The organism is Rugamonas brunnea (genome assembly GCF_014042345.1).
Lineage (GTDB): Bacteria > Pseudomonadota > Gammaproteobacteria > Burkholderiales > Burkholderiaceae_D > Rugamonas > Rugamonas brunnea.
Map to the genome: position 1 here is coordinate 1 of NZ_JACEZT010000005.1, position 115,343 is coordinate 115,343.

At 65.9% G+C, this 115,343-nt stretch carries 92 protein-coding genes, 5 tRNA genes and 2 riboswitches (1 of these 99 running past the window's edge); of the genes, 58 read left to right on the forward strand and 39 right to left on the reverse strand.

The genetic code is table 11. The features are described 5' to 3' along the window. Positions 1 to 381: 381 nt before the first annotated feature. The 6 genes from H3H37_RS09070 to petA all read right to left on the reverse strand — a co-directional run bounded on the left by H3H37_RS09070 (position 382) and on the right by petA (position 4,592). A tRNA-Thr gene (locus tag H3H37_RS09070) sits at positions 382 to 457 on the reverse strand. A 26-nt stretch (positions 458 to 483) separates the two neighbouring features. Further along, entirely contained in the window at positions 484 to 957 is a 474-nt protein-coding gene (locus H3H37_RS09075) for a ClpXP protease specificity-enhancing factor (RefSeq protein WP_182161656.1), read from the reverse strand. An 81-nt stretch (positions 958 to 1,038) separates the two neighbouring features. Beyond that, positions 1,039 to 1,650: a glutathione S-transferase N-terminal domain-containing protein gene (locus H3H37_RS09080; RefSeq protein ID WP_017877976.1), complete on the reverse strand. Its 612-nt coding sequence runs from the start codon at positions 1,648 to 1,650 to the stop codon at positions 1,039 to 1,041. 121 nt (positions 1,651 to 1,771) lie between these two features. After that, positions 1,772 to 2,536 (reverse strand): cytochrome c1, encoded by a 765-nt coding sequence (locus tag H3H37_RS09085; protein ID WP_182161658.1) that lies wholly within the window; start codon positions 2,534 to 2,536, stop codon positions 1,772 to 1,774. 33 nt (positions 2,537 to 2,569) lie between these two features. Continuing rightward, entirely contained in the window at positions 2,570 to 3,982 is a 1,413-nt protein-coding gene (locus tag H3H37_RS09090) for a cytochrome b (RefSeq protein WP_182161660.1), read from the reverse strand. 1 nt (position 3,983) lies between these two features. Beyond that, positions 3,984 to 4,592 (reverse strand): ubiquinol-cytochrome c reductase iron-sulfur subunit, encoded by a 609-nt coding sequence (gene petA / locus H3H37_RS09095; RefSeq protein WP_182161662.1) that lies wholly within the window; start codon positions 4,590 to 4,592, stop codon positions 3,984 to 3,986. 342 nt (positions 4,593 to 4,934) lie between these two features. Here petA and mscL point away from each other — a divergent pair, with 342 nt between their 5' ends. From mscL to H3H37_RS09110, 3 genes are read left to right on the forward strand one after another with little or no spacing between them, the layout of a single operon-like run. After that, positions 4,935 to 5,369, forward strand: coding sequence for a large conductance mechanosensitive channel protein MscL (gene mscL, locus H3H37_RS09100; protein ID WP_311197435.1), 435 nt, complete (start codon positions 4,935 to 4,937; stop codon positions 5,367 to 5,369). 58 nt (positions 5,370 to 5,427) lie between these two features. After that, positions 5,428 to 6,570: a trypsin-like peptidase domain-containing protein gene (locus tag H3H37_RS09105; RefSeq protein WP_182161663.1), complete on the forward strand. Its 1,143-nt coding sequence runs from the start codon at positions 5,428 to 5,430 to the stop codon at positions 6,568 to 6,570. Positions 6,571 to 6,586: 16 nt separating this feature from the next. After that, positions 6,587 to 7,276 carry a DUF2461 domain-containing protein gene (locus H3H37_RS09110; protein ID WP_182161665.1) on the forward strand — a complete coding sequence of 230 codons (690 nt, stop codon included), beginning with the start codon at positions 6,587 to 6,589 and terminating at the stop codon, positions 7,274 to 7,276. 16 nt (positions 7,277 to 7,292) lie between these two features. On the opposite strand, the gene H3H37_RS09115 is transcribed toward H3H37_RS09110, so the two are convergent. The 5 genes from H3H37_RS09115 to H3H37_RS09135 form a co-directional block, all read right to left on the reverse strand. Further along, positions 7,293 to 8,345: an NAD(P)H-dependent glycerol-3-phosphate dehydrogenase gene (locus H3H37_RS09115; RefSeq protein WP_182161667.1), complete on the reverse strand. Its 1,053-nt coding sequence runs from the start codon at positions 8,343 to 8,345 to the stop codon at positions 7,293 to 7,295. A 46-nt stretch (positions 8,346 to 8,391) separates the two neighbouring features. Then, the gene (locus tag H3H37_RS09120; RefSeq protein WP_182161669.1) at positions 8,392 to 8,835 is read right to left on the reverse strand and encodes an SH3 domain-containing protein; all 444 of its coding nucleotides are present in this window, start codon (positions 8,833 to 8,835) and stop codon (positions 8,392 to 8,394) included. 70 nt (positions 8,836 to 8,905) lie between these two features. Further along, positions 8,906 to 9,382 carry a protein-export chaperone SecB gene (gene secB / locus H3H37_RS09125; protein ID WP_182161671.1) on the reverse strand — a complete coding sequence of 159 codons (477 nt, stop codon included), beginning with the start codon at positions 9,380 to 9,382 and terminating at the stop codon, positions 8,906 to 8,908. 158 nt (positions 9,383 to 9,540) lie between these two features. Next, complete coding sequence (gene grxC, locus H3H37_RS09130) at positions 9,541 to 9,801, reverse strand: glutaredoxin 3 (RefSeq protein ID WP_182161673.1); 261 nt, start codon at positions 9,799 to 9,801, stop codon at positions 9,541 to 9,543. A gap of 14 nt (positions 9,802 to 9,815) precedes the next feature. Continuing rightward, positions 9,816 to 10,217 carry a rhodanese-like domain-containing protein gene (locus tag H3H37_RS09135; protein WP_182161675.1) on the reverse strand — a complete coding sequence of 134 codons (402 nt, stop codon included), beginning with the start codon at positions 10,215 to 10,217 and terminating at the stop codon, positions 9,816 to 9,818. Between the two features lie 105 nt (positions 10,218 to 10,322). Here H3H37_RS09135 and gpmA point away from each other — a divergent pair, with 105 nt between their 5' ends. From gpmA to H3H37_RS09225, 18 genes are all read left to right on the forward strand, one after another. After that, positions 10,323 to 11,069 (forward strand): 2,3-diphosphoglycerate-dependent phosphoglycerate mutase, encoded by a 747-nt coding sequence (gpmA, locus tag H3H37_RS09140; RefSeq protein WP_182161677.1) that lies wholly within the window; start codon positions 10,323 to 10,325, stop codon positions 11,067 to 11,069. Between the two features lie 49 nt (positions 11,070 to 11,118). Next, a complete protein-coding gene (locus H3H37_RS09145; RefSeq protein ID WP_229218767.1) occupies positions 11,119 to 12,585 on the forward strand; it encodes a murein hydrolase activator EnvC family protein in 1,467 nt (488 codons plus the stop codon). Positions 12,586 to 12,630: 45 nt separating this feature from the next. Beyond that, entirely contained in the window at positions 12,631 to 14,226 is a 1,596-nt protein-coding gene (locus H3H37_RS09150) for a S41 family peptidase (protein WP_182161679.1), read from the forward strand. 36 nt (positions 14,227 to 14,262) lie between these two features. Then, a complete protein-coding gene (locus H3H37_RS09155) occupies positions 14,263 to 15,027 on the forward strand; it encodes a HesA/MoeB/ThiF family protein (protein WP_182161681.1) in 765 nt (254 codons plus the stop codon). Positions 15,028 to 15,087: 60 nt separating this feature from the next. Then, positions 15,088 to 17,226, forward strand: a complete 2,139-nt coding sequence (locus H3H37_RS09160) for an amidohydrolase family protein (protein WP_182161683.1) — start codon at positions 15,088 to 15,090, stop codon at positions 17,224 to 17,226. A 147-nt stretch (positions 17,227 to 17,373) separates the two neighbouring features. Further along, complete coding sequence (gene gspG, locus H3H37_RS09165; protein WP_182161685.1) at positions 17,374 to 17,817, forward strand: type II secretion system major pseudopilin GspG; 444 nt, start codon at positions 17,374 to 17,376, stop codon at positions 17,815 to 17,817. A 17-nt stretch (positions 17,818 to 17,834) separates the two neighbouring features. Next, positions 17,835 to 18,299, forward strand: coding sequence for a type II secretion system minor pseudopilin GspH (gene gspH / locus H3H37_RS09170; RefSeq protein WP_182161687.1), 465 nt, complete (start codon positions 17,835 to 17,837; stop codon positions 18,297 to 18,299). 3 nt (positions 18,300 to 18,302) lie between these two features. Then, a complete protein-coding gene (gspI, locus tag H3H37_RS09175; RefSeq protein ID WP_182161689.1) occupies positions 18,303 to 18,692 on the forward strand; it encodes a type II secretion system minor pseudopilin GspI in 390 nt (129 codons plus the stop codon). After that, on the forward strand, positions 18,689 to 19,441 hold the full coding sequence (locus H3H37_RS09180; RefSeq protein ID WP_182161691.1) for a PulJ/GspJ family protein: 753 nt from the start codon (positions 18,689 to 18,691) through the stop codon (positions 19,439 to 19,441). Before gspI ends, H3H37_RS09180 begins: the two co-directional genes overlap by 4 nt. Further along, positions 19,438 to 20,430: a type II secretion system minor pseudopilin GspK gene (gene gspK, locus H3H37_RS09185; RefSeq protein WP_229218747.1), complete on the forward strand. Its 993-nt coding sequence runs from the start codon at positions 19,438 to 19,440 to the stop codon at positions 20,428 to 20,430. The genes H3H37_RS09180 and gspK overlap by 4 nt, the downstream gene beginning before the upstream one ends. A 27-nt stretch (positions 20,431 to 20,457) precedes the next feature. Beyond that, positions 20,458 to 21,705 (forward strand): type II secretion system protein GspL, encoded by a 1,248-nt coding sequence (gene gspL, locus H3H37_RS09190; protein ID WP_182161693.1) that lies wholly within the window; start codon positions 20,458 to 20,460, stop codon positions 21,703 to 21,705. Continuing rightward, the gene (locus H3H37_RS09195; RefSeq protein WP_182161695.1) at positions 21,702 to 22,220 is read left to right on the forward strand and encodes a type II secretion system protein M; all 519 of its coding nucleotides are present in this window, start codon (positions 21,702 to 21,704) and stop codon (positions 22,218 to 22,220) included. Before gspL ends, H3H37_RS09195 begins: the two co-directional genes overlap by 4 nt. A gap of 37 nt (positions 22,221 to 22,257) precedes the next feature. Then, positions 22,258 to 23,034: a type II secretion system protein N gene (locus H3H37_RS09200; RefSeq protein ID WP_182161697.1), complete on the forward strand. Its 777-nt coding sequence runs from the start codon at positions 22,258 to 22,260 to the stop codon at positions 23,032 to 23,034. Then, a complete protein-coding gene (gspD, locus tag H3H37_RS09205; protein WP_182161699.1) occupies positions 23,031 to 25,262 on the forward strand; it encodes a type II secretion system secretin GspD in 2,232 nt (743 codons plus the stop codon). The genes H3H37_RS09200 and gspD overlap by 4 nt, the downstream gene beginning before the upstream one ends. Before the next feature lie 9 nt (positions 25,263 to 25,271). After that, the gene (gspE, locus tag H3H37_RS09210; RefSeq protein WP_182161701.1) at positions 25,272 to 26,693 is read left to right on the forward strand and encodes a type II secretion system ATPase GspE; all 1,422 of its coding nucleotides are present in this window, start codon (positions 25,272 to 25,274) and stop codon (positions 26,691 to 26,693) included. A 10-nt stretch (positions 26,694 to 26,703) separates the two neighbouring features. Then, the gene (gspF, locus tag H3H37_RS09215) at positions 26,704 to 27,924 is read left to right on the forward strand and encodes a type II secretion system inner membrane protein GspF (protein ID WP_182161703.1); all 1,221 of its coding nucleotides are present in this window, start codon (positions 26,704 to 26,706) and stop codon (positions 27,922 to 27,924) included. Positions 27,925 to 27,935: 11 nt separating this feature from the next. Continuing rightward, complete coding sequence (locus H3H37_RS09220; protein ID WP_182161705.1) at positions 27,936 to 28,493, forward strand: type II secretion system protein N; 558 nt, start codon at positions 27,936 to 27,938, stop codon at positions 28,491 to 28,493. A gap of 17 nt (positions 28,494 to 28,510) precedes the next feature. Then, positions 28,511 to 30,841: a patatin-like phospholipase family protein gene (locus H3H37_RS09225; RefSeq protein WP_182161707.1), complete on the forward strand. Its 2,331-nt coding sequence runs from the start codon at positions 28,511 to 28,513 to the stop codon at positions 30,839 to 30,841. A 114-nt stretch (positions 30,842 to 30,955) separates the two neighbouring features. Here H3H37_RS09225 and H3H37_RS09230 read toward each other — a convergent pair whose 3' ends face one another. Further along, complete coding sequence (locus tag H3H37_RS09230; protein WP_182161709.1) at positions 30,956 to 31,705, reverse strand: helix-turn-helix domain-containing protein; 750 nt, start codon at positions 31,703 to 31,705, stop codon at positions 30,956 to 30,958. A gap of 179 nt (positions 31,706 to 31,884) precedes the next feature. Here H3H37_RS09230 and H3H37_RS09235 point away from each other — a divergent pair, with 179 nt between their 5' ends. Continuing rightward, complete coding sequence (locus tag H3H37_RS09235; protein ID WP_182161711.1) at positions 31,885 to 32,493, forward strand: outer membrane protein; 609 nt, start codon at positions 31,885 to 31,887, stop codon at positions 32,491 to 32,493. Between the two features lie 41 nt (positions 32,494 to 32,534). Here H3H37_RS09235 and H3H37_RS09240 read toward each other — a convergent pair whose 3' ends face one another. The 10 genes from H3H37_RS09240 to H3H37_RS09285 all read right to left on the reverse strand — a co-directional run bounded on the left by H3H37_RS09240 (position 32,535) and on the right by H3H37_RS09285 (position 42,397). Beyond that, complete coding sequence (locus H3H37_RS09240) at positions 32,535 to 32,729, reverse strand: hypothetical protein (protein WP_182161713.1); 195 nt, start codon at positions 32,727 to 32,729, stop codon at positions 32,535 to 32,537. Positions 32,730 to 32,740: 11 nt separating this feature from the next. Beyond that, entirely contained in the window at positions 32,741 to 34,075 is a 1,335-nt protein-coding gene (gene hslU / locus H3H37_RS09245) for an ATP-dependent protease ATPase subunit HslU (protein ID WP_182161715.1), read from the reverse strand. Positions 34,076 to 34,079: 4 nt separating this feature from the next. After that, positions 34,080 to 34,616: an ATP-dependent protease subunit HslV gene (gene hslV, locus H3H37_RS09250; RefSeq protein WP_182161717.1), complete on the reverse strand. Its 537-nt coding sequence runs from the start codon at positions 34,614 to 34,616 to the stop codon at positions 34,080 to 34,082. A 68-nt stretch (positions 34,617 to 34,684) separates the two neighbouring features. After that, a complete protein-coding gene (locus H3H37_RS09255; RefSeq protein ID WP_182161719.1) occupies positions 34,685 to 36,010 on the reverse strand; it encodes a hypothetical protein in 1,326 nt (441 codons plus the stop codon). 227 nt (positions 36,011 to 36,237) lie between these two features. Beyond that, positions 36,238 to 36,687: an RNA polymerase-binding protein DksA gene (gene dksA / locus H3H37_RS09260; RefSeq protein ID WP_182151453.1), complete on the reverse strand. Its 450-nt coding sequence runs from the start codon at positions 36,685 to 36,687 to the stop codon at positions 36,238 to 36,240. Between the two features lie 114 nt (positions 36,688 to 36,801). Continuing rightward, the gene (locus H3H37_RS09265; RefSeq protein WP_182161721.1) at positions 36,802 to 37,863 is read right to left on the reverse strand and encodes a CobW family GTP-binding protein; all 1,062 of its coding nucleotides are present in this window, start codon (positions 37,861 to 37,863) and stop codon (positions 36,802 to 36,804) included. Positions 37,864 to 37,996: 133 nt separating this feature from the next. Then, complete coding sequence (locus H3H37_RS09270) at positions 37,997 to 38,953, reverse strand: tyrosine recombinase XerC (protein WP_182161723.1); 957 nt, start codon at positions 38,951 to 38,953, stop codon at positions 37,997 to 37,999. Positions 38,954 to 38,967: 14 nt separating this feature from the next. Continuing rightward, entirely contained in the window at positions 38,968 to 39,639 is a 672-nt protein-coding gene (locus H3H37_RS09275; RefSeq protein ID WP_182161725.1) for a DUF484 family protein, read from the reverse strand. Positions 39,640 to 39,776: 137 nt separating this feature from the next. Beyond that, entirely contained in the window at positions 39,777 to 41,072 is a 1,296-nt protein-coding gene (locus H3H37_RS09280; protein WP_182161727.1) for a porin, read from the reverse strand. A 293-nt stretch (positions 41,073 to 41,365) separates the two neighbouring features. Further along, positions 41,366 to 42,397, reverse strand: a complete 1,032-nt coding sequence (locus tag H3H37_RS09285) for a porin (protein WP_182161729.1) — start codon at positions 42,395 to 42,397, stop codon at positions 41,366 to 41,368. 481 nt (positions 42,398 to 42,878) lie between these two features. Between H3H37_RS09285 and H3H37_RS09290 the strand changes: the two genes are divergently transcribed. After that, entirely contained in the window at positions 42,879 to 44,393 is a 1,515-nt protein-coding gene (locus H3H37_RS09290; protein WP_182161731.1) for a tetratricopeptide repeat protein, read from the forward strand. Positions 44,394 to 44,514: 121 nt separating this feature from the next. Here H3H37_RS09290 and dapF read toward each other — a convergent pair whose 3' ends face one another. From dapF to H3H37_RS09305, 3 genes are read right to left on the reverse strand one after another with little or no spacing between them, the layout of a single operon-like run. Beyond that, positions 44,515 to 45,378 (reverse strand): diaminopimelate epimerase, encoded by an 864-nt coding sequence (dapF, locus tag H3H37_RS09295; RefSeq protein ID WP_182161733.1) that lies wholly within the window; start codon positions 45,376 to 45,378, stop codon positions 44,515 to 44,517. A 38-nt stretch (positions 45,379 to 45,416) separates the two neighbouring features. Beyond that, complete coding sequence (locus H3H37_RS09300; RefSeq protein WP_182161734.1) at positions 45,417 to 46,298, reverse strand: LpxL/LpxP family acyltransferase; 882 nt, start codon at positions 46,296 to 46,298, stop codon at positions 45,417 to 45,419. Then, positions 46,295 to 47,152 (reverse strand): lysophospholipid acyltransferase family protein, encoded by an 858-nt coding sequence (locus H3H37_RS09305; protein ID WP_182161736.1) that lies wholly within the window; start codon positions 47,150 to 47,152, stop codon positions 46,295 to 46,297. Before H3H37_RS09305 ends, H3H37_RS09300 begins: the two co-directional genes overlap by 4 nt. Positions 47,153 to 47,346: 194 nt before the next feature. On the opposite strand from H3H37_RS09305, the gene metK reads away from it, so the two are divergent. From metK to metF, 4 genes are all read left to right on the forward strand, one after another. Beyond that, positions 47,347 to 48,513: a methionine adenosyltransferase gene (gene metK / locus H3H37_RS09310; RefSeq protein ID WP_182161738.1), complete on the forward strand. Its 1,167-nt coding sequence runs from the start codon at positions 47,347 to 47,349 to the stop codon at positions 48,511 to 48,513. 88 nt (positions 48,514 to 48,601) lie between these two features. Next, positions 48,602 to 48,672, forward strand: a riboswitch (S-adenosyl-L-homocysteine riboswitch). Positions 48,673 to 48,697: 25 nt separating this feature from the next. Then, positions 48,698 to 50,125 carry an adenosylhomocysteinase gene (gene ahcY, locus H3H37_RS09315; RefSeq protein WP_182161740.1) on the forward strand — a complete coding sequence of 476 codons (1,428 nt, stop codon included), beginning with the start codon at positions 48,698 to 48,700 and terminating at the stop codon, positions 50,123 to 50,125. A gap of 74 nt (positions 50,126 to 50,199) precedes the next feature. Then, complete coding sequence (locus H3H37_RS09320) at positions 50,200 to 50,556, forward strand: phage holin family protein (RefSeq protein ID WP_182161742.1); 357 nt, start codon at positions 50,200 to 50,202, stop codon at positions 50,554 to 50,556. Further along, entirely contained in the window at positions 50,543 to 51,370 is an 828-nt protein-coding gene (gene metF, locus H3H37_RS09325) for a methylenetetrahydrofolate reductase [NAD(P)H] (protein WP_182161744.1), read from the forward strand. Before H3H37_RS09320 ends, metF begins: the two co-directional genes overlap by 14 nt. 75 nt (positions 51,371 to 51,445) lie before the next feature. On the opposite strand, the gene H3H37_RS09330 is transcribed toward metF, so the two are convergent. Next, a complete protein-coding gene (locus H3H37_RS09330) occupies positions 51,446 to 52,033 on the reverse strand; it encodes a 5-formyltetrahydrofolate cyclo-ligase (RefSeq protein ID WP_229218748.1) in 588 nt (195 codons plus the stop codon). Positions 52,034 to 52,133: 100 nt separating this feature from the next. Between H3H37_RS09330 and H3H37_RS09335 the strand changes: the two genes are divergently transcribed. The 4 genes from H3H37_RS09335 to H3H37_RS09350 all read left to right on the forward strand — a co-directional run bounded on the left by H3H37_RS09335 (position 52,134) and on the right by H3H37_RS09350 (position 56,910). Next, positions 52,134 to 54,080, forward strand: a complete 1,947-nt coding sequence (locus H3H37_RS09335; RefSeq protein WP_182161748.1) for a lytic transglycosylase domain-containing protein — start codon at positions 52,134 to 52,136, stop codon at positions 54,078 to 54,080. A gap of 28 nt (positions 54,081 to 54,108) precedes the next feature. Next, a complete protein-coding gene (locus H3H37_RS09340; RefSeq protein ID WP_182161750.1) occupies positions 54,109 to 54,825 on the forward strand; it encodes a glutathione S-transferase family protein in 717 nt (238 codons plus the stop codon). A gap of 3 nt (positions 54,826 to 54,828) precedes the next feature. Continuing rightward, positions 54,829 to 56,142, forward strand: coding sequence for a multifunctional CCA addition/repair protein (locus H3H37_RS09345; protein WP_182161752.1), 1,314 nt, complete (start codon positions 54,829 to 54,831; stop codon positions 56,140 to 56,142). Between the two features lie 96 nt (positions 56,143 to 56,238). Further along, positions 56,239 to 56,910, forward strand: coding sequence for a GNAT family N-acetyltransferase (locus H3H37_RS09350; protein ID WP_182162126.1), 672 nt, complete (start codon positions 56,239 to 56,241; stop codon positions 56,908 to 56,910). A gap of 47 nt (positions 56,911 to 56,957) precedes the next feature. Here H3H37_RS09350 and H3H37_RS09355 read toward each other — a convergent pair whose 3' ends face one another. Continuing rightward, the gene (locus tag H3H37_RS09355) at positions 56,958 to 57,479 is read right to left on the reverse strand and encodes an Lrp/AsnC family transcriptional regulator (protein ID WP_182161754.1); all 522 of its coding nucleotides are present in this window, start codon (positions 57,477 to 57,479) and stop codon (positions 56,958 to 56,960) included. Between the two features lie 126 nt (positions 57,480 to 57,605). Between H3H37_RS09355 and hppD the strand changes: the two genes are divergently transcribed. The 3 genes from hppD to H3H37_RS09370 all read left to right on the forward strand — a co-directional run bounded on the left by hppD (position 57,606) and on the right by H3H37_RS09370 (position 64,419). Further along, positions 57,606 to 58,736: a 4-hydroxyphenylpyruvate dioxygenase gene (gene hppD / locus H3H37_RS09360; protein WP_182161756.1), complete on the forward strand. Its 1,131-nt coding sequence runs from the start codon at positions 57,606 to 57,608 to the stop codon at positions 58,734 to 58,736. A 220-nt stretch (positions 58,737 to 58,956) separates the two neighbouring features. Further along, positions 58,957 to 62,520 (forward strand): indolepyruvate ferredoxin oxidoreductase family protein, encoded by a 3,564-nt coding sequence (locus tag H3H37_RS09365; protein WP_182161758.1) that lies wholly within the window; start codon positions 58,957 to 58,959, stop codon positions 62,518 to 62,520. A 132-nt stretch (positions 62,521 to 62,652) separates the two neighbouring features. After that, positions 62,653 to 64,419 carry a M14 family zinc carboxypeptidase gene (locus tag H3H37_RS09370; protein WP_182161760.1) on the forward strand — a complete coding sequence of 589 codons (1,767 nt, stop codon included), beginning with the start codon at positions 62,653 to 62,655 and terminating at the stop codon, positions 64,417 to 64,419. Between the two features lie 42 nt (positions 64,420 to 64,461). On the opposite strand, the gene H3H37_RS09375 is transcribed toward H3H37_RS09370, so the two are convergent. From H3H37_RS09375 to H3H37_RS09395, 5 genes are all read right to left on the reverse strand, one after another. After that, positions 64,462 to 64,743, reverse strand: a complete 282-nt coding sequence (locus tag H3H37_RS09375) for a type II toxin-antitoxin system RelE/ParE family toxin (protein ID WP_182161761.1) — start codon at positions 64,741 to 64,743, stop codon at positions 64,462 to 64,464. After that, the gene (locus H3H37_RS09380; RefSeq protein WP_182161763.1) at positions 64,733 to 64,966 is read right to left on the reverse strand and encodes a CopG family ribbon-helix-helix protein; all 234 of its coding nucleotides are present in this window, start codon (positions 64,964 to 64,966) and stop codon (positions 64,733 to 64,735) included. Before H3H37_RS09380 ends, H3H37_RS09375 begins: the two co-directional genes overlap by 11 nt. Positions 64,967 to 65,037: 71 nt before the next feature. Then, positions 65,038 to 65,958, reverse strand: coding sequence for a tRNA 2-thiocytidine(32) synthetase TtcA (ttcA, locus tag H3H37_RS09385; RefSeq protein WP_182161765.1), 921 nt, complete (start codon positions 65,956 to 65,958; stop codon positions 65,038 to 65,040). Beyond that, positions 65,955 to 66,353 carry a dihydroneopterin aldolase gene (locus H3H37_RS09390; protein WP_182151429.1) on the reverse strand — a complete coding sequence of 133 codons (399 nt, stop codon included), beginning with the start codon at positions 66,351 to 66,353 and terminating at the stop codon, positions 65,955 to 65,957. The genes ttcA and H3H37_RS09390 overlap by 4 nt, the downstream gene beginning before the upstream one ends. A gap of 78 nt (positions 66,354 to 66,431) precedes the next feature. Further along, on the reverse strand, positions 66,432 to 67,262 hold the full coding sequence (locus H3H37_RS09395) for an SDR family oxidoreductase (RefSeq protein WP_182161767.1): 831 nt from the start codon (positions 67,260 to 67,262) through the stop codon (positions 66,432 to 66,434). Between the two features lie 86 nt (positions 67,263 to 67,348). On the opposite strand from H3H37_RS09395, the gene H3H37_RS09400 reads away from it, so the two are divergent. Together H3H37_RS09400 and H3H37_RS09405 are read left to right on the forward strand one after the other, a co-directional pair. Continuing rightward, entirely contained in the window at positions 67,349 to 68,509 is a 1,161-nt protein-coding gene (locus H3H37_RS09400) for a class I SAM-dependent methyltransferase (protein WP_182161769.1), read from the forward strand. A gap of 134 nt (positions 68,510 to 68,643) precedes the next feature. Beyond that, positions 68,644 to 69,657 (forward strand): J domain-containing protein, encoded by a 1,014-nt coding sequence (locus H3H37_RS09405; protein WP_182161771.1) that lies wholly within the window; start codon positions 68,644 to 68,646, stop codon positions 69,655 to 69,657. Positions 69,658 to 69,702: 45 nt separating this feature from the next. On the opposite strand, the gene H3H37_RS09410 is transcribed toward H3H37_RS09405, so the two are convergent. Next, positions 69,703 to 70,197, reverse strand: coding sequence for a chemotaxis protein CheW (locus H3H37_RS09410; protein WP_182161773.1), 495 nt, complete (start codon positions 70,195 to 70,197; stop codon positions 69,703 to 69,705). Positions 70,198 to 70,496: 299 nt separating this feature from the next. Between H3H37_RS09410 and H3H37_RS09415 the strand changes: the two genes are divergently transcribed. From H3H37_RS09415 to H3H37_RS09425, 3 genes are all read left to right on the forward strand, one after another. Continuing rightward, positions 70,497 to 72,080 (forward strand): DUF3369 domain-containing protein, encoded by a 1,584-nt coding sequence (locus tag H3H37_RS09415; protein WP_182161775.1) that lies wholly within the window; start codon positions 70,497 to 70,499, stop codon positions 72,078 to 72,080. 161 nt (positions 72,081 to 72,241) lie between these two features. After that, positions 72,242 to 73,894 carry a tetratricopeptide repeat-containing response regulator gene (locus H3H37_RS09420; RefSeq protein ID WP_182161777.1) on the forward strand — a complete coding sequence of 551 codons (1,653 nt, stop codon included), beginning with the start codon at positions 72,242 to 72,244 and terminating at the stop codon, positions 73,892 to 73,894. Between the two features lie 52 nt (positions 73,895 to 73,946). After that, a complete protein-coding gene (locus tag H3H37_RS09425; RefSeq protein ID WP_182161779.1) occupies positions 73,947 to 75,491 on the forward strand; it encodes an HDOD domain-containing protein in 1,545 nt (514 codons plus the stop codon). Between the two features lie 50 nt (positions 75,492 to 75,541). On the opposite strand, the gene H3H37_RS09430 is transcribed toward H3H37_RS09425, so the two are convergent. Further along, complete coding sequence (locus H3H37_RS09430; RefSeq protein WP_182161781.1) at positions 75,542 to 78,817, reverse strand: EAL domain-containing protein; 3,276 nt, start codon at positions 78,815 to 78,817, stop codon at positions 75,542 to 75,544. 197 nt (positions 78,818 to 79,014) lie between these two features. On the opposite strand from H3H37_RS09430, the gene H3H37_RS09435 reads away from it, so the two are divergent. The 15 genes from H3H37_RS09435 (at position 79,015) to H3H37_RS09505 (ending at position 95,150) form a co-directional block, all read left to right on the forward strand. After that, positions 79,015 to 79,099, forward strand: a tRNA-Tyr gene (locus tag H3H37_RS09435). Between the two features lie 48 nt (positions 79,100 to 79,147). Then, positions 79,148 to 79,221, forward strand: a tRNA-Gly gene (locus tag H3H37_RS09440). Positions 79,222 to 79,257: 36 nt separating this feature from the next. Next, positions 79,258 to 79,332, forward strand: a tRNA-Thr gene (locus H3H37_RS09445). 100 nt (positions 79,333 to 79,432) lie between these two features. Next, entirely contained in the window at positions 79,433 to 80,623 is a 1,191-nt protein-coding gene (gene tuf, locus H3H37_RS09450) for an elongation factor Tu (protein ID WP_182161783.1), read from the forward strand. Between the two features lie 70 nt (positions 80,624 to 80,693). Continuing rightward, positions 80,694 to 80,769: transfer RNA gene (locus tag H3H37_RS09455), tRNA-Trp, on the forward strand. A 33-nt stretch (positions 80,770 to 80,802) separates the two neighbouring features. After that, positions 80,803 to 81,186, forward strand: coding sequence for a preprotein translocase subunit SecE (gene secE, locus H3H37_RS09460; RefSeq protein ID WP_182161785.1), 384 nt, complete (start codon positions 80,803 to 80,805; stop codon positions 81,184 to 81,186). Beyond that, the gene (nusG, locus tag H3H37_RS09465; protein WP_182161787.1) at positions 81,186 to 81,809 is read left to right on the forward strand and encodes a transcription termination/antitermination protein NusG; all 624 of its coding nucleotides are present in this window, start codon (positions 81,186 to 81,188) and stop codon (positions 81,807 to 81,809) included. Before secE ends, nusG begins: the two co-directional genes overlap by 1 nt. A gap of 111 nt (positions 81,810 to 81,920) precedes the next feature. Continuing rightward, on the forward strand, positions 81,921 to 82,352 hold the full coding sequence (gene rplK, locus H3H37_RS09470) for a 50S ribosomal protein L11 (RefSeq protein WP_093561569.1): 432 nt from the start codon (positions 81,921 to 81,923) through the stop codon (positions 82,350 to 82,352). A gap of 2 nt (positions 82,353 to 82,354) precedes the next feature. Then, positions 82,355 to 83,050, forward strand: coding sequence for a 50S ribosomal protein L1 (gene rplA, locus H3H37_RS09475; RefSeq protein ID WP_182161789.1), 696 nt, complete (start codon positions 82,355 to 82,357; stop codon positions 83,048 to 83,050). Positions 83,051 to 83,363: 313 nt separating this feature from the next. Beyond that, complete coding sequence (gene rplJ, locus H3H37_RS09480) at positions 83,364 to 83,882, forward strand: 50S ribosomal protein L10 (RefSeq protein WP_182161791.1); 519 nt, start codon at positions 83,364 to 83,366, stop codon at positions 83,880 to 83,882. A 66-nt stretch (positions 83,883 to 83,948) separates the two neighbouring features. Beyond that, entirely contained in the window at positions 83,949 to 84,326 is a 378-nt protein-coding gene (gene rplL, locus H3H37_RS09485; RefSeq protein ID WP_161035990.1) for a 50S ribosomal protein L7/L12, read from the forward strand. Between the two features lie 263 nt (positions 84,327 to 84,589). After that, positions 84,590 to 88,696, forward strand: a complete 4,107-nt coding sequence (gene rpoB / locus H3H37_RS09490) for a DNA-directed RNA polymerase subunit beta (RefSeq protein WP_182161793.1) — start codon at positions 84,590 to 84,592, stop codon at positions 88,694 to 88,696. A 113-nt stretch (positions 88,697 to 88,809) separates the two neighbouring features. Then, on the forward strand, positions 88,810 to 93,045 hold the full coding sequence (rpoC, locus tag H3H37_RS09495) for a DNA-directed RNA polymerase subunit beta' (protein WP_182161795.1): 4,236 nt from the start codon (positions 88,810 to 88,812) through the stop codon (positions 93,043 to 93,045). 245 nt (positions 93,046 to 93,290) lie between these two features. After that, entirely contained in the window at positions 93,291 to 94,385 is a 1,095-nt protein-coding gene (gene ftsZ / locus H3H37_RS09500; RefSeq protein ID WP_182162128.1) for a cell division protein FtsZ, read from the forward strand. Positions 94,386 to 94,490: 105 nt separating this feature from the next. Then, complete coding sequence (locus H3H37_RS09505; protein ID WP_229218750.1) at positions 94,491 to 95,150, forward strand: winged helix-turn-helix domain-containing protein; 660 nt, start codon at positions 94,491 to 94,493, stop codon at positions 95,148 to 95,150. Positions 95,151 to 95,221: 71 nt separating this feature from the next. On the opposite strand, the gene H3H37_RS09510 is transcribed toward H3H37_RS09505, so the two are convergent. The 3 genes from H3H37_RS09510 to H3H37_RS09520 form a co-directional block, all read right to left on the reverse strand. Next, positions 95,222 to 97,075, reverse strand: a complete 1,854-nt coding sequence (locus H3H37_RS09510) for a DUF885 domain-containing protein (RefSeq protein WP_229218751.1) — start codon at positions 97,073 to 97,075, stop codon at positions 95,222 to 95,224. A 95-nt stretch (positions 97,076 to 97,170) separates the two neighbouring features. Further along, positions 97,171 to 98,334 carry an HPP family protein gene (locus H3H37_RS09515; RefSeq protein WP_182161797.1) on the reverse strand — a complete coding sequence of 388 codons (1,164 nt, stop codon included), beginning with the start codon at positions 98,332 to 98,334 and terminating at the stop codon, positions 97,171 to 97,173. A gap of 66 nt (positions 98,335 to 98,400) precedes the next feature. Next, positions 98,401 to 98,886 carry an Lrp/AsnC family transcriptional regulator gene (locus H3H37_RS09520; RefSeq protein WP_182161799.1) on the reverse strand — a complete coding sequence of 162 codons (486 nt, stop codon included), beginning with the start codon at positions 98,884 to 98,886 and terminating at the stop codon, positions 98,401 to 98,403. Positions 98,887 to 99,013: 127 nt separating this feature from the next. On the opposite strand from H3H37_RS09520, the gene H3H37_RS09525 reads away from it, so the two are divergent. Continuing rightward, positions 99,014 to 100,627, forward strand: coding sequence for an aminotransferase class V-fold PLP-dependent enzyme (locus H3H37_RS09525; protein WP_182162132.1), 1,614 nt, complete (start codon positions 99,014 to 99,016; stop codon positions 100,625 to 100,627). Positions 100,628 to 100,786: 159 nt separating this feature from the next. Continuing rightward, positions 100,787 to 109,516 carry a glycoside hydrolase family 94 protein gene (locus H3H37_RS09530; protein ID WP_182161801.1) on the forward strand — a complete coding sequence of 2,910 codons (8,730 nt, stop codon included), beginning with the start codon at positions 100,787 to 100,789 and terminating at the stop codon, positions 109,514 to 109,516. Positions 109,517 to 109,584: 68 nt separating this feature from the next. On the opposite strand, the gene H3H37_RS09535 is transcribed toward H3H37_RS09530, so the two are convergent. Further along, entirely contained in the window at positions 109,585 to 110,160 is a 576-nt protein-coding gene (locus H3H37_RS09535; protein ID WP_182161803.1) for a TMEM165/GDT1 family protein, read from the reverse strand. An 11-nt stretch (positions 110,161 to 110,171) separates the two neighbouring features. After that, positions 110,172 to 110,349, reverse strand: a riboswitch (yybP-ykoY riboswitch). Between the two features lie 108 nt (positions 110,350 to 110,457). On the opposite strand from H3H37_RS09535, the gene H3H37_RS09540 reads away from it, so the two are divergent. Both H3H37_RS09540 and H3H37_RS09545 read left to right on the forward strand, forming a co-directional pair. Next, entirely contained in the window at positions 110,458 to 112,317 is a 1,860-nt protein-coding gene (locus H3H37_RS09540; protein WP_182161805.1) for a M1 family metallopeptidase, read from the forward strand. 84 nt (positions 112,318 to 112,401) lie between these two features. Continuing rightward, complete coding sequence (locus tag H3H37_RS09545; protein ID WP_182161807.1) at positions 112,402 to 114,006, forward strand: serine hydrolase; 1,605 nt, start codon at positions 112,402 to 112,404, stop codon at positions 114,004 to 114,006. Positions 114,007 to 114,084: 78 nt separating this feature from the next. Here the strand turns inward: H3H37_RS09545 and H3H37_RS09550 are convergent, their stop codons facing one another. Continuing rightward, positions 114,085 to 115,343: the 3' portion of a GGDEF domain-containing protein gene (locus H3H37_RS09550; protein ID WP_182161809.1), read on the reverse strand. It continues 472 nt past the right edge of the window; 1,259 of the gene's 1,731 nt are visible here — the last part of the coding sequence; its start codon lies off the right edge, out of view; its stop codon occupies positions 114,085 to 114,087.

A 115,343-nucleotide genomic window follows, 5' to 3' on the forward strand; every position in this document is an offset into this window, starting at 1 on the left:
CTAGTAAAGCCACGTCGATCACTCCGATCTCCTGTCGAAAGGACAGGAAGGATTGTGCTATGAACGTGGGTCAGATTCCGTTGCAAATTCGTGGGGAAGATGGGTCAATTTTCAATGCAAATTAACAATCAGTTGCAATAGTTGTCTGTAAGGAGGGGGTTAAGTTGTCAGAATCCGCGCAATTGGGCTGCCGGAATACCTAGGGAAGCGGCAATTGCTGGCGCTGGTCTTCCTCGCTTACTATGTTGTATCGGGACAACGGCAGGGTACTTTATTTATCAAACTGGGTTACATAGCGGTTACATAACCCCAGAAGATCGGCAAATAGAAAAAAGGGTTACATGCATTGGCATGTAACCCTTTGTTTTTTCTGTCTATTTTTGGTGCCGACTGCCGGTTTCGAACTGGCCACCTGATGATTACAAATCAACTGCTCTACCAAATGAGCTAAGTCGGCGAAACTTGTACGGTGCGGATTATAGCTTATTTAATCCGCGTAAGGGTGGGGCGGCCACCCTTTTTGGGCGGGTCGGTATCGTCGTCCGGAGCACCGGCGGAGGTGCTGTCGGGCTCGCTTTGGGCCGGTGGCACGGCGGCCAGCGACGGTGCGGACGGGGCCGGTTCCGGCGCCGGTTCAGCGTAGTTGAGCTGGGTTTCGAACGCCATGCCCTGGCCGTTTTCGTTGGCGTAGATGGCCATCACGTTGTTGACCGGGACGAAGATCTCGCGCGAGACGCCGCCGAAACGGGCGTGGAAGCGGATGCTGTCGTTGTCCATCTTGAGGCCGGAGGTGGCGCCGAAGCTGATGTTGAGGACGATCTCGCCCTTCTTCACATATTCCATCGGGACCGTGGTCGCGCCATCGACCTTGACGGCCAGATACGGGGTGTAGCCGCTATCGGTGCACCATTCGTAGATGGCGCGCAGCATGTAGGGCTTGGTTGAGATTTCGGACATATAAGTCTGCAGTAAAACGCGGCGCGCCGCCCCGGGGGGCCAAGGCGCGCCGATACTTCGAGTGAGGCGGTCGGCGTCCGCTTAGCGGCGCATGACCTTTTCCGACGGGGTCAGCGCTTCGATGTAGGCGGGACGCGAGAAGATGCGCTCGGCGTACTTCATCAGCGGCGCGGCCGTCTTCGACAGTTCGATGCCGTAATGGTCGAGGCGCCACAGCAGCGGGGCCACGGCCACGTCCAGCATGGAGAACTCGTCGCCCAGCATGTACTTGTTCTTCAGGAACAGCGGCGCCAGCGTCGTCAGGCGGTCGCGGATTTCCGCGCGCGCCTTGTCGTGGCTCTTGTCGTTGCCCTTTGCGCGCTCGCTTTCGAGCACGTGCACGTGGACGAACAACTCCTTCTCGAAGTTGAACAGCATCAAACGGGCGCGAGCGCGCATCAGCGGGTCGGCCGGCATCAGCTGCGGGTGCGGGAAGCGCTCGTCGATGTACTCGTTGATGATGTTCGATTCGTACAGGATCAGTTCGCGCTCGACCAGGATAGGCACCTGACCATACGGATTCATGGTCGAAATGTCTTCCGGCTTGTTGAACAGGTCGACATCGCGCACCTCGAAGTCCATGCCTTTTTCAAACAGGACCAGGCGGCAGCGCTGGGAAAATGGGCAGGTCGTACCCGAATAGAGAACCATCATTTTTATAGTTCCTTAGAAACAAAGAGGGTGAATCCGAAAATCGGATCACCCTGGATCGCCCGCCAACGCGGGCCACGCAAACACATGCGCCGCCACCTGCGCGGCGGCGCACAAACTTATTTTATTTGACTTCTTTCCAGTAGGAGGCGTTCAGGCGCCATGCCAGCAAGGCAAACAGCGACATGAACATCACCACCGCCACGCCGAGGCGCTTGCGGGTACCCTGGGCTGGTTCAGCCATCCATTCCATGTAGCCTACCAGATCGGCGACGGCCGTATCATACTCGATCTTGGACAGCTTACCCGGCGTGACTTGCTCGAAGCCGACGAAATGGTGGATTTTCTTGCCCGGTTCATGCGGATCGTCGATCTCTTCCATCTTGGCGGTCTGCACGCCTTGCAGTTCCCACAGGATGTGCGGCATGGCCACGTTGGCCAGCACCAGGTTGTTCCAGCCGGTCGGGCGGGTGTCATCCTTGTAGAAGGTGCGCAGGTAGGTGTACAGGTAGTCGCCGCCGGTGCCGGCGCCCGACGCCTTGGCGCGGGCGATCACGGACAGGTCGGGCGGCACCACGCCGAACCATGCTTTCGCATCTTTCGGATTCATGGTGGTGACCATCATGTCGCCCACTTTTTCGCCGGTGAACAGCAGGTTGGCCTTGATCTGGTCTTCCGACAGGCCCAGGTCCTTCAGGCGGTTGTAGCGCATGGAGGAGGCGTTGTGGCAGTTCAGGCAATAGTTGACGAACAGCTTGGCGCCGTTTTGCAGGGCGGCCATGTTGTTGGAACGGTCAGGCGCCTTGTCCAGCGGATAGCCACCCTCGTTGGCCAGTGCCAGGCCTGGCAGCAGGGCCAGCATGGCGAGCAATTTCTTCGTGAAATTCATGTAATGTCCTTTGTGTGCTGAGCGTGGGTCGGCTTAGTGCGCGTGGAACGTCACACGGTCCGGCACTTTCTTGAAGCTACCCATGGTGCTCCACCACGGCATCAGCAGGAAGAAGCTGAAGTAGAACAGCGTGCAAACCTGCGAAATCATGGTCTTGGTTTCGGTCGGCGGCTGGGTGCCCAGGTAGCCCAGGGTCAGGAACGACAGGCCGAACAGCATGTACACATATTTGTGCCAGTCAGGACGGTAGCGGATCGACTTCACCGGCGAGTGGTCCAGCCATGGCAGGAACGCCAGGATCACGACCGAACCGCCGAAGAACACCACACCCCAGAATTTCGCGTCCAGCACCTGCGGCAGCATGCCGATGATGGCCAGCAGAGCGATACCGGCGATGGCTGCCTTGACCTTGCTTGGCAGGCGCGACTTGAGCCACACGAACGACACATAGGCGGCCGTGGCGAACATCAGCACGTACATGAAGTCGGCCGTGGTGGCGCGCAGCACCGAGTAGAACGGCGTGAAGTACCAGGTCGGGGCGATGTGCAGCGGGGTCTTGAGCGAGTCGCCCGGCAGGAAGTTGTTGTACTCCAGGAAGTAGCCGCCCATTTCCGGCGCGAAGAACACCACGGCGCTGAAGATGGTCAGGAATACGGACACGCCGAACAGGTCGTGCACGGTGTAGTACGGGTGCGACGGGATGGAATCGACCGGGTGGCCGTCCGGGCCCAGGTTTTCCTTCACTTCGATGCCGTCCGGGTTGCTCGAACCGATCTCGTGCAGCGCGATCAGGTGGGCAGCCACCAGACCCAGCAGCACCAGCGGGATGGCGATCACGTGGAACGCGAAGAAGCGGTTCAGGGTGGCGTCGGACACCACGTAGTCGCCGCGGATCCACAGCGACAGGTCAGGGCCGATGAACGGGATGGCGCCGAACAGGTTGACGATCACCTGTGCGCCCCAGTACGACATCTGGCCCCATGGCAGCAGGTAGCCGAAGAACGCTTCGGCCATCAGGCACAGGAAGATGGCGAAACCGAACAGCCAGATCAGTTCGCGTGGCTTGCGGTAGGAACCGTACATCAGGCCGCGCGTCATGTGCAGGTAGACGATGATGAAGAACGACGAGGCGCCGGTCGAGTGCATGTAGCGCACCAGCCAGCCCCATGGGACTTCACGCATGATGTATTCGACCGAACCGAAGGCCAGGTTGGCGTCCGGCTTGTAGTGCATGGTCAGGAAGATACCGGTGACGATCTGCAGCACCAGCACCAGCATGGCCAGCGAACCGAAGATGTACCAGAAGTTGAAGTTTTTCGGAGCGTAGTACTTGCCCCATTGGTCGTTCCACAGCTTGGTCAGCGGGAAGCGGTCGTCGACCCAGCCCAGCGCCTTTTGCGCCACCGGTGCGTCGGCGGGGAATTTGGTTTCTTTGAAAGCCGCCATATTATGCCTCGCCCTTTTCGTCTTTACCGATGACCAGTTTGGTGTCGCTCAGATACATGTGGCGCGGCACTTGCAGGTTGTCCGGTGCGGGTTTGTTCTTGAACACGCGGCCGGCCAGGTCGAAGGTCGAGCCGTGGCACGGGCACAGGAAGCCGCCGGCCCAGTCGTCGGGCAGCGAGGGCTGCGGACCGGGCGCGAACTTGGACGAGGGCGAGCAACCGAGGTGGGTGCAGATGCCGACGGCCACCAGGATTTCCGGCTTGATCGAGCGCCATTCGTTGCGTGCGTACTCGGGCGTGAATTCGGCCGGGTTACGCTTCGATTCGGCGTCGGCCACCTTGCCATCCGTTTGCTTGAGCGAGGCGATCATTTCCGGCGTGCGGCGCAGGATCCACACCGGTTTGCCGCGCCATTCCACCGTCTTCATCTCGCCCGGATTGAGGGTAGAGATATCCACTTCCACCGGCGCGCCGGCGGCTTTCGCCCGCTCCGACGGCTGGAAGGTACTTACCAAGGCCCCTGCGGTGCCTACACCGACCACACTGCCCGCCGCACACGTGGCGACGAGCAAGCCACGTCGGCCGGAATCGACCTGCTTTTCGTTACTCATACAAACCCCAATCAGTCAAAATGCGAACAAAACGCGAAAGCTTACGATGCGCTAAGATAGCCGCTAATAACCTTAAATTATATTTGAACCGTGTTGCGAGTTAAAGCAAAAACGTTGCTCAGACCGTAAGTGAGATCAAGCCGAGGCCACTCAGGACTTGAATTTCCCCCACCCCATCCCGAAGTGGGTGCGCCTGCCTCGTCCAATTGACGCAAATCAAGCTTATAGCGCAAATTTCATGCGTTGCGTGCAACTGTGTGCCTTGTTTGGCTTCTTATTGAAACAATAGTATGATCCAGATGCAACTTTGTTCAAAATTGACCACACAGCGAGGATAAAAAGATGGCAATGATGCAGGAATTCAAAGAGTTCGCCATGAAGGGCAACGTGGTCGACCTGGCCGTCGGCGTGATCATCGGCGGCGCGTTCGGCAAGATCGTCGATTCCCTGGTGCAAGACATCATCATGCCGCCCATCGGCAAGCTGTTCGGCGGCCTCGATTTCGCCAACTATTATCTGCCGCTCAATGGCCAGAACCCGACCCTGAGCCTGGTGGAGGCGAAGAAGCTGGGGGCTGTTTTCGCGTACGGTAACTTCGCCACCATCCTGCTAAACTTCGTGATACTGGCGTTCGTGATCTTCCAGATGGTACGCCTGATGAACAAGGCCCGTCATCTGACGGAAACCGCCAAGCCGGCCGAGCCGGAAGCACCGCCGGCCACGCCGGAAGACGTGGTGTTGTTGCGCGAGATCCGCGACGCCCTGAAGAACCGCTAGACCCCGGCCATGCCCGCCCCTACTTGAAGGCGCGGCATGTCCACCTGATAGAAACGCTATGCGACGACTGTGGTTATTGTTTGCGCAAACGGTGACCATCGTACTGGCACTGTATTTCGTCTATACGGCCCTGGGCAACGGGGGCGTCGGTGGACGGGTTCCCATGTCCGCCGGCCCGGCGCCGGCGCTGGCGCTGTCCACCTCGTCGGCCCATACCTCGGGCAGCTACCGGCTGGCGGCTGCGCGCGCCATGCCGGCCGTGGTCAACATCCTCACCAGCAAGGCGCCGCGGCGCGGCAAGCATTTGCTGCGCGACCCGTTCTTCAAGAAATTCTTCGGCGACCGCGACGGCGAGCCGGACGATGAGGAATCGAGCCTGGGCTCGGGCGTCATCGTCAGCCCGGAAGGCTACATCCTGACCAACAACCACGTGGTGGAGGCGGCCGATGAGATCGAAGTGGTGCTGGCCGATGGCCGCAAATCGGCCGCCAAGGTGGTGGGCACGGACCCGGAAACGGACCTGGCCGTCATCAAGATCGGCCTCGACAAGCTGCCCGTGATCGTGCTGGGCCAGCCCGAGCAAGCCCAGGTGGGTGACGTGGTGCTGGCCATCGGCAACCCGTTCGGCGTGGGGCAGACCGTCACCATGGGCATCATCTCCGCGCTGGGCCGCAACAACCTGCACATCAATCACTTCGAGAACTTCATCCAGACCGACGCCGCCATCAACTTCGGCAACTCGGGCGGCGCGCTGATCGACACCAACGGCAACCTGCTGGGCATCAACTCCGCCATCTATTCGCAGACGGGCGGCTCGGTCGGCATCGGCTTCGCCATTCCCGTCTCCACAGCCCGCTCCGTGATGGAAGCGATCATCAAGTCCGGCCACGTGGTGCGCGGCTGGATCGGGGTGGAAACCCAGGAGATCACGCCGGAACTGGCGGAAAGCTTCGGCCTGAGCCGGCAGAGCGGCGCCATCATCGCCGGCGTGGTGCGCAACGGCCCGGCCGACAAGGGCGGCATGAAGCCGGGCGACATCCTGTTGTCGGTGGAAGGGCGGCCCGTGGCCGACACCAACGAAGTGCTGAACCTGATCGCCCAGCTCACGCCGGGCGGCAACGCCAAAATGACGGTGCTGCGCAAGAGCCGCGAAACCACACTCGACATCGTGGTGGGCAAGCGGCCGGCCGGCGTCAAATAACCTTACCGGAACCTGCATGCACCTGCGCGACCTGACCCGCTACCTCCAAGAACTGGAAGAGAACAACAACCGACCCTGGTTCATCATGAACAAGCCGCGCTACGACATCCTGCGCGAGGAATTCCTGCAAGTGGTGACGGAGCTGATCGCCGCGCTGGGCAAGTTCGATCCGGCCGTCAAGTTCTGCAATCCCAAGAAGGCCATGTTCCGCATCAACCGCGACGTGCGCTTCGCCCACGACAAGAGCCCGTACAAAACCCGTTTCTCGGCCGCCATCGCGCCGAACGACATGCGCCGGCCCAGCAAGGCGGGTGGCCCCACGTATTATTTCCAGATGGATGGCAACGGCAAGCTGCTGTTCGGCGCCGGCGAGTACATGCCGCCGCCGGGCCGGCTGCGCGCCCTGCGCCAGCTGATGGTCGATGACGCGGCCGGCTTCACCAAGGTGCTCAAGAACAAGCGCCTGCGCGCCACCTTTGGCGACATCCAGAACGAGGGCAAGCTGATGCGCCCGCCCAAGGGTTTCGATCCCGAGGCCGAGCACATCGAATACATCAAGCTCAAGAGTTTCTTCGTGTGGACCGAGATCGATTTGCCGATCAACCAGCCGGAGCAGCTGGTGCCCACCATCGCCAGCGGCATGCAGGATGCGTTCCCGCTGGTGACATGGATGCGGCAGGCGAAAGAGGAAGAAGCGGCCGAATAAGGCAGCCCCAACAAACCTAGTTAGGGCTGGCCGGGGCGATCTTCTCGTCGCGCGGGTCGCGCGCCAGCAGGCGCGCCACCATGGCCTTGGGCGGTACGCCGTCGAACAGCACGCCGGCCACGGCATTGGTGATCGGCATGTCCACGCCCAGCTTGCCAGCCAGTTCGCGCACGGCCTTGGCGCACGGCACGCCTTCGGCCACGTGGCCCAGCTCCTGCACGATCTGGTCCAGCGGCTTATCCTGCGACAAGCCCAGGCCCACGCGCCGGTTGCGCGACAGGTCGCCCGTGCACGTCAAAATCAGGTCGCCCATGCCGGTCAGGCCCATGAACGTTTCCACTTGGCCACCCAGGCGGGTGCCCAAGCGCGTGATCTCCGCCAGCCCGCGCGTGATCAGTGCCGCGCGCGCGTTCAAACCCAGGCCCAGGCCGTCGGCCACGCCGGTGGCGATGGCCAGGATGTTCTTGACGGCGCCGCCCACTTCCACCCCCACCAGGTCGGTGCTGCCATAGACGCGGATATTGCCGCCATGGACGGCCGAGACGACCGCTTCGCGCAGCGGCGCCGAGTCGGAGGCGATGGTCAGCGCGCACGGCAGGCCGCGCGCCACTTCCTGCGCGAACGAGGGGCCGGACAGGGCGCCGGCCGGCACCGTGTCGCCCAGCACCTGGCGCACGATCTGGTGCGGCAGCAGGCCGGTGCCGTATTCGAAGCCCTTGCACAGCCACACGAGGTTGCCGATGGCGCGCGTTTTCAGCTGTTCCAGCAGCGGCCGCAGGCCGGCCACGGGGCAGGCCGCGATCAGCAAGCCGTCCGGGCCGGCCGCGTGGGCCAGGGCCGCGTCGAAATCGGGCTCGACCGCCAGGCCGGCCGGGAACGGGAAGCCGGGCAGGTAGTGTTTGTTTTCGCCGTCCGCCGCCATGGCCTGCATGGCGGCCGTGTCGCGGCCCCACAGGCGCACGGCATGGCGCTGGGCCAGCGCGATGGCGACGGCGGTGCCCCAGGCACCCGCGCCCAGCACGGTGACAGGGCGCGCGACGGCGTTTTTATTGTTTGGATGGTCTTGCATGGCGCCTCGGGCAGCGTTGATTGGGCGGCCTTATGCCGCCCGGGCCTCACAGGCCCCAGATGTCGGTGTTCTTGATGTAGCCGGTCAGGCCGTCGCGGTGACGCACCTTGACCCAGCCGCCGGCGGCCGGTTCGACCAGTTCCAGCAGCACGCCCTTGTCGGCGATGAATACGGGGGCGCCGTTGTCGTCGGCCGTGGCGCGGATCTTGACGTTGGCGCTGCGCACGATCACGTTGCGCTTGGCGCTCAGGCCTTTCGCTTCCGTCCAGGCCAGTTCGCCGCTCAGGTCGCGCACCTTGACCCAGTCGCCATAGGTCAGCACCACTTCCAGCGGCGTGCCGCGTGGCACGATGAACAGCTTGCCGCCCTTGGTGGAGGGGGCATCATACAAAATGGCCGGGGCCGCGCCCACCGTCTTGAAGTCGAACGCCTGGCTGGTGGCCGCAGCCAGCATCAGCAGGGCGCCTGCGATCCAACGGGGAAAAGTCATTGCTTGCCTTAAAGGTAACAGACCGGCGGGCGCGTGTGACGCGGCCCGCCGGTCTGGCTTGCTGTCTTGCTTAGTTCGCTGGGGTGGCGGCGCCGTTGCCCTTGGCGGCCGCTTCGGCCATCGCTGCCATGCGCTGCTGGTAGAACACTTCGAAGTTGATCTCAGCCAGGTGCACGGGCGGGAAGCCGGCACGGGTGATCACGTCGGCGATGTTGGCGCGCAGGTAAGGGTAGACGATGTTCGGGCAGCCGATACCCAGCAGTGGGTCCAGTTGTTCGGCAGGAATGTTACGTGCCTCGAAGATGCCGCCTTGCTTGCCTTCGACCAGGAACGCCACTTTATCCTTGACCTTGGCGGTCACGGTGATGGTCACGGTCGATTCGAAGATGCCGTCGGCCAGGGGCTCGGCGCCCACGTCCAGTGCCACTTCGATGGTCGGTGCTTCCTGTTCCAGGAAGATGGCTGGGGAATTCGGTTGTTCCAGCGACATGTCTTTCAGGTAGACGCGTTGGATTTGGAATACTGGTTGCAGGTTTTCTTCAGACATGGAACGCTTTCGTTATAGTGGAAACGAGCGGCGGTGGCCGCCCCGTATTTGTTTGTTTGCGAGGTCTTCTGGAAGGCTCAAATCAAACGCGAGGGCAATTGTATCAAAACCAATTCAAAAACCGACGATTTCCGCCCTCGCGTTGTATTTGGGGGCGCTTAACCTTTTAACAAGGGGTCCAGGCCGCCTGCCTGGTCGAGCGCGTACAGGTCGTCGAAGCCGCCGACATGGGTTTCGCCGATGTAAATCTGGGGCACCGTGCGGCGGCCCGTGCGTTCCATCATCAGCACGCGCTGCGCCGGGTCGAGGTCGACGCGGATCTTGTTGATGGCGGTCACGCCTTTCGCTTCCAGCAGGCGCTCGGCGCGCACGCAGTAGGGGCAAACGGCGGTGCTATACAGGGTGACGGGGGCGGTCATGCAACTTCCTTCCATTATTTCGACAGCGGCAGGCCGGCGGTTTTCCACGCGGCAACACCACCATCCAGATTGACGACATCGGCGAAACCGGCCTTCTGCAACAGGCCGGCGGCCGAGGCGGCGCGCGCGCCGCTCTGGCACACCACGATCACGCTTTTGCTTTTCGCGCCATCGAGTTCGCCCACGCGCTTGGCCAGGTCGGCCAGCGGAATGTTCTTGGCGTTAGGCAAGTGTCCGCTGGCGAACTCGGTGGCGTCGCGTACATCCACAATGGTGGCTTTACCACGATTAATCAACTGGGTCACTTCCAGCGCCGAGGCGCGCTTGCCGCGTTGCGTGAGGGCCGGCCACAGCAGGGCGCCGCCCGAAACGAGCACGATGGCGATGATGAAAATGTTATCAATGAAGAATTTCACGGTGGTCCAATGGTTGAAGTTGATGCGCGCATTATAAAATAGAAGGCTGGAAGAGTTCTGTTAGCCACGTTTTTCTGTCCGTTCACTCCTTTTTGAGATAGTCCTATGTACAAAATCGTATTCATGCGCCATGGCGAATCCACCTGGAACCTGTCGAACCGCTTCACCGGCTGGACCGACGTCGATCTGACGGAAAAGGGGATCGCCGAAGCGAAGGCGGCCGGCGCCGTGCTGAAGGAAGCCGGTTTCACCTTCGACCTGGCCTACACCTCGGTGCTCAAGCGCGCCATCCGCACCCTGTGGCTGACGTTGGACGCGATGGATATGATGTACCTGCCGATCAAGCATGACTGGCGCCTCAACGAGCGTCACTACGGCGCCCTGCAGGGCCTGGACAAGGCGGAAACGGCCGCCAAGTACGGCGACGACCAGGTGCTGGTGTGGCGCCGCAGCTACGACACCCCGCCGCCACCGCTGGCCGAGAACGATGACCGCACCTCGTTCAACGACCCGCGCTACGCCGGCCTGCCCAAGTCGTCGATCCCGCTGACCGAATGCCTGAAGGACACCGTGGCCCGCGTGATGCCGGCCTGGGACGAGGAAATCGCCCCCGCCATCCGCGCCGGCAAGCAAATCCTGATCTCGGCCCACGGCAACAGCCTGCGCGCCCTGATCAAGATGCTCGACGGCATCAGCGATGAGGACATCGTCGGCCTGAACATCCCCAACGGCCAGCCGCTGGTGTACGAGCTGGACGCCGACCTGAAGCCGATCCGCCACTACTACCTGGGCGACGCGGCCGCCATCGCGGCGGCGCAAGCGGCCGTGGCCAACCAAGGGAAGGCCAAGTAATTTGCCGCTGCCTCAAGTCCCCCGCGGCCGAGGCCGCGGCGTCGCTGCGCTGCTGTGCGCCTTGCTGTCGCTGGCCCTGGCCGGCAGCCCGGCGCACGCCCGCACCACGGAACGCGCCAAGCAGAAAGCGGCGGCCGAGGCCGAGCGCGCCGGCTTGCAGCAAAAGCTCAGCGCCCTCAAGCGCGACATCAGCAAGACCGAGTCGGCCAAGGATGACGCGGCCGACACGCTGGCCGAGTCCGAGCAAGCCATTTCCGACGCCAACCGCACGCTGCGCGACCTGACGGCCGAGCAGGCCGCCACCAACGACAAGCTGGCCCGCCTGTCGGTCGAACACGACCGGCTGGTGGTGACGGTCGAACAGCAGAAGCAGCAACTGTCGCGGCTGCTGCGCCAGCAGTACGTGGCGGGCAATGAGGACCGCATCAAGTTATTGTTGTCAGGTGACAACCCCAACCGCATCAACCGCGACTTGCAGATGCTGGCCTATGTGTCGCAGGCACAAGCCCGTCTGCTCGAGGCCTTGCGGGCCAATCTGAAGGCGGTGGAAGCCAACCAGGCCGAGGCGCAGAACGCCAAGGACGAGCTGGCCGAGATCGCGGAAGAAGAATTACAGCAAAAAGCCCTGCTGGAGCAGGAAAAAGGCCGCCGCGCGGCCTTGCTGGCCACGCTGTCCAAGCGGCTGGCGGCCCAGCGCAAGGAGGCGGGCAATGTGGAACGGGACGAGCAGCGCATGGCCGGCCTGGTCGACAAGCTGACCCGTCTGATCAAGGAACAAGCCGAGGCGGCCGCCGCCGAGCAGCGCCGCCAGCAGGAACTGGCCGCCGCCCGCGCCGCCAAGGCCAAGGCCGACGCCGAAGCGAAGGCCCAGGCGCTGGCCAAGGCCCGCGCGGCCGAGGCGGCGGCGCGCGCCGAACGCGAGCGCCTGGCCAAGGCCGGCAAGGCCGGCGCCGCCGTCAAGCCGGCGCCGGCACCCGTCAAGCCGCCCGTCAAGCTGGAACCGATCGATGCCGACGAGCCCAAGGTCGCCCAGCAGGCCAAGCTGGAGCCGAAGGAGGAGCCTGCCACGACCCCGGCGGCCAAGCCAGCTGATATCGCGTTGGCCCCGGCCGCGCCGGCCGGCGCGTTCGAGGCGCTGAAGGGGCAACTGCGCGCGCCCGTGGCCGGCAAGCTGGCCGCCAAATTCGGCGCCAAGCGTGGCGACGGCCCTAGCTGGAAGGGCGTGTTCATCCGCGCCACCGAAGGGGCGGACATCCACGCCATCGCCGCCGGCCGCGTGGTGTTCGCGGAATGGCTGCGCGGCTTCGGCAACCTCATCATCGTCGACCACGGCGGCCAGTACATGAGCATCTATGGCAATAACCAGTCGCTGCTGAAACGGGCCGGTGACATCGTCAAGGCCGGCGACGCCATTGCCAGCGCCGGAAACAGCGGCGGTAACGAAGAATCAGGTTTATACTTCGAGCTTCGCCACCAGGGCCGTCCGTTCGATCCGGCTGGCTGGGTCCGGTTCTAGCGTTTTCAGCCGTTTTAGTCCGCCGTTATCGGCCGCAGAGGTTTCATGGGCAACAAAGTCAAGAGTTTCGGCCTGATCGGCCTGGGCATGGTGGCCGGCATCACGGCCTCCCTGCAGTTTTCCGCCATCGCCCAAAAGGCCGGCGTGTCGCCCCTGCCGCTGGAAGAACTGCGTCAGTTGTCGGATGTGTTCAGCCTGATCAAGTCGGACTACGTGGAAAGCGTGGACGACAAGAAGCTGCTGACGGAAGCCATTTCCGGCATGGTGTCCTCGCTCGACCCCCATTCCGTCTACCTGGACAAGAAGGCGTTCAAGGAGATGCGCGAGACCGTGGCCGGCAAGTTCGTCGGCATCGGCATCGAAGTGGGCATGGAGGACGGCTACATCAAGGTGGTGTCGCCGATCGAGGATACGCCAGCGTTCAAGGCCGGCATCAAGGCGGGCGACCTGATCACCCGCATCGACGGCAACCCGATCAAGGGCCTCACGCTGGATGAAGCCGTCAAGAAGATGCGCGGCGAGCCCCATTCGAAGGTGGTGCTCAACATCACCCGCAAGGATCTCGACAAGCCGCTCACGCTGACCATCGTGCGCGAGGAAATCCGCGTCCAGAGCGTCAAGGCCAAGCTGATCGAACCCGGTTACGCGTGGGTGCGCATCTCGCAGTTCCAGGAACCGACCGTGGAGGACATGGCGAAGAAGATCAACGCCCTGTACGCCCAGGACCCGCACATCAAGGGCATGGTGCTGGACCTGCGCAATGATCCGGGCGGCGTGGTGCCGGGCGCGATCGGCGTGTCGGCCGCCTTCCTGCCCAAGGACGCGGTGATCGTGTCCACCAACGGCCAGCTGCTCGAATCGAAACAGACTTTCTATGGCCGCCGCGAGTTCTACGCCGGCCGTAATGGCGGCGACCCGCTGGCCAAGCTGCCGGCCGCGCTCAAGGATGTGCCGCTGGTGGTGCTGGTCAACGGCGGTTCCGCTTCGGCTTCGGAGATCGTGGCCGGCGCGCTGCAGGACTACAAGCGCGCCATCATCATGGGCTCGCAAACCTTCGGCAAGGGCTCGGTGCAGACGCTGCGCCAGCTCACGCCCGACACCGCCGTCAAGCTCACCACGGCCCGCTACTACACGCCGCACAACCGCTCGATCCAGGCCAAGGGCATCGTGCCCGACCTGCTGGTGGACGAAACGGCCGACGGCGATGGCCTGAACGGCTTGCGCGTGCGCGAGGCCGACCTGCAGAAGCACCTGGGCAGCGACGACGGCCAGGATGGCACGCAAGGCGTGGTGGCCCGCGCCGACAAGCGCGACGAGCTCGAAGAAGAACAGCGTCTGCTGGCTGCGGCCCGCAAGCAAAAGCCGTTCGAATATGGCTCCAAGGACGACTTCCAGCTGGCGCAGGCGCTGAACCACTTCAAGGGCTTGCCCGTCAAGCTGGCCAAGGCGGAAGGCGCGGCCGTGGCCGACGCCAAAGCGGACACCCGGGCCGAGACCAAGCTGGACGCCAAGCCGGACGCCATGCCCGCCGTCAAGACCGACGCCAAGGCCGATGGCAAGTCTGAGGTCAAGTCTGAGGTCAAGTCCGACGTCAAGGCCGATCCCAAATCCGACACCAAGCACGCTCCGATCAAAAAATAAGCGGCCGGCGCGCGAGTGCCGGTCCAGTCCCAACCGATGAACGACTCGCAACTGCTGCGCTACTCGCGCCATATCCTTCTCGACGAAATTGGCATTGAAGGCCAGACCGCGCTGTTGCAGGCGCACGCGCTGGTGATCGGCGCCGGTGGCCTCGGTTCGCCGGCCGCCATGTACCTGGCCTCGGCCGGCGTGGGCAAGCTGACCCTGGTCGACAACGACACGGTGGACCTGACCAACCTGCAGCGCCAGATTGCCCACACGACGGCGCGCGTGGGCCAGCCCAAGGCCACCTCGGCGCGCCTGACGCTGGAGCAGATCAATCCTGAAATCGTCATCGAGGCGCTGGTCGAGCGGGTGGACGACGCCCGCCTGGCCGAACTGGTGGCGGCGGCCGATGTGGTGCTCGACTGTACCGACAACTTCGCCACCCGCCATGCCGTCAACCGCGCCTGCGTGACCCACAACAAGCCGCTGGTGTCGGGCGCCGTGATCCGCTTCGACGGCCAGGTCAGCGTGTTCGATCCGCGCGGCGGCGCGCAGCCGTGCTACTCCTGCCTGTTCCCGCAGGATCAGAAATTCGAGGACGTGGCCTGTTCCACCATGGGCGTGTTCGCGCCGCTGGTGGGCGTGGTCGGCGCCATGCAGGCGGCCGAAGCGCTCAAACTGATCATGGGCATCGGCCAGTCGCTGGCCGGCCGGCTGTTGCTGCTCGACGGCCTGCACATGGAATGGACCAGCATCGCCGTGGCCCGCAACGGCGACTGTCCCGTGTGCGCGGGCCACCACCCGCCGGCCGCATAGCCCAAAAATTTCATGTAAGACGACGTTCCATCCCTTCCCCAAAAAACGGAGCCCCACACGATGCTGAACCGCCTTTCCCTGTTGTCCCTGGCCCTGGCCGCCGCGTTCGGCGCGTCCGCCCATGCCGCCAGCACCACGCAATACCTGATCATCGCCGAAAACGGCAAGCAGATCGGCCAGCAAGTGGTGCAGCACGAAGACGATGGCCTGACCAGGGTGCGCTTCAGCTACAAGGACAATGGCCGTGGCCCGGAACTGGAGGAGCAGTTCCGCGTGGGCGCGGACGGCACCATGACCGAATACACGGTCAAGGGCAGCTCCACCTTCGGTAACGCCGTCAATGAACACTTCGAGCGCAAGGGCGACCAGGCGCAATGGAAGGCCACGTCGGAACAGGGCAGCAAGACCGTCAGCGGCCCGGCCGCTTACCTGCCGCTGAACAGCTCCTTCGAAGTGGTGTCGGCCAACATCACCGCGTTGGCCGCGACACCGGACGGCAAGCTGCCGCTGCTGCCATCCGGCACCCTCAGCCAGCGCGTGCTCGACACGGTGGAAGTGACGGGCGACGACCCGGCCCACCCGCAAACCCAGACCGTGCAGTTGCTGGCGCAGACGGGCATCGGCCTGTCGCCGTCGTTCTACTGGGCCACCACGGGCGCCAAACCGCGTTTGTTCGGCGTGGTCATTCCCGGTTTCGCCACCATCCTGGAGCAGGGTTGGCAGCATAACGGCGCGGCATTGGCCGCGCGCCAGAAGGCGGCCGAGAGCAAGATGCTGGCCGACGTGGCCACCCAGCTGCAACATCCGCTCACCGGCCTGACCGTGGTGCGCAACGCGCGCGTGTTCGACAGCGAGAAAGCCACCGTGGGCGCGCCGTCCGACGTGTACGTGCTGCGCGGCCGCATCACGGCCGTGCTGCCGGCGGGCGCACCGGTGCGCGGCGCTGTCAACCAGATCGACGCGGCCGGCCGCATCATGCTGCCCGGCCTGTTCGACATGCACGGCCACGTGGACCGCTGGTCCGGCGCGCTGAACCTGGCGGCTGGTGTGACCAGCGTGCGCGATATGGGCAACGACAACGCCCAGATGCAGCAAATGCTCGATGAAACCATCGCCGGGACGCTGCTGGCGCCACAGGTGGTGCCGGCCGGTTTCCTGGAAGGCGAGAGCCCTTATTCGGCCAATGGCGGTTTCGTCATCAAGGACCTGGCGCAGGCCAGGAACGCGATCGACTGGTATGCCGAACATGGCTACCCGCAGCTCAAGATCTACAACTCGTTCCCGAAGGCGATCCTCAAGGAGACAGTGGCCTATGCCCACAGCCGCGGCATGCGCGTGTCGGGCCACATCCCGGCCGGGCTGCGCGCGCAGCAGGCGCTGGACGCGGGCTACGACGAAATCCAGCACATCAACCAGGTGCTGCTGAACTTCCTCGTCACGCCCACCACGGAAACGCGCACGCTGGAGCGCTTCACGCTGCCGGCCGAAAAAGTGGCGGGGCTGGACTTCAATGCCAAGCCGGTCAAAGACTACGTGGCCGAATTGGCGAAAAAACAGATCTCCATCGATCCCACGCTGTCGGCCTTCGCCTTCCTCAAGCAGCGCGACGGCGACATGAGCGAACCGTTCGGCCCTGTGGCCGACCACATGCCGCCCGACGTCAAGCGTGGTTTCTCGGTCGGCACCATGAAGATCGCGGACGACGCCACCTACCAGCGTTATCAGAAATCGTATGACAAGATGGTGCAGTTCGTCGGCATCCTGTACCGCGCCGGCGTGCCCATCGTGGCCGGGACGGACGACCTGGCCGGCTTCACGCTGCAATCGGAACTGCAGTTGCTGGTCAAGGCCGGCCTCACGCCGGCCCAGGCGCTGCAGGTGGCCACCCGCAACGGCGCGCGCTACACGCGCACCAGCAATGAGCGGGGTAGCATCACGCCGGGCAAGCTGGCCGACCTGGTGCTGGTGGACGGCGACCCGACCAGGAACATCGCCGACGTGCGCAAGGTGGCCGCCGTCATCACGCGCGGCTACCTGATCTACCCGCGCGAGATCGACGCCACGCTCGGCATCGCGCCATTCGTGCAGGAGCAGCCGGCCGTGCAGGCGCTGGCGCCCGTGTCCACCAACCATGCCTCGGCCGGCGGCAACGACGGCGCCCGCGCCCGCATCGAAGCGCTGGCCCGCCAGCGCGACTGAGGCCCGGTGCCCCAGTGCCTGCTGTGGCGATTAATCGCGCTTTAAGCGTGGCGCGGGCATAATCGTCGGCGCGGCTTTGCTGGCCGCGCCGGTTCGGCCTTATACTCAGCATTCTTTTCAAATATTTAACCTACATTTGCCGGTCCAATGAAAAAACAGTCCATCCCCCGCCGCGCCGCGCGTGGCTTTACGCTGATCGAAATCATGGTGGTGGTGGTCATCATGGGTGTGCTGGCCGCGCTGGTCGTGCCCAAGCTGCTCAGCCGCACGGGCGAATCGAAAATCGCCGCGGCCAAGGTCGATATCGCCACCGTGATGCAGGCGCTCAAGCTGTACAAGCTCGATAACCAGCGCTATCCGACCACCGAGCAAGGCCTGCAGGCGCTGCTGAGCAAGCCCACCACGGGTCCGGCCGCCAATGGCTGGAAGGCCGGCGGCTACCTGGAGAAGATGCCGAAAGACCCTTGGGGTAATCCTTACCAGTACCTGTCGCCCGGCATCAAGGGTGAGGTGGACGTGTTCTCGCTGGGCGCCGACGGCCAGCCTGGCGGCACCGGCGACGATGCCGATATCGGCTCCTGGGACAATTAAGGCGGGAGCCAGCTGTCATGCGCGCCGCGCCGCGCGGGTTCACCCTGATCGAACTGCTGGTGGTGATGGTCATCCTGGGCGTCACGCTGGGACTGGTGTCGCTCAACGCCATGCCCAGCCGCCAGCAGGGCATGCAGCAGGAAGCCCAGCGTATCGCCTTGCTGCTGCAACTGGCGCGGGACGAGGCCATCGTGCGTAACCGCCTGATCGCGTTCGAGGCGGAGCCGGACCGCTACCGCTTCCTGGTCCGCAACGACCAGCAGTGGCAAACCGTCACCGGTGATGACCTGTTGCGCGAGCGCGAATTCAAGCACGCCCCCATCACGCTGCTGCTGGACCCGCCGTCCACCATGCCCGGCGGCAGCCTGCGGATCACCTTCGGCCGCGAGCCGGTCGACAAGCCGTTCGTGCTGACCTTGGCCAGCGACAGCGGCTCGGTCGTCATCCGCGCCGATGGCATCGGCCACTTCACGGTCGACTGAGCCATGCTCCATATTCCGTCTTCCTCCATCCGGCGCCAGCGCGGCTTTACGCTGCTGGAAGTGCTGGTGGCGCTCGTGATCGTTGGCACGGCGCTGGGCGCCTCGCTGCGCGCCGTGGGCAGCCTGACCCAGAACAGCAACGGCCTGCGCAGCGCCATGATGGCCACCTGGTCGGCCGAGAACCGGCTGGTCCAGATCCGCCTGGCCCGCACGTTCCCAGCCGTGGGCAAGCAGACCTTCGACTGTCCGCAGGGCGATTTGCAACTGGTGTGTCAGGAGGAGGTGATCGCCAGCCCCAATCCGCGCCTGCGCCGGGTGGAGGTGAGCGTGGTGGACCAGGCCAACCCGGAACGCCGCATCATCAAGCTGGTGCAGCTGGTGCTGAACCAATGACGGCGCGGCGCCATTCGCCGCGCGCGCGCGGCTTCACCCTGATCGAGCTGCTGGTGGCCATTTCCATCCTGGCCATCGTGGCCGTGCTGGGCTGGCGCGGGCTCGATGGCATCATCCGTTCGCGCCAGGCGCTGACGGCGCAGATGGAGCAGACGCGCGGCATGCAGTTGGCGTTCGCGCAGATGCAGAGCGATTGCGAAAACCTGGCGCCCGCCACGCTGCTGCATGGCCGCGCCAACCTGCTGGCCGAGACGGACCGTTTGACGCTGGTGCGCACGGTGCTGACGGAAAGCGAGCCGTCGCGCTTGCAGGTGGTGTCCTACCGCGTGCGCGACGGCGTGCTGCTGCGACGTGAATCGTCGGCTACCCGTGACCTGGCGCAGCTCGATATGCTGTGGCAGGGCGCGCGCAGCGATACCGATCCGTCGCCGGCGGTGACCCTGCAATCCGGCCTGAACGGCATGACCATGCGGCTGTGGGTGAATGGTAGCTGGCGCGCGGCCGCCAGTGTCACGCTGCCGGCTGCGGGGCAGCAGCAGGTCACCGTCCCCACCGGCCAGGGCGGCGAGGGCGCTCAAGGTGGCCAAGGTGGCCAGGGCGGCGCACAAGGCGGGGGACCGAATCCGGCCACCACCACGCAGGTGACGGCGCCGCAGTCCAACAATGTGCCGACCGGGTTGGAGGTGTCGCTGCAGGCACCCGGCTTGCCGGCGGCGCTGGTCAAGATTTTCCTGCTGGGGGCCGTATGATGGCGCGTTCGCCACGTTCCCCCCGTCCTCCGCGTACTTTGCTGCGCCAGCGCGGCGTGGCCGTGGTCACGGCGCTGCTCCTGACCACCCTGGCCGTGACCATCGTCGCCAGCCTGTTCTGGCAGCAGCAGGTGCAGGTGCGTTCGATGGAAAACCAGCGCCTGCAACTGCAAACGCGCTGGATTCTGCGTGGTGCGCTGGACTGGGCGCGCCTGATCCTGCGCCAGGATGGCATGGACCGTGGCCGGGTCACCACACTTGATGGCGTGTGGGCCACGCCGCTGGCCGAAACCCGTTTGGATCAATATGTGGAGCGCGAGCGGGTCGAGGGCGAAAACTTCAACGCCACCCTGTCGGGCCAGATGACGGATGCCCAGTCGCGTTACAATCTGGCCAATCTTGCCGTCAGCCGGGCGCCGGTGGCCGAGCAGGTGGCCGTGTTCCAGCGTTTGCTGACGGTGTTGCAGCTCGACGGCTCGCTGGCACAGGCCGTGGCCGACGAGGTCGCGCGCGCGCAGCAGCCCGCGGCGCAAGGCCAGGCCGCGTCGAACGCGCTGCCGGTGCGCGCCGGCACCGAGCCGATGGAAATGATGCGGGCCGAGGACTTGCTGGCGGTGGCCGGGTTCACGCCGCAGGCGATTGAGCGCCTGCGTGATTTCGTGATCGTGCTGCCCGCGCAGACGGCCATCAACGTCAATACGGCGCCGGTGGAATTGCTGGCGGCGCTGCCGGAGAATTTTTCGATGGCCGAGGCAGCGGCCCTGGCTTACCATCGCAAGCAGGCGTACTTCAACGACGTGGGCACCTACAAGAGTCAGTTGAACGGCAAGCAGGTGAGCAGCAAGGTGAACATCGATATCAGGAGCGATTACTTCCTGGTGTTGAGCAAGGTGCGGCTGGACCGCGCCAACCTGGACGCACAGGCGCTGATACAGCGCGAGAGCAGTGGGAATTACAAGACAGACCTGGTCTGGATACGGCAAAACTGAGATGGCGAAACACGAAAGCGAGCTCCTTTGACTACCCTATTTATCCGCTATCCGGCCAAGGCCAGCATCGACAGCGGCGCAGCCCAGGCTTGCCCGTTCGCGCTGGTGGGCGACGGCGGCAACGTGCTGCAGCAGGGCGCGTCGCCGCTGGGCAGCCTGGCCGGCATGGTGGCTTCCGCGCGGCGCGTGACGCTGCTGTTGGCCGCGCCGGACGTGACCTTGCTGCGCGTGAGCGTGCCACCGTTGTCGCCGGCGCGCCTGAAGGCGGCCCTGCCGGCGCTGGTGGAAGAACACATCCTCGGTGATCCGGCCGACTGCGTGCTGGCCATGGGCCCGGCGCTGGACGGCGGCGCCGAACGCACGGTGGCCGTGGCGCAGCGCGCTTGGCTGGAGGTGCTGGTCAAGGCCCTGCAGGCACAGGGCGCGCACAGCATTTCGCTGCTGCCGGCCCAACTGTGCCTGCCGCTGCAGCCGGGCGCCGTGTCGGCCGCGCTCAGCACCAATGAGGGTGGCTGCGAACTGACACTGCGCCAGTCGCAAACGGATGGCCTGGGCCTGGCCCTGCCAGCCCAGCCGGAGGTCGTGCTGCAAACGCTGCGCGCGCTGGCCGGCGACTCGCCCGTCACGCTGTACCTGCCGGCCGCCGAGTTACGGCGTTATGAGGCGCTGGCCGCCAATCACACCGCCGGGCGGGCCGCCATCACGCTGCAGGAAGACCAGTGGGCACACTGGATCGCCGCCGCCCGCACGGCCACGCCCGACCTGGCCGGCGCCGTCGGCGCCAGCGGCACGGCCGCGCGCCAGTGGCAGCGCTGGCGCTGGCCGCTGCGGCTGGCCGTGCTGGCGCTGGCCGTCAACGTGGCCGGCATGAACATCGAATGGCTGCGCATGAAGCGCGAGGCGGCCCAGGTGCAGCAATCGATGCTGCAGATCTTCAAGGCCGCCTATCCGAAGGAAACCGTGATCCTCGATCCGGCCGCCCAGATGCGCAAGAACATCGCGGCCGCCCGCGCCGACAGCGGCGCGCTGGCCGGCGACGAATTTGGCGCCCTGAGCGCCGCCTTTGGCGAAGCCCTCAACAGCCTGCCGAACCGGAACATCGTGGCCGCGCTCGAATACCGTGAGCGCGCGCTGCAAGTGAAGATCAAACCGAATACGGTGGATGCCGCCGCCATGGGCCAGATCCGCGCCGCGCTGGCCGCGCGCAAGCTGGACCTGTCGGAAGCGGCGCCCGGCGTGTGGAAGATCCGCGTCGGCACCGGGAGCAAAGCATGAGCACATTGAAAGCGACGCTGGCCCAGTACCGCGCCGGCGCGGAGCAGTTCTGGCAGGCGCGCACGGAACAGGAGCGCAAGTTCCTGACCGTGGGCGGGGCCGTGGTGGGCGTGGCGCTGGCCTATGCCGTGCTGGTGGCGCCGGCCATGGAAGGGCGCGCCAAGCTGCGCAAGGAGCTGCCCCAGTTGCACCAGCAGGAGGCGGAATTGCAGGCCCTGGCGCTGCAGGCTTCCGCGCTCAAGGGCCAGACCACGGTGGCGCCGCCGGCCATGACGCGTGACAGCCTCACGGCCAGCCTGGCCGCGCGCAGCCTGAAGGCGCAGTCGGTCGCCATCACGGGCGAATACGCGCGGCTGCAATTGAATAACGTGTCCTTCCCCGGTCTGATAGAGTGGCTGGCCGCCCAGCGCCGCGATGGCCGCATCACGGTCGAGGAAGCCGTGATCAATGGCCAGGACACGCCGGGCCAGGTGGACGCCGCGCTGACGCTGCACCAGGCGGGCGGCGCGCAATGACGGGCAGTCCATCCCTGTCCGCCGTGGCGGTTGGTCCATGAAGCGCGCCGCGTTATGGCTGCTGACGATCGCGCTCAGCGCCATCGTCACGCTGCTGGTGTGCTTCCCGGCCAGCTGGCTGGGGGCGCTGGTGGAGCGCCAGACGGGCGGACGTTTGACGCTGGGGGATGCGCAAGGTACGCTGTGGCGCGGCTCGGCCTTTGTCGGCGGCGCGGCCGGCGGCAATGGCCCCGTCACGCCGCTGCTGCCGGGGCGCTTCGCTTGGCAGATATCGCCGCTGGCGCTGCTGGGCGCCGTGGAGGTACGGCTTGAGAACAGCGAAGCGCTGGCCCAGCCCGTGACATTCCGTGGCGGCTGGCGCCAGTGGCAGCTCAGTCCTTCGGCCCTGCTGCTGCCGGCCGAAGGCTTGTCCGGGCTGGGCGCGCCGCTCAACACGATCGCGCCGGCCGGCACCATGCGGCTGTCGTGGACGGCGCTGGAACTGGCCGTGGCCGGCGGCGCCGTCAGCGTGAATGGCCGCACCACGCTGGAAATGACGGACATGGCGTCCAAGCTGTCGGCTATCCGGCCGCTGGGAAGTTATGCGCTGGCGCTGGACTGGCATGGCCAGCAGGCGCAGTTGACCTTAAGTTCGGTCAAGGGGCCGTTGCTGCTCAGTGGCAGCGGCAGCCTCGATCAGGGCCACCTGCAGTTTTCCGGGCAGGCGCAGGCGGCCGATGGATATGAAGATAAGCTGGCCAACCTGTTGAATTTGTTGGGCCAGCGCCGTGCAAACAGCGACAAGAACATCATCGCCTTAGAGTTCAGACAATGAAAAAACAGACCGTGAGCAAACCGACCTTTCCCGCGCTGCGCCGCCTGAGCGCGGGTGCGCTGTTATGCTGCGCCGTGGCCGCCGCCGTGCCGCCTGCCGCCTGGGCCGCCAACGATGATGCCGCGCTCAATTTCGTCGGCGCCGACATCGAATCGGTGATCAAGGCCGTCGGCCACTACACCAACATCACCTTCGTGATCGATCCGCGCGTGAAGGGCACGCTGACGCTGGTGTCGGAAAAGTCGATCAGCAAGTCGCAGGCGTTCTCGCTGCTCACGTCGGCCCTGCGCCTGCAAGGCTACGCCGTCGTCAGCGGCGATGGCTACGCCAAGGTGGTGCCGGAAGCGGAGGCGAAACTGCAATCGGGGCCGACCCTGATCGGCACGGCGCCCAGCGCCATCAAGGGCGACCAGATCGTCAGCCAGGTGTTCCATCTGAACTATGAGTCGGCGGCCAACGTGGTGACGGTGCTGCGGCCCCTGATCTCGCCCAACAACACCATCAACGCAAACCCCGGCAACAACTCGGTCGTCATCACGGACTACGCGGACAACCTCAAGCGCCTGACCAAGATCATCGCCGCGCTGGACGCGCCGGCCGCCACCGACCTCGATGTGATCCCGGTGCGCTACGCCATCGCCAGTGACCTGGCCACCATGGTCAACAAGCTGATGGAGACGGGCACCGGCAGCGGCGCCACGGACGCGGGCCGCGTCAGCGTGCTGGCCGATCCGCGCACCAACGCGCTGATCCTGCGCGCGCCGTCGGCCGCACGCGCCAACCTGGCCAAGTCGCTGATCGCCAAGCTCGATCAGCCGACGGCGGAACTGGGCAATGTGCACGTGGTCTACCTGAAGAACGCGGAAGCGACCAAGCTGGCGCAAACGCTGCGCGCCGTCGTCTCGAACGACGCATCGACCGGCACCACCAGCCCGACCGGCGGCGCGGCCCAGGGCAGCACCGCCACCCAGCCCGGCCAGGCGGGGCAGGGCGGCATGGGCGGCGCCAACCAGGGCACGGGCGCCAGCAGTGGCCCCAGCAATCCGCTGCTGAACAACAGCGCATCGCCGCAGCAGACCGGCTCCAATTCGGCCGGCTTCATCCAGGCCGACGCCTCGACCAACACCCTGATCATCACGGCGCCCGAATCCGTGTACCGCAACCTGCGCGCCGTGATCGACCAGCTCGACGTGCGGCGCGCCCAGGTCTACATCGAATCGCTGATCGTGGAAGTCACGTCAGACAAGGCGTCCGAATTCGGCGTGCAGTGGATGGGCGCCACCGGCAACGAGAACAGCACCTACCGCATTGGCGGACTGCAGTCCTATAACACGGGCGGAAGCAACAACAACATCGCGGCGCTGGCGCTGTCGCAACGCAAGGGTACCACCAGCACCACAAGCACCACGGCGCCCACGCTGCCGGGCGGCGGCCTGTCGATCGGCGTGTTCAAGCAGGTGGCCGGCCAGCTGGGCCTGGGCGCGCTGGCGCACTCGCTGGAATCGGACGGCAACGCCAACATCCTGTCCACGCCCAACATGATCACGCTCGACAACGAGCTGGCCACCATCCAGGTGGGCCAGAACGTGCCTATCCTGACGGGCCAGTTCACCACCACGGCCGGCACCAATTCCAATCCGTTCCAGACCATCGACCGCAAGGAAGTGGGCCTGACGCTGAAGGTGCGGCCGCAGATCTCCGAGGGCGGCACCATCAAGATGGCGATCTACCACGAGACCTCCAACGTGGATAAGTCGACCCTGACGGCGACGGCCGGCATCACCATCAACAAGCGCGTGATCGAGAATAACGTGATCGCCGACGATGGCCAGATCATCGTGCTCGGTGGCCTGATCGAGGACACCACGGGCGACGGCACGGACAAGGTGCGCGGCCTGGGCGACATTCCCGTGCTGGGCAACCTGTTCAAGTACCAGACCCGCAGCCGCAAGAAGACCAACCTGATGATCTTCCTGCGCCCCGTGGTCATCCGCAGCAAGGAGCAAAGCGTCAGCCTGGCCACGGACCGCTACGATTACATGCGCAGCGAGCAGCAAGGCATCAAGCCGGCCGACAGCATCCTGGTCAACGATTTCGGCCAGCCCGTGCTGCCGGCGCTGGTCAATGGCCGTCCCACCAACAGCGTCACCGTGGCGCAGCCCGTGCCGCCGGCGCCCCAGCCCAAGCCGGACCAGGCGCCCGGCGCGGCCACGCCGGTGAAAAACTAAGGCGGCGCCATGAGCAATCTGCTGCCTTACGCCTTCGCGCGCGACTTCGTGCTGTTGGCCCATCCCAGCGAGGAGGCCGAGAACACGGTCGAAGTGCTGACCTGCGGCGCCACGGCGCCGGCCGCCATCGCGGAGGTGTCGCGCCGCTTCGGCCGCATCACGCTCAAGAGCATGACGCGCGCCGACCTGGAGACGGCGATCGCCGCCGCCTACGCCAGCGCCGGCGCCAACGCCTCGCTGGTGGCCGATGAATTCGACGCGGAGCTGGACCTGACCAAGCTGCTGCAGGACGTGCCGGCCATCGAGGACCTGCTGGAATCGTCCGACGACGCGCCCGTGATCCGCATGATCAACGCGCTGCTGACCCAGGCCCTGCGCGACGGCGCTTCGGACATCCACATCGAACCGTTCGAGCAAACCTCCGTGGTGCGCTTCCGCGTGGACGGCAGCCTGCGCGACATCGTCCGTCCGCGCAAGGCCATCCACGGTTCGCTGATCTCGCGTATCAAGATCATGGCGCAGCTCGACATCGCGGAGAAGCGCCTGCCGCAGGATGGCCGCATCACGCTGCGCATCGGCGGCAAGCCGGTCGACGTGCGCGTCTCGACCCTGCCCACGGGCCACGGCGAACGGGCCGTGCTGCGCTTGCTGGACAAGGAAGCGGGCCGGCTCGACCTGCAGCACCTGGGCATGAGCGACCCCATGCTGGCCCAGTTCAATAGCCTGATCAACCAGCCGCACGGCATCGTGCTGGTGACCGGCCCCACCGGCTCCGGCAAGACCACCACGCTGTACGCCGCGTTGTCGCTGCTGAACGCGTCGAGCACCAACATCATGACGGTGGAAGACCCGATCGAGTACGACCTGGCCGGCGTGGGCCAGACCCAGGTCAACGCCCGCATCGACATGACCTTCGCCAAGGCCCTGCGCGCCATCCTGCGCCAGGATCCGGACGTGATCATGATCGGCGAGATCCGCGACCTGGAGACGGCGCAGATCGCCGTGCAGGCTTCGCTGACGGGCCACCTGGTGCTGGCCACGCTGCACACCAACGACGCGGCGGCGGCCGTCACCCGTTTGCTCGACATGGGCATCGAACCGTTCCTGCTGTCGTCGTCCTTGCTGGGCGTGCTGGCGCAACGGCTGGTGCGCAAGCTGTGCCCGAGCTGCAAGACCTTCGAAGGTGGCCAGTGGCACGCCGTTGGCTGTAGTCATTGCGGCCAGACCGGCTACCAGGGCCGGGTCGGCGTGTACGAACTGCTGCAAACGACGGAGCAGATCCGCGCCCAGATCCACAATCGCGCGGCGGAAGCGGAAGTGAAGGCGGCCGCCATGGCCAGCGGCATGCACACCATGCGCGAGGATGGCGAACGCTGGCTGCGCGAAGGCGTGACCACCCAGGCCGAACTGCTGCGCGTGACCAAGGACTAGGCCCGAGACGATGCCCGCATTCCGTTATGAAGCCGTCGATGCCGGCGGCGCCACCAAGAAAGGCGTGCTCAACGCCGACAGCGCCCGTTCCGCGCGCGCCGACCTGCGTACCCAGGGCCTGGTGCCGCTCAAGGTGGACGCCATCGGCGCCCAGGTCGACGCGGCTGGCGTGGCCAAGAGCCGCGGTTTCGGCGAGCGGCTGTCGACCACCGAGCTGGCCCTGTTCACGCGCCAGCTGGCCAGCCTGCTGGAGGCGGGGCTGCCGCTGGAGCAGGCTTTCACGGCCTTGCTGGAACAGGCCGAGCGTCCCTATGTGCGCGACCTGATCGCGTCGATCCGCTCCGAGGTGATGGGCGGCGCGTCGCTGTCGGACGTGCTGTCGCGCCACCCGCGCGACTTCGCCGAGATCTACCGGGCGCTGGTGGCGTCGGGCGAGCAGATTGGCCACCTGGCGCGCGTGTTGTCGCGCCTGGCCGACTACATCGAACGGCGCAACGCGCTGGTGCAGAAGGTCAAATTGGCGTTCACCTATCCGGCCATCGTGACGGTGGTGGCGTTCTCCATCGTGATCTTCCTGCTCACCTACGTGGTGCCGCAGATCGTGTCCGTGTTCGCCAACACCAAGCAGAAGCTGCCCTTCCTCACCATCGTGATGCTGGCCGTGTCGGACTTCGTGCGCCATTACGGCGTGCTGGTGGCCGTGCTGCTGGTGGGCGCGTGGTTCGCGTGGCGCCGCGCGCTGGAGAACCCGGTGCTCAAGCGGCGCTGGCATAGCTGGCTGCTGACGGCGCCCCTGTACGGCAAATTCGAACGCAGCCTGAACACGGCGCGCTTCGCCAGCACGCTGGCCATCACCACCGGCTCCGGCGTGCCTATCCTGCGCGCGCTGCAAAAGAGCCGCGACACGCTGTCCAACGTGGCCATGCGCGAGCTGGTGGACGAGGCCAGCGACAACGTGCGCGAGGGCGTGAGCCTGGCGCGGGCGCTGTCGGCCCAGCAGCATTTCCCGCCCATGCTGATCCACATGATCCGCGCCGGCGAACTGACGGGCGAGCTGCCGGCCATGCTGGACCGCGCCGCCAGCGCGCAGGAACAGGACCTGGAGCGCCGCACGCTGACCATCGCAGGCCTGCTGGAGCCGGCCCTGATCCTGGCCATGGGCGTGGTGGTGCTGCTGATCGTGCTGGCGGTGCTGATGCCCATTATCGAAATCAATCAGCTGGTGCGCTGAACAAGGAACCCATGAAGCGTTTGCCTTTCATCCTCACCGTGGCCGCCGTGGCGGCCTTGTCCGCCTCGCTGGCTTACTGGGGGCTGCAGTTGTTTAAACCGCAGCAGCGCCCGATCGCGGCCGCGCCCGCGGCGTCCGCGCCGGAACCGAGCCTGGACGCGGCCAAGGGCCTGTTCGGCGGCCAGATCGCCGTGGCCGTGGCCAGCAACTACCAGCTCAAGGGCGTGGTGGCGGCTGGCATTGGCCGCGACAGCGCAGCCATCCTGGCCGTCGATAACAAGCCGGCCATGGCGCTGGCCGTGGGGCGCGAGGTGGCGCCCGGCGTGACGGTCAAGGAAGTCCATCCCAAGTACGTGCTGCTGTCCGAGGGCGGCGTGGTCAAGCGCATCGACCTGGCCGGCGACGCCGGACCGCAGAACAATCCCAACGTGGCGCCGCCATCCATCACGCCGCCGGCCATGCCGCAGCCGCAGGTGCCGCCCGTGGTGCAGCCGCAGCCGGCCGTGATGCCGCAGCCGCAGGTGCAGCAGTCGCCGCCGGCGCCCGGCCCCGGCCCCGAGCGTCGTTGACGCTGCGGTTTAGCAGCATGTGGTTCCATCGCGCCCTGAGTGTCGCGCTGTGCTGCTGGCTGGCGCAGGCGCACGCGCAATCGCCCGCGCCTGCGGCAACACCAGCACCCGCCACCGCATCGACGCCAGTCGCAGCACCTTTGCCGACGCGCGCCGCGTCCGCACCCGCCATTGCGCCTGCGCTCGCGCCCGCATCGACGCCGGTCGCCGATCCCGTCCACCACCGGCCCCGCATCGCGCTGGTGCTGTCGGGCGGTGGGGCGCGCGGCTTCGCCCACATCGGCGTACTGCGCGTGCTGCAGGAATTGCGGGTGCCGATCGACATCGTGGTTGGTACAAGCATGGGCAGCGTGGTCGGTGGCGCCTACGCGGCCGGCAGTTCCGTCGCCCAGCTTGAACAACTGGTGCGGCGCACGGACTGGAACAGCGTGGTGGCAGACCGCCCGCCGCGCGACGAACTCAATTTCCGCCGTCGCGAGGAAGACCTGCTGCTGCCATCGCGGATCGAATTCGGCGCCACGCTGGAAGGCATTTCGCTGCCGCCGGCCGCCGCCGGTAACGAGGCGCTGGAGCTGGCGCTGACCCGCGTGCTGCCGCAAGGGACACGCGACCGGCCCGTCAACCAGTTGCCGCTGCCATTCCGCTCAGTCGCCTCCGACCTGGTCACGGGCGAACTGGTGGAGCTGGACGACACGCCGCTGTTCCTGGCCATGCGCGCCTCGCTGGCCGTGCCCGGCGTGTTCGCGCCGGTGCGGGTCAAGGAGCGGCTGGTGGTCGATGGTGGACTGGTGCGCAACCTGCCGGTGGACGTGGCGCGCGCCATGGGGGCCGACGTGGTCATCGCCGTCAACGTGGGCACGCCGCTGGCGCCGGAGAAGGATTTGAGCAGCGCGATCCGGGTGGCCCAGCAGATGCTGCAGATCCTGACGGAACAGAACGTGCAGCGCTCGCTGAAGGAACTGGGGCCGCGCGACATCCTGCTGGCGCCCAACCTGAGCGGCATCAGCTTCCTCGATTTCGCGCGCCACGACCGCGCCATCCTGGCCGGTGAGAAGGCGGCGCGCGCGCTGTCGGCCCAGCTGGTGCAACTGGCCGTGCCGGAGGCGGAATACACGGCGTTCGAACAGCACCGCCTGGCCGGTCCCGAGGTGGCCGACCAGCCGCTGCCCATCACCAAACTGGCCGTGGAGCCGAGTGGCCACATCAATCCCAAGGCGCTGGAAGTGCAGTCCGGCCTGACGGTCGGCCAGAAGGTCACGGTGGAACAGGCGCAGCAGGCCGGCGCCCAGTTGTTCGGCCGTGGCGACCTGGCGCGCGTGGAAACGGAAGTGCAGGACGTGAACGGCGGACGCGAAGTGCTGATCAAGCCGACCGAGGCCGACTGGGCCCGCAGCCGCTTGCGCGTGGGGCTGGAACTGGCCAGCGACTTCACCGATAACAATACCTTCGCGCTGAAGATGATGCATGTGCGCTCCTCGCTTAACGACTGGGGCGCGGAGCTGCGCAGCTCGGCCCGCATCGGCACCGAGCGCGCGTTCGAAGTGGAATTCTGGCAGCCGCTCGGCCCCGGCTCGCAGTGGTACGTGGCGCCGGCCGCGAAATATGGCGCGGCCGCCTCGGACACCTTCAGCCTGACCGGTCAGCGCCAGAACCGTATCGGCTACAACTACGCCGGCACCAGCCTGATACTGGGACGCCAGCTCGGTAATTGGGGTGACGTGCACCTGGGCGTGGCGCGCCAGAGCGCCAACGTGCGCGTGACGATACCCGAGGATGCGACGGTGCCGGCGGCCCGCGTGCACCAGACCGTGCAGACGCTGGCCTACAGCATCGATACGCTGGACTCCGTGGCCTTCCCCACTCGGGGCGGCCTGTTCAACCTCAACCTTGAGCGTTCCATCGTCAGTGCGGCCAACCGCGTGTCGCTGATGCAGCAAAGTGTGGAAGGCTTGCGTGCCTTCCATGCCGGCAACTGGGCCGGCCACCTGTACGCGGAATGGGCGCGCAGCCAGCAGGGGCTGGCGCCGCTCAACCTGGGCGGCTTCCTGCGCCTGTCCGGCACCGCGCCCGAGTCGGTGGCCGGCAACCGCGTGGTGCTGGGCCGGATCGTGATGGCGCGCACCGTGGGCGCCATGCCGGCCGCGCTCGGTGGCGACGTGCGGCTCGGCTTCTCGCTGGAGGCTGGCGCCGGTTACGGCGCCGATAATCCGCTGCACTGGGCCAGTGTGAAGCAGGCTGGCAGTATCTTCACGGCCGTCGACACGCGCTTCGGGCCGCTGTACTTCGGCGCCGGCAGCACTAAGGGCAACAGCGGCACGCTGTATTTGTTCCTCGGCCCCGTTTGGTAAGTCTCTGCCGGGCATGCTCGGGCTCCGGCACGCCTGGCGCATCCGACGCACGCTGCACGCGCGTGCGGCGCAAGCAGCGAATGCAGCTGATGCGGCTGATGCGGCTGATGCGGCCTACGCGCCTTGCTGCGGCTGGCGCCGCAGCGCCGTGAACGCGGCGAATTCCCACGAACGAAATCCCACCAGCAGCGTGTAGCCGTCGCGCTCGGGCGCGGGCAGGCGGCGGTCGCCCTGGTGCAGCCGCGCCAGTTCGCCGGCCAGTGACTGGATTTTGGCAGCCAGCTCTTGCGCGCTGGCGCGCGACAGCCGCGCGGGCAGGCACAGCAGTGCTTCGCCCGGGCCGTTGAACGGACCGCTGAAATAGTCGGCCACCACGTGGCTGCGGAAAAACTGTTGCACGGGACCGTCGGCCAGCCAGTGGAAGGCGTTCGACACGCGCAGCCGATAGCGGTTCAGCGGTTTCAGTTCGATCAGGCCCAGCCGGTCCAGCTCGGCCAGCAGCACGATGGATTCGGGCTCGCTCAACTGGTAGGTTTCCAGCACCTGCTCCAGGCTCCAGTGGCCCAGGCAGCAGATCGCCATCAGTAACAAGCGCGGATGGGCCACCAGCGCCTTTTCCTGCAGCAGGGTCAGCGTGTCGGCATGGGGCGTGGCGTCGGCCGCGCCGCGCAGCACGTCCTCCAGCGCGATGCCGGCCGCCTTGCAGATCTGCGCCAGCCGCGACAACGCCATGTCCTGCTGGCCGAACATGCGCTTGACGCTCGATTCGCTCATGCCGATGCGGCCCGCCAGTTCCTTGTAGGTGACGCCGGCCGCGCGCAACTGGGCGCGCAGCACTTGCAACAACAATTCAGGTGAACTCATGCCTGTCCCTGCGCTTGTCATAGAGGCAAAAAGGTAGCACGGTTCGCTACCGCCTGTACAGGATTTTGCGCCTTGGTACTTTCAGCTAGGACTTTCGGTGGAACAGGATCACACTGCGCGGCGATGTCACTCGAAGCAGCGACGTCATCCAGCCACAAGAGACGATAAGGGGAATGATGATGAAACAGACCGTACGCGCCGCGTTGTTGGCCAGCGCCTTCCTTGGCGCCAGTGGCGCCGCTGCCGCTGCCGACCTGTCACCCGGCTACCTGGGTGTGGACGTGGGCTACCGCAACCATTACAACTTCGACTGCCTGAGCGGCAGCCCGTGTGACCGTAACGCCGGTGCCAGCACCCGCGTTTATGGCGGCTTTGTGTTGGGGGAGAACGAGGCATTTGGCCTGCCGCATACGCGTGCCGTTGAAGTGGCTGCGTTCACCGGCGGCGCCGTGAAAGGCGCGTTCAAGGATGGCAGCGGGGCGTTAAGTCCCGGCAAGGGCAAGCTGTCGGGCGTGAGCGCGGTGCTGGCCTCGGCCACCAAGCTCAGCGAGGACTGGGCCTGGACCACGCGCCTGGGCCTGGTGGCCGAACACGGCAAAGTCGACTACACGGCCGGCGGCAGCGACAGCACAAACACGCTGGCGGTGACGGCGGGCACCGGACTGTCCTATGCCATCGACAAGCATTGGGCCTTGAACGCGGACTGGAATTACCTGCCGGCCCGCATGGGCAAGGCTGCCAAGTCCAACCTGAATGTGTTCTCGGTGGGCGCTGCCTACCACTTCTGATCACCTGAGAGCGGGCGCCAACCCCGGCGCCCGCTGACGGTTCACGTTTCGTCCTTGCCCTTGAGCAGGGCCTTGGCCAGTGCCCGCTTGGCGGCCTGGCGCTGGCCGGACGGCGTTTTCACGTGCGGCCCGGCCGCGCGCAGCTTGGCCGCCACGGCCACCGGGTTGCGTGGCTTGGGCGACGGTCCCACACGGAACAACATCTTTTGCCGGGTCGCCAGCGCCTTGTTGGCCATTGCTTCCTCCGTTACAACACGTAGCGCGACAAGTCTTCGTTGACGGCCAGCGCGTCGAGCCGGGCGTTCACATAAGCCGCGTCGATGGTGATCAGCTTGTCCGACGTTTCCGTGGCCGTGAACGAGATTTCCTCCAGCAGCTTTTCCATCACCGTGTACAGCCGGCGCGCGCCGATGTTCTCGGTGCGCTCGTTGACGGAAAACGCGATCTCGGCCAGGCGGTTGATGCCGTCCGGCGCGAATTCCAGTTTCACGTCCTCGGTGGCCAGCAGCGCCTCGTACTGCTTGGTCAGGCAGGCGTCGGTGCTGGTGAGGATGCGCTCGAAATCGGCAATCGACAGCGATTCCAGTTCTACCCGGATCGGGAAGCGGCCCTGCAATTCGGGGATCAGGTCGGACGGCTTGGCCAGGTGGAAGGCGCCGGACGCGATGAACAGGATGTGGTCGGTGCGGATCATGCCGTACTTGGTGTTGACGGTGGTGCCTTCCACCAGCGGCAGCAGGTCGCGCTGCACGCCGGCGCGCGACACGTCGGCCCCGCCCACTTCCGAGCGCGAGGCGATCTTGTCGATCTCGTCGAGGAACACGATGCCGTTCTGCTCCACGTTCTGGATCGCCTTCTGCTTCATCTCGTCTTCGTTGATGAGCTTGGCCGCTTCCTCGTCCACCAGCAGCTTCATGGCGTCCTTGATCTTGAGCTTGCGCGACTTCTTGCGCCCGCCGCCGATGCCCGAGAACATGGTCTTGATCTGCTCCGTCATTTCCTCCATGCCGGGCGGGGCCATGATTTCCATCTGCGGGCTGCCCTCGGCCAGTTCCAGCTCGATTTCCTTATCGTCCAGTTCGCCCTGGCGCAGCCGCTTGCGGAAGGTCTGGCGCGTGGCGTCGCCGGCCTGCGGTTCGCTGCTGGCCGTGTTGAAGCCGAAGTCGCGCGCCGGCGGCACCAGGATGTCGATCACCCGGTCCTCGGCCGCGTCCTCGGCGCGCGCGCGCACCTTGGCCATCTCGGCCGAGCGGGTTTGCTTGACGCCGATGTCGATCAGGTCGCGGATGATGGTGTCCACGTCGCGTCCCACATAGCCCACTTCCGTGAACTTGGTCGCTTCGATCTTGATGAAGGGCGCGTCGGCCAGCTTGGCCAGGCGGCGCGCGATCTCGGTCTTGCCCACCCCGGTCGGACCGATCATCAGGATGTTCTTGGGCGTGATCTCGTGGCGCAGCGGCTCGGCCACCTGCTGGCGGCGCCAGCGGTTGCGCAGCGCGATGGCGACGGCGCGCTTGGCCTTGGCCTGGCCGACCACGTGTTTATCGAGTTCGCCGACGATTTCCTGCGGTGTCATGTTCATGGGTTCAGTCCAGGGTTTCGATGATGTGGGACAGATTGGTGTAGATGCACAACTGGCCGGCGATGGTCAGCGACTTCTTGACGATCTCGGCCGGCGCCAGTTCCGTGTTTTCCTGCAGCGCCAGCGCGGCCGACTGGGCGTAGGTGCCGCCCGAGCCGATGGCGCCGATGCCGTTCTCGGGCTCCAGCACGTCGCCGTTGCCGGTAATCACCAGCGTCGATTCGCTGTCGGCCACCAGCAGCATGGCTTCCAGGCGGCGCAGCACGCGGTCGGTGCGCCAGTCCTTGGCCAGTTCGACCGAGGCGCGCAGCAGATTGCCCTGGTGTTTTTCCAGCTTGCCTTCGAAGCGGTCGAGCAGGGTGAAGGCGTCGGCCGTGCCGCCGGCGAAGCCGCACAGCACTTTGCCCTGGTACAGCTTGCGCACCTTGCGGGCCGTGCCTTTCATGACGATATTGCCGAGCGTGACCTGGCCGTCGCCGCCCAGTGCGACTTGTTTGCCGCGGCGCACGCACAGGATGGTGGTGCCGTGAAATTGTTCCATAGTGACCTCGGTGGGTGGATGCGGTTCAAGTGCAGCACATGGGGTTGGCCACCGCAATTGCAAGGCGGTCAGTATTTGTGCGGATAGATCTTGGCCAGTTCGCCGTAGCCGAGCAGCCGCAGCAGGGCCGCCACCAGGTGGTTGACGTCGCGGAATTCCACCTTCTTGCCGCTCTGCACCAGTGCTTGCAGCCTGGTTTGCAGGGCGTTGGCGGCGCCGAATTCCACGCGCGCCAGCCGCGAGCAGTCGAACACGAGGGTCTGGTACTGTTCAGCATAGGCGGCCAGCGCGGCAAGTAAACCGTCGAGCGGGCCTTCGACCACGGTGGGCAACAGGTAACGGTCCGGGGCGCCGGCGAGCGGCTGGCGGGCCGCCGTGGCCACGGCGCGCGGCGCCACGAACGACGGTGGCGACACTTCGAAGGTGACGCAGTAATCCATGCCCGTTTCCTCGAATTCCTTTTCGCGGTTGAGCAGTTGCAACAGTTCCAGCAGCAACAGCCACGGTGCGGGGCCGCCGTCGCGGTTGCCCACGGCCACGCTGGCCTGGATCAGGGCCGCCAGGTGGTCGGCCGCCACCACGATCAGTTCGCGCTCGCCGCCGTGCAGTTGCTGCAGCACGGGCAGCAGCAGCGCGCAGCCGTCGGGCGTGACCGCTTGCACCCGGCTGAAATCCAGCCGCAGCACGGGGTGGCTGGCCATCTGCTGGCGCAGGCGCTCGAGCTGGGGGCCGATGGTGTCATCGAGCTGGCCCGAGAACAGTTCCGTGGGCGTGATGCCCGACCAGGCCCGGCCGCTGGCGGCGGCGGCCGGCGGCGGCAACGCGTTCCATGGCGGCGGCGAGGTCTCGAAGGTGCTGGCATAGTCGATCGACAGGCTGTCGAACTTGTCCTGCTGGTGGGTGACCTGGTACAGGTCGAACAACATCCACCACAGCGTGCGGTCCTGGGCGCCGGCCGGCGGCAGGTTGGCCACCAGCATCTGCTCGGCCATGTCGGCCTGGCCGTTGGCGTACACGATGGCGATTTCCTCCACCACGGGCGCGGTCTGGGCCGCCACGGCCTGGGCCGGCAAGTCGTCCTCGCCCAGCAGTTCCGTGGTGTTTTCGTCCAGCAGGGGCAGGGTGGGGTTGTCGCCGGCCACGACGGGGCGCGGCGGGCGCGGCGGGCGGCTGCCCCAGGCCGGTTCCGTGTCGTGGAAGATATCGAGCGCCATGGCGGCCTCGATGGCGTCGATCTTCATGGCCGTGGCGCGCGCCAGGTCGCGTTGCAGCGCTTGGGCTTGCTGGCGTTCGAGTTCGCTGTTCGGGCCCAGGCGCGCGCCATCGTCGGCGTCGGCCGTGGTGGCCGGCGCGCGCTGCGCGTCCTGTTTCTTGAAGAGCGAGAAAATGCCCACGTCGAGCCCCGTTGTGAATCACGCTGGCCGGCCCGCGCACTGCGCGTGCCGCCGGATATCTAGTGTAGCTTATGGGAAAGGTCTTGCCATGTGCGCACACAAGCGGATACAACAATTTTCACCAAATTCCACAATTCGCGGCGCAAGCGAGGACCAGCGCAGGCAAGCGTAGGCGAAAAAAAAGCACGCGAGGGCGTCGCGTGCTTCTTTGGCTGTGGCCGGATGGTTCAGTCGCCGTACAGCTTCTGCTTCAGTTCGCGGCGTTGCTGGGCTTCCAGCGACAGCGTGGCCGTGGGACGGGCGATCAGGCGGGGGATGCCGATCGGCTCGCCCGTTTCCTCGCACCAGCCATAGTCGCCGGCGTCGATGGCCACGATCGATTGCTGCACTTTCTTCAGCAGTTTGCGCTCGCGGTCGCGGGTACGCAGCTCCAGTGCGTGCTCTTCCTCGATGGTCGCGCGGTCGGCGGGATCGGGCACCAGCACGGTTTCGCGCAAGTGTTCCGTGGTCTCGTCGGCGTTCTTCAACAATTCTTTTTCAAGCGCCTGCAGCTTCGCCTTGAAAAAGGCCATTTGCGCCGGGTTCATGTAATCCTTGTCATCCATCTTCAGAATTTCTTCTTCGGTCAGGATGCGTTCCGTACTCGCGGCGGGGGTCGATTTATTAGTTTTAGTCATCACTTCGCTTACCTTCGATACTGGATGGGCTGCCGGGGTGGTCTTTCGCATCATACGCGTTCGAGCGAGTCCTGCCCGATTCCGGGAGAGCCTGTCGCTTAAAACGCAGATAGTTTATACCAAACATTGTTCCAAACCGCGAATAAAGATGTCTTTCGGTAGATTTTTGCCAATAAATACCATTTTGCTGCCACGGTTTTCCGCTTCCCCCCATTTCGCGCCCAGGTCGCTGCCCATCAACTGGTGCACGCCCTGGAACACAACCTTGCGTTCCGCGCCTTGCATCCACAATACGCCTTTATAGCGCAGCATGCGAGGGCCGTACACTTGGACCAGTCCGTTCAGGAACTCGTCGAGCTTGGCGCTGTCGAACGGGCGCTCGCTCTTGTAGACGAAAGCGGCGATGTCGTCCGTGTGGTGGCTGTGGTGGTGGTCGTGGCCGTGGCCGCATTCAGGACCGTGGACATGGCCGGCGTGGTCGCAGTGCTCGCCGTGGACGTGGCCGTGCTCCTCCTCCTCCTCGGCCAGGAAGTCCGGGTCCAGTTCCAGCTTGTCGTTCAGGTTGAAGCCTTTCAAGTCCAGCACCTCGGCCAGCGGCAAGCGGCCGAAGTCGGAGCGCACGATGGGCGCGCGCGGGTTGATGTGCTTGATGCGGGCCGTCAGCGCGTCCAGCTCGGCCGCCGTCACCAGGTCGGTCTTGGACAGCAGCAGCTTGTCGGCGAAGCCGATCTGGCGCTGGGCTTCCTCGTGCTCATCCAGCTGTTGCATGGCGTGGCGCGCATCGACCACCGTGATCACGGCGTCGAGCATATAGTGAGCGCCCACTTCCTCGTCGATGAAGAAGGTCTGGGCCACGGGGCCGGGGTTGGCCAGGCCGGTGGTCTCGATCACCACGCGGTCGAACTGCAACTGGCCGGCGTCGCGCTTTTGCGCCAGCGCCGTCAGCGCCACGATCAGGTCGCCCCGCACGGTGCAGCAGATGCAGCCATTGTTCATTTCCACGATCTGTTCCTGGCTGTCCTGCACCAGGATTTCATTGTCGATGTTTTCCTGGCCGAATTCATTTTCGATCACGGCGATGCGCATGCCGTGCTGTTCCTGCAGGATGCGGTTAAGCAGCGTGGTTTTGCCGGCGCCGAGAAAGCCCGTCAGGATGGTGGTGGGAATGAGTGCCATGGTTGCCCGTCGAAATGAATGGAAGAAAGCTTAGGGAGCCGTCTGGCGCGATGCAGACAAGCCGCCGATTATGCCGGATTTTCGCAAACGGTTGCAATCCGTCCGTTTGCTGCGCATCAAGCCATTGTGCGCGTTATTTGATTTTTGCGCGCGGATGGGCCTGGTCGTAGACCTCGGCCAGGTGCTGGAAGTCGAGCGCCGTGTAGACCTGGGTGGAACTGATGCTGGCGTGGCCCAGCATGTCCTGCACGGCGCGCAGGTCGCCCGACGATTGCAGCACGTGCGAGGCGAACGAGTGGCGCAGCATGTGCGGGTGGACATGCACCGGCATGCCGCTGGCCAGCGCATGCGCGCGCAGCCGCTGCTGCACCACGCGCGGGCTGACGCGGGCGCCGCGCGTGTTGACGAACAGGGCCGCGCTGCCGTCGGCCGGGGTGGGGCGCACGGCGATCCAGTCCGCCAGCGCCGCCCGCGCAGCGCTGCCCACGGGCACGGTGCGCATCTTGTTGCCCTTGCCGGTGACGACGGCCTCGCCTTGGTCCAGGTCCAGCCAGCCCGACGAGGCGGGCAGGGCGCCGTCGGCCTTGCGGTAGTGGAGATCCATGGCGGCCAGTTCCGACACCCGCAAGCCGCTCGAATATAAGAGTTCGAACATGGCGCGGTCGCACAGCGCCGCCGGTTCCGGCGCCGCGCCCGGCTGGGGCCGGCCGCTGCCGCTCACCAGCCGCACGGCGTCGTCCACCGACAGCGCGCGCGGCAGGCCGCGGGCCTGTTTCGGCGCGCGCACGCTGGCGGCCGGGTTGGCCGGCAGTTCGCCCTGTTCGATCATCCAGTCGAAAAAGCCGCGCCAGCACGACAGCTTGCGGGCGATGGAACGCGGTTCCAGTCCTTGGCCGTGGAGGGTGGCGGCCAGCCGGCGTAAATCGGTCTGGCCCAGTTGGGACCAGCTGCGCCCGGCCGTGAGGGTGGCCAGTTGGCGCAGGTCGCGGCCATAGGCGGCCAGCGTGTGGGGCGACAGCTTGCGCAACGTGCGCAACTGCGCCAGCCAGGCGCCCGGCCAGTCTTGTCCGTCGCGCCCGGTGTCGTCCATGTTGAAACGGCTTATCAGGCCAGCAGCGGCAGCAGCGCGGTGCTGCTGGTCTCGCCGATGTGGACCAGGAAGTCGGTCGCCATCATGGCCGTGAAGCGGGCCGGATCGGACGAACCGAGGATCAGCAGGCCGAACGCGCTGCCCTTGCTGCCCGGCTGGCGCAGCGGGATCATGACGGTCGACTGCACGCTGGCGGCGTCGGCTAGCCAGCGCACGGCTTCGAAATCCTTGTTGCTGCCGCAGTAGGGCGCCAGCAGGCTGTTGGCGAACAGGCGCGCGTCTTCCGACACGCCGCGCGTGAACCAGGCGGCCTCGTGTTCAGGGGCCGTGTTCCACAGGCGCAAGGTCACCTGCGGCACGTCGAATGCCATGCGCAAGCCGTCCGACACGGCGCCGGCCAGCGCGTCGGCGCCGCGCGCCGTCACCAGGGCCTGGGTCCAGCGGTGAAACTTGTTGGCGATGGCTTCGTTCTCGGCGGCCAGGCGCATCAGCTCGGCCATGCGCAATTCCAGCGCCTTGTACTTGTCGCGCATCACTTCCATCTGGCGCTCCTGCAGCGAGACGGCGCGCCCGGTCAGCGGGCTGGACAGCTTGATCTCGCCCAGCAGGTTGGCGTGTTCTTCAAAGAAGTGCGGGTGATCGGTCAGGTATTGCGCGACGGCGGCGGAGTCCAGGAGGGCGGTCATTGATGATGTCGTTCAAAGTAAGAGAGGGGCAAGCGCCATTTTAACCGAGCCCACGCAAAAACCGGGGTCAGGTCATGCATACGCGCAAATTTTACGCGTGGCATGACCTGACCCCGGTTTTGCGCTTTTACAACGGATCAGAAGCGGTGGCGCATGCCCAGCTGGATGCCCTTGCTCGATTCGCCCGGGTGGCCGGTGAAGCCGCCCGAGGCGCTGGCCGCGCCGATCGCGTACTGGCCATCGTTCTGGTTCTTGATGTAGGCCACCACCGAGTACAGGTCGGTGCGCTTGGACAGGTTGTAGTCGTAGCCGATGCCGTACTGGGTGGCGTCGCTGTTGGAGGCGGTCTTGTCGTTCTGGCGCACCACGGAGGCCATGATGCGGCCCTGGCCCACGCGGTAGTGGAAGCCGAGCTGGTAGCTGACGGCGTCGAGCAGGAAGGTGCGTTGCAGCGTGCTGTCGAGCTGGCCGGCCAGCACCGGGCCGAGTGCGGGGCCGAAGGCGGCGAAGGTGGGCGCCAGCGCGTCGTGGGCGTAGCGGATGATGACGGAATTGTCGTTGTTCTGTTTGTGGTAGCCGGCGAACAGTTTCCATTGGTCGATGCTGTACGAGCCGCCCACGGTGGTGGTCACCAGGCCGCGCGCGCCGACCTGGTCGGTGCCGTAGTTGTGGCCCAGGCCCACGTCCCAGCCGTTGGCCTTGTAGCGCAGGTTGGCGCCCCACGAGCGCTTGTCCATGCCGATGTAGCCCGAATGCTCGGTGCCGTACATCAGCGCGGCGGCCACGCCGTTCGGCAATTCCATCCGGTACTGGATCGACTTGTCGGAACGGATCGCCACGCCGGCCGTTAGCAGGCCGCCGGTGCCGCCCACGATGCCGCCCCAGCCGGCCGCCGTGCCCGATTCGAACACGTCGGCGTTGTTGAACACTTCATAGTCGGGCGTGTACATGCGGCCCAGCAGCACGGCGCCGACCGGCGTGACCAGGCCGGCCATGGAGGTGCGGTCGAACAGGGCGTTGTTGATGTTGACGTTGATGGCCGGTTGCAGCGCCGATTGCACACCGGCCAGCAGCTTGGCGGCCGTGACGGCGCCGCCGGCCGCGGCCGGCACGGTGAAGGCCAGGCCCTTGGTCAGCGCGTAACCCTGGTTGCTCGACAGGTTGCCGGCCTGCTGGCCGCCCGTGTCGAGTTGCACCCGTGCTTCCAGGTTGAACACGGCCTTGTAGCCATTGCCCATGTCTTCCGTGCCCTTGAAGCCGAGCCGCGAACCGTCGGCGATGCCGCTCACGATCTTGGTGCGGCTGTCGTTGCCGCCGTTGTTCGCATACATCACGCCGGCGTCGGCGATGCCGTACACGATGACGGACGACTGGGCCAGCACGGGACCTGCGCAGCCGGCGGCGATCAGGCCGGCCAGTACTTTGATTTTCATTGTGTCTCCAGTTTTTATCGGTTTTCTTATCACGACTTAAAATAGCACGGACGTGCTAATCAACTATGACAGCGATATTGCATGCTGTACAGCAAGTTTGACTACGACGGTGCGCAAGGTTGCGCGGAAGACACGATCGTTAAAATGGATTCAAAAAAAGTGCACGCCATCCGACGGCGGCGGCGCTGGCGAGGGAGGTTGCGGCAGGGCGTGGGCAGGGCAGGGGCGAAAAAAAACGGACAAGGTGGCCCTTGTCCGTCGTCGTGATGGCGAGCGGCCTCAGGCCGCCGCGATCAGAAGTTGTGGTGGATGCCCACGCCGTAGAAGTTGACGGTGGTGGCAGCGCGCTTGTTGGACGCGTCCAGGTACACATAGGTGCGGGCCGACAGGTTGTACTCATAGCCCAGCGAAGCCTGCTTGGTCTTGACCACGCCATCCGGGGTCTTCTGGCCATAGCCGGCCAGGATCTTGCCAGCGCCCACGGTGTAGTTGGCGCCCAGGATCCACGACTTGGTGTCGTAGTTGGTGAACACGGTCTGGCCCTGATCCTGCTTCTGGTAGGAAGCCATCAGTTTCAGGGCTGGGATAGGCTTGACCGAGGCGGCGACCGACCACAGTTTGGTTTCCAGCGCATTCTTCTCGTAGGCGGCCATGGCGGCGAACTGGCCGTTGTCCACGGTGGCGCTCAGCGAGTAAGGCGTGGTCGAAGGCACCATGTTGGCCGGGATGGCGACCGAGTTGGCGGTGGCGGCGACGGCGGCGTTGCCGTTCGCTTCCTTGGCCTGGATGGTGGCGTTCAGCTGGAACACGCCGCCGATGACCGGGGTGTTATAGAAGAACGCGTTCGAGAAGCGGTTAGCCGAGTTGCCGGTCTGGTCCAGCGGCGAGCTGGTGTAGCCAGCCACTTGCAGGTCGGTCTGGTAGCCGGCCACCGATGGGATACCGCTCCATGGTTCGAAGGCGGTGATCGACTCCTGGAATGCGGTCAGGCCACGGCCCAGGCGCACGGTACCGAAGTCGCCTTGCAGGCCGACGCGGCTCTGGCCCTGGAACAGCGGACGGCTGTTGGCGCCCGAGGTGTTTTCGATGGTGCCGGTGTCAGGCTCATAGCGAATTTCCAGCTGGAACAGTGCCTTCAGGCCGCTGCCCAGGTCTTCCACGCCTTTGAAGCCCAGCTTGTTGTTGTCGCGCTTGCCGATGGCCGTGCTGGTGCCGGTTTTCTTGGTGACGCCCGCATCCACGGTGCCGTAGATGGTCACGGACGATTGCGCATACGCAGCGGAAAACGCGCCCATGAGTGCCAGAGCCACTAAAGATTTTTTCATTTGTTCTTCCTTTTGAAAGTGAATCGTCCAAACATCTAAAAGCCGACAAGTGCGCTTAACGCCACCCGGGATGAGCTGAACCTTAATGGCTGCCCGCGTCAATGGCGCCGGTTTGGTTGATTATGGGGGCGAGTCTTGGTCGAAAAGGGGAAAACCGCGTCCCCCTGTTGTATTTTTGAAACGCTTGACCGGCTGTCCAGAACGGCGGCGCTCGTATGATTTCCTTTCACGTGTGGACCAGGGATTGCTCCAAGACTACACGCCGCCCCGTGCCGGTATTTGCGTGAAATCAAGCCCATCGTCACGCCGTCGCGCGCACGCCACGCTGCCGGCCGCGCGCCAAGCTACACTGCGGTCAGTGTTTATCTGGCCTTATCTTCTTCTTTCATGGCAAGATATTGGCACAACATCGGCCGTCCCAAGCTGCGCAGACAGCAGGGACGCACCGCCCGCTTTCATGAATCACATGCATAGTGAGACGATGGCAAATCGAGAAGAACTAGGAATCATCCGGGGGGCGCGCGCGGGAGACGCGGTCAGCCAACTGGCGCTGGGCAAGCTGTACCTGTTTGGCGGCGCGAGTCTGCCACGCAGCATGCCGACGGCCTTGCACTGGCTGAGCCGGGCGGCCCAGCAGCAGCAGGACGAGGCGTGGATGCTGATCGGCCACCACATTCCCTTTGAATACGCACAACATTGCCAGCCGGCCGTGTTGCCCTGGTACGACCGCGCCTACGATGCCGGCGTGGCGCCCGCCGGCCTCGTGCTGGCCCAGCTGGTGCTGGGCGGGGCCGACGGGGCCGATGACGGCCTGCGCGCCAAGGCCATGCTGGCGCTGGAGGACGCGGCCCGCGACGGCTCGGCCGAAGCCCGGCGCCTGCTGGCCAGCCAGCGTGGCGAACCGGCGCCGCCGGCCTGCGCCGTCGCGGCCTGCGCGGTGGGCGCCGATGCGGCCCGTCCCGGCCCGTGCGCCGACCAGTACGCCTTGCTGGAGCAGGCCTGGCAGGGGCAGGATTACCGCGCCTACCTGCGGGCGGCCTTGCCGCTGGCGCGCATCGTGCTGCAGGGCGCGCCGGCCGACGCCGAGGCCGCGCGCGTGGCGGGCTGGCCCGTCGAACCCCAGCAGGTGCTGCTGCTGGCCCGCTGCGCCGAGGCGCTCGACGGGCTGGCCGAGCACGACCCGGAATTGCAGCAATGCCGCGAGCTGGCCGCCCACGGGGGCGACCGCCAGGCCCAACTGGCGCTGGGCCTGTGGTTCGCCCGCATGAATTGCGCCGGCGAACGGCTGGCGGCCGGGATCGCCGCCGTCAACTTCAAGCGCGCCATCCGCTGGCTCACCCTGGCCGGCGAGCAGGGCATGGCCGAAGCGTGGTTCGCGCTGTCGCGCATCTATTTGAAACCGGAATTTTCGCAACGCTCGGTGGCCGAGGCCCAGGCTTACCTGGAACGGGCGGCCGAGATGGGGCACCGGGTGGCCCAGCTCGAATGCGGCCTGTACGCATGGCGCACCCGCCGCAATGGCGAGATGAGCGACGTGCGGGCCGCGTACTGGCTGCAAAAGGCGGCCGCCCAGGGCTGCGCCGAGGCCGAGGCCGTGCTGGCCAAGATCGCCGCGCCGGCCGCCGCGCCCAGCTGGACCGAGGCCGTGCTGCCGCTGCTGACGCGGGCGCTGGCCGACAGCCAGCCGCTGCTGGCAGCCCGCATCGAGCTGGCCCGTTTGTTCGGCCTGACCCGGGCCGAAACCCTGTTGCTGGACGTGAAGGCGGCTGACCATGGCCATTGCCTGGTGGTCGATATCCGCGCCAGCTACGGTCGCAGCAAGCGGCGCCTGATCTTGCTGCGTACGGCCCAGCAACGGCAGGCATTGGACCGCATCGTGCGCCAGTTCGAGCATGTGGACAGTGGCCCGGACGGGCTGGAAGGCAATTACCGCCAGCGTTTATACCGGCTCAAGACTTGGCTGGGGGCGGGTATGCCCAGGCTGCTGGCGGCCTGAGTGTCCGCGGCCCGGGTGTTGAAGGTCTGATGGCGGGCGTGGTGGCGGGGCCGGCCGCAGCCGGCCCGCGTGATGGATACGACCGGATGCAGGCAGCGTGCCGATCCGGTGCGGAAGCGGCTCAGATCTCGATCTCGCCCTCGAACACGGTCACGGCCGGGCCCGTGAGGTAGACCGACTGGCCTTCGCCTTCCCAGGCGATGGAGAGCTGGCCGCCGCGCGCGTCCACGCGCACGGGCGAGTCCAGCAGGCCGCGCCGGATGCCGGCCACCACGGCCGCGCACGAGCCGGTGCCGCAGGCCAGCGTCTCGCCGGCGCCGCGTTCATACACGCGCAGCTTGATGTGGTGGCGGTTGACGATCTGCATGAAACCGGCGTTGACCCGGTTCGGGAAGCGCGTATGGTGCTCGATCAGCGGCCCGGTCAGCTCCACCGGCGCCTGGTCGACGTCGTCCACCACTTGCACCGCGTGCGGGTTGCCCATCGACACGGCCGACACCAGCACCTGCTCGCGCGCGCCGCCCAGTTCCAGCACCAGCGGCCACAGCGTGTCGCGGCCCTCGGGCTGGCCCTGCAAGTCGTCCGCGTCGAACGGCACGCGGGCCGGTTCCAGCACGGGCGCGCCCATGTCGACCGTGATGCTGCCATCGTCTTCCAGCCGGGGGGCGATCACGCCGGCCTTGGTTTCCACCGTGATGCTGCGGGCCTGGCTCAAGCCTTTTTCCGCCACGAATTTCACGAATGCGCGCGAGCCGTTGCCGCATTGCTCGACTTCGCCGCCGTCGGCGTTGAAGATGCGGTAGCGGAAGTCGCAGCCGGGCTGGGTGGGGCGCTCCACCAGCAGGATCTGGTCGGCGCCCACGCCGAAGCGGCGGTCGCCCAGCTTGCGCCACTGCTCGGGCGTGAAATCGATCTGCTGGTGGATCGCGTCGATCACGACGAAGTCGTTGCCGGCGCCATGCATTTTGGTGAATTTCAGTTTCATCGTCGCTTATTTTCGCTTATTTACTTTTATCGGTCGGGTCAGGGGGCGGGGCGCTGGTACAGCGACGGCTCGCCCTGGGGCCGGGTCTTGAACCGCTTGTGGGTCCAGAAATACTCGGCCGGGGCCAGGCGCACTTCGTCCTCGATAAAGGCATTCATCCGGCGGGTGGCGGCCACCATGTCGGTGCCGGGGTAATTGTCCCACACCGGATAGAACTTGACACGCCAGCCCTGGTAATTGGGCAGGAAGGTGGCGATCACGGGCATGACCTGGGCGCCGGTAGTGGCGGCGATGCGGGCCGTGGCCGTCAGCGTGGCGGCCTGGATGCCGAAGAAGGGCACGAATTCCGCGTCCTTTTCGCCGAAATCCATGTCCGGCAGCATGAAATACGGCAGCTTTTCCTTCAGCGCGCGCAGGATGGGCTTGATGCCGTCCTGGCGCGTGAACAGCCGCACCGGCTTGAACCGCGAGCGGCCCTGGCGCAGCACCTTGTCGAACGCGGCATTCTTTTGCTGCACGTACATCGACGATGCGCTCGCTTCCATGGCGATGGCGACACCGGCTACGTCCAGGCATACGAAATGGGGACACAGCAGGATGGTGGGGCGTTCCGTCATCTCGGCCACGGGCACCGGGCCCGGTTCCAGCTTGATCAGGCGCCGCAGCCGCGCTTCCGACGACCACCACAGGATGCCGCGTTCCCACACGCTGCGCGAATAGGCCTGGAAGTGCTGGCGCGCCAGCGCCACGCGCTCGGCTTCCGTCAATTCCGGCATGCACAGGCGCAGATTGGTGAGCGCGATATGGCGGCGCGAGCGCAGCAGCACGAACAGGATGCTGCCCACCAGCTTGCCGAAGCGGCCCAGCAGGGGCAGGGGCAGCCAGTGCAGCAACCACATCAAACCGAGCATGGCTTTCATTGCGCACCCTCCTGCACGGCATCCGGTGCGGTGGCGCCGGCCGGCACCTTGTAGCGGTTGTAGCTCCAGAAATACTGGGCCGGGGCGCGTGCGATCAACTGCTCCATGGCGGCGTTGATGGTGCGCGCCTGCTGGGCCGGCGTGCCGTCCAGGCTGTCCGTGAACGGGACGAAGCGGATCAGGTAGCCCTTGCCGTGCGGCAGGCGCTCGGCGTAGGTGACGATCACGGTGGCGTCGCCCATCTGGGCCAGCTTGGCCGGCAAGGTCATGGTGTAGGCGGGGCGGCCGAAGAACTCGGCCCACACGCCTTCGCCCTCCTGCGGCACCTGGTCCGGCAGCAGGCCGATCGGGCGGCCTTTCTTGAGCGTCTTGGCCAGGATGCGCACGCCCGACATGTTGGCCGGGGCCAGCAGCAGGTTGTCGCGCGCGCGCGCCCCTTCCACCAGCGGCTTCAGGGCCGCCTTCTTGGGCGGCCGGTACATCACGGTCAGTTCGGTGCGCAGCGCGATTTCCTGCGCCACGATCTCGAAGCAGCCCAGGTGGGGCGTGAGGAACACGATGCCGCGCCCGGCGTCCAGTTCGGTCTGCACCAGTTGCCAGTTCTCGTCGCTGGCGTGGCGCGACACGCGTTCGGGCGCGCCGCACCAGATGAACGGCAGTTCCACGATGCTCTTGCCCGCTTCGGCGATGGCGGCCGGCAGGTAGGCGCTGTAGCCGGCCTGGGCCAGGTTGTCGCGCATGCGCCGGCGGTAGGACGGCGAGGACAGATAAACGACCCAGCCCAGCGCAGCGCCCAGGGCATGTAAAACCGGCAACGGGAAGATGGAGAGAAAGCGGAACAGGAGGACTAGCATGGAATCGTTATATTGATATGAGGCAAAAATCGAGGGGTTGCCTAGCCAAATTTTTTTTAAGAAGCGTAAAATACCACGTATGCAGTAACCGCTGAGTTAACAGACAACTTGCGAGGCGGAATATAAATCTCGCTAAAGCGTCGCAAGCCGTATTGGTAAGCGACAACATTTTTCACCAATATCAGGAGCTTGCGATGTCTAACGATTACCTCTTTACCTCTGAATCCGTGTCGGAAGGCCACCCGGACAAGGTGGCCGACCAGATTTCGGACGCCATCCTGGACGCCATCCTGGCCCAGGACCCCAAAGCCCGCGTGGCCGCCGAAACGCTGTGCAACACCGGCCTGGTGGTGCTGGCCGGCGAGATCACGACGCACGCGAACGTGGATTATATTCAAGTTGCGCGTGAAACCATCAAACGTATCGGTTACGACAACACCGATTACGGCATCGACTACCGCGGCTGCGCCGTGCTGGTCGGCTACGACAAGCAGTCGCCCGACATCGCCCAGGGCGTGGACGAGGGCGCCGGTCTTGATCTGGACCAAGGCGCCGGCGACCAGGGCCTGATGTTCGGCTACGCCTGCGATGAGACGGCCGAGCTGATGCCCGCCGCCATCCACTACGCGCACCGCCTGGTCGAGCGCCAGTCGCAACTGCGCAAGGACGGCCGCCTGCCATGGCTGCGCCCGGACGCCAAGTCGCAAGTGACGCTGCGCTACGTCAACGGCCGCCCGGTGGCCGTGGACACGGTGGTGCTGTCGACCCAGCACTCGCCCGAGATCAGCCACAAGCACATCGAAGAAGCCGTGATCGAGGACATCATCAAGCCCGTGCTGCCGCGCGAATGGCTGAACGACACGCGCTACCTGGTCAACCCGACCGGCCGCTTCGTCATCGGCGGCCCGCAGGGCGACTGCGGCCTGACGGGCCGCAAGATCATCGTTGACACCTACGGCGGCGCCAGCCCGCACGGCGGCGGCGCGTTCTCGGGCAAGGACCCGTCCAAGGTGGACCGTTCGGCCGCCTACGCGGCCCGCTACGTGGCCAAGAACGTGGTGGCGGCCGGCCTGGCGCGCCAGTGCCAGGTGCAGGTCAGCTACGCGATCGGCGTGGCCAAGCCGATCAACATCACCGTCTACACGGAAGGCACGGGCGTGATCCCGGACGAGAAGATCGCCAAGCTGGTGATGGAGCACTTCGACCTGCGTCCGAAAGGCATCGTGCAGATGCTGGACCTGCTGCGCCCGATCTACCAGAAGACGGCCGCCTACGGCCACTTCGGCCGCGAAGAGCCGGAATTCACGTGGGAGCGCACCGACAAGGCCGCCATCCTGCGCGAAGCGGCCGGCCTCAAATAAGGTAACACCGCCGGGGAGGCGGGCCGGTTTTTTTGGTGCCCAAGGCGCCAAAAGACGTGGCCGCCTCCCCGTTTTCTTGTAAAATACCCCTTCCGAGGAGCGTTGCGACGAATCACCCCGATTCGCCAGGCTCGGAATCTGCAACCGCGCTCACGTTACTTTTTTCTATCGAAAGGAGGGCGTGATGAACGCCGTACTCAAATCCGCACAAGACTACCTGGTCGCCGACATCTCCCTGGCCGCCTGGGGCAACAAAGAAATCAAGATCGCTGAAACGGAAATGCCTGGCCTGATGGCCATCCGTGAAGAATTCGCGGCCAGCCAGCCCCTGAAGGGCGCCCGCATCACCGGTTCGCTGCACATGACGATCCAGACCGCTGTGCTGATCCAGACCCTGGAAGCGCTGGGCGCGCAAGTGCGCTGGGCTTCGTGCAACATCTACTCGACCCAGGACCACGCCGCCGCCGCCATCGCCGCCAACGGCATCCCCGTGTTCGCCATCAAGGGCGAAACGCTGGACCAGTACTGGGATTACACCCACCGCATCTTCGAATGGCCTGCCGACGCGGCCGGCAACCCCGTCTACTCCAACATGATCCTGGACGACGGCGGCGACGCCACGCTGCTGCTGCACCTGGGCGCCCGTGCTGAAAAAGACATTTCCGTGCTGGCCAACCCCGGTTCGGAAGAGGAAATCTGCCTGTTCAACGCCATCAAGACCCATCTGGCCAAGGACGCCAACTGGTACTCCAAGCGCCTGCCGCACATCCTGGGCGTGACCGAGGAAACCACCACCGGCGTGCACCGCCTGTACCAGATGCACAAGGAAGGCAAGCTGGCCTTCCCCGCCATCAACGTCAACGATTCCGTCACCAAGTCCAAGTTCGACAACCTGTACGGCTGCCGTGAATCGCTGGTGGACGGCATCAAGCGCGCCACCGACGTGATGGTGGCCGGCAAGATCGCCGTCATCGCCGGCTATGGCGACGTGGGCAAGGGCTCGGCCCAGGCCATGCGCGCCCTGTCGGCCCAGGTGTGGGTGACCGAGATCGACCCGATCTGCGCGCTGCAGGCGGCCATGGAAGGCTACCGCGTGGTGACCATGGATTACGCGGCCGAGCACGGCGACATCTTCGTGACCTGCACCGGCAACTACCATATCCTGACCGAACAGCACATGCTGGCCATGAAGGACCAGGCCATCGTCTGCAACATCGGCCACTTCGACAACGAGATCGACGTCGCCTCGCTGAAGAAGTACACCTGGGAAAACATCAAGCCCCAGGTCGACCACGTGATCTTCCCGGACGGCAAGCGCATCATCCTGCTGGCCGAAGGCCGCCTGGTCAACCTCGGCTGCGGCACGGGCCACCCGTCGTACGTGATGAGCTCCTCGTTCGCCAACCAGACCATCGCCCAGATCGAGCTGTTCGCCAACACGGCCAACTACCCGGTCGGCGTGTACGTGCTGCCCAAGCACCTGGACGAGAAAGTGGCGCGCCTGCAGCTCAAGAAGCTCAACGCCCAGCTGACCGAACTGACCGACGAGCAAGCCGCCTACATCGGCGTGCAGAAGCAGGGTCCGTACAAGCCTGAGCACTACCGCTACTAATCGGCGATGAGGCGGTCCGCCGGCGCTTGCCGGCGGGCCGTTTCTCCCTTCATTCCTGCCGCGAGCCTCTTACCATGCGTTTGGTCCTTACCTGGTTAATCAATGCCGCTGCCCTGCTGGCAGTGCCCTACCTGATGCATTCCGTCGATGTCACAAGCATAGGCGCAGCCCTCGTCGCAGCCCTCTTGTTGGGTCTGGTAAATACGCTGATCCGGCCCGTGCTGCTGTTGCTGACCCTGCCCGTGACCGTGCTGTCGCTGGGCCTGTTCATCTTCTTCATCAACGGCTTCATGTTCTGGCTGGTGGCGCAGTGGGTGACGGGCTTCCATGTCGACAGTTTCTGGTCGGCCATGGGCGGCGCACTGCTGTACAGCGTGATTTCCTGGGCTTTGTCTACCTTACTTTTGAAGAACGCCGATGGACAACCCTAATTTCAGTATCGAATTCTTTCCGCCCAAGACGGCGGAAGGGGCGGAGAAGCTGCGCGCCACGCGCGCCAAGCTGTCCGAACTGCATCCCAAATATTTCTCCGTGACCTTTGGCGCGGGCGGCACCACCCAGCGCGGCACGCTCGACACCGTGCTCGAAATCATGGCCGCCGGCGAACAGGCCGCGCCCCACCTGTCGTGCGTGGGCGGCACGCGCGAATCGATCCGCGCCATCCTGGCCGAGTTCAAGTCGCACAACATCCGCCGCATCGTCGCCCTGCGTGGCGACCTGCCCAGCGGCTACGGCGCGGCCGGCGAATTCCGCTACGCCAACGAGCTGGTGGAATTCATCCGCGCCGAAACGGGTGACTGGTTCCACATCGAAGTGGCGGCCTATCCGGAGACGCACCCGCAAGCCCGCTCGCCGCAGGACGACCTGTTGGCGTTCGAGCGCAAGGTGAAGGCCGGCGCCAACGCCGCCATCACCCAGTACTTCTACAACGCCGACGCCTACTTCCAGTTCATGGACGAGTGCGGCAAGCTGGGCATCACCGTGCCCGTGGTGCCCGGCATCATGCCGATTACCAACTACACGCAGCTGATGCGCTTTTCCGACATGTGCGGCGCGGAGATCCCGCGCTGGGTGCGACTCAAGCTGGCCAGCTTCGGCGACGACACGGCGTCCATCAAGGCCTTCGGCCTGGACGTGGTGACGGCGCTGGGCCAGCGCCTGCTGGCCGGCGGTGCACCCGGCCTGCATTTCTACAGCATGAACCAGGCGGCGCCAACCACGGCGCTGTGGCAACGGCTGGTCTGAAAAACCGGGGTCAGGTCCAGTAGCGTGACTACATGACCTGACCCCGCGTCATGACCCCGCGTCGCGGTTCGACGTTCAGGCGCGCGGGTCTGGCGTGCTGGCGCCCTGTTCCGTGACGATGCAGTCGAGCGCGACATCGTGCGGGTCGTCGCCGAACGCGGCCTGCTGGCAGGCGTAAGCAATGCCCACCGTGCGCGGCCGCGGCTGTGCCTCCAGCGTGCGGTCGTAGAAGCCGCCGCCGTAGCCCAGCCGGTAGCCGTGGCGGTTGTAGCCCAGGCACGGCACCAGCAGCGCCGGCGGCCGGGCCGCCAGCCGCAGCTCGGCCGGCACCGCCACCCCCATCCCATCCTTCACCATCGGCTCGCCGATCTGCCAGTCCGCGAACGCCAGCGGCGCATGTTTTTCCACCACCACCGGCAGCAGCAGGCGCACGCCGCGCCGCGCCAGTTCCGCGTAGGCGGCCTGCAGATCCGGCTCGTCGCGCAGCGGCCAGTAGACGCCCAGCGCGCTGACGGCGGCCGCTTCCGACCATGCCAGCACATGGCCCCCGATGGCCGCATCCCATGCGGTGCGCGTGGCCGCGTCCACCGCGCGCCGCGCACTGAGCAATTGCTTGCGCAAATCGGCCTTGGACAGGGGCGTTGCCGCTGGCGGCTGCGCCATGGCGCGTGGTATTCTAGGATCGCTGGTCATATGACTGTTTTAAGACTTGATTGAGAGTTGCACATTGAATTCCGCTTCAAAATGGATAGCCGGCGCCTTGATGGCCGTAGCCTGCCTGGCCTCACCCTGGAGCCGCGCCGATGATAGTGGAATCGACAGCAGCCGCAAGGACGACGACGCCTTCCTGCTGCTGCGCGACGCCGTGCGCCAGGACGATCCGGCCAAGGTTGCATTCTATGCCGACCGGCTGGCCGACTACCAGATTCCTTCCTACGTCGATTACTACCGCCTCAAGTCGCACCTGCGCGACGCCGCCAACAGCGAAGTGCGCGACTTCCTGCGCCGTTATGAAGGCAGCGCCATCGCCGACCGCATGCGCAACGACTGGCTGCTGGAACTGGGCCGCAAGCGCGACTGGGCCACGTTCGACGAGCAGTTGCCGCTGTTCGTGCTGAACGACGATACCCAGGTCAAGTGCTATAACCTGATGTCGCGCGCGCTCAAGGGCCAGCGCGTGGCCGAGCAGGCGCGCGTGTTGCTGGTCAATCCGCCCGTGTATGGCGAAGCGTGCTCTGGCCTGATCGCCACGCTGGCCCAGAACGGCCAGTTCGACAACGAGGACTTGTGGACCCAGGTGCGCCTGGCCGGCCAGTTCGACGCCACCGGGCCGGGCAAGCGCACCATGGTGCTGCTGGGCGGGCCGGAAAAACGCATCGGCCAGGCCATCGACCTGCCGGCCCTCGCGCTGGCCAAGGGCGTAGGCAGCGGCCGCATCGATCACGAAATCTACCTGGTGGCCGTGGGCCGCATGGCGCGCACCAGCGTCAAGCTGGCCGCGCTGGCGCTGCATAAAGCCACGCCCAAGCTGACAGCGCAGGAACAGGCCATCGGCTGGGCCAACATCGCGCTGGCCTCGTCCTACACGCTGGCGCCGGAGACGGCCGACTACTGGCGCAAGGCGGCCGGCGCGCCGCTGTCGCAGGAGGCGCAGCAATGGAAGGTGCGCTATGCGCTGCGCGCCGGCGACTGGAAGCAGGTGCGTACCGGCATCCGCGCCATGCCGCAGGCGCTGCGCAACGATCCGGCCTGGATCTACTGGCAGGCCCGCGCGCTGATGGCCGAATCGGGCGCCAGCCAGCCCACGGGCGAAGCGGCGCAACTGTTGCGCAGCATTTCCGACCAGTCCAACTTCTACGGCCAGCTGGCGCTGGAGGAGCTGGGCCAGTTGATCACGATCCCGCCGGCCGGGCCGCCGATCACCCAGGCCGAGATCACGCCGTTCGCGTCCGACCCGAATTTCCAGCGTGCGCTCAAGTTCTTCTCGATGCGGCTGCGCTTCGAAGGCACGCGCGAATGGAACTGGGCGCTGCGCGGCCTGAGCGAACGCCAGCACCTGGCGGCCGCCGAATTCGCGCGCCAGAACAACATCCTCGACCGCATGGTGAGCACGTCCGAGAAGACCCGCATCCAGGTCGACTACACGCAGCGCTTCCCCGCGCCGCATGACGACATCATGCACCCGGCCACCCAGACCCTGGGCCTGGACAAGGCCTGGGTGTATGGCCTGATCCGCCAGGAATCGCGCTTCATCATGGATTCGCAGTCGGCCGTGGGCGCCTCGGGCCTGATGCAGGTGATGCCGTCCACCGGTCGCTGGGTGGCCAAGAAGATCGGCCTGACGGACTTTGTCCAGAACATGCTGAGCGACGTGCGCACCAACATCCTGCTCGGCACCAATTACATGAACATGGTGTTGGGCAGCATGGACGGCTCGCAGACGCTGGCCACGGCCGCCTACAACGCCGGCCCGGGGCGTCTGCGCAGCTGGCGCGCCGCGCTCGACAAGCCGATGGAGAGCGCCGTCTTCATCGAATCGATTCCCTTCCCTGAAACGCGCACCTACGTGAAGAACGTGATGTCCAACGCGACCTACTACGCGGCCCTGTTCGAGGGCCGGCCGCAGTCGCTCAAGGCCCGCCTCGGCACCGTCGCGCCCAAGGGCTATACGGCGCAGGAACAACAAGAAACCAGCTTCGGCTCCCGTTAGCATCCACCGCACCTATCCGGACCACTCCATGCAAACCACTGAACTCGATCCCACCCTGTCGCAAGCCCTGGCCAATGCGCGCGCGCCCGGCCTCACGCTCATCATCGGCAACAAGAACTACTCGTCCTGGTCGATGCGGCCATGGGTGGCCATGACGGCGTTCGGCATCCCGTTCCAGGAAGTGAAGGTATTGCTCGACCAGCCCGACACGGCCAACCGCATCGCCGCCTACTCGGCCGCCGGCCGCGTGCCCGTGCTGCTGGCGGGCGAGATGACGATCTGGGACAGCCTGGCCATCTGCGAATACCTGGCCGAGCAATTCCCGGAGCTGCACATGTGGCCGCAGGACGTTGCCGCGCGCGCCATGGCCCGTTCCGTGTGCGCGGAAATGCACTCCGGTTTCGCCGACCTGCGCACGGCCATGTCGATGAACATCCGCGCCAGCTATCCGGGCAAGGGCCGCACCAACGGTAGCCAGGCCGATATCGGCCGCATCAGCGAGATCTGGGAAGAATGCCTGTCGCGCTTTGGCCACCATCAGTTCCTGTTCGGCGAATTCACCATCGCCGACGCCTTCTTTGCGCCCGTCGTGATGCGCTTCCGCACCTACGGCGTGACGCTGGCGCCGGCCCTGAACGCCTATTGCGACCGCGTGTGCGCCCACCCCGCCGTGGCGCGCTGGATCACGGAAGCGCTGGCCGAGACGGAAATGGCGCCCCGCCACGACGCTGAAATGCCGGACTGACGCATGCGCACCTATGTGGTGGGCGGCGCCGTGCGCGACGCCCTGCTGGGCTTGCCCGTCAAGGACCACGACCACGTGGTGGTGGGCGCCACGCCCGAAGCCATGCTCAAGCTGGGCTACCGCCCGGTGGGCAAGGACTTCCCCGTGTTCCTCCATCCGGACACCCACGAGGAATATGCGCTGGCCCGCACCGAGCGCAAGACGGCGCCCGGCTACCGCGGTTTCGTGTTCCACACGGCGCCCGACGTCACGCTGGAACAGGACCTGGTGCGGCGCGACCTGACCATCAACGCCATCGCGCGCGCCGACGATGGCACGCTGACCGACCCGTTCGGCGGCCAGCGCGACCTGCAACTGCGCGTGTTCCGCCACGTGTCGGACGCGTTCGAGGAAGACCCGGTGCGCATCCTGCGCGTGGCCCGCTTCGCGGCGCGCTTCCCAGAATTCACGGTGGCGCCGGAAACCAATGCGCTGATGCGGCGCATGGTGGAGCAGGGCGAGGTGGACGCGCTGGTGGCCGAGCGGGTCTGGCAGGAACTGTCGCGCGGCCTGATGGAGCAGCGCCCGTCGCGCATGCTGCAAGTGCTGCGCGACTGCGGCGCGCTGGCGCGCGTGCTGCCGGAACTGGACAAATTGTGGGGCGTGCCGCAGCCGGTGCAACACCACCCCGAGATCGACACCGGCCTGCACATCGAGCAGGTCATCGATTGCGCGGCCGACGCGGGGCTGGAGCTGCCTGCGCGCTTCGCCTGTCTGATGCACGACGTGGGCAAGGGCGCCACGCCGCCCGAGCACTGGCCGGCCCACCATGGCCACGAGGGCCTGGGTATCAAGCTGGTGGAGCAGTTGTGCCAGCGCCTGCGGGTGCCGACCGAATGCCGCGACCTGGCCGTGATGACGGCGCGCGAGCATGGCAATGTGTGCCGCGCCCTGATCCTGCGTCCGACCACCATCGTCAACTTGCTGGAGCGCTGCGACGGCTTCCGCAAGCCGGCCCGCTTCCTGCAGATGCTGGAAGCGGCCCAGTGCGACGCGCGCGGCCGCATCGGCGCGACGGCCAGCTTCCGCGACCAGCCGTTTCCCCAGCTGGCCCACTTGCGCTGCGCGCTGGAGGCGGCGCGCGCGGTCAACGCGGGCGAGGTGGCGCAGCGCTGGAGCGAACAGCCGCAACGCATCCCCGAGATGGTGCGCAAGGCCAGGGTGGCGGCCGTCAAGGCGGCGCTGGGCGTGGCCGCGCCGGACGACGATGATGATGAAATCAAGCCGGACGCCGATAGCGGCGCCGGTGACGCCGGCGCGTCGTCCGGGGGCGGCTGAGCTGCGCTACAATAGGCGCATGTTGCGCCGCACCATGCGCGCTTTCCACCCTCTTGTTTTGCGGCGGCGAGGAGCCCACCAGTGAACCCGACCGATATGTTTTCCAACCCGTTCCGGCGGCGCGACAGCAACGGCGAGCGCAAGCGGCCCACCGTGCTGGTCAAGGAACTCAGTGAGCGCGACCGGCGCCGCATGGTCAAGCATTTCCTGGCGCTGGAGCCGCGCGACCGCCTGCTGCGCTTCGGCACCATGCTGCCCGATGAGCAGGTGACGGCCTACGTCAACGGCATCAACTTCGCGCGCGACAACGTGTTCGGCGTCTACAACCGCCTGTTCACGCTGGTGGCCGTGGGCCATCTGGCGTTCGCACCCACCGAGCCGGACAAGAACGCAGTGACGGAAAAGGAGCACGTGGCCGAATTCGGCGTGTCCGTGGGGAAGGCAGCGCGCGGCATGGGCGTGGGCACCAAGCTGTTCGAACGGGCCGCCATCCACTGCCGCAACAACGATGTCGACACCCTGTATATGCACTGCCTGTCGTCCAACGCGACCATGATGCACATCGCGAAAAAAGCCGGCATGGAAATCCACCGCGACTATGGTGAGGCGGACGCCTATCTGAAACTGCCGCCCGCCAATCCCACCAGCGTGCTGCAGGAAGCGCTGGACGAGCAGTTCGCCACGCTCGACTACACACTCAAGGCCAACAAGCGCTTCGCCAGCAAGTGGCTGCATCGCCTGATCGGCCGGAAAGCACGCCAGGACTAAGCCGCATCAGGGGGGCCTTAGGGTCTGACCCTAGTTTGGCGGCAAACCTACACCAGCGGCAGCGCCGTCGTATCCTTGATCCGCTGCAGCGCGAACGACGACTTCACATCCAGCACGGCCGGGTGGCGCAGCAGCGTGGCCATCATGAAGCGCGAAAAGTGGTCCATATCCTCCACGTGGACCCGCAGCAGGTAATCCATCTCGCCCGTCATCGCATAGCAGGCCACCACTTCCGGCCACTGCTCGACGGAAACGGCGAAGTCGGCCCTGGGCGAGGCCGGCGCGGCCGCCGCGCCCAGCGCGCGCGCGTTGCTGTGGGCGGCCGCCTCGCTGTGTTTTTCCAGCCGCACGTTCACATAGGCCAGCAGGCCCAGGCCGATCTTGTCCGGGTCCAGCAGCGCCACGTACTGGCGGATCACGCCCGCTTCCTCCAGTCGCTTGATGCGGCGCAGGCAGGGTGAAGGCGACAGGCTGACCAGCTCGGCCACGTCCTGATTGGACAGCCGGCCGTCCTGCTGCAGGATGCCGAGAATCTTGCGGTCCGTCTTATCGAGCGCTATCTTGGTCATAAATACCTCAATAATGAAATTTCCAGGCAATATTATTGCTCAGATTCCCGGAACAGGGGAATTGTTTGCAATTTAATGCTGGCGGGCCGGGACTATACTGTGCGCTATTCTAACGAGGAGATCACTATGCAATTCCAGCCTTGGGACAACCCGATGGGGACCGATGGTTTTGAGTTTGTCGAGTACGCGGCGCCGGACCCCAAGGCGCTCGGCGCCCTGTTCGAAAGCATGGGTTTCACGGCCATCGCCCGCCACCGCCACAAGGACGTGACGCTGTACCGCCAGGGCGAGATCAACTTCATCATCAATGCCGAGCAGGACTCGTTCGCGCAGCGCTTCGCGCGCCAGCACGGCCCGTCCGTGTGCGCCATCGCCATCCGCGTCAACGACGCCGCCCTGACCTACAAGCGCGCGCTGGAACTGGGCGCCTGGGGTTTCGACAACAAGACCGGCCCGATGGAACTGAACATCCCCGCCATCAAGGGCGTGGGCGATTCGCTGATCTACTTCGTCGACCGCTGGCGCGGCAAGGGCGCCGGCAAGGACGGCGCGCAGCCGGGCGCCATCGGCGACATCAGCATCTATGACGTGGACTTCGTCGCCATTCCCGGCGCCGTGGCCAACCCGGTCGGCAATGGCCTGACCTATATCGACCACCTGACCCACAACGTGCACCGTGGCCGCATGAAGGAATGGGCCGAGTTCTACGAGAACCTGTTCAACTTCCGCGAGGTGCGCTACTTCGACATCGAGGGCAAGCTGACCGGCCTGAAGTCCAAGGCCATGACCTCGCCATGCGGCAAGATCCGCATTCCCATCAACGAATCGTCGGACGACAAGTCGCAGATCGCCGAATACCTGGACCAGTACCACGGCGAAGGCATCCAGCACATCGCGCTGGGCACGGACGACATCTACACCTCGGTCCAGCAGCTGCGCGACAGCGGCATCGTGTTCCAGGACACCATCGACACCTACTATGACCTGGTCAACCGCCGCCTGCCCAACCACGGCGAGCGCCTGGACGACTTGCGCCGCATGCGCATCCTGATCGATGGCCGCAGCACGGAAACGGAACGCGAACTGCTGCTGCAGATCTTCACCCAGAACGTGATCGGGCCGATCTTCTTCGAGATCATCCAGCGCAAGGGCGACCAGGGCTTTGGCGAAGGCAACTTCCGGGCCTTGTTTGAGTCGATCGAGCTGGACCAGATCAAGCGCGGCGTGCTGCAAGACCCGGGCAAGACGGCCGCCTGAGTTAAAACCGGGGACAGACCCCAAAAAACGGGGTCAGTCCCCTGCAGCGGGTCAGGCCCCTGAACAGTTTGGTAGCGCCGCGCAGAACGGCGCGCCAGCCTGTGATACCCTGTAATTCACCATATCCGTGCCGGTCCGCCCACAAGGCGGGGCGGCTCGCGCGCTTCCGGGCCCATCCCGCCCGGCGGTGCACCGCAATGAGAATATTGGAGACAAAGTAATGAATGCACCTCACAAGGGCTCGCAACTGGAGCCGGCCGTCCACTCGGACGCGCCCATTTCCCTCGACGACAAGTGGACCTTGGAGCGCGGCCGCGCCTTCATGACGGGCACCCAGGCCCTGATCCGGCTGCCCATGATGCAGCGCGAGCGCGACCTCAAGGCTGGCCTGAACACGGCTGGCTACATCACCGGCTACCGTGGTTCGCCCGTCACCAGCGTCGACATGACGGCCATGAAGGCCAAGAAATACCTGGACGAGCACCACGTCAAGTTCCACCCCGGCATGAACGAAGACCTGGCCGCCACGGCCGTCTGGGGCACGCAGCAGACCAACCTGTTCAAGGATGCCAAGTACGACGGCGTGTTCGCCATGTGGTACGGCAAGGGCCCCGGCGTGGACCGCTGCGGCGACGTGTTCAAGCACGCCAACAATGCCGGCTCGGCCAAGCACGGCGGCGTGCTGGTGCTGGCCGGCGACGACCACGCGGCCAAGTCCTCGTCCACCGCCCACCAGTCCGACCACATCCTGAACGCCTGCGGCATCCCCGTGCTGTACCCGTCGTCGGTGCAGGAATACATCGACTACGGCCTGCACGCGTGGGCCATGAGCCGCTACACGGGCCTGTGGGTGTCGATGAAGTGCGTGACCGACATCATCGAATCGGGCGCCGTGGTCGATTTCGACCCGGACCGTGTCCAGACCGTGATCCCGGACGACTTCGACCTGCCGCCCGGCGGCCTCAACATCCGCTGGCCGGACACCGTGCTCGACATGGAAGTGCGGATGAACAGCTACAAGTGGTACGCGGCGCTGGCCTATGTGCGCGCCAACAAGCTCAACAAGATCATCTGGGACAGCCCCAAGCCCAAGATCGGCATTATCACGGCCGGCAAGTCTTACCTCGACACGCGCCAGGCCCTGGCCGACCTCGGCATCGACGAGCAGGCGGCGGCCGACATCGGCCTGCGCCTGTACAAGATCGGCATGACCTGGCCGCTGGAGGCGGACGGTGTGCACGCCTTCGCCAAGGGACTGGACGAGATCCTGGTGGTGGAGGAAAAGCGCCAGATCCTCGAATACGCGCTCAAGGAAGAGCTGTACAACCTGCCCGACGGCCAGCGTCCGCGCGTGGTCGGCAAGTTCGACGACACCGGCGAATGGAGCAACAAGGGCCACACCGGCCACGGCGACTGGTTGCTGCCGGCCACCTATGAGCTGAACCCGGCCCAGATCGCGCGCGCCATCGCCAGCCGCATTTCGCACTACTGCGCCGGCCACCCGGTCGAGCAGCGCGTCAAGGAGCGCATCGCCTTCCTGGAAGCGAAGGAACTGGTGCTCAAGTCGGTGGCCGTCAAGCCGAATCCCGAGACCGACCGCACGCCGTACTTCTGCTCGGGCTGCCCGCACAACACCTCGACCAAGGTGCCCGAAGGCTCGCGCGCGCTGGCCGGCATCGGCTGCCACTACATGGTGCTGTGGATGGACCGCGAAACGTCGACCTTCACCCACATGGGCGCGGAAGGCGTGACCTGGGTCGGCCAGGCGCCGTTCACCAACGAGAAGCACGTGTTCACCAACCTCGGTGACGGCACCTACTTCCACTCCGGCCTGCTGGCCATCCGCGCCGCCGTGGCGGCCAAGGTCAACATCACCTACAAGATCCTGTTCAACGACGCCGTGGCCATGACGGGCGGCCAGGAGTTCGACGGCCCGCTGGACCCCGGCATGATCTCGCGCCAGATCGCGGCTGAAGGCGTGGGCCCCATCATCGTCGTCACCGACGAACCGGAAAAATACCCGGCCGACTACAAGTGGGCCGAGGGCGTCACCGTGCGCCACCGCAGCGAACTGATGGAGGTGCAGCGCGAGCTGCGCGACAAGCCGGGCGTGTCGGCCATGATCTACGACCAGACCTGCGCCTCCGAGAAGCGCCGCCGCCGGAAACGCAACGAGTACCCGGACCCGGCCAAGCGCGCCGTCATCAACGAGGCCGTGTGCGAAGGCTGCGGCGACTGCTCGGTGCAGTCCAACTGCCTGTCGGTGGAGCCGCTGGAAACGGACCTGGGTCGCAAGCGCCAGATCAACCAGTCCTCGTGCAACAAGGACTTCTCGTGCGTGACGGGCTTCTGCCCCAGCTTCGTGACGGTGGAAGGCGGCGCGCTGAAAAAGCCGAAGAAGGCCGCCGCTGGCGATGCCGCCATGCCCGCGCTGCCATCGCCAGCCTTGCCGTCCACGGCCCAGCCGTATGGCATCCTGATCACCGGCATCGGCGGCACCGGTGTGGTGACCGTGGGCCAGATCCTGGCCATGGCCGCCCACGTGGAAGGCAAGGGCGCCATCGTGCTCGACATGAGCGGCCTGGCCCAGAAGGGCGGCCCCGTGATGTCGCACGTGCGGCTGGCCGACAACCAGGCCGACCTGCACTCGACCCGCGTGGGCACGGGCAGCGCCGACCTGGTGATCGGCTGCGACCTGATCGTCACGGCCAGCCGCGACGCGCTGTCGCGCATGGGCGAGGGCCGCACTTACGCGGCCATCAACTCGACCGGCTCGTCGACGGCCGCCTTCGTCAAGAACCCGGACTGGCAGTTCCCGGACGCCTCCTCGCGCGGCGAGATCGTCAAGGCCTGCGGCGCCGATCACACGGACTTCGTGGACGCGGGCCAGATCGCCACCGCGCTGATGGGCGACTCCATCGCCACCAATATGTTCATGCTCGGCTACGCGTTCCAGAAAGGCCATGTGCCGCTGTCGGAAGCGGCTATCCTGAAGGCGATTGAACTCAATGGCGTGTCGGTCAACTTCAACAAGGCCGCTTTCGCGTGGGGCCGCACGGCCGCGCATGACCTGGCGTCCGTGGTGCGCCTGACCACGCCGGCCAAGGTGATCGAGTTCAAGCGCACCCAGTCGCTGGACGACATCGTCAGCCGCCGCGTCGAACTGCTGACGGCTTACCAGGACGCCCGCTACGCGTTCGAGTACAAGTCCTTCGTGGACGAGGTGCGGGCGCAGGAGGCCAAGCTGGGCAAGGGTACGCGCCTGACAGAAGCCGTGGCCCGCTACCTGTACAAGGTCATGGCCTACAAGGACGAGTACGAAGTGGCCCGCCTGTACACGGACGGTGCGTTCCAGCAGAAGATCGCCGGCATGTTCGAAGGTGATATCAAGCTCAAGTTCCACCTGGCGCCGCCGCTGCTGGCCAAGCACGATGCCAAGGGCCAGTTGGTCAAGCAGGAATTCGGTCCGTGGATGATGAAGGCGTTTGGCGTGCTGGCCAAGTTCAAGGGCTTGCGCGGCACGGCGCTCGACATCTTCGGCTACACGGCCGAGCGCAAGATGGAGCGCGCGCTGATCGGTGAATACCGCCAGACTGTGTCGGCCCTGCTGCCCAAGCTGACGGCTGACAACCTGGCGCAAGCCGTGGCCATCGCCAGCATTCCGGAAGACATCCGCGGCTACGGCCACGTGAAAGAGCGCCACTTCAAGGCGGCCAAGCAGAAGGAGGCGGCGCTGGTGGCCGCCCTCCACGCCCCGGCCAGCGTGGCCGATCACGTGGCCTGACGATCGCCTGACCGCCATCACCACAAAACCGGGGTCAGGTCATGAACTCACGCAATTTGCGTGAATGCATGACCTGACCCCGGTTTTGTTTTTATAATTTCCATTCGCTTAACTTTTGCAGGAAGCTTGCTGATGCTACGTACCGCCCTGTTGTTCGCCCTCGCCGGCGCTGCCTCGTTCTCGCAGGCCGCCACACCCGCTGGCCTGTCCACCGTCGCGGAACGCTCCGGCTTCCAGAACACGGGACGCTATGATGAAGTGGTGGCCTTGTGCGCGCGCTTCCAGCAGGCCTATCCGAAGGCCGTGCGCTGCTTCGAATATGGCCGCACGCCGGAAGGACGGCCGATGCTGGCGCTGGCCGCCTCGCGCACGGGGGCGCTGACGCCGGCGCAGGCGCAGCGGCGCGGCCTGCCCGTGCTGCTGGTGCAGGGCGGCATCCACGCCGGTGAAATCGACGGCAAGGACGCCGGCTTCCTGGCGCTGCGCGAGGCGCTGGAGAACAAGGCCGCGCCGGGCGCGCTCGACAAGCAGGTGCTGTTGTTCGTCCCCGTGTTCAACGTCGATGGCCACGAGCGCTTCGGCCAGTGGAACCGCCCGAACCAGCGCGGCCCGGCGGCCATGGGCTGGCGCACCACGGCGCAGAATTTCAACCTGAACCGCGATTACATGAAGGCCGAGGCGCCCGAGATGCAGGCCATGCTGGCGCTGGTCAACCAGTGGGACCCGCTGGCCTACGTCGACCTGCACGTGACCGATGGCGCCAAGTTCCAGCCCGACGTGTCGATCCAGGTGGAACCGGTGCACGGCGGCGACGGCCCCTTGCGCGCGGCCGGCACCGCGCTGCGCGATGGCGTGATCGCTGACCTCAAGCGCCAGGGCTCCGATCCCAAGCCGTACTACATTTCCTTCGCCATGACGGATGATCCGGCCTCCGGCTTCATCGATGAAATGGCCACGCCGCGCTATTCGACCGGCTACTTCCTGCTGCGTAACCGCATCGCCATGCTGGTCGAAACCCACTCGTGGAAGGACTATCCGACCCGTGTGCGGGTGACGCGCAATACCGTCGTCTCGGTCATGGAGCAGGTGGCCGCGCACGGCAAGGACTGGCTGCGCACGGCCCACGAGGCGGACGCGCGCGGCGCCACGCTGGCCGGCGCCGAGGTGCCGCAGGGCTACCGCACCACCTACAACAGCAAGACCATCGAGTTCCCAGGCTACGCCTACACGCGCACCCAGTCCGACGTGTCCGGCGCCTTGATGACGCGCTACGATGAGACGCGCCCGCAGACCTGGAGTGTGCCGCTGCGCGACGAGATCGTGCCGGACCTGCAGGTGGCCGCGCCGCGCGGCGGTTACCTGGTGCCGGCGGCGCAGGCCGACATGGTGGCGGCCAAGCTGCGCCTGCATGGCATCCGCTACCAGGTGCTGGGCGCGCCGCTGGAGAACGCGCCGGTGCAGGCGTTCCGCGCCGAGCGCGCCACCATGGCCGCGCAATCGTTCGAAGGGCGCCAGTCGCTCAAGGTGGAAGGCGCGTGGCGCGACGAGACGCGCAGCCTGGCCAAGGGCGCGCTGTTCGTACCCATCGCCCAGCCCAAGGCGCGTCTGCTGATGGCGCTGCTCGAACCGCGCAACGTCGATTCGCTGCTGGCCTGGGGCTTGTTCAACAACGCCTTCGAGCGCAAGGAATACATGGAAGCCTATGTGGCCGAGGAGGTGGCGCGCGAACAGATGGCGGCCGATCCGGCGCTGGCGGCCGCGTTCCGCGACAAGCTGGCCAGGGACCCGGCCTTCGCGGCCAGCCCGGAAGCGCGGCTGGAATTCTTCGCCCGCCGCCACGCCTCGTGGGATGAGCGCTACAAGCTGTATCCGGTGCTGCGTACGGAGCGCAAGCTGTAAGCCGGCGGGCAACCTGCTATCGTCCGCTCCGCTCTTGCCGCGTCAGGCTGGCTTGCGGGCGGCGTGGCGCAACTGAAGCACAACAATGCTGGATTGTTGGACGCGATAGCGAAGCAGGTAGTTGGTGTGCACGACGAGCTGGCGTACGCCAGGGAGAGATTCTTTGCCCAACTGGGGAAATTGGCGGAGTAATTCGACTTGATGCTGGACGCTGGCGGCGAACTGGTTTGCCGCCAGCGGATTGGCCGTTTTGATGTACTCGACTATCCGGATGAAATCGGAAAGTGCGCGCGGCGTCCAATGAAGGCCGAGTTTATGCGCCATATCGGGCAAACACTTCCCGAACCTCCTCTTCCTTCGCAAATTCCCCGCGATCCGCTTGGGCGAGCGCAATCTGGAGATCCCGGATTTCCGGCAGTCGCCACGCGAGATAGTCACGCAGCGCCGTGCGCCGGATTTCACTTTCAGATTGGCCGGTCAGCGCAACCAGTTCCGCGAGGTCTTGTTCGAGTTGATCAGGCAAATGTTTGTCGTTCGGTAAGCCCATGGTCGCCTCCAAATGGATCTCCATTGTACGCCTCACGCTGCCCGGCGCGAGGCGTCACGTCTTGACGACGGTCAGAACGACTGCAGCGGTATCGTGCCCGGCATCGTGGTCGGCGTGGCGCATGGCTCCTCGTCGAACGCGATGTCGCCCAGCGGGTTGGGCACGCCGTCGGCCTTGACGTTGACGAAGTCGAACAGCGCGCGGTCCATCAGGTGCGACGGCACCACGGTCGACAGCGACGAGTAGATGTTCTCGACCCGGCCCGGATGCTTCTTCTCCCACTCGCGCAGCATGGCCTTGATCTGCTTGCGCTGCAGGTTCTCTTGCGAGCCGCACAGGTCGCACGGGATGATGGGGAAGCCCTTCACTTCGGCGTAGCGCGCCGTGTCGGCTTCCTTCACGTAGGCCATGGGACGGATCACCACGTGCTTGCCATCGTCCGACACCAGCTTGGCCGGCATGCCTTTCAGCTTCCCGCCGAAGAACATATTGAGGAAGAAGGTCTCCAGGATGTCGTCGCGGTGGTGGCCGAGCGCGATCTTGGTGGCGCCCAGTTCATCGGCCACGCGGTACAGGATGCCGCGCCGTAGCCGCGAGCACAGCGAGCAGGTGGTCTTGCCTTCGGGGATCAGGCGCTTGACGATGCTGTAGGTGTCCTGGTTCTCGATGTGGAAGGCGATGCCCAGTTCGGTCAGGTAGGCCGGCAGCACCTCGGCCGGGAAGTTGGGCTGCTTCTGGTCCAGGTTGACGGCCACGATGTCGAAGTGGATGGGCGCCCGTTCACGCAGCGTCATCAGGATGTCGAGCAGGGCGTAGCTGTCCTTGCCGCCGGACAGGCACACCATCACCTTGTCGCCGTCCTCGATCATGTTGAAGTCGCCGATGGCTTGGCCGACCAGGCGGCACAGGCGTTTGTGCAGCTTGTTGTTCTCCAGCGCGATCTTCTCGGCCGATTTGCCGCCCTGGGCGGTCTCGTTCATGACGGCGCTCATACGTTGTCCTTGATCTGGAATACTTCCACGCCCACGCCTTCGCAATCGGGATAGACGTCCGGCTTCATGGTCGACACGCGCGCGGCGCGCACGCGCGGGTGGGCCAGCATGGCGCGCACCACGTCGTCGCACAGGCTCTCCTGCAGGTGCACATGGCCTTGCGCCATGCGGCGCGCGATGGTTTCGCGCATGAAGTCGTAGTCCACCACTTCCTCCAGCTGGTCGTGGGTGGGGGTGGACAGGGCCAGCGGAATGTACAGGTCGACGTTGATCAGCACGCGCTGTTCGCCCTTCTTCTCGAAATCGTGCACGCCGATGTTGATCAGCACTTCGTAGTTGCGCAGGAACAGGCGCCGGCAATCGGTCAGGCGCGGGTGGGACAGGGCGGACAACATGGTTTTACCTTCTTTCGGAAATACGGAATAAACGATATAAATAATATTTAGCCATCGGCATGCATGCTGTGCATGGCGCTACTGCGCCAGGAACATCACGTCACGCGCCAGCGGCATCAGGTGCTGGCCGCCGTCGACCAGCAGGGTGGTGCCGGTCAGGGCCCGGGCGCCGGCCGCGTAGACGACGGCGGCGGCAATGTCATCCGGCGTGCTGGAGCGGCCCAGCGGCGTTTGCTTGTGGGCCTGGACGAAGCCGGCCTCGGTCTGCTCGCCCGACACCAGCGTGATGCCGGGCGCCACGCCCACCACCCGCAGCTTGGGCGCCAGTTGCTGGGCCAGCATGGTGGTGGCCGTCTGCAGCGCGGCCTTGGACAGGGTGTAGGACAGGAAGTCGGGATTGAGATTGTACAGTTTTTGGTCCAGCAGGTTGATCACGGCGCCCTGGCCGCCGTCCGGCGTGACTGCGTGCAGCGCTTGCGCCAGCAGGATGGGGGCGGCCAGGTTGGCGCGCATGTGGGCCTCCATCCGGGCCACGGAGAAGTCGGTGGCGCTGTCGTAATCGAACAGCGAGGCGTTGTTGACCACGCAGTCGAGCGCGCCCAGCGCGGCCACGGCGCGCGGCACCAGCGCGCGCGCGGCCGCCTCGTCGGCCAGGTCGGCCTCCAGCGTGACGGCGCGCCGGCCCAGCGCCGTGATGGCCCCGGCCACTTCGCCCGCCTGCGCGGCGGAAGCGCGGTAGTGCACGGCCACGTCCCAGCCGGCCCGCGCCAGCGCCAGCGCGATGGCGCGCCCGATGCGCCGGCCGGCGCCGCTTACGAGCGCCACTGGCGCTCGTGCGCCCAGCGCCACCGGCGCGCGTGCGCCGGACGCCAACGGAGCTGGAGGGGAGGGATGCTGTGTGCTGGTCATGGGTTCTACATTGAAGTTCTACATTGGATCGCAGGTCAAATACAGCCAACTGGCGCCCGCGCGCGCCGATTCGCTACAATGCGGGAATGTCTCTACCCGCACCTACTTCGGACGCGCTGGCCGCGTCGCACGCCTTGCAGCACCGGATCGCCGCCGACATCGAACGGCACGCCGGCGCCATTTCCTTCGCCCGCTACATGGAGCTGGCCCTGTACGCGCCCGACCTGGGCTACTACAGCGGCGGCGCCGCCAAGCTGGGAAAAGATGGCGATTTTACAACCGCGCCCGAGCTCTCGCCCCTGTTCGGGGCCGCGCTGGCGCAGGTGGCAGCCGCTATTATCGCCCAAAGCGCGCCGCGCATCCTCGAATTTGGCGCCGGCACGGGCAAGCTGGCCTATGACGTGCTGACCGAACTGGCGGCCGCCGGCGTGGCCGTGGAGCGCTACGCCATCGTCGACCTGTCGGGCGAACTGCGGGCGCGCCAACGCGAGACGCTGCGCGACTTCCCCCAGGTCGAATGGCTGGACACCCTGCCCGAGGCGTGGGAAGGCGTGGTGCTGGCCAACGAAGTGCTGGACGCCATGCCCGTGCAGCTGGTGCGCAAGACGGCCGCCGGCTGGCGCGAATTGCTGGTGACGGTGGAGGAGGGGCGCTTCACCTACGCGGAGGCGGTCCCGGACGCCGCGCTGGCGGCCCAGGTGGAACGCCAGATACTGCACACTACCCACCCGGACGACCTGCCCGACGGCTACACGACAGAAGTGCATGGCGCGGCCTGCGGCTTCATGGCGTCGCTGGCGGCCATGCTGGCGCGCGGCGCCGGCGGCGCGGCCATCCTGCTCGATTACGGCTTCCCGGCCCATGAGTACTACCTGGGCCAGCGCGAGGCCGGCACGCTGATGTGCCACTACCGCCACCATGCCCACCCGGACCCTTTCTACTACCCGGGCCTGCAGGACATCACGGCGCACGTGGACTTTACGGCCATGGCGCTGGCGGCCCAGGATGGCGGCGCCGACGTGCTCGGCTATATGAACCAGGCCGGCTTCCTGATCGGGGCCGGCATCGGCGAACTGCTGCTGCGCACCGATCCGGCCGACGCGCGCCGCTACCTGCCGCAGGCCAACGCGCTGCAAAAGCTGGTGTCGCCGGCCGAAATGGGCGAGTTGTTCAAGGTGCTGGTGGTGGGCCACGGCGTGGCATTGCCGGCCGCCATACTGGCCCATGACCGCTGCCACCGGCTGTGATCAGTTTGACCATCATCGGAACAGCCGTCACTTTCTCCTTGAATTCCATGCGATTTCACGCCAAAACTCGGCTATGATGACTGATTCAGCGTGAACACCCGTCGCGGCGCGCTTGTTGAAAACTGAATGGAACGATGGGAAAGATACACACTCACTATGACAACCTGAAAGTGTCGCGCATGGCGCCTCAGGAAGTCATACGTGCCGCCTACAAGGCCCTGAGCCAGAAATATCATCCGGACAAGAATCCCGGCGATGAGAAGGCTGCGCGCATCATGGCCATCCTCAACAGCGCCTATGGCACCCTGTCCGATCCCCAGCGCCGCAAGGAGCATGACGAATGGATCGCGGCCGAGGAATGGGAGATCGAGTGGCTGGAAAGCACGCGCCACGAGGATAACCGCGACAGCCACGGCCGCCCGCGCCACGACGCCCCGCAGCAAGCGTGGGGCGCCGAGGACGAGGAACCGCGCCTGCCGCGCCGGCGCCGCAACTGGCGCCTGTGGCTGGGCATGGGACTGTGCCTGGGGCTGGGCTGGGCGGCTGGCGTGAGCATGGTGGGCACGCCCCAGCTGCTGGCCACCATGCTGGCCTCGGCGTGGGGCGACAAGGCCGATGGCGCCGACAACGGCAGTGCCGCGCGCACGCCGCGCGGGAACGGCAAGCTGGCCGCGCGCCAGGGCGGCCGGGCCGACGCGCGCGACGACGGCGCCCTCGACAGCTGGGCCGTCGGCCATCCCTACCAGACCGAGGCGGCCGCTGCGCGCCCGGCGCCCATCAAGGTGCTGGCCCTGTCGCAGATCGTGCTGCCCGGTTCGCTGGCCGACTGCGAAGGGGCCACGCCGGCCTCCACCGCCCCCAACGGCGAGCCGTGGCCAACCCAGTCCGGCTATGTGGACGGGTTCCCCGTATCCGCCAGGGGCGAGGACATGCAGCTGCTGCTCGATAACAGCACCAACGCCTCGGCCGCGTTCATCAAGGTGTACGACATGGAGCGCCACGCCAATGTGCGCTATGTGTTCGTGCTGGCCCACGACAAGCTGGTGGTGGACAAGCTGTTGAGCGGCAAATATGAGATCCGCTACCAGAACATCGACCTGGGCGCCGGCTGCCCGCCACCCAAGGCGACCACCACGGCCAGCAACTGAGCCCGCCGCCCGGGGCTGCCCGGGTCTGCTGCGTCTGTGCCGGCCTCAGGCGCTGGGCGCGTCGCTCAGGCCCATCTCCGCGCTCGACATGAGCTTGTCGATATCGACCAGGATCAGCATGCGCTCGTCGATCGTGCCCAGGCCTATCATGTAGTCGCTGCTGAAGGCCGTGCCCATCTCGGGCGCCGGCTTGACCTGGTCGGGCGTGAGTGTGGTCACGTCCGACACCGAGTCGACCACCATGCCCACCACCCGGCCGTTGATATTGAGGATGATGACCACCGTGAACTGGTCGTACACCGGTTCGCCCAGCCGGAACTTGATGCGCATGTCCACCACCGGGATGATGATGCCGCGCAGATTGATCACGCCCTTGATGAATTCGGGCGCGTTGGCGATCCGGGTCACGGCCTCGTAGCCGCGGATCTCCTGCACTTTCAGGATGTCGATGCCGTATTCCTCGGAGCCGAGGGTGAAGGCGAGAAATTCGCGCCCGGCGATATCGTTGCCGGACACGGTGGCCGATGCGGGTTCTTGCATGCTAGGGTCCTTTGCGTCGTGGGCGGTCCGCGTGGTCGCGGATCCGGGGCCGGCGGGGTTGCGCCGCCGGGCTCGTCTTCGTTGGTCGCCGCGGCCCGTCCAACCGCGCGCGCCGCCGTGCAAGAGTAGCAGAGTCGGTGCCGGAATACGAGCGCGGCGGCCCCGGTTTTCGCACTTTGTCGGCCCCCGCCGGCGATCGCCCCGGTAGGGGTTGTCACGTTGTAAGAATCTGATTATGCTAGGATCAAGGCGGCACCGAGACCGCCTGCCGGGCGGCAAGCGCCCCATGAGGAGACTGTATGACCGATTCCAACGCTGCGGACGAGAACTGGCTGATCGACGAGGACGAGGACGAGACCGCGTCGGCCAGCCCGGGCGCGCCCGACCAGCGGCTGTGGCGCGTGCTGATCGTCGATGACGACGTCGATGTGCACGCCGTCACGCGCCTGGCCCTGCGCAATGTCAGCTTCAAGGGCCGCGAACTGGAACTGTATTCGGCCTACAGCGGCCGCGAAGCGTTCGACATCCTGCGCGACACGCCCGACATCGCGCTGGTGCTGCTGGACGTGGTGATGGAAACGGACGACGCCGGCCTGATCCTGGCGCGCCGCATCCGCGAGGAACTGCACAACAGCATCGTGCGCGTGGTGCTGCGCACGGGCCAGCCGGGCCAGGCGCCCGAGCAGCGCGTGATCATCGAATACGACATCAACGATTACAAGGCCAAGACCGAGCTCACCACGCAAAAGCTGTTCACCACCGTGATCTCGGCGCTGCGCGCCTACGAGAGCCTGAACATGCTCGAGCGCAGCCGCATCGGGCTGGGCAAGATCCTGGCCGGCGCCACCAATCTGTACCAGATTCATTCGCTGCGCGAATTCGCATCCGGCGTGCTGAACCAGGTGTCGGCCATCCTCGACGTCGGTTCGGACGGCGTGCTGTGCCTGATGCAGGGCGACACCGGCGTCACCACCGTGGTGGCCGCCACGGGCGGCTACGCGGCCCTCAACGACACCGAGCTGATGCCGGCCAGCCATCCGCTGTGGCCCACCATCGCCAAGGCCTTCGCGGAAAAGAAAAGCCAGTTCGAGCATCCGGCCAACGTGCTGTTCATCCACACCCAGGAGAACCGCGAGGTGGCCATCTCGGTCACGCCGCCGTGGCCGCTGGCCCAGATCCAGCGCGACCTGCTGGAAGTGTTCTGCCAGCGCATCGCGGCCGCGTTCGACAACCTGTACATGTTCGGCCAGTTGCGCAAGGCCCAGGAGGCGACCGTGGTGGCGCTGGCCGACCTGGCCGAGTTCCGCGACAGCGGCACGGGCGGCCATGTGCGGCGCGTGCAGCAACTGTCGAGCGCACTTGCGCTGCGGCTCAAGGAGCGCGGCGTCTACCTCGACGAGCTGACCCCGCAGCTGCTTGACATGATCGGCCTGGCCAGCATCCTGCACGACGTGGGCAAGGTGGCCACGCCCGACCACATCCTGCTCAAGCCGGGCCTGCACACGCCCGAGGAGCGGGTGCAGATGCAAAGCCATGCGGAAGTGGGCCGCACCATCCTGGAACGGGCCGCCAACATGGTCGACGGCGTCAGCTACCTGACCTATGGCGCCGAGATCGCCGGCGCCCACCATGAGCATTTCGACGGCCAGGGCTATCCGAACGGGCTGGCCGGGCGCGCCATTCCGATCTCGGCCCGCATCGTGGCCGTGGTCGACGTGTTCGACTCGCTGCTGCACGAGCGCCCCTACAAGGAACCGTGGCCCCACACGGAAGTGATGAGCTACATCACGGAACGGGCCGGCAAGCAGTTCGACCCGGAAGTGGTGGCCGCCCTGGTCGACCTGATCCACAGCGACCCCACCATCGGCCACACGCCGGACTGAGCAAGGTGGCGCCATCCTTGTGGCGCCATTCTCACAAATAATCACCAAATTGGCGGCCCCGCCGGCGCCGCCGTATATACTTGGGGCCAATGGCAGGCCCGACCATGGCGCCTGCCGGCGCGCGCCCCCATGGCGCCGCCCCGCAGCGGAATACACGAGACATGAATGATTTACACGGCCTCAGTGCGCTCATCATCGAGCCGCACCAGGGCATGCGCGCCAGCCTGCACAGCATGCTGGGCCAATGCGGCCTGACGCGCATCACCGACGCGGCCAACGCCAGCCAGGCCATCCGCCTGATGGCGCTCAAGCCCTACGACCTGATCCTGTGCGAGTACGACCTCGAAGCGGGCCAGGACGGCCAGCAGATGCTGGAGGACTTGCGCCACCACCGGCTGATGCACCCGGCCACCCTGTTCTTCATGGTGACGGGCGAGGGCGCATTCGGCAAGGTGGTCAGCGCGGCCGAGCTGGCGCCGGCCGACTACATCCTCAAGCCGTTCGCGGCCGACGCCATCCAGGAGCGCATCACGCGCGCGCTCGACAAGCGCGCCGTGTTCCTGCCCATCCACGAACTGATCGACATGGGCAACCAGGCCGGCGCCATCGCCGCCTGCGTGGCCGGGGCCGAACGCCATCCGCGCTACGCCGTCGATTTCGACCGGCTGCGGGCCGAACTGCACCTGGAGCTGGGCGAGGCGGCCGTGGCCGAGGACATCTACCGCAGCCTGTACGAGAGCCGCGGCATGGGCTGGGCCCGGCTGGGCCAGGCCAAGACCCTGGTGCTGCGCGGGCGCTATGCGGAAGCGCAGGCCATGCTCGAGCAGTTGCTGGCCGAATACCCGCGTTTCCTCGACGCCTACGACTGGCTGGCCCGCGTGCACGAGGCGCAAGGCGGCCTGCCCGACTCGCAAGCCGTGCTGACCGAGGCCGTGGCCTTGTCGCCGCATGCGCTGCGCCGCCTGCGCCGGCTGGGCGAGGTGGCGTTCGAGGCCGGCGACGTGGACACGGCCGAACGGGCCTGGCGCCAGGTGGTCGACAAGTCGCGCTATTCCGAATTCCGCGACCCGCAAGACCACACCCGGCTGGTGCAGGCCTTGCTGCACCAGGGCGACCCGGTGCAGGCGGCCACCGTGGTGCGCGACCTGGACAAGGCCATGACGGGCCAGCGCAACGGCGTGGCCTGCGGCGCCATCGCGGCCGTCATGCTGCATGACTACACGGGCAACGACATGCGCCTGCAGCGCTCGCTGGACCAGGCGCTGGCCGGCTGCCGCATCGCCCACAACCTGTCGCCCGATCTCAAGCTGGAACTGGCGCGCACCTGCCTGGCCCATGGGCGCGCGCGCCAGGGCGCCGAGCTGGTGCGCGAAGTGATGCGCAACGCGCCCGGCCCGGCCGGGGTGGACAAGGCCAGCGCCATGCTGACGGCGGCCGGCCATGGCCCGCTGGCCGAGCGGTTGGCCCGCGAAAGCCGTCAGGAAGTGGGTGACATGGTGGCGCACGGCGCGGCGCTGGCCAAGCATGGCGATTACCGGGGCGCGGTGGAACTGATGCTGGAAGCGGTGGCCAAGCTGCCCGACAACCCGCATGTGGTGTTCAACGCGGCCGTGGCCGTGCTCAAGTGCCTGGAACACACGGGCTGGGACGACCGGCTCGGCCAGTACGCGCTCAACCTGATCGCCGGCGTGCGCCGGCTCGATCCGCTCAACCCCAAGCTGAACGCGCTGGCCGCGCTGCACCAGCAGATTTTGAAGAAATACAACATCCGGGCCGCGCGCTGGAACGACACCACGAAAGTGGCGCTGCTCTAGCCGTGGGCGGCGCTACAATGGCTGTTATCGCAGAGACACAGATGGAACCCCTATGGAACATGCCCCCACGCATGGCACGGCCGGCGCACCCCGCCCGGTGCGCGGCCTGCTGCTGAAAAAATTATGCAGCGACGAGGGCATGTTCGCGCTGGGCGCCTCGGTGGCGCGCGTGGTGCAGCTGGTCGATTCGGATGACCAGGGCACCCACAGCCTGGCCTACTACGTGCTGTCGGACGTGGCGCTGACCCAGAAGATTTTGCGCCTGGCCAACACGCCGGCCTACCGCACGGCCGGCGGCACCCCCGTCACCACGATTTCGCGCGCCATTTCCCTGCTCGGTTTCGACAACGTCAAGACCACGGCGCTGGCCATGCTGCTGGTCGATACGCTGGCCAACAGCAAGCACGCGCAGGCCGTGCGGGTGGAGCTGGAGGCGGCCCTGTGCGCCAGCCTGGTGGGGCGCGAGATGGCCCGCCTGTCGGCCTACCAGGGCGCCGAGGAAGCGTCGATCGGCGCCCTGTTCAAGAACATCGGCCCGCTGGTGATCGCCTCGCAGGAACATGAGCGCTTCCGCGAGATCGGCGCCCTGATGGCCGGCGGCAAGCACACCCAGGCCCAGGCCTCGCAGATGATCCTGGGCAGCACCTACGACACCTTGTCGGCCGCCATCCTGCATGAATGGAAGATCCCGGACGTGATCGTGCGCGCCCTCAGCGCGCTGCCGCCGGGCAAACAGAAGCCGGCCCTGAACCGCCAGGAATGGGTGCGCCAGGTGGTGTCGTTCAGCATCGACGCTGCCCGCCTGCTGGCCCGCAAGCAGGGGCCGGCCGACCCGGACGGGCTGGCGCTGGAGCAGCGCTACGGCGTGGCCCTGAATCTGGACCAGGACCGGTTGCAGCAATTGTTCGCCACCGTGCGCCGCGACATGGCGGCCCTGCTCGACAGCATGCAACTGGGGCCGCAGACGGAGGTGGAGGAACCAAGCGCCGATGGCCTGCCCAACGTGCTGCTGCTGGCCACCATGAATGGCGACAGCCGCGAGCAGGAAGGCGTGCATCCGAGCGGCAAGCCGTTCAACGCGCGCGAGCTGTTGCTGGCCGGGGTGCAGGAGGTGACGCAGATCCGCGCCACGCCGCACAGCAAGGCCAACGAGGTGATCCAGGCCGTGCTGGAGACGCTGTACCGCAGCATGGGCTTCCGCTTCGCCACCGTGGTGCTCAAGGACGTGCGCAGCGGCCAGTACCGGGCCCGCATCGCCATGGGCGAGCAGCACGCGGCGCGCCAGGCCGGCTTCGTGTTCCCGCTGCCATCGGACGGCAGCCTGTTCCACCTGGCCATGGAGAACGACGCCGACCTCATGATCGCCGACGCCAGCGCACCGAAGATCCGCGACCTGCTGCCGGCCTGGCACCGGGCCTTGCTGCCGGATGCGCGCAGCTTCATCGTGCTGCCGCTGGTGGTGCAGGGCACGCCGCTGGGACTGTTCTACGCCGACCGCGCCCAGCCCGCCCCGGAAGGCGTGCCGCCGGACGAGGCGTCGCTGATCCGCGCGCTCAAGGGCCAGGTGCTGGTGGCGCTTACGCCCGGCAATGGCTGAACGGCTGGGCGGCTGAACGGCTGACCGGCTGACCGGCTGAACGCCCCGCGTTAGCCCGCCTGTTCCGCTGGCGCGGCCAGCAGCGCCTCGAACTGCACGGCCGGCATGGGTCGCGCGAACAGGTAGCCTTGTCCTTCCTCGCACTGCTTGGCGCGCAGGAAGTCGCGCTGCGCCGCCGTCTCCACCCCTTCGGCCACCACGCTCAGGCCCAGTGAATGGGCCAGCGCGATGGTGGCCGCCACGATCACCGCGTCGTTCGGGTCGCTCTCGATATCCTTGACGAAGCCGCGGTCGATCTTGATGCGGTCGATCTCGAACAGCTTCAGGTAGCTGAGCGAGGAATAGCCGGTGCCGAAGTCGTCGATGGCCACCTTGCAGCCGCGCGCGCGCAGCTCGCGCAGCAGCTTGCGGCTGCGCTCGGGGTCCTGCATGGCGGCCGATTCCGTGATCTCCAGTTCCAGCAGCGCCGGGTCCAGGCCGTGCTCGGCCAGCAGCCGGTCCAGTTGCGGCAGCAGGCCGGCGCCGTGGCACTGGCGCGCCGACAGGTTGACGGCCAGCCGCAGGTGGCCCAGCCCGCGTGCGCGCCAGCTGGCCAGCAGCGTGGCCGCCTGCTGCAGCACCCACTCGCCCAGCGGCAGGATCAGGCCCGATTCCTCGGCGATGGGGATGAAGCGGTCCGGCCCTACCAGGCCCAGTTCCGGATGGTGCCAGCGCAGCAGCGCCTCGGCGCCGATGATGGCCTGGTCGGCCAGCCGCACCTGCGGTTGCAGATACAGTTCGAATTCATGCTGCTCCAGGGCCAGCCACAGCCGGTTCTCCAGCATCAGCCGCTCGTGGGTGGCGACGTTCATGGCGGCCGAGAAGAACTGGAAGTTGCCCCGGCCCTGGCTCTTGGCCGCGTACATGGCCGTGTCGGCGTGGCGCAGCAGGGTGCCGGCGTCGGTGCCGTCGCCGGGGAACATGGCCACCCCCACGCTGGCGCCGCTGTGCACGCTCTTGCCGCCGAGCTGGTAGGGCGCGCCCAGCGCTTCGACGATGCGCACGGCGATCGCGCTGGCTTCGTCCGGGGTCACGTTGCCGGAGGTGACGACGATGAATTCGTCGCCGCCGAGGCGGGCGATGGTGTCCACTTCGCGCAGCAGTTCCTGCAGCCGCTGGGCTACGGCTTGCAGCAGCAGGTCGCCGGTCTGGTGGCCGTGGGTGTCGTTGATCTTCTTGAAGTGGTCGAGGTCGATGAACAGCACAGCCGCCGTGCCGTTGGCGCGCCGGGTCTGGGCCAGCAACTGTTCCAGCCGCAGGTTCAGCGACAGCCGGTTGTCCAGTCCCGTCAGCGGATCGTGGTGGGCCAGCCGGTGGATGCGTTCCTGGGAGCGGTGCTGCTCGGTCAGGTCGTGCAGGATGGCCACGAACAGGTGCTCGTCGGGCAGTTCCACTTCGCTCACCGAAACGGCCAGCGGGAAGCTCTGGCCGTCGCTGCGGGTGCCCGTCAGCGTGTGCGCGTGGCTGTCGCTGGCGGCGATGCGGCGCAGCAGGGCGGCGGCGGCCGGTTCGTGCGCAGCGCCATCGTCGTGCGGCAGCAGCCGCGCCAGCGGCAGGCCCGGCATCTGTTCCGGCAGGTAGCCGAACAGGCGTCCGGCCGCGGCGTTGGCCGACATCAGGCGGCCATCGCCGCCGATGGTGAGGATGGCGTCGGCCGCCTTGTCGAGGATCGCTTGCAGCCGCGCCTCGCGCTCGCGCAGGCGCGCCGTGCTGTCCTTGACCTGGGCCTGGATGCGGGCCCGTTCGCCGCTGATGAGCAGCATCAGCGCTCCCAGCAGCCCGGTCAGCACCAGGCCGCAGGTGAGCACGATCCAGCTTTGCCAGCCGCGCTGGGCCCGCAGGTAACTGTCGGTGGGCGCCAGGGTGAGCCGGAAGATGCGGCCGCCGAAGTGCAGCTGGCGCTGGAAGTCGCCGGCCTGCACCGGGCGGCCCAGGCCGTCGCGCACCACGCGCAGCGGGCCGTCGTCGTCCGTGTCCTCGAAGCGCAGCAGGAAGGCGGGGAAGTCGATCTGGTGCAGCGCGTGGTCGAGGTAGGCGTCCATCTGCACCCCGATCAGCAGCATGCCCAGCGCCCGGTGGCGGTCGTTGGCGGCGTAGGTCGCCTGCAACAGCAGCATGCCGCGCAGGGCGCCGGCCCGGTGCAGCAGCAGCGGCGCGCTGGCTGTCGGCTGGCCCGACTGCAGGGCCTGTTCCACGGTGCGGGCCCGGGTCGGCTCGGACAGGAAATCGAGCCCCTGGAAGCGGCGGCTGGCGGGCGGTTCGATGAAGGTGGCGGCCATGTAGCGCTCGCGCTGCGCGGCCCGGTGCAACTGGTCGTCCGTGCCCGCTTCGCTCACCATGAAGCCGGGCGCCAGGTGGCGCTGGCCCCACGCCTCGAACGACGGCCGCTGTTCGTCGGTGACCGGCTGCAGCCAGGCCAGCGACAGCAGTTCGGGACGCTGGTCCAGGTAGCCGTTGGCCAGGTTGCTGAAATCGTCGGCGCTGAGCACGCGCTGCGGATCGTTGAGGGCCTTGGCCATGGCGAAGATGAAGCGCTCGTGTTCGCTGAACTGGGCTTGCAGCAGGTCACCCATCTGCTGCGCCTTGAGCCGGAACGCTTGCAATTGCTGGGCCGATTCCCAGCGCGCCGCCTGCAGGTAGATGCCGACAAAGGCGGCCATGGCCAGCAGCAGCGGCAAGCCCACCAGCGCGCGCCGGCGCCACCACAGCGTGCGCGGGCGGCCGAAGGCGATCCACGCCAGCGGCGCGCCGAGCAGCATGCCGATGGTGTCGCCTATCCACCACGTGAGCCAGTCGGCCGGCACTTGCCGCCACGGTTCCATGCCGGCCAGCGCCATGCCCGTCAGGGCCACGCTGCCGCTGACCACGGTGACGATGGGCGCCAGCAGCAGGAAACGGCCCACGTCGCGCCCCGAGCCGAGGCTGGCGTCGATGTAGCGGCGGAACAGACGGCTGCCCAGCAGCGCCTGCAGCATGGCGCCCAGTGCGCCCATCAGCGCACCGGTGACGGTGGTCAGCGTGATGCCTTCAGGACTGAGCCAGGGATGGAACAGGTCCACCGCCAGCGCGCCGGCGGCGATGCCGGGCAACAGGCGCTGGCCGCCGCTGACGCAGGCGGCCAGCGCCAGGCCGGCGGGCAGGAACAGGGGCGAAGCGTAGCTGGGCGGCTGGGCCAGCAACAGGCCGGCGCGCCCCACGGCGAAATACAGCGCGCACAGGGCCAGGTTGGCCAGCAACGGGTGGCGCCAGGGATGCCGGCCGTGGCGGCCGCCGCTACGATCGTTCAACGTGGATGCTCCAGTTGAGGTGGGGAACCCGGTCGATTGTATAAGAAATTTGAAAACCTAAAAACAACACTTGCACATTCGCAGTCGGCCCTATACAATTTCGCCCCGAAGCAGACGAAACAACGCTGCAGCAGGAAATAACTGCTGAAGATGATTGACAAGTCGAAGAAGTTGCTTCATACTCTGCGGTTCCTCGCGGAGGGGTGGCCGAGTGGTTAAAGGCGACAGACTGTAAATCTGTTCTCTATGAGTACGCTGGTTCGAATCCAGCCCCCTCCACCAAGTTGTTGCAGGACGACTGAGTGGCAATGAAGAAGTGAACGAAACCTCGCGGGTGTAGCTCAATGGTAGAGCTGAAGCCTTCCAAGCTTATGACGAGGGTTCGATTCCCTTCACCCGCTCCAGCATGACGCGGCATATATAGTGTGTCGCAACAATAAGCCCTTGTAGCTCAGTGGTAGAGCACTCCCTTGGTAAGGGAGAGGCCACGTGTTCAATCCACGTCAAGGGCACCAGAATTCGCGGTATTCGTAGCAATACGGCAGTATAAGTAGCACTATCAATGACAGTCGGGCGCGAGCCCTGGCAATCACACCAATTCGTTAGGAGTCTAAAATGGCAAAAGAGAAATTCGAGCGGACCAAGCCGCACGTCAACGTCGGCACCATTGGTCACGTTGACCACGGCAAGACCACCCTGACCGCTGCGATCGCAACCGTACTGTCGAAGAAATTCGGCGGCGAAGCTAAAGCCTACGACCAGATCGACGCTGCTCCTGAAGAAAAGGCACGCGGCATCACCATCAACACCGCGCACGTCGAGTACGAAACCGCTACCCGTCACTACGCTCACGTTGACTGCCCAGGCCACGCCGACTACATCAAAAACATGATCACCGGTGCTGCCCAGATGGACGGCGCGATCCTGGTGTGCTCGGCCGCTGACGGCCCAATGCCACAGACCCGCGAGCACATCCTGCTGGCCCGTCAGGTTGGCGTTCCATACATCATCGTGTTCCTGAACAAGTGCGACCTGGTCGACGACGCAGAACTGCTGGAACTGGTCGAAATGGAAGTGCGCGAGCTGCTGTCGAAGTACGAGTTCCCAGGCGACGACCTGCCTATCGTCAAAGGTTCGGCCCGTATGGCGCTGGACGGCGACACTGGCCCACTGGGCGAACAGGCCATCATGCAACTGGCTGAAGCCCTGGATTCCTACATCCCAACGCCAGAGCGCGCTGTGGACGGCGCCTTCCTGATGCCTGTGGAAGACGTGTTCTCGATCTCGGGTCGCGGCACCGTGGTGACCGGCCGTGTTGAGCGTGGCGTGATCAAGGTTGGCGAAGAGATCGAAATCGTCGGCATCAAAGACACCGTCAAGACCACCTGCACCGGCGTGGAAATGTTCCGCAAGCTGCTGGACCAGGGTCAAGCTGGCGACAACGTTGGTCTGCTGCTGCGCGGCACCAAGCGTGAAGACGTGGAGCGTGGCCAGGTTCTGGCCAAGCCAGGTTCGATCAAGCCGCACAACCACTTCACCGGCGAGATCTATGTGCTGTCGAAAGACGAAGGTGGTCGTCACACCCCGTTCTTCAACAACTACCGTCCACAGTTCTACTTCCGTACCACGGACGTGACCGGTTCGATCGAGCTGCCAGCCGATAAAGAAATGGTTATGCCAGGCGACAACGTGTCGATCACCGTCAAGCTGATCAACCCGATCGCAATGGAAGAAGGTCTGCGCTTCGCAATCCGCGAAGGTGGCCGTACCGTCGGCGCCGGCGTGGTTGCAAAAATCATCGCCTAAGGACTGATCCTGACTACCACCTGGGGTGTCCCGGGTGGTATGATAGATCCTTCCTCTTCAAGTTTTACGTAGGGACGTAGCTCAATTGGCAGAGCGTCGGTCTCCAAAACCGAAGGTTGGGGGTTCGATGCCCTCCGTCCCTGCCACCAATTCTGGTGCAGTGGCACCGAAAGTAAAAAATGTCAAATCAATCCGTGCAGACTGTTAGCACGTCGAATGACAAGATCAAGGTGATCGCGGCGATTGTCGTGATGATCGCAGGAGTGGTCGGGTTTTACTACCTGGCAGACAAACCAGCTCTGGTACGCGCAGGCGCACTAGTAGCTGGTTTGGCTTTTGCCGTTTTGATCTTGTGGACTTCGACCACTGGCCGTGACTTCCTCAATTTCGCCAAAGAAGCCGTGCGCGAAACGAAGAAGGTGGTATGGCCGACCCGCCGCGAAGCGGGTCAGATCACAGGCATCGTGTTCGCCTTTGTGCTGATCATGGCGATCTTCCTGTGGGGCACGGACAAGACGCTGGAATTCCTGTTGTACGACGTTATCCTGGGTATTAGAAAATAATGAGCGAAAATGTGCAAGATGAGGTGCCGGGCAGCGTTCCGGCACAAGATGCTGGCGCTGAGCTTAGCACGCCCGTGAGCGTCCCCGTCTCGAACAAGCGCTGGTACGTGGTGCACGCCTATTCCGGCATGGAAAAGAGCGTGCAGCGCGCGCTGATGGAGCGCGTCGAGCGCGCCGGCATGCAAGACCAGTTCGGCCAGATCCTGGTGCCCACCGAAGAAGTGGTGGAAGTCAAGAACGGCCAGAAATCGGTCACCGAACGTCGTTTCTTCCCTGGCTATGTGCTGGTGGAAATGGAAATGACGGATGAAACCTGGCACCTGGTGAAGAACACCAGCAAGGTCACCGGCTTTATCGGCGGCAAGTCGAACAAGCCGACCCCGATCCCGGCCCGCGAAATCGACAAGATCATGCAGCAAATGCAGGAAGGCGTCGAGAAGCCCCGTCCCAAAGTGCTGTACGAAGTGGGCGAGCAGGTGCGTATCAAGGATGGTCCGTTCACTGACTTCAACGGCAACGTCGAAGAAGTCAACTACGAGAAATCCAAGGTGCGTGTCTCCGTCACCATCTTCGGCCGCGCCACCCCCGTCGAACTCGAGTTCGGCCAGGTCGAAAAAGTCTAAGCGCCCACCGGAGCGCGGCAGTCCAGCGAATCCGGTAACTAAGAGGAGCCCCGCCACGGCAAGCGATTGCCACGCGGGGCGCTACTACTCAATCCAACGATAGGAGCCATCATGGCAAAGAAAATCATTGGTTTTATCAAGCTGCAAGTGCCAGCTGGTAAAGCAAACCCATCCCCACCGATCGGCCCAGCGCTGGGTCAGCGCGGTCTGAACATCATGGAATTCTGCAAGGCGTTCAACGCCCAGACCCAAGGTATGGAACCAGGCATGCCGATCCCCGTCGTGATCACCGCCTTCGCCGACAAGTCCTTCACCTTCGTGATGAAGACGCCACCCGCGACCTACCTGATCAAGAAGCACTCGGGTGTCACCAAGGGTTCGCCGAAGCCGCACACTGACAAAGTGGGCAAACTGACCCGCGCTCAAGCGGAAGAAATCGCTAAACTGAAGACCCCGGACCTGACCGCCGCCGACATGGACGCCGCTGTGCGCACCATCGCTGGTTCCGCTCGTTCGATGGGCATCACGGTGGAGGGCCTGTAATCATGGCAAAACTGTCCAAGCGCGTTAAAGCAATCAAAGCCAAGGTCGACCGCACCAAGGCCTACCCATTCGACAACGCCGTCGCCCTGATCAAGGAACTGGCCACCGCCAAGTTCAATGAATCGATCGACGTGGCCGTGCAACTGGGCGTGGATCCTAAGAAATCCGACCAGGTGGTCCGTGGTTCCGTCGTGCTGCCAGCCGGCACCGGCAAAACCGTTCGCGTGGCCGTGTTCGCCTCGGGCGAAAAGGCTGAAGCTGCCAAGGCAGCCGGCGCCGACGTCGTTGGTATGGAAGACCTGGCCGAGCGCGTCAAAGCCGGCGACATGCCTTTCGACATCGTCATCGCTTCGCCTGACACCATGCGTATCGTCGGTACCCTGGGCCAGATCCTGGGCCCACGCGGCCTGATGCCTAACCCGAAGGTTGGCACCGTGACCCCTGACGTCGCCACCGCCGTGAAGAACGCCAAGGCCGGCCAGGTGCAGTACCGTACCGACAAGTCCGGTATCATCCACGCCACCATCGGCCGCAAGTCGTTCACCGACGCCGACCTGAAGAGCAACCTGGTTGCCCTGATCGACGCGCTGAACAAGGCCAAGCCAGCCACCAGCAAGGGCGTGTACCTGCGCAAAGTGGCGATCTCGTCGACCATGGGCGCTGGCGTCCGTGTTGACCAGGCTTCGCTGGCAGCTTAAGTTTCAAGAATTAAGTCCCCGTGATTCACGGGGCGCATCTTTGGGCTGGCTGTGATATGTGGTTTGTATCACAGCCAGACAATCAAAGACCGTTGGGCCAACCGTGATCGCATATGCGGGAGGATAAGCAGCAAACCGGGCAACCGGGGCGCGCCCAACGCAGATGGTGTACCCGAGCAAGTTTTGTAGTCCATGCTGCGTGAATTCATCCGCTCAGTTCTGTACTTCTTAACGTCGGACGCCGTGTTCGAACCGATGCGAGGTCCCTGGCCATAGGGTCAGGTCCACCGAACATCATTTAAGGAGGTTGACCGTGGGTCTCAATCTGAATGACAAAAAGGCCGTCGTCGCCGAAGTTTCCGCAAAAGTAGCAACTGCGCAAACCATCGTCGTGGCCGAATATCGTGGCATCCAGGTTGCTCACTTGACGCAACTTCGTGCTAAAGCGCGCGCTCAAGGCGTGTACCTGCGAGTGTTGAAAAACACCCTCGCTCGTCGCTCCGTCGAAGGCACGCAGTTCGCCAACCTGGCCGATCAAATGACCGGTCCGCTGATCTACTCGATCTCGGACGACGCCGTTGCCGCAGCTAAAGTCATCAACGACTTCGCTAAAACCAACGACAAACTGGTCATCAAGGCAGGTAACTACGCAGGCAAGCAGCTGGATCAAGCTGCCGTCGCCGCGCTGGCGAGCATTCCTAGCCGTGAAGTCCTCATCTCGCAGCTGTTGGGCGTTATGCTGGCTCCGGTGTCGGGCTTTGCACGTGGTCTGGCCGCTCTGGCGGCGAAGAAATCGGAAGGCGCTCCCGCGGAAGCGGAAGCCGCAGCGTAAGCTGGCCGGTTTTTTCTCAAGTACCAACCGATGTATTAACGAATCAACAAATTATTGGAGTTTCAAATGGCAATTAGCAAAGACGACATCCTGAACGCAGTGAGCGAAATGTCCGTGATGGACCTGAACGAACTGGTCAAAGCTTTCGAAGAGAAGTTCGGCGTTTCGGCCGCTGCAATGGCTGCTCCTGCAGCTGGCGGCGCAGCCGGCGGCGCAGCTGCTGCTGAAGAGCAAACCGAGTTCAACCTGGTTCTGTCCGAAGTGGGCGCGAACAAAGTGGGCGTGATTAAAGCCGTGCGCGAAATCACCGGCCTGGGCCTGAAGGAAGCCAAAGACCTGGTCGACGGCGCACCGAAGACCGTGAAAGAAGCTCTGTCGAAAGCTGACGCTGAAGCCGCTAAGAAGAAGCTGGAAGAAGCTGGCGCCAAGGCCGACCTGAAGTAATACTGTAGTACGGCGGCTAGTTAGCTTAGCGCCACGAGCCAAAGCTGCGGATTCCCCCCTGCGAAGGGGGTAATCCGGCTTTGGCTCCTTTGTCGTCTTTGTCGTATTTGTAGCGTTTTTACTACGCTACGGAAGTACGCAGTTCATTGAATCAGCTGGAAATGGTAGAGCCTTGAGGTTTCGTCTGTGTGACACGCAGCCGACGCTGCTGAATACAAGCAAAACCTGAACTTTCTATCCTTTCTGTCACTCACGGAGTGTCCATGCACTACTCATTTACTGAGAAGAAACGCATTCGCAAATCATTCGCGAAGCGCGCCAACGTTCACCACGTTCCGTTCCTGCTGGCTACCCAGCTCGAGTCCTACCACAGCTTCCTGCAAGAGGATGTCGCCCCATCCGCGCGCAAGAACGACGGCCTGCAGTCGGCCTTCACCTCCATCTTCCCGATCGTGTCGCACAATGGTTTCGCGCGCCTCGAGTTCCTGTCGTACGTGCTGGGCGACCCCGCCTTCGACGTCAAGGAATGCCAGCTGCGCGGCCTGACGTTCGCCTCGCCGCTGCGCGCCAAGGTGCGCCTGGTGATCCTGGACAAGGAATCGCCGACCAAGCCTGTGGTCAAGGAAATGAAGGAACAGGAAGTCTACATGGGCGAACTGCCCCTGATGACCACCACCGGCTCGTTCGTGATCAATGGTACCGAGCGCGTGATCGTTTCTCAGCTGCACCGCTCCCCTGGCGTGTTCTTCGAGCACGACCGTGGCAAGACCCACTCGTCGGGCAAGCTGCTGTTCTCGGCCCGCATCATTCCTTACCGCGGCTCGTGGCTGGACTTCGAGTTCGACCCGAAAGACATCCTGTTCTTCCGCGTCGACCGCCGCCGCAAGATGCCCGTGACCATCCTGCTGAAAGCGATCGGCATGTCGCACGAGCAGATCCTGGCCAACTTCTTCGTGTTCGACAACTTCAACCTGCGCTCGGAAGGCGCCGAGATGGAGTTCGTGGCCGAGCGCCTGCGTGGCGAAGTGGCCCGTTTCGACATCGTCGACAAGTCCGGCAAGACCCTGGTGCTGAAGGACAAGCGTATCAACGCGCGCCACGTGCGCGACATCGAAGCGGCCGGCATCAAGCACATCTCCGTGCCTGAAGATTACCTGCTGGGCCGCGTGCTGGCCAAGAACATCGTCGATCCGGAAACGGGCGAAGTGGTGGCCAACGCCAACGATGAGCTGACCGAAGACGTGCTGGGCCGCCTGCGCGAAGCCAACATCAGCGCCATCCAGACCCTGTACACGAACGACCTGGACCAGGGCGCCTACATCTCGCAGACCCTGCGCATCGACGACACGGCCGACCAGATGGCCGCCCGCGTGGCGATCTACCGCATGATGCGTCCTGGCGAACCGCCAACGGAAGATTCGGTGGAAGCCCTGTTCAACGGCCTGTTCTACAGCGCCGACCGTTACGACCTGTCGGCCGTGGGCCGCATGAAGTTCAACCGCCGCATCGGCCGCGATGAACTGACCGGCGCCATGACGCTGTCGAACGAAGACGTGCTGGCCGTGATCAAGATCCTCGTCGAGCTGCGCAATGGCCGCGGCGAAGTGGACGATATCGACCACCTGGGCAACCGCCGCGTGCGTTGCGTGGGCGAGCTGGCCGAGAACCAGTTCCGCGCCGGCCTGGTGCGCGTCGAGCGCGCCGTCAAGGAACGCCTGGGCCAGGCCGAGGCGGACAACCTGATGCCGCACGACCTGATCAACTCCAAGCCGATCTCGGCCGCCATCCGCGAGTTCTTCGGTTCGTCGCAGCTGTCGCAGTTCATGGACCAGACCAACCCGCTGTCGGAAATCACCCACAAGCGCCGCGTCTCGGCCCTGGGCCCTGGCGGTCTGACCCGCGAACGCGCCGGCTTCGAGGTGCGCGACGTGCACCCGACCCACTACGGCCGCGTGTGCCCGATCGAAACGCCTGAAGGCCCGAACATCGGTCTGATCAACTCGCTGGCACTGTACGCCCGCCTGAACGAATACGGCTTCCTGGAAACCCCATACCGCAAGGTGGTGGACTCCAAGATCACCGACCAGATCGACTACCTGTCGGCCATCGAAGAAGGCCGCTACATCATCGCCCAGGCCAACGCCACCATCGACGATGACGGCAAGCTGTGCGACGAGCTGGTGTCGGCCCGTGAAGCCGGCGAAACCATCCTGGTGTCGCCAGAGCGCATCCAGTACATGGACGTGGCCCCAGGCCAGATCGTGTCCGTGGCAGCGTCGCTGATTCCGTTCCTCGAGCACGATGACGCGAACCGCGCATTGATGGGTGCCAACATGCAACGTCAGGCTGTGCCTTGCCTGCGTCCTGAGAAGGCGCTGGTCGGTACCGGTATCGAGCGCACCGTGGCGGTCGACTCCGGCACCACCGTGCAGGCGCTGCGTGGCGGCGTGGTGGACTACATCGACGCCGGCCGCGTCGTGATTCGCGTCAACGACGACGAAGCGCAAGCGGGCGAAGTGGGTGTGGACATCTACAACCTGATCAAGTACACCCGTTCCAACCAGAACACCAACATCAACCAGCGTCCTATCGTCAAAGTGGGCGACCGTGTGGCCAAGCGCGACGTGATCGCCGACGGCGCATCGACCGACCTGGGCGAGCTGGCACTGGGCCAGAACATGACCGTGGCCTTCATGCCATGGAATGGTCTGAACTTCGAGGACTCGATCCTGATCTCGGAAAACGTCGTCAAGGACGACCGTTACACCTCGATCCACATCGAAGAACTGTCCGTGGTGGCCCGCGACACCAAGCTGGGCGCGGAAGAAATCACGCGCGACATCTCGAACCTGGCGGAAAACCAGCTGGCTCGTCTGGACGAGTCCGGTATCGTCTACATCGGCGCTGAAGTGCAGGCTGGCGACACGCTGGTCGGCAAGGTGACGCCGAAGGGCGAAACCCAGCTGACGCCGGAAGAGAAGCTGCTGCGCGCCATCTTCGGTGAAAAAGCATCGGACGTGAAAGACACCTCGCTGCGCGTGCCTTCGGGCATGGTCGGCACCGTGATCGACGTGCAAGTGTTCACCCGCGAAGGCATCGTGCGCGACAAGCGCGCCCAGCAGATCATCGACGACGAGCTGAAGCGTTTCCGCCTGGACCTGAACGACCAGATGCGTATCGTGGAGGGCGACGCCTTCCAGCGTCTGGAAAAAATGCTGACTGGCCAAGTGGTCAACGGCGGTCCGAAGAAGCTGGCCAAGGGCGCCAAGATCACCAAGGAATACCTGGCCGATCTGGACAAGTACCACTGGTTCGACATCCGTCCGGCCGACGACACGGCCGCCACCGCCCTCGAAGCGATCAAGGAATCGATCAACGAGAAGCGCCACCAGTTCGACCTGGCCTTCGAAGAGAAGCGCAAGAAGCTGACGCAAGGCGACGAGCTGCAGCCTGGCGTGCAGAAGATGGTCAAGGTCTACCTGGCCGTCAAGCGCCGCCTGCAGTCGGGCGACAAGATGGCAGGCCGCCACGGTAACAAGGGTGTGGTCTCGCGTATCGTCCCTGTGGAAGACATGCCGTACATGGCCGACGGCACGCCGGCCGACGTGGTGCTGAACCCGCTGGGCGTTCCTTCGCGTATGAACGTGGGTCAGATTCTCGAGACCCACCTGGGCTGGGCCGCCAAGGGCCTGGGCATCCGTATCGGCGAAATGCTGCAGCAGCAGATCAAGGTCGAAGAGATGCGCAAGTTCCTGGCCACCGTCTACAACGAGAAGGGCCGCGGCGAGGATCTGTCCGAGTTCGACGACGAAGAGATCATGAAGCTGGCGCACAACCTGAAGAAGGGTGTGCCGTTCGCAACGCCGGTGTTCGACGGCGCGCACGAATCGGAAATCCGCCGCATGCTGGACCTGGCGTACCCGGACGACATCGCCGCCAAGCTGGGCATGACGCCTTCGAAGAACCAGGTCACCATGTACGACGGCCGCACCGGCGAAGCGTTCGAGCGCAAGGTCACCGTGGGCGTGATGCACATGCTGAAACTGCACCACTTGGTCGACGACAAGATGCACGCCCGTTCCACCGGTCCATACTCGCTGGTGACGCAGCAGCCGCTGGGCGGTAAAGCCCAGTTCGGTGGCCAGCGCTTCGGTGAGATGGAGGTGTGGGCACTGGAAGCGTACGGCGCCTCGTACGTGCTGCAGGAAATGCTGACCGTGAAGTCCGATGACGTGAACGGCCGTACCAAAGTGTACGAGAACCTGGTCAAGGGCGACCACGTGATCGACGCCGGTATGCCTGAATCGTTCAACGTGCTGGTCAAGGAAATCCGTTCGCTGGGTATCGACATCGACCTCGAACGCAACTGATCGACAGCGTTCCACCTGTCTTTTGGTTTGAGACAGACTAAGCCCGGCGGGGAAACCCGGCCGGGCGATGGTGTCTCAGGTAATACGAAATTTAATCACCTCTGGAGTGATACATGAAAGCACTGCTCGATCTATTCAAGCAAGTACAGACGAACGAGACCTTTGACGCGATCAAGATCGGTCTCGCCTCGCCTGAAAAAATCCGTTCGTGGTCCTACGGCGAAGTCAAGAAGCCGGAAACCATCAACTACCGCACCTTCAAGCCTGAGCGCGACGGTCTGTTCTGCGCGAAAATCTTTGGCCCGATCAAGGACTACGAGTGCCTGTGCGGCAAGTACAAGCGCCTGAAACACCGCGGTGTGATCTGCGAGAAGTGCGGCGTGGAAGTGACGCTGGCCAAGGTGCGCCGTGAGCGCATGGGCCACATCGAGCTGGCTTCGCCTACCGCCCACATCTGGTTCCTGAAGTCGCTGCCTTCGCGCCTCGGCATGGTGCTGGACATGACCTTGCGCGACATCGAGCGCGTGCTGTACTTCGAAGCATACGTCGTGACCGATCCCGGCATGACCCCGCTGAAGAAGTGCCAGATCATGTCGGAAGACGATTACGCCGCCAAGTACGAAGAGTACGGCGACGACTTCACCGCCTTCATGGGCGCCGAAGGTATCCGTGAACTGCTGCGCTCGATCGACATCCACCGCGATGCCGAGACCCTGCGCGTGGAACTGAAGGAATCGAAGTCCGAAGCGAAGATCAAGAAATACGCCAAGCGCCTGAAAGTGCTGGAAGCGTTCCAGCGTTCGGGCATCAAGCCTGAGTGGATGATCATGGAAGTGCTGCCGGTGCTGCCGCCGGAACTGCGCCCCCTGGTGCCACTGGACGGCGGCCGCTTCGCGACCTCCGACCTGAACGACCTGTATCGTCGCGTCATCAACCGTAACAACCGTCTGAAGCGTCTGATGGAGCTGCGTGCGCCAGAGATCATCACGCGCAACGAAAAGCGCATGCTGCAGGAAGCAGTGGACTCGCTGCTGGACAACGGCCGTCGCGGCAAAGCGATGACCGGCGCCAACAAGCGTCCGCTGAAGTCGCTGGCTGAAATGATCAAGGGTAAGGGCGGCCGCTTCCGTCAGAACTTGCTGGGTAAGCGCGTCGACTACTCGGGCCGTTCGGTCATCGTGGTGGGTCCGCAGCTGAAACTGCACCAGTGCGGTCTGCCGAAGCTGATGGCCCTCGAGCTGTTTAAACCATTTATCTTCAACAAGCTCGAACTGATGGGTCTGGCGACCACCATCAAGGCCGCCAAAAAACTGGTTGAGATTCAAGAACCGGTGGTGTGGGACATCCTGGAAGACGTGATCCGCGAACACCCGATCATGCTGAACCGTGCGCCTACGCTGCACCGTCTCGGTATCCAGGCGTTCGAGCCGGTCCTGATCGAAGGCAAGGCCATCCAGCTGCACCCGCTGGTCTGCGCGGCGTTCAACGCCGACTTCGACGGTGACCAGATGGCAGTCCACGTGCCGCTGTCGATCGAAGCGCAGATGGAAGCGCGCACCCTGATGCTGGCGTCGAACAACATCCTGTTCCCATCGAACGGCGAACCGTCGATCGTGCCGTCGCAGGATATCGTGCTGGGTCTGTACTACGCGACCCGCGAGGCGATCAACGCCAAGAACGAAGGTATGCTGTTCCCCGACGTGTCGGAAGTCATCCGTGCCTACGACAACAAGGAAGTGGAACTGACCACCCGTATCACGGTCCGTATCGTCGAGCATCCGAAGGATCACGCGACGGGCGAATTCGTGCGTACCGTGACCCGTTACGAGACGACCGTCGGCCGCGCCATCCTGTCGGAAATCCTGCCGAAGGGCTTGCCGTTCAGCGTGCTGAACCGCGCCCTGAAGAAGAAGGAAATCTCGCGCCTGATCAACACCTCGTTCCGCAAGTGCGGCCTGCGCGCCACCGTCGTGTTCGCCGACCAGCTGATGCAGTCGGGCTTCCGCCTGGCAACGCGCGCCGGTATCTCGATCTGCGTGGACGACATGCTGGTGCCGCCTCAGAAGGTGACCCTGATCTCGACCGCCGAATCGGAAGTCAAGCAGATCGAACAGCAGTACGCTTCCGGTCTGGTGACCGCGGGCGAGCGTTACAACAAGGTGGTCGACATCTGGGGCAAGACCTCGGACGAAGTCGGCAAGGCCATGATGGACCAGCTGAAAGTGGAAGACGTCATCAAGCGTGACGGCACCAAGTCGACCCAGGAATCGTTCAACGCGATTTACATGATGGCCGACTCGGGCGCCCGCGGTTCGGCGGCCCAGATCCGTCAGCTGGCCGGTATGCGCGGTCTGATGGCGAAACCGGACGGTTCGATTATCGAAACCCCGATTACCGCGAACTTCCGCGAAGGTCTGAACGTGTTGCAGTACTTCATCTCGACCCACGGCGCCCGTAAGGGTCTGGCCGATACGGCGCTGAAGACGGCAAACTCCGGTTACCTGACCCGTCGTCTGGTCGACGTGACCCAGGATCTGGTGGTGATCGAGGACGATTGCGGCACTTCCAACGGCACCATCATGAAGGCGATGGTCGAAGGCGGTGAAGTGATCGAAGCGCTGCGCGACCGTATCCTGGGCCGTGTGGTGGTGAACGACGTGGTCAATCCTGAAACCCAGGAAACCCTGTACGAAGCCGGCACGCTGATGGACGAGGACATGGTCGAAGAGATCGAGCGTCTGTCGATCGACGAAGTCAAAGTCCGTACCCCGCTGACCTGCGACACGCGCTACGGCCTGTGCGCCAAGTGCTACGGCCGCGACCTGGGCCGCGGCCTGCTGGTCAACGCCGGCGAAGCCGTTGGTGTGGTGGCGGCGCAGTCGATCGGTGAACCTGGTACCCAGCTGACCATGCGTACCTTCCACATCGGTGGTGCGGCGTCGCGTGCGGCAGTGGCATCGTCGGTGGAAGCGAAGTCGAACGGTACCATCCGCTTCACCTCGACCATGCGTTATGTGACCAACGGCAAGGGTGCGCAGATCGTCATTTCCCGTTCCGGTGAAGTGCTGATCGTCGACGACCACGGCCGTGAGCGCGAGCGCCACAAAGTGCCGTACGGCGCGACCCTGATCGTCAAGGATGGCATGGTCATCAAGGCCGGTACGGCCCTGGCGACCTGGGATCCGCTGACCCGTCCGATCATCACCGAGTACGCCGGTACGGTGCGTTTCGAGAACGTCGAAGAAGGCGTGACCGTGGCCCGCCAGGTGGACGAAGTGACCGGTCTGGCCACGCTGGTGGTGATCGACGCCAAACGTCGCGGTTCGCTGACCAAGACCATGCGTCCGCAGGTGAAACTGCTGAACGACGACGGCAACGAAGTGAAGATCGCCGGCACCGAGCACTCGGTGGCGATCGGCTTCCAGGTCGGCGCGCTGATCATGGTGAAAGATGGCCAGCAAGTGTCCGTCGGTGAAGTGCTGGCACGTATCCCGACCGAATCGCAGAAGACCCGCGATATTACCGGTGGTCTGCCGCGCGTGGCCGAGCTGTTCGAAGCCCGTTCGCCGAAGGATGCCGGTATGCTGGCGGAAGTCACCGGTACCGTGGCCTTCGGTAAGGAAACCAAGGGCAAGCAGCGTCTGGAAATCACGGACATGGACGGCAACAAGCACGAGTTCCTGATCACCAAGGACAAGCAAGTGTTGGTGCACGACGGCCAGGTGGTGAACAAGGGCGAGATGATCGTGGACGGCCCGGCCGATCCGCAAGACATCCTGCGTCTGCTGGGTATCGAAGCGCTGGCTCGTTACATCGTCGACGAAGTGCAGGACGTGTACCGTCTGCAGGGCGTGAAGATCAACGACAAGCACATCGAAGTGATCGTGCGCCAGATGCTGCGCCGCGTGCAGATCACCAACGCCGGCGACACCAACTACATCGTTGGCGAGCAGGTGGAGCGTTCGGAGCTGCTGGAAGAAAACGATCGCGTGATCGCCGAAGGCAAGATCCCTGCGACCTACGAAAACGTGCTGCTGGGTATTACCAAGGCATCGCTGTCGACCGATTCGTTCATCTCGGCCGCATCGTTCCAGGAAACCACCCGCGTGCTGACGGAAGCGGCGATCATGGGCAAGCGCGACGGTCTGCGCGGCCTGAAGGAAAACGTCATCGTTGGTCGTCTGATCCCTGGCGGTACGGGTCTGGCCTTCCACCGCGCACGCAAAGAGAAGGAAGCGTGGGAAGTGGAAGAGCGTCAGGCACTGCTGCTGGCGGAAAAGGCCTCGATGGCCGCCAGCGCCGAAGCGGAATCGACCGAACAGGTCAGCCCGCACAGCGACGAAGCGTAATCGCGCTTCACGGCAAACAGAACGGCACCTTCGGGTGCCGTTTTTTTTCGCCCATGCACTTTGCAAAACAATACCGCGTTGAATTGCACTCAGTAAATTGCACGCAGTATTACAAATGCTTGCGAATGAAACTTTTATTCACTGTATCGTGCGCGCCTCAGCCATTAGGCTAATGGATTCGATATTTGGCCAGCACCGCCGGATGGCCCGGCTGGCCGGGCGTAATCCATCAAAAGGAGTCTTCTTTGTTAGAGCATAAACATACCCAACCCGAGACGGTGATTAAAGTCATCGGCATTGGCGGTGCGGGCGGCAATACGGTGAATCACATGGCGTCCACCGGAGTGGCGTCGTTCGAATTCATTTGCGCGAATACTGATGCGCAGGCGCTGTCGATTGCCCGCGTCGAAAAACGGATACAGCTTGGCGAGAGCGGCCTGGGCGCCGGCAGCGACCCGATTGTCGGCCGCGAAAATGCGCTGCGCGAGCGCACCGTGATCGCCGACGCGCTCAAGGGCGCCAACATGGTGTTCCTCACCGCCGGCATGGGCGGCGGCACCGGCACCGGCGCGGCGCCGGTGGTGGCCGAAGTGGCGCGCGAAATGGGCATTTTGACGGTCGGCGTCGTCTCGAAGCCGTTTGACTTCGAAGGCCCGCGCCGCATGCGGGTGGCGGAGGAGGGCATTGCGATGCTGGCGAAATGCGTCGATTCGCTCGTCATCGTCCTCAACAGCCGCCTGGAGGAAGTGCTGGGCGACGATATCACGCAGAAGCAGGCGTTCGCCGCCGCCGACGAGGTGTTGAGCAAGGCCGTGGCGGGCATCGCGGAAATCATCACCGTGCCCGGCATGATCAACGTCGACTTCGAGGACGTGCGCACGGTCATGCGCCAGACCGGCATCGCGATGATGGGTTCCGCCCAGCACAGCGGGGACGACCGGGCCACCAAGGCGGCCGAGGAAGCCATCGCCTGCCCGCTGCTCGATGGCTCCAACTTGCAGGCCGCGCGTGGCTTGCTCGTCAACATCACCGCCTCCGAGGAAACCCTGAAACTGCGCGAAACCAAACAGGTGATGAACGTGATCTGCGCGCAGGTTGGCGACGACGCCATCATCAAATTCGGCGCCGTCTTCGACGAGACGCTGGGCGACGCCATGCGCGTGACCGTGGTCGCCACCGGCTTGAACCGGCCCAGCGACTTCGCGACCGGTGCGCGGCGCTCGCCGGTGTCGCGCTTGACGCCGGGTGGGCACATGGGGCCGGGTTCCTCCAGCCTGCTGCGGGGCGGTGCGGTGAGGGAGGCGTTGCCACAAGCGATGCTGCGCCAGAGCGCTTCCTAGCCCGCCCGTTTCGCAGGCTGCACATGTGGCAAGGGCGCAATCGCGGTGCATGGATTACATGTCTGTCGTGCCAGAAACTGGTATATCCATGCTAAGATTTGGCGCATGATCGCCCAAGCCCTCTTCACACCCGCCCAGCAAAAGCTGCTGGGATTGCTGTTTGTGCGCGTCAACGACGGTTTCCACCTGAACGAGATCATGCGGCTGACGGGCTTGGGCAGCGCCTCGGCCCAGCGCGAGCTGAAGCGCCTGAACGATGCCGGTCTGATCCTCTCCGAGCGGATCGGCAATGTGCGGCGGTTCAGGCCGAACAAGGAGTCGCCGGTCTACGAGGAATTGAGTAGCCTGGTCAAAAAGAGCTTCGGCCTGGTCAGCGTGCTGCGCGCGGCGCTGGTGCCGCTGCAACGGGTGTTGAATGTCGCATTTGTGTATGGCGCCACCGCCAAAGAGCAGGAAGCGCTGGATACGCCGGTCGAATTGTTATTGATCGGTGATAACACCAGTTACGGCGAATTGTTATCGCGCTTGCCGGTGGCCGAGCGCTTATTACGCCGTAAGATTAATCCCAATCTTTATTCCGTCCCCGATTTCCGCCGCCGCTTGCGCGAGCAGCAAAGTTTTATTATTCAGGTCCTGCGGGATAAGAAATTATTCGTGCTCGGCGATGAAGCCGATTTGGACAAGATAATACTGGGTGATATGGGAATGGAGGCGAACGCGCAATGGCGTCAGTTTCAACATATAAACCCGCCACCTGGTGGATAAATAGCGGCTGGAATAAAAAAACGGGAACGGCGCCCTGGCGGATGCCGTTCCCGTTGCGCAATGAAAACTGATTATTGCGCCTGTTTTTGCGCCTCTTTCTGGCTGGCGATCCAGTTGTCGATCTTCTGTTCCAGCAGGGCCAGCGGCAGCGTGCCGTCGCCCAGCACGGCTTCATGGAACTTCGGCAGGCTGAACTTGTCGCCCAGCGCGGCGGCCGCGCGCTGGCGCAGCTCGACGATCTTCAGCATGCCGATCCGGTAACCGAGCGCCTGCGCCGGCCACGCCATGTAGCGCTCCGTCTCGCTCTTGGCCACTTCATCGTAACCGAGCGTATCGTGCATGTACTGGATGCTTTGTTCGCGCGTCCAGCCCTTGGCGTGCATGCCCGTGTCCACCACCAGGCGCACGGCGCGCAGCAGCGCGTCGTTCAGGTGGCCGAAGTACTGGGCCGGGTCGTCGAACAAGCCCATTTCCTTGCCCAGCGTTTCCGCGTACAGGGCCCAGCCTTCCGTGTAGGCATTGTTGCCGCCGTACTTGCGGAAGTCCGGCAAGTTCAGTTCCTGCATCAGGGCGATGTGGAAGTGGTGGCCGGGCTTGCCTTCGTGCAGGAACAGCGTCGTCATGCCCGTGCTGCCGTACTTGGTCGGGTCGTTGACGACGGACCAGAACACGCCCGGACGGGAACCGTCGCCGGCCGGCGCGGTGTAGTGGTCGGAGGCCGTGGCGCGGCTCAGTTCCGGCTCCAACCGCAGGTCCAGCTTGGCCTTGGGCACCAGCGTGAACAGTTGCGGCAGCTTGGTGTCGAGCACGTCGTTGAGCTTGTGGTAGACGGCCTGGACTTCCTCTTCCGTCTTGAACGGGCGGAACTTGTCCTGCTGCGCCACCCACACGGGCAGGCCGGAAGCGGGGCCGGTATAGCCCAGTTTCGGACCCAGCAGTTCGAACTCATGCTGGATGGTCGCCACTTCACGCAAGCCGATCGCGTGGATTTGCTCGGGGTTGAGCGACGTTGTCGTCTGGTTGGCGACACGGGCCTGGTACCAGGCCATGCCGTCCGGCAGCTTGCCGAGGCCGGTCGTGGTGCGGCAGGCCGGAATGTATTCCTTCTCCAGGAAGGTGGCCAGGCGGGCCAGGGCCGGCATCACCTTGTCGGCGACCGTGCTGCGGTAAGCGGCCGTCAGGCGCTGCTTGTCGGCGTCGGAGAACGTGGCCGGCAGCTTGGTGATGGGCGTGTAATAGATGTTCGTTTCCGGCGTGGCGCTCACCAGTTTCTGGAACTGGGGCAGGGCCGACACCATGATGGCGCGCGGCTGGGTCACGCCCTTGCGCATGCCTTCGCGCATGTTGGCGATGGCCTGATCGATCCAGGCCGGTAGTTGGGACACCCGGCTCAGGTAGGCGTCATATTGCGCCACGGTGCCGATCGGCTGCGATGCCTCGCCGCCCGCATAGTTGGCCAGCATCACGGGCACGCTGTCCATCTGGTTGATCGGCAGCAAGTGCTCGGGGAAGCGCTCCATCGCCAGCAAGCCGTGCAGCTCAAAGGCGAGGATGTCGTAGTTGATGCGGTCGCCGCGGTCCAGCTGCGCGCGCGGGATGGCGGCCAGTTGCTTGCTGTACTGGCGGTACAGCGCGAACTGCTTGGCGCGGTTGGCCGGCGCGATGCTCAGGCCCAGCTGGTCATCGAAGCGGTTGTCGCCGTTTTCTGTCGCGCCGATCGGCTCGAAGCGGGCCGTGGCTTGGTAATAGGTGTCGGCCAGGGCCAGCAATTGCTTGTGGACGGCAGCCGGGGTGGCGGCGGGGATGGCCTGGGTGGCTTGCACGGCCGGGGTAGCGGCGTGGTCGGCGGCATGGCTCAGCGGTGCGCAGGCCAGGGCCACGGCGGCGGCCAGGGGAGCAAGCATGAAGCGGAGGTGTTGCGTCATAGTCGTTTCCTGATCTGAATTGTCGGGGATAGGTCAAAACGGCGCTAAGCATACGCCATCGTGTCCCGCCTGCCCAACAATTTATGGAACGACGCTCAGGCCGCCTCGCGCGCGAAGCGGCTCTCGTAGAGCGCGGCGACCAGGTCCGATTGCGTGACGATGCCGGCAAATCGCTCCTCTTCGTCGACGATAGGGATGTGATGGAAGCCGACATCGGCCATCAGCGGTACCAGATCGACGATGGGCGTGTCCAGCCGCGCCGTGACGGGCTTGCTGCGCATGATCTGGCCCACCACTTCCGCTTTTTCCGTATGGGTCAGGCCGCTGGGGCGCAGGAACTGGCGCAGGCGCTGGCGCACGCCGCGATAGTCGTCGAGACCGCCATGTTCGAGGAAATCACCCTGGGTCACGATGCCGATCACGCGCCGCGCCCGGTTCAGCACGGGCAGCGAGGCCACCTTGTGGCCGCGCATGTCGCGCCAGGCCTGGTCCAGTCCCGTGCCGAACTCGGCCGTGATGACGTCCTTCGACATGATGTCGGCGCAGCTGATGATGCCGAAGCGGCGCTGGTAAGCCCGTTGCTCCGTCTGCAGGAACAGCGCTTCCAGGTCGTCGCGGCTCACGTCCAGCACCTGGTTGTATTCGCGCAGCACGGCGTCCAGGTCTTCCGGCGCGAAGCCCAGGCGCGAGGTGGGCACGGCGTCGGCGGTGGCGTGCGGATGGGGATGCGGGGTCTGCTGCGTGTGCGGGTAGCGGCGTCCGGTCAGGTTGTTGTAGAGCACAGCCGCACTGACCAGCACGACGCAGTTGAACAGCACCGTCACCAGCGGGAAATGGAAACCGGCGCCCAGCACGGCCGGGCCGCCGATCACGGTCGTCAGGGCCACGGCGCCGCCCGGCGGATGCAGGCAGCGCAGTGCGAACATGGCGGCGATGGCCAGGCAGCCGGCCAGCGCGGCCACCGGCACGCTGGCGCCCAGCCAGTGCACGCAGGCTACCCCGACCAGGCCGGAGATGACATTGCCGCCGATCACCGACCACGGCTGGGCCAGCGGGCTGGCCGGCAAGGCGAACAGCAGCACGGCCGAGGCGCCCATCGGGGCCACGAAGAACAGGCTGATGCCGTCGCGGGCCAGGATGACATGGCCGACCAGTCCGGTCAGCAGCAGGCCGGCCGCCGCGCCCGCGCACGCGCGCAGGCGCTCGCTACGGCTGGCCGTGTTGGGGGCAGGCAGCCAACGTTCGAAAAAGGCAAACATATTGTCAGGTGAAAATCGGGGAGTCGGACATTATCCCACGATGCGCCTCAGTGCGCTTCGGTGCGCTCAGCCCGGCAGGCCGTGCGACAACAGCTCCAGCGGCAGGGCCGTGGTGAACTTGATCTGTTCCATCGAAAACGCCGAGGACACCCCGGTCAGTTGTGAAACCTTGATCAACTTCTTGTAAAAGCGGTCATATCCGTCGATATCGCTCGTCACCACCTTGAGCAGGTAGTCCACGTCGCCGCTCATGCGGTGGAACTCCAGCACCTCCGGCAGCGCGATCACGGCGGCCGCGAAGCGCGCCAGCCATTGCTCGTCGTGGTGGCTGGTGCGCACGCTGACGAACACCGTCACCGGCAAACCCACCTTGCGCCGGTTGACGATGGCCACCCGGCTTTCGATATAGCCTTCGTCCTCCAGCCGGCGCACCCGCTTCCAGCAGGGCGTGCTGGACAGGCCGACCTTCTCGCTCAGTTGGGCGATCGATAGCGTGCCGTCGGCCTGCAGCGCGGCCAGGATGGCGTAGTCGTAGCGGTCAAGATGTTCCATGCTGTTTTTGTCGAATAATGAGTATGAACGTTCTAAAAGCAGAGCGATATGCAGTCATTTTAGAACATAATTTCACGCGAGAAAACGTAAGCTATATGGCATGACAGCAACCGCCACGCACGCCACCATGCCCACTGAAATCTACCTCGATGGCAACGCCACCACCTCCGTCCTGCCGGCCGCCATCGCCGCCGCCGTGGACGCCATGGGCCAGCAATTCGGCAACCCCAGCAGCAGCCACAGCGCCGGCCTGCGCGCCCGGGCCGTGCTGGACCGCACCCGCGCCTGCGCCATGCGCGTGCTCGGCGTGGGCGCCGGCCGCCTGATGTTCAACAGCGGCGCCACCGAAGGCATCCAGACGGCCGTGTTGTCGGCCCTGTGCGCGCTGCGCGAACGGCGCGCGCGCGGCGAGGCCACCGGCGAGCTGCTCGTCTACGGCGTCACGGAACACAAGGCCGTGCCTCAGAGCCTGGAACACTGGAACCGCCTGCTGGGCCTGAACCTCACGCTGCACGCCTTGCCCGTCCATGGCGACGGCCGCCACGACCTGGCGGCCCTGCGCGCGCTGGCGCCCCGGGCCGCGCTGGTGTGCACCATGGCCGCCAACAATGAGACGGGCGTCGTGTCCGACCTGGCCGGCATCGAAGCGGTGTTGACGGAGACGGCCACATCCGCCTACTGGCTGGTCGATTGCGTGCAGGCGCTGGGCAAGTTGCCGCTGGCGCTGGCGCACACCCGCATCGACTACGCCCCGTTCTCCGGCCACAAGCTGTACGCGCCCAAGGGCATCGGCATGCTGTACGTGCGCGACGGCGCGCCGTACACGCCGCTGATCATGGGCGGCGGCCAGGAAGCGGGCCTGCGCTCGGGCACGGAAAACATGGCCGGCATTGCCGCGCTGGGCGCCGTGCTGCAAGCGCTGGAGCAGGGCGGCACGTACCGCAGCCACGCCGAATTGGCCACCTTCCGCGACCGCTTGGCCGGCAGCCTGCGCGCGGCCTTGCCCGGCATCGTGTTCAACCATGACTTCGCGGCCTCGCTGCCCACCACGCTCAATTTTTCCGTGCCCGGCATCAGCAGCCGCGCCTTGATGGATGTGTTCGACGCTGCCGGCGTCCGCCTCAGCGCGGGCAGCGCCTGTTCGGCCAAGGTGGCCGCGCCCAGCTACGTGCTGGTGGCGATGGGCGTGCCGGACGAGCGCGCCAGCGGCGCCATCCGCCTGTCGTTCGGCCCGCTGACGGATGAGGCCACCATCACTGCCGCCTGCGCGCGCATCGCCCGCTGTGGCGCGGCCTTGCGCAGCGGTGGCCTGTTGCTACCCGATGGCGTGCCGGCTGGCCGCGACGGGGGCGCAACGCGCAACCTGCCCGGCGTCGTCGCGCGCCTGCTGGAAGGGATCGCGTCGCCGGCGGACGATGGCCTGCGGCTGGCGCCGGCAGCGCTCGGCAGCTTCCTGCAAACCCATCCCGATGCACGCCTGGTCGATGTGCGCGAGCCCAGCGAATGCGCGGCCACGGCCGGTCCCGCGCCCGGTGGACGCGACGCCCTGCGCGTGCCGCTGGGCCAGCTGGACAGCCAGCTCGACCAGTGGCTGCGCGAAGCGGACGTGCCGCTGGTGTTCTATTGCCGCAGCGGTAACCGCAGCCTGCAGGCCGCGCAATGCCTGCGCCAGCTTGGCCATCAGCAAGCGTGGAGCCTGGACGGCGGTTTGGCCCTGGCGTCGCTCGCGCTGGACGCCTGAGCAAGCGTCCCGCCGGCGCGCCTGCGCGCTTGCAAGTCAGCCAGCCGTGCGCCCCTGAATGGTTTATCGGCAGATAATTTTTCCATCGCGTGCGCCACGCCACCGGCCACATTGGAGGGCCGTGCCGTGTCCGCTCGTTAGTTCATCTAGCGAGGTCCGATGGAAAAGCACACCACTCTGTTGCCCAGATTCACGCTGGGCTTTCACGCCGCCGCGTCCGGCGCCCCCCGCACCGACGAGGAAGAGGAGATGCCGCTGCGGGCCGAGCTGTTCAGCGCGGCCCAGATGGCGGCCCATGGGCGGGCGCTGGCGGCCCAGCACGAGCCCAGCCCTGGTGGCGGCCGCGACCGCCTGCTGGCGCGGCTGGCCGACAATGCCGCCGTTATCGCCGCCACCTGCGACGGCCTGACGCAAGCCATCCAGGCCGGCCGCCAGGTGACGCCGGCCTCCGAATGGCTGCTCGATAATTACTACCTGATCGAAGACCAGATCCGCACGGCGCGCCGCCACCTGCCCAAGCACTACAGCCGGCAACTGCCGCGCCTGAACGGTGGCGCTGGCGCGGCGGCCGGCAATGGCCATGGCAACGGGGTGCCGCGCGTGTACCGGATCGCGCTGGAAATCATCGCCCATGGCGACGGCCGCGTCGATCCGGAAAGCCTGTGCCGCTTCGTCGACGCCTACCAGGAAGTGGCTACCCTGCAATTGGGCGAACTGTGGGCGATACCCATCATGCTGCGCCTGGCCCTGATCGAGAACCTGCGCCGGGTGGCCGCGCGCGTGGCCGACAACCGCGCGCAGCGCGACCTGGCCACCGAGTGGGCCGAGCGGATGGTGGAGGTGGCCGACCAGAATCCCAGCGGCCTGATCCTGCTGGTGGCCGACATGGCCCGCTCCAATCCACCCGTCACCAGCGCCTTCGTGGCCGAGCTGGCGCGCCGGCTGCAAGGCCAGAGCCCGGCGCTGACGCTGGCGCTGACCTGGCTGTCGCACCGGCTGGCCGAATCGGGCCAGACCATCGAGCAGCAGATCCAGAACGAGATCCAGTTGCAGGCCGCCGAGCAGGTGTCGATCGCCAACAGCATCGGCAGCCTGCGCTTCCTGGGCACCATGGACTGGCAGGAATTCGTCGAGAACAGCAGCGCCGTCGAGCGCGCGTTGCGGCGCGACCCGGCCGGCATCTACACCGGCATGGACTTCGCCACCCGCGACCAGTACCGCCACGTGGTCGAGACGCTGGCGCGCCACGCGCCGGCCACGGAGGAGCAGGTGGCCGAACGGGCCGTGCGGCTGGCGCAGGATGCGGCCGGCGACGCCGAGGCGCGTCACCGCCACGTCGGCTACTACCTGGTGGGGCCCGGCTCGGCTGAGCTGGCCCGGCTGGCCGGCGTGCGGCTGCCGCTGGTGCAGCGTGCCGGCCAGCTGGCGCGGCGCGCGCCGCTGGCGTGCTACCTGGGCGCGATCGGCCTGCTCACTGCTGGCGGCTGCGCCTGGCTGCTGGCGCGCACGGCGCGCGACGGCGTCGACCAGCCATGGCTGCTGGCCGCGCTGGGCGTGCTGGCGCTGCTGGGCAGCAGCCAGTTGGCACTGAGCCTGGTGAACTGGGCCGCCACCGTGCTGACCGAGCCCCACCCGTTGCCGCGCATGGACTTCCGCGCCGGCGTGCCCGACGACGCGCGCACGGTGGTGGCCGTGCCGACCCTGGTCTACAGCCGCGACAACGTGGACGCCTTATGCGAGCAACTGGAAGTGCGCTTCCTGGCCAACCGCGACCCCAACCTCGTGTTTTGCCTGCTCACCGACTTCCCCGACGCCGGCGCGGAAACCCTGCCCGACGACGGCGCCATATTGGCCCACCTGCAGCAGCGCATGCGCGCGCTCAACGTGCGCTATGAAGGCGCGCCGTTCCTGCTGCTGCACCGGCCGCGCCTGTGGAATCCGCGCCAGGGCGTGTGGATGGCGTATGAACGCAAGCGCGGCAAGCTGCAAGCGCTCAACCGCTACCTGCGCGGCGGTGCGCGCGACGCGTTCTCGCTGATCGAAGGCGACAGCGAACGGCTGCAAGGCATCCGCTACGTGATCACGCTTGACACCGACACCCAGCTGCCGCGCGACACGGCCCGCCAGTGCATCGCCACCATGCGCCATCCGCTCAACCAGCCGCGCTACGACGCCAGCCGCGGCCGCGTGGTGGAAGGCTACGGCGTGCTGCAGCCGCGTGTGGCGGCCAGCCTGCCGGGCGAGGCGGCGTCGCGCTACGAGCGCCTGGGCGGCGGCGAACCGGGCATCGACCCCTACACGCGCACGGTGTCCGATGTGTACCAGGACGTGTTCGGCGAAGGCTCCTTCATCGGCAAGGGCATCTACGACGTCGACATGTTCGAGCAGGTGCTGGGCGAGCGCCTGCCCGACGACCTGATCCTCAGCCACGACCTGCTCGAAGGCTGCTACCTGCGGGCCGGCCTGCTGAGCGACGTGCAGTTGTACGAGGCGTGGCCGGCCACCTACGCCGACGACGTCAGCCGCCGCCAGCGCTGGCTGCGCGGCGACTGGCAGTTGTGCGGCTGGCTGGCCGGCCCGGTGCGGCGGGCCGACGGGCGGCGCGAGCGCAACCCGCTGTCGGCGCTGTCGCGCTGGAAGCTGTTCGACAACCTGCGCCGCAGCCTGACGGCGCCGGCCCTGCTGCTGGCGCTGCTGGTGGCCTGGGGCGCGCTGCCCGACCCGTGGCTGTGGACGGCGGCCGTGCTGGCCGTGCCGCTGCTGCCGCCGCTGGTGGGCGCGCTGTACCACGCGGCGCGCCGCCCGCGCGACACCCTGTGGCCGCAGCACCTGTGGGGCGTGCTGCGGCTGGCCGGCATGCATTTCTCGCACGCGCTGCTGACGCTGGCGTGGCTGCCTTACGAAGCCGCGTTCGCGCTGGACGCCATCGGCCGCGCGCTGTGGCGGCTGCTGGTGTCGCACCAGCGCCTGCTCGAATGGCGCGCGTCGGGCCTGGCGCGCGCCGGCGCCAGCCTGGCCGACTGCTGGCGCAGCATGCGCAGCGCCTCGCTGCTGGCCGTGGCCGCCGCCGCCGCGCTGGCCCTGTGGCGGCCGGACGGCATGGCGCCGGCCGCGCCGCTGCTGGCCGCGTGGCTGGCCGCGCCGCTGTTGGCGTGGTGGATCAGCCGGCCCGTGCCGCGTCCGCCCGTGCGCCTGAGCGTGGCCCAGCTGCGCTTCCTGCACCAGCTGGCGCGCCGCACGTGGGCCTGGTTCGACCGCTACGTGGGGCCCGAGGACAACTGGCTGCCGCCCGATAACATGCAGGAGCATCCGGTGGCCGTGGTGGCGCACCGCACCTCGCCCACCAACATGGGCCTGGCGCTGATGGCCAACCTGAGCGCGTGGGACTTCGGCTACCTGGCCACGGGCCAGCTGCTGGAACGCACCGGCAGCACGCTGGGCGCGATGGAACTGCTGGAACGCTACCAGGGCCACTTCTACAACTGGTACGACACCCAGACCCTGAAGCCACTGCACCCGATCTACATCTCCACCGTCGACAGCGGCAACCTGGCCGGCCACCTGCTCACGCTGCGCGCCGGGCTGGCCGCGCTGGCCGACCAGCCGCTGCTGGGGCCACAGTGCATGGATGGCCTGGCCGCCACGCTGGGCGTGCTGCACGAAGCGCTGGCGGCCATGGAGCCGTCTGCGCCGGCGCTGACCAACGGGCCGGCGCTGCGCGCGCTCGATGGCTTGCTGGTGCCGGCCGGCCGTCCCGACCCGGCCGACATGGGCGCGCTGCACGACTGGCTGGCGCGCGCCAGCAGCAGCGCCGACACCGTGCTGGAAGCGGCCGCCGCCCACGGCGACGAGGCCGTGCGCGAATGGAGCGCGGCGCTGGCGGCCCAGTGCCGCGCGCTGCGCGAGGAACTGGAGGCGTACGCGCCATGGCTGGCGCTGGGGCCGGACGCGCTGTGCGACAGCCGTCTGGCGCACATGCCCACCCTGCGCGCGCTGGCCAGCTGGCCTGGCATGGAAGCGGCGCCATCCGACCTGGCGCCCGACGAGCGCGCGCGCCAGCAGCGGCTGGCCACGCTGGTGGAGCAGGGCAGCGCCCGCGCGCGTGCGCGCATGGCCGCCATCGACACGCTGCTGCTGCGCTGCGCCGCCTGCGCCCAGCCCGACTACAGCTTCCTGTACAACCCCACCACCAAGCTGCTGGCGATCGGCTACAACCTCAGCGAGCGCCGGCTCGACGCCAGCTATTACGACCTGCTGGCCTCCGAGGTGCGGCTGGCCAGCTTCGTCGCCATCGCCCAGGGCCAGCTGCCGCAGGAGCACTGGTTCGCGCTGGGGCGGCAGTTGTGCATCGTGGCCGGCAAGCCGGTGCTGCTGTCGTGGAGCGGCTCCATGTTCGAATACCTGATGCCGCTGCTGGTCATGCCCACCTACGCCAGCACGCTGCTGGACCAGACCTACCACGCCATGCTGGACGCCCAGATCGACTACGGCCGGCGCCGCAACGTGCCCTGGGGGATCTCGGAGTCGGGCTACAACATGGTCGACGCCAGCCTCAATTACCAGTACCGCGCCTTCGGCGTGCCGGGCCTGGGCATGAAGCGTGGCCTGGGCGACGACCTGGTGGTGGCGCCCTACGCCACCATGCTGGGCCTGATGGTGCGGCCCGAAGCGGCCTGCGCCAACCTGCAGAAGCTGGCCGCGCTCGGCTACATGGGCCGCTACGGCTGCTACGAGGCGATCGACTACACGCCGGCCCGGCTGCCGCGCGGGCAGACGGCGGCCGTGATCCGTTCGTTCATGGTGCACCACCAGGGCATGGGCTTGCTGGCGCTGGACTACCTGCTGCACGACCGTCCCATGCAGCGCCGCTTCATGGCCGACCCGCTGCTGCAATCGGCCCTGCTGGTGCTGCAGGAACGCAGCGCCCAGGTGGGCGCGTTCCACTCGGCCATCGAGCAGCAGCTGGCCGCGCCGGCCGCCGGCGCCGAGCAGGCCATGCCGATGCGGATGCTGAACCAGGCCACGCCGCTGCCGGAAGTGCAGTTGCTGTCGAATGGCCGCTACCACGTCATGGTCAGCAACGCCGGCGGCGGCTACAGCCGCTGGAAGGACCTGGCCGTGACCGGCTGGCGCGAGGATGGCACGCGCGACCACTGGGGCAGCTTCCTCTACCTGCACGACGTCGACAGCGGCCTGACCTGGTCGGGCGCGTGGCAGCCGACGCTGGCCGAGCCGCGCAAATACGAGGTGATCTTCTCGGAAGGGCGGGCCGAGTTCCGCCGCAGCGACCACGGACTGGAGCTGTACACGGAGATCGTCGTCTCGCCCGAGGACGACATCGAATTGCGGCGTCACCGGCTGACCAACCAGAGCGACCGCGAACGCACGATCGAGCTGACCAGCTACGCGGAAGTGGTGATGGCGCCGGCGGCGGCCGAGGCGGCCCACCCCGCGTTCACCAAGCTGTTCGTGCAGACCGAAATCCTGGACCCGCGCCACGCCATCCTGTGCACGCGCCGCCCGCGCGGCAAGGACGAGCGCCCGCCGTCGATGCTGCACTTGATGACGGTGCATGGCGCCACCGTGCTGGAGGTGTCGTATGAAACGGACCGCGCCGCCTTCATCGGCCGTGGCCGGGGCACCCACGCGCCGCAGGCGCTGCGGGTGGCCGGCCCGCTCGGCGGCGGCCACGGCTCCGTGCTCGATCCGGTGGTGGCGATCCGCCACCGCATCACGCTGGCGCCCGACCAGAGCGCCACCATCGACGTCGTCACCGGCATGGCCGATACGCGCGAGGCGGCCCTGCACCTGGTCGACAAATACCAGGACCGCCACCTGGCCGAGCGCGTGTTCGAGCTGGCCTGGACCCACAGCCAGGTGGTGCTGCGCCAGCTCAACGCCAGCGAGGGCGATGCGCAACTGTATGCGCGCCTGGCCGGCAGCGTGCTCTATCCGCATGGCGCGCTGCGCGCCGAACCGGCCATCCTGCAGCGCAACCAGCGCGGCCAGTCCGGCCTGTGGGCCTACGCCATCTCGGGCGACCTGCCCATCGTGCTGCTGCAGATCCGCGACCCGGCCAACATCGAGCTGGCGCGCCAGCTGGTGCAGGCGCACGCCTACTGGCGCCTGAAGGGACTGGTGGTGGACCTGGTGATCTGGTACGAGGACCAGGGCGGCTACCGGCAGGTGCTGCACGACCAGATCATGGGCCTGATCGCCTCGGGCATCGACGCCCAGGCCATCGACCGCCCGGGCGGCATCTTCGTACGGCTGGCCGACCAGATCGCGCCCGAGGACCGGGTGCTGCTGCAATCGGTGGCGCGCGTGATCGTCAGCGACAGCCGGGGCACGCTGGCCGAACAGGTCAAGCGCGCCGTGCCGCCGCCATTGCGGGTGCCCACGCTGGCGGCCGACCCGCGCGCCGGCGCCGATGCCGCCGCCGCCACGGCCACGCCGCCGGCGCTGCCGCCCCTGCTGCTGTTTAACGGCAGCGGCGGTTTCACCGAGGATGGGCGCGAGTACGTGATCGTCAGCGGCCCCGGCCAACCCACGCCCGCGCCGTGGTGCAACGTGCTGGCCAATCCGCAGTTCGGCAGCGTCATCTCCGAGAGCGGCCAGGCCTACACCTGGCACGAGAACGCCCACGAATTCCGGCTCACGCCGTGGCACAACGACCCCGTCACGGACGCCAGCGGCGAGGCCTGGTATGTGCGCGACGAGCAGAGCGGCCAGTTCTGGTCGCCCACTGGCTTGCCTGCGCCCGGCGCGGGCCCCTACCTGACCCGCCACGGCTTCGGCTACAGCGTGTTCGAGCATACGCAAGGGACCATCGCCACCACCCTCACCACCTTCGTCGCGCTGGACGCGCCGATCCGCTACACGGTGCTCGAAGTGCGCAACGACGGCCCCGTGGCGCGCCGGCTGTCGGCCACCGGCTATGTCGAATGGGTGCTGGGCGACCTGCGCGCCAAGACGGCCATGCATGTGGTGACCGAACTCGATGGCGCCAGCGGCGCGCTGTTTGCGCGCAATGCCTACAACACGGAATTCCCGGGCCGGGTGGCGTTCTTCAATGCCGACGGCGGCACGGCCCGTAGCGTGACGGCCGACCGCACGGAATTCGTCGGCCGCAACGGCAGCCTGGCGGCGCCGGCCGCGCTGCGGCGCACGCGCCTGTCGGGCCGCGTGGGGCCGGCGCTCGATCCCTGCGGCGCGATCCAGGTGCCGTTCGAACTGTTGCCGGGCCAGCGGCGCGAGATCGTGTTCGTGCTGGGCGTGGGCGGGCGCCGCAACGCCGACGTGAGCGTGCTGGTGCAGCAGCACCGCGGCGTGGTGGCCGCGCGCGAGGCGCTGGCTGCCGTGCGCGCGCACTGGCAGCGCACGCTGGGCGCGGTGCAGGTGGCCACGCCCGAGCCGGCGCTCAACGTGCTGGCCAACGGCTGGCTGATGTACCAGACCATCGCCTGCCGCCTGTGGGCGCGCAGCGGCTACTACCAGTCCGGCGGCGCGTTCGGCTACCGCGACCAGTTGCAGGATGCGATGGCCGCCGTGCACACGGCGCCCCAGCTGCTGCGCGAACAGTTGCTGCTGTGCGCGGGCCGCCAGTTCATCGAAGGCGACGTCCAGCACTGGTGGCATCCGCCCGCCGGGCGCGGGGTGCGCACCCACTGCTCGGACGACTATCTGTGGCTGCCGTTGGCGACGGCGCGCTACGTGGCCGTCACGGGCGACGTGTCCGTGCTGGATGAGCCGGCGCCGTTCCTGGAAGGGCGCGCCGTCAAGCCGGAGGAGGATGCGTATTACGACCTGCCCGTGGCCGCGCCCTACAGCGCCCCGCTGTACGAGCATTGCGTGCGCGCCATCCGCCACGGCCAGCGCTACGGCGTGCACGGCCTGCCGCTGATCGGCTCCTGCGACTGGAACGATGGCATGGACAAGGTGGGCGAGCAGGGCAGGGGGGAATCGGTGTGGCTGGCGTTCTTCCTGTGCGAGGTGCAGCAGCGCTTCGCGGAACTGGCCGAGCGCCGTGGCGATGTGGAATTCGCCGCCGCCTGCCGCCACGAGGCGCGCCAGCTGGCCAACAGCGTCGAGCAGCAGGCGTGGGACGGCGCGTGGTACCGGCGCGCCTATTTCGACGATGGCACGCCGCTGGGTTCGGCCACCGGCGTGGAATGCCAGATCGATTCGCTGTCGCAAAGCTGGGCCGTGCTGTCGGGCGTGGCCGACCCCGTGCGTGCGCGCGGCGCCATGGAGCAGGTCGACCAGCGCCTGGTGCGACGCGACGCGGGGCTGGTGCAGCTGCTCGATCCGCCGTTCGACCAGGCCGGTCCCAATCCCGGCTATATCCGGGGCTACGTGCCGGGCGTGCGTGAGAACGGCGGCCAGTACACGCACGCGGCCATCTGGACCGCGATGGCGTTCGCGCGCCTGGGCGAAGGCGAGCGCGCATGGGAGCTGGCGCGCATGATCAACCCGGTGCGCCATGGCGCCACGGCGGCCGCCTGCCAGCGCTACAAGGTGGAACCGTATGTGGTGGCGGCCGACGTGTACGCCGTGGCGCCGCACGTGGGGCGCGGCGGCTGGACCTGGTACACGGGATCGGCCGGCTGGATGTACCGGCTGTTGCTCGAATCGCTGCTGGGCGTCACGCGCGCCGGCCACACGCTGGCGCTGGCGCCGCTGTTGCCGGCAGGCTGGGATGGCTACACGGTCACCTACCGCTTCGGCAACACGCCGTACACGATACGGGTGGCGCTGGCCGGGGATGGGGCGGGACCAGGCAGTGCGCCGGGCCTGACTGTTGATGGCCAGGCCACGGCCGGCCATACCGTGGCCCTGATCGACGATGGCCGCATCCACGCGGTGGAATTGCGCGTGGCGCGCCGGTAAGCGGCGGCGCCAGCGGCGCGCGCGCGAGCGTCACGCCCGGCGTGCGGGCGCGGATGGCGCGCTGGCGCTTACAAGCCCACGCCGGCGCCCGCCCCCAGCAGCGTGAGCACGCCCAGTACCGCGAACACGGCGGCGGCGACGCCGTGCACCAGCTTGAGCGGCACCTTGCCGGCGATGCGTCCGCCCAGGTAGACGGCCGGCACATTGGCCAGCATCATGCCGAACGTGGTGCCGGCCACCACCGACACCAGGTTGTGGTAGCGGGCCGCCAGCGCCACAGTGGCGACCTGGGTCTTGTCGCCCATCTCGGCGGCGAAGAAGGCCACCAGCGTGGTGAGGAACACGCCGTAATGGGCCAGCTTGGCGTCGTCTTCGTCGATCTGGTCCGGCACCAGGGTCCAGGCGGCCATGGCGATGAAGCCCAGGCCCAGCACCCAGCGCAGCAGGTCCGGTCCCATCAGGGCCGTGAGCCAGCTGCCGACGGCGGCCGCGAACGCGTGGTTGGCCACCGTGGCCACAAAAATGGCCAGCACGATGGGTAGTGGCTTGCGGAACTTGGCGGCAAGGACAAAAGCGAGCAACTGGGTTTTATCGCCGATTTCGGCGAGCGCGACGATGCCGCTGGAGACGAGGAAAGCTTCCATGATGTGATGTCAGTACGTGGGCCGGATGGTTAACCGATGAGCCATGGGCGACTCCGGCCCATGCGGCCGCCCCTGGTTCATGGTCTCGTCAAGTGATCCACCAGCTGTACCACGGCCTGCGGGCCGATGATGTTGACACAGCTTCCTTCGCGGGACGAAGGACGACTACTCCCCACAACTGCCGGCATGATACCCCGGAACGGCCGTCCCAGTCCAGAAACGGCTGTGGTATTCTGCACCGCGTCTGCATCGCGCCGTCGCCGGCGCCACACTTTTCCATCCACCGAACCGACCACCATGCCTATCGCCACCATTCCGCGCGCCGTGTTATCCGCACTGCTGTGCTGCTGCGGCGCTGCCTGGGCCGACCCGCTCAGCTACGCTCAATACGACCAGGTCCGCACCACCGACCTGCACCTGGACCTGAAGGCCGATTTCAGTCGCAAGACCCTGTCCGGCTACGCCGAACTGACGCTGGACTGGCTCGCCCCCAACGCCCGCAACCTGGTGCTCGACACGCGCGACCTGCGCATCGCCCAGGTGCGCATCGAGCGCCCGGATGGCCGCTGGGCCCCCGCCTCCTACCTGCTCGACCCGGCCGAGCCGGGCCAGGCCGAGAAGGGCAGGGCATTGCGCATCGCGCTGGCCGGCCAGCCGCGCAAGGTGCGCATCTACTACCGCACGGCGCCCGGCGCGGCCGCCTTGCAGTGGATGACGCCGCAGCAAACCATGTCGGGCAAGCGGCCCTTCATGTTCAGCCAGTCCGAAACCATCAACGCCCGCTCGTGGGCGCCGGTGCAGGACACGCCGGCCGTGCGCTTCACCTACAGCGCCCACATCGATGCGCCGTCCGGCCTGCGCGTGGTGATGAGCGCCGAGAACGATCCCAAGGCCACCGGTGTGGGCGGCTGGAACTTCCGCATGCCGCAGCCCGTGCCGGCCTACCTGCTGGCCATCGCCATCGGTGAACTGGAGGTGCGCAGCGTCGGCCCCCGTTCGGCCGTGTACGCGGAACCGGCCCGCATCGAGGCGGCTGCCTACGAGCTAGCCGACACGGAGAAGATGATCGAGGCGGCCGAATCGCTGTACGGCCCCTATCGCTGGGGGCGTTACGACATGCTGGTGTTGCCGCCGTCCTTCCCCATCGGCGGCATGGAGAATCCGCGCCTGACCTTCCTCACGCCGACCATGATCGCGGGCGACCGCAGCCTGGTCGACCTGATCGCCCATGAACTGGCCCACTCGTGGTCCGGCAACCTCGTGACCAACGCCACCTGGAAGCACTGGTGGCTCAACGAGGGCTTCACCAACTATGTCACCACCCGCATCGTCGAAAGCCTGTACGGCGCGGAAGTGGCCGACATCAACCTGCAGGTCGAACAGGAAGAAGCACTGGCCTCGCTGCCATCGATCGCGCCGGCCAAACAAGCCCTGCTCACGCGCGGCCCCGACACCGACCCCGAGGCCACCTACACGGACGAGGAACTGGCCTATCCCAAGGGCGCCTGGCTGCTGCGCACGCTCGAACAGCGCGCCGGCCGCGCCGTGTTCGACCCCTTCCTGCGCGGCTGGTTCGACCAGCACGCGTTCCAGTCGGCCACCACGGAGCAATTCGTCGCCTACCTGCACCGCAATCTGCTCGACAGCCATCCTGGCCTGATGTCCGACGCGGAGCTGGACGAATGGCTGTATGGCCAGGGCATTCCCGCCAACGCCGTGCGCGTGGCCTCGCCACGGCTGGCGGCCGTGGACGCCCAGCGCAGCAGCTGGCTGCGCGGCGAACTGGCCACGGACAAGCTGGACGCGAAGCACTGGATCGCGCTCGAATGGATGCACTTCCTGAACGACATCGACGGCAAGGCCAGCGCCGGCCAGATGCGCGAACTGGACCAGGCATTCGGCCTGGGCAAGAGCGGCAACAATGAAATCGCCTACCGCTTCTTCCTCAGCTCCATCAAAGCCGGCTACGACGTGCGCCAGCCGCTGCAAGCGTTCCTGATGAGCGTGGGGCGGCAGAAGTTCGTCGTGCCCCTGTACGCGGCCATGCTGCAACGCCCGGACGACCGGGCCTGGGCGCAGGCGCTGTACGCCAGGGCGCGCGAACACTACCACCCCGTCACGCAGGCAGCCGTCGACAAGAAGTTCGCCGGCAAGTGAAGCGCAGCAAAGCAAGCACGGCGCGTCGTCATCGTCGCGCCGTGAATTTGCTATATCGTATAAATCGTTTATAACGTTCAGCACATGCATTTGAAGACACGTCTGGCCACCGCCTTGCTGCTGGCCTTCGCCGCTATTGCCCAGCCATCCACCGCAGCCGTCCAGACGGTTGCCCAGGCCGCGCCTGCACCCGTTCCTGCATTCGACCTCGACGCCGACGTCAATCAGGCATTGAAAACCTTCGGTGTGCCCGGCATGGCCATCGCCATCGTCAAGGATGGCCGGGTGCTGGCCGCGCGCGGCTACGGCGTGCGCCGCCTGGGCGAGCCGGCGCGGGTCGACGGCAAGACCCTGTTCGAAGTGGCGTCCAACTCCAAGGCCTTCACGGCCGCCGCGCTGGCCATGCTGGTGGACGAGGGCAAGCTCAATTGGGAAGACCGCGTCACCGACCACCTGCCCGAATTCCGCATGTACGATGATTACGCCAGCGGCGCCATGACCGTGCGTGATCTGCTCACCCACCGCAGCGGCCTGGGGCTGGGCGCGGGCGACTTGCTGTGGTGGCCCACCAGCACCTTCAGCGCCGACGAGATCCTCCACCGCCTGCGCTACATCAAGCCCGCCACCACCTTCCGCAACAGCTACGCCTACGACAACCTGCTCTACATCGCGGCCGGCAAGATCGTGGCGGACAAGGCCGGCAAGCCGTGGGGCGAGGCCGTGCGCGAACGCATCCTGGCGCCGCTGGGCATGGACGGCACCGTCACCAGCGTGGCCCGCATGCGCGCCAGCGGCAACTACGCTGCGCCGCACAGCAAGGTGGACGAGCGCCAAACCGTGGTCGAGCCGATGCTGGCCGAGAACGCGGCGGGCGCCGTCGGCATCGACAGCAGCGCCGAGGACATGGCGCGCTGGATGAATCTGCTGCTGGCCGGCGGCAAGCTACCCGACGGGCGCCAGTTGTTCAGCGCCGAAAGGGCGCGCGAACTGTGGACCGAGACCACGCCGATGAAGATCAGCGAACCGCCGCCCGCGCTGGCCGCCACCCGTCCCAATTTCGCCGGCTACGGTTTAGGTTTCAACCTGCGCGACTACCAGGGCCGCAAGCTGGCGCTGCACGGCGGCGCGCTGCAGGGCTTTTATTCGCGCGTGCTGATGGTGCCGGACGAGAAGCTCGGCATCGCCATCCTCACCAACGCCGAGAACAGCCCCGCCATCTCGGCCCTGCAATGGCGCATCCTCGACCACTACCTGCACGTGCCGGCCAGCGACTGGATACGGCTGTATGCGGACGACGAGGCGCGCAGCCACCGTGAGGAACTGGCGCGCCAGGGACAGGCGGTGGCGGCGCGGGCGGCCCATTCCGCGCCCTCGCTGCCGCTAGCCGCCTACGACGGCCAGTACCGCGATCCCTGGTACGGCGATGTGACGATCCGCACGCAGGGCGGCCAGCATGTGCTCAGCTTCAGCCGTTCGCCATCGCTCACGGGCGTGCTCGAACACTTCCAGCACGACACCTTCATCGTGCGCTGGCAGGCCCGCAACTTCAACGCCGATGCCTACGTCAGCTTCGCGCTGAATCCCGATGGCAGCATCGAACGCATGAAGATGGCGCCGGTGTCGAGCGAGACGGACTTCAGCTTCGACTTCGCGGACCTCGATTTCAAGCCGGTCAAGCCCGCCCCGTAACGCTAGGGCAGGGACGAGGCCAGGGCAGGCGGCCAGGCCGCGCACCGTGGCGTGGGCAGTTCACGCCGCTCCCGCCGCTCACGCCGGTTCGCACTCGACCCGGTTGCGGCCCTGGTGCTTGGCGCGGTACAGCGCCAGGTCGGCCGCGTGGAACAGGCTGTCGAGCGCCAGGTGCGGGCCTTCCGAGGCGGCCACGCCGAAGCTGGCCGTCACGTGCAGCACGTGGCCGTTGGACAGCGTGAGCGGCGCCGCCTCGATGGCGCGCCGCATCCGTTCGGCCACCGCGCTGGCGCCCTGCAGGTCGCAATTGCCCGGCATGATGACGAATTCCTCGCCGCCGTAGCGGGCCAGGATTTCACCGTCGCGCAATTCCTCGCGCGCCAGCGCGGCGATGCGGATCAGCACCTGGTCGCCGGCGTCGTGGCCGTGGCTGTCGTTGACGGCCTTGAAGCGGTCCACGTCGAACAGGATCACGGCCAGCGCCAGCTTGTGTTCGCGCGCGCGCCGCAGCCGCTGGTTGCCGGCCGCCGTGAACGCGCGCCGGTTCAGGATGCCGGTCAGGTAGTCGGTGTCGGCGCGCAGCCGCAATTCCTCGATCAGGCGCTGGCGCTCCAGTTCCAGCTGCTGCTTCTCCAGGCCGGCCGCGCGCAGCTGGCCCAGCGCGCGCAGCAGGTCGCCGATCTCGTCCTGGCGCCGCGTCTCGTGCACGCGGATGGAAAAGTCGCCGTTGCCCAGTTTGACGAGCGCGCGCGTGGCCCGCGCCAGCGGCACCATCACGCGGGCCCGCAGCATGATCATCAGCAGCGTCATGGCCAGCAGGATGGCGGCGCCCGTCAGGCAGGCCAGCAGCAGCTCGTGCTGGGCCGTTTCGTAGTCCTGCCGGGCCTGGTCCAGCGCCGCCTCCAGCAGCACATCGCGCACGGCCAGGATGGGCGTCATGAACGGCACGTAGCGCTGCGCGAACTGGGCCGTGTCCATGCCGTAGGGCTGGTGGGCACGGCTGTCGCGTTCCACGCCCGTCACCAGCGCCAGGCCGCTGGTGAAATAGCCTTCGTCCATCGTGCGCAGCGCCGCCAGCACGCGCGGGTTGCGGTCGATGGCGCTGGTGGACATGACGATCAGGTGGCGCAGTTGTTCGATCTGGCCGCGCAGGAACAGGATCTGCGTGTGTTCGGTCTCGGCCAGCGGCTGGCCCGAGGCCAGCGCCACCGTCAGGCGCGAGCCGAGCCGGCCCGCGTATTCGCGCAGCTCGACGGCGAAGCGCGCCTTCATGAGGATCTTGGCCAGGTTGGGGTAGGCCTGCTCGGCCGCGGCCGCGTAGCCGGTCACGTCATCGA

Bases quoted from the DNA above. Each gene is read 5' to 3' on its own strand.
- H3H37_RS09400 (WP_182161769.1), top strand. From the start codon at position 67,349: ATGTCTCTACCCGCACCTACTTCGGACGCGCTGGCCGCGTCGCACGCC.
- nusG (WP_182161787.1), top strand. From the start codon at position 81,186: ATGAGCGAAAATGTGCAAGATGAGGTGCCGGGCAGCGTTCCGGCACAA.
- H3H37_RS09270 (WP_182161723.1), bottom strand. From the start codon at position 38,953: ATGGACGACACCGGGCGCGACGGACAAGACTGGCCGGGCGCCTGGCTG.
- H3H37_RS09265 (WP_182161721.1), bottom strand. From the start codon at position 37,863: ATGGCACTCATTCCCACCACCATCCTGACGGGCTTTCTCGGCGCCGGC.
- H3H37_RS09200 (WP_182161697.1), top strand. From the start codon at position 22,258: ATGAAGCGCGCCGCGTTATGGCTGCTGACGATCGCGCTCAGCGCCATC.
- H3H37_RS09230 (WP_182161709.1), bottom strand. From the start codon at position 31,705: ATGAGTTCACCTGAATTGTTGTTGCAAGTGCTGCGCGCCCAGTTGCGC.
- gspF (WP_182161703.1), top strand. From the start codon at position 26,704: ATGCCCGCATTCCGTTATGAAGCCGTCGATGCCGGCGGCGCCACCAAG.
- H3H37_RS09330 (WP_229218748.1), bottom strand. From the start codon at position 52,033: ATGGCGCAGCCGCCAGCGGCAACGCCCCTGTCCAAGGCCGATTTGCGC.
- H3H37_RS09355 (WP_182161754.1), bottom strand. From the start codon at position 57,479: ATGACCAAGATAGCGCTCGATAAGACGGACCGCAAGATTCTCGGCATC.
- H3H37_RS09195 (WP_182161695.1), top strand. From the start codon at position 21,702: ATGAGCACATTGAAAGCGACGCTGGCCCAGTACCGCGCCGGCGCGGAG.
- ahcY (WP_182161740.1), top strand. From the start codon at position 48,698: ATGAACGCCGTACTCAAATCCGCACAAGACTACCTGGTCGCCGACATC.
- metF (WP_182161744.1), top strand. From the start codon at position 50,543: ATGGACAACCCTAATTTCAGTATCGAATTCTTTCCGCCCAAGACGGCG.
- H3H37_RS09335 (WP_182161748.1), top strand. From the start codon at position 52,134: ATGGCCGTAGCCTGCCTGGCCTCACCCTGGAGCCGCGCCGATGATAGT.
- rpoB (WP_182161793.1), top strand. From the start codon at position 84,590: ATGCACTACTCATTTACTGAGAAGAAACGCATTCGCAAATCATTCGCG.
- H3H37_RS09410 (WP_182161773.1), bottom strand. From the start codon at position 70,197: ATGCAAGAACCCGCATCGGCCACCGTGTCCGGCAACGATATCGCCGGG.
- H3H37_RS09115 (WP_182161667.1), bottom strand. From the start codon at position 8,345: ATGCAAGACCATCCAAACAATAAAAACGCCGTCGCGCGCCCTGTCACC.
- H3H37_RS09235 (WP_182161711.1), top strand. From the start codon at position 31,885: ATGAAACAGACCGTACGCGCCGCGTTGTTGGCCAGCGCCTTCCTTGGC.
- H3H37_RS09505 (WP_229218750.1), top strand. From the start codon at position 94,491: ATGATCGCCCAAGCCCTCTTCACACCCGCCCAGCAAAAGCTGCTGGGA.
- metK (WP_182161738.1), top strand. From the start codon at position 47,347: ATGTCTAACGATTACCTCTTTACCTCTGAATCCGTGTCGGAAGGCCAC.
- H3H37_RS09365 (WP_182161758.1), top strand. From the start codon at position 58,957: ATGAATGCACCTCACAAGGGCTCGCAACTGGAGCCGGCCGTCCACTCG.
- tuf (WP_182161783.1), top strand. From the start codon at position 79,433: ATGGCAAAAGAGAAATTCGAGCGGACCAAGCCGCACGTCAACGTCGGC.
- H3H37_RS09075 (WP_182161656.1), bottom strand. From the start codon at position 957: ATGTCCGAAATCTCAACCAAGCCCTACATGCTGCGCGCCATCTACGAA.
- dapF (WP_182161733.1), bottom strand. From the start codon at position 45,378: ATGAAACTGAAATTCACCAAAATGCATGGCGCCGGCAACGACTTCGTC.
- ttcA (WP_182161765.1), bottom strand. From the start codon at position 65,958: ATGAGCGCCGTCATGAACGAGACCGCCCAGGGCGGCAAATCGGCCGAG.
- H3H37_RS09535 (WP_182161803.1), bottom strand. From the start codon at position 110,160: ATGGAAGCTTTCCTCGTCTCCAGCGGCATCGTCGCGCTCGCCGAAATC.
- H3H37_RS09530 (WP_182161801.1), top strand. From the start codon at position 100,787: ATGGAAAAGCACACCACTCTGTTGCCCAGATTCACGCTGGGCTTTCAC.
- gspI (WP_182161689.1), top strand. From the start codon at position 18,303: ATGCTCCATATTCCGTCTTCCTCCATCCGGCGCCAGCGCGGCTTTACG.
- gspD (WP_182161699.1), top strand. From the start codon at position 23,031: ATGAAAAAACAGACCGTGAGCAAACCGACCTTTCCCGCGCTGCGCCGC.
- gspG (WP_182161685.1), top strand. From the start codon at position 17,374: ATGAAAAAACAGTCCATCCCCCGCCGCGCCGCGCGTGGCTTTACGCTG.
- gpmA (WP_182161677.1), top strand. From the start codon at position 10,323: ATGTACAAAATCGTATTCATGCGCCATGGCGAATCCACCTGGAACCTG.
- H3H37_RS09155 (WP_182161681.1), top strand. From the start codon at position 14,263: ATGAACGACTCGCAACTGCTGCGCTACTCGCGCCATATCCTTCTCGAC.
- H3H37_RS09540 (WP_182161805.1), top strand. From the start codon at position 110,458: ATGCCTATCGCCACCATTCCGCGCGCCGTGTTATCCGCACTGCTGTGC.
- H3H37_RS09375 (WP_182161761.1), bottom strand. From the start codon at position 64,743: ATGGCGCATAAACTCGGCCTTCATTGGACGCCGCGCGCACTTTCCGAT.
- H3H37_RS09275 (WP_182161725.1), bottom strand. From the start codon at position 39,639: ATGACCGCCCTCCTGGACTCCGCCGCCGTCGCGCAATACCTGACCGAT.
- grxC (WP_182161673.1), bottom strand. From the start codon at position 9,801: ATGACCGCCCCCGTCACCCTGTATAGCACCGCCGTTTGCCCCTACTGC.
- H3H37_RS09390 (WP_182151429.1), bottom strand. From the start codon at position 66,353: ATGTTGTCCGCCCTGTCCCACCCGCGCCTGACCGATTGCCGGCGCCTG.
- H3H37_RS09220 (WP_182161705.1), top strand. From the start codon at position 27,936: ATGAAGCGTTTGCCTTTCATCCTCACCGTGGCCGCCGTGGCGGCCTTG.
- hppD (WP_182161756.1), top strand. From the start codon at position 57,606: ATGCAATTCCAGCCTTGGGACAACCCGATGGGGACCGATGGTTTTGAG.
- H3H37_RS09405 (WP_182161771.1), top strand. From the start codon at position 68,644: ATGGGAAAGATACACACTCACTATGACAACCTGAAAGTGTCGCGCATG.
- H3H37_RS09090 (WP_182161660.1), bottom strand. From the start codon at position 3,982: ATGGCGGCTTTCAAAGAAACCAAATTCCCCGCCGACGCACCGGTGGCG.
- H3H37_RS09545 (WP_182161807.1), top strand. From the start codon at position 112,402: ATGCATTTGAAGACACGTCTGGCCACCGCCTTGCTGCTGGCCTTCGCC.
- H3H37_RS09350 (WP_182162126.1), top strand. From the start codon at position 56,239: ATGTTTTCCAACCCGTTCCGGCGGCGCGACAGCAACGGCGAGCGCAAG.
- H3H37_RS09425 (WP_182161779.1), top strand. From the start codon at position 73,947: ATGGAACATGCCCCCACGCATGGCACGGCCGGCGCACCCCGCCCGGTG.
- hslU (WP_182161715.1), bottom strand. From the start codon at position 34,075: ATGAACATGACACCGCAGGAAATCGTCGGCGAACTCGATAAACACGTG.
- H3H37_RS09520 (WP_182161799.1), bottom strand. From the start codon at position 98,886: ATGGAACATCTTGACCGCTACGACTACGCCATCCTGGCCGCGCTGCAG.
- H3H37_RS09380 (WP_182161763.1), bottom strand. From the start codon at position 64,966: ATGGGCTTACCGAACGACAAACATTTGCCTGATCAACTCGAACAAGAC.
- H3H37_RS09305 (WP_182161736.1), bottom strand. From the start codon at position 47,152: ATGCTAGTCCTCCTGTTCCGCTTTCTCTCCATCTTCCCGTTGCCGGTT.
- H3H37_RS09320 (WP_182161742.1), top strand. From the start codon at position 50,200: ATGCGTTTGGTCCTTACCTGGTTAATCAATGCCGCTGCCCTGCTGGCA.
- H3H37_RS09160 (WP_182161683.1), top strand. From the start codon at position 15,088: ATGCTGAACCGCCTTTCCCTGTTGTCCCTGGCCCTGGCCGCCGCGTTC.
- H3H37_RS09080 (WP_017877976.1), bottom strand. From the start codon at position 1,650: ATGATGGTTCTCTATTCGGGTACGACCTGCCCATTTTCCCAGCGCTGC.
- H3H37_RS09120 (WP_182161669.1), bottom strand. From the start codon at position 8,835: ATGACTTTTCCCCGTTGGATCGCAGGCGCCCTGCTGATGCTGGCTGCG.
- H3H37_RS09370 (WP_182161760.1), top strand. From the start codon at position 62,653: ATGCTACGTACCGCCCTGTTGTTCGCCCTCGCCGGCGCTGCCTCGTTC.
- rpoC (WP_182161795.1), top strand. From the start codon at position 88,810: ATGAAAGCACTGCTCGATCTATTCAAGCAAGTACAGACGAACGAGACC.
- gspH (WP_182161687.1), top strand. From the start codon at position 17,835: ATGCGCGCCGCGCCGCGCGGGTTCACCCTGATCGAACTGCTGGTGGTG.
- H3H37_RS09085 (WP_182161658.1), bottom strand. From the start codon at position 2,536: ATGAATTTCACGAAGAAATTGCTCGCCATGCTGGCCCTGCTGCCAGGC.
- H3H37_RS09415 (WP_182161775.1), top strand. From the start codon at position 70,497: ATGACCGATTCCAACGCTGCGGACGAGAACTGGCTGATCGACGAGGAC.
- petA (WP_182161662.1), bottom strand. From the start codon at position 4,592: ATGAGTAACGAAAAGCAGGTCGATTCCGGCCGACGTGGCTTGCTCGTC.
- H3H37_RS09345 (WP_182161752.1), top strand. From the start codon at position 54,829: ATGCGCACCTATGTGGTGGGCGGCGCCGTGCGCGACGCCCTGCTGGGC.
- H3H37_RS09290 (WP_182161731.1), top strand. From the start codon at position 42,879: ATGGCAAATCGAGAAGAACTAGGAATCATCCGGGGGGCGCGCGCGGGA.
- H3H37_RS09240 (WP_182161713.1), bottom strand. From the start codon at position 32,729: ATGGCCAACAAGGCGCTGGCGACCCGGCAAAAGATGTTGTTCCGTGTG.
- gspE (WP_182161701.1), top strand. From the start codon at position 25,272: ATGAGCAATCTGCTGCCTTACGCCTTCGCGCGCGACTTCGTGCTGTTG.
- H3H37_RS09110 (WP_182161665.1), top strand. From the start codon at position 6,587: ATGCACCTGCGCGACCTGACCCGCTACCTCCAAGAACTGGAAGAGAAC.
- secE (WP_182161785.1), top strand. From the start codon at position 80,803: ATGTCAAATCAATCCGTGCAGACTGTTAGCACGTCGAATGACAAGATC.
- mscL (WP_311197435.1), top strand. From the start codon at position 4,935: ATGGCAATGATGCAGGAATTCAAAGAGTTCGCCATGAAGGGCAACGTG.
- H3H37_RS09225 (WP_182161707.1), top strand. From the start codon at position 28,511: ATGTGGTTCCATCGCGCCCTGAGTGTCGCGCTGTGCTGCTGGCTGGCG.
- hslV (WP_182161717.1), bottom strand. From the start codon at position 34,616: ATGGAACAATTTCACGGCACCACCATCCTGTGCGTGCGCCGCGGCAAA.
- H3H37_RS09395 (WP_182161767.1), bottom strand. From the start codon at position 67,262: ATGACCAGCACACAGCATCCCTCCCCTCCAGCTCCGTTGGCGTCCGGC.
- H3H37_RS09525 (WP_182162132.1), top strand. From the start codon at position 99,014: ATGCCCACTGAAATCTACCTCGATGGCAACGCCACCACCTCCGTCCTG.
- rplA (WP_182161789.1), top strand. From the start codon at position 82,355: ATGGCAAAACTGTCCAAGCGCGTTAAAGCAATCAAAGCCAAGGTCGAC.
- H3H37_RS09150 (WP_182161679.1), top strand. From the start codon at position 12,631: ATGGGCAACAAAGTCAAGAGTTTCGGCCTGATCGGCCTGGGCATGGTG.
- rplK (WP_093561569.1), top strand. From the start codon at position 81,921: ATGGCAAAGAAAATCATTGGTTTTATCAAGCTGCAAGTGCCAGCTGGT.
- H3H37_RS09285 (WP_182161729.1), bottom strand. From the start codon at position 42,397: ATGAAAAAATCTTTAGTGGCTCTGGCACTCATGGGCGCGTTTTCCGCT.
- H3H37_RS09420 (WP_182161777.1), top strand. From the start codon at position 72,242: ATGAATGATTTACACGGCCTCAGTGCGCTCATCATCGAGCCGCACCAG.
- rplL (WP_161035990.1), top strand. From the start codon at position 83,949: ATGGCAATTAGCAAAGACGACATCCTGAACGCAGTGAGCGAAATGTCC.
- H3H37_RS09340 (WP_182161750.1), top strand. From the start codon at position 54,109: ATGCAAACCACTGAACTCGATCCCACCCTGTCGCAAGCCCTGGCCAAT.
- H3H37_RS09300 (WP_182161734.1), bottom strand. From the start codon at position 46,298: ATGAAAGCCATGCTCGGTTTGATGTGGTTGCTGCACTGGCTGCCCCTG.
- secB (WP_182161671.1), bottom strand. From the start codon at position 9,382: ATGTCTGAAGAAAACCTGCAACCAGTATTCCAAATCCAACGCGTCTAC.
- H3H37_RS09105 (WP_182161663.1), top strand. From the start codon at position 5,428: ATGCGACGACTGTGGTTATTGTTTGCGCAAACGGTGACCATCGTACTG.
- H3H37_RS09515 (WP_182161797.1), bottom strand. From the start codon at position 98,334: ATGTTTGCCTTTTTCGAACGTTGGCTGCCTGCCCCCAACACGGCCAGC.
- dksA (WP_182151453.1), bottom strand. From the start codon at position 36,687: ATGACTAAAACTAATAAATCGACCCCCGCCGCGAGTACGGAACGCATC.
- H3H37_RS09510 (WP_229218751.1), bottom strand. From the start codon at position 97,075: ATGACGCAACACCTCCGCTTCATGCTTGCTCCCCTGGCCGCCGCCGTG.
- gspK (WP_229218747.1), top strand. From the start codon at position 19,438: ATGATGGCGCGTTCGCCACGTTCCCCCCGTCCTCCGCGTACTTTGCTG.
- H3H37_RS09180 (WP_182161691.1), top strand. From the start codon at position 18,689: ATGACGGCGCGGCGCCATTCGCCGCGCGCGCGCGGCTTCACCCTGATC.
- H3H37_RS09280 (WP_182161727.1), bottom strand. From the start codon at position 41,072: ATGAAAATCAAAGTACTGGCCGGCCTGATCGCCGCCGGCTGCGCAGGT.